Origin of the sequence: Streptomyces sp. NPDC056580 (assembly GCF_042793175.1) — a bacterium.
Classification (GTDB): Bacteria; Actinomycetota; Actinomycetes; order Streptomycetales; family Streptomycetaceae; genus Streptomyces.
In genome coordinates this window covers 1-112,078 of the sequence record NZ_JBHTVE010000012.1, presented here as the reverse complement: position 1 = coordinate 112,078, position 112,078 = coordinate 1, and the positions used below count along the sequence as shown (strand labels likewise).

The window sequence follows — 112,078 nt, the reverse complement described above, 5'->3', positions numbered from 1 at the left end:
CCTCGTCGGCGAGGTAGCGCAACTGGTTCACCGCCCGGTCGTCGAAGCCGTGCGGGAAGTCGTTGACGATCAGCAGTTGCCGGGCTGTGTCGAAGTCGGGCGGAAGTGACTCCTCCGCGCCGCCGCGGAGCGCCATCTGCACCAGGTCGACCCGTCCGGTGAGCCGGCCGAGGACGTCCGCCACGCCCGCTGCGCCGGCCACGGATGGCACCGTGACGGCTCCGGTCCGGGTCAGCGGCAGGAGCGCCTGGGCCCCCGAACCGGCCGGGTCGAGGACCTGGACGGTGAACTCCCCCGCCGGATGGACGGCGAGCAGCCGGACGGCGAGGGCCACCGCGGCGTCCATGGCGAGCCGGCGCGTGTCCGCCGAGTCCAGGAAGACCTCATCGGGTCCGGGCGCGGGACCGCTGTCGATCCACAGGCCGCGTTCCAGCGGAAGCCTGGCCAGCAGCGGTATGCGCAGCGGGGCGCTCTCCGGGAGGTGGAGGTCGCCGAGCCGCAGTGCCATCGGGGGCGCGGCCGGCACCCGGTAGCCGTGCCAGACGGGGTTGTCCCAGCGGGCACAGGCGGGCGGGAGCGCCGGTTCGACCACCTCGGACTCCGCGGTGAGCTGCGCGAGGTCGCGGTCGAACGCGATCCGGGCCTGGTCGACGAGCTGCGCGTACCGGGTCTGTGCCGCCTCCCGCGCGGCGTCCCCCGCCGCGCCCAGGCGGACACGGGGGTCGGCGAGGGCCTGGTCCAGTTCCTTCTCCAGCCGGGAGTCCGCGAAGTCGACGGCGCTGCGGTACGCGGCCGTCGCGCGGGCCAGGTCCTCGAACATGGCCCAGACCTGGTTGTACAACCGTTCGTCCATCGACCAGCCCACCGCGTCGCCCGCGACGGGCCGCGGCGGCTGCCCGTCGGAGGCGGCGGAAGGCGCGGCCCGCGGCGCGGCGGGCGGCGGAGCCGTGGGCCGACGGCGTCCGGGGTGGGTGTAGTCGATCGGGCCGCCCGGCGCCGGCGCACCGGCCGGGTCGTGGCTGCCGCGCGCCGCGGCCGTCCGGGGCTGCCCCGGACCGGAGGGTCCGGACGTGTCCGGCGGCGGCGCCGGTACCGCCCGCGCCAGGCTCCGGGCCACCGCCTCCTGGACCTCGGAGGCCAGTGCCACGGCCGAGGGCAGGCCCTGGTCGGCGAGGAGGGCGGCGAGGCCGCCGGCGTAGCCCTGGCCCACCGCGCGCACCTTCCAGACGCCCTGCCGCCGGTACAGCTCCAGGGCGACCACGGCCGACTCGGCGTCCAGGCCGGTCAGCGCGAAGCGGACGATCTCTGTGCCGTCGAGACCGGTGACCGCCGCTTTCGGGGCGGCCACCGCGCCGAACCTGAGCGGTCCTCCCGGCCGCTCAGGCAGGGCGAGCAGCACGGTGACCCGGTGCACCGCCTCCGGCAGCGCGGCGAGGTCGACGGCCAGCCGGTGGTCGGCGGCCGCCTGCGTGGACACCTCGATCCCCGGCAGCGTGGGGGCGCCTGGATGGGCCACCCCGCCGGCGCCGTGCACGGTGCCGTGCTCGTCGCCGAGCGTGGCAGCCGCGAGAACCGGCGATCCGGCCGAGATCCGGATCTCCAGCCGGACCTGGGACAGCGGGTGGTTCTGCCCACGCACCAGCTCGGCCGTCATCGCCGTCGCCCCCCTGTGGTCGTGATGTCGTGCGCGCCGCGTCGCGTCCGGCGGCGGTCTACAGGTGCGGCATGATCGCCGGCATCAGGTCCTGGAAGGTGCGGCCCTTGGCCGGCTCGCCCAGGGCGGTCATCGTCCATCCCGAGCCGGACCGGTGCACCTTCGCCATGATCTGCGCGGTGTACTCGCCGCCGCCCGCCAGCGTGTAGCGGGCGAGTTCCTGGCCGGTGGTCTCGTCCACGAGGCGGCAGAAGGCGTTCTGCACCTCCTGGAAGGTCTGGCCCGTGAAGGAGTTCACGGTGAAGACGATCTGGTCGACGTGGACCGGGACACGCTGCAGGTCGACCAGGATCGCCTCGTCGTCGCCGCCCTGGCCCGCACCGCCGACGAGGTTGTCGCCCGTGTGCCGCACGGAGCCGTCGTCGCTCACCAGGTGCCGGAAGAAGACGACGTCGACCGGCTGCTTGTCCGCGAACAGCACCGCGGAGGCGTCGAGGTCGATCTCCCGCGTGCGCGAGCCGAAGAGGCCGCGGCGGGGCGCCGCCTGCCAGCCGAGACCCATGCGGACCGCGCTCAGGCTGGCCCCGTCCTTCTTCTCCAGGCTGATGGCCTGACCCTTGGACAAGTTGACGGTCACGGCTGATTCCCCTCTCGTGTTCCCCGGTTGCCGCGCGCTGCGCGGTTGCCAGAACCCTACGCAGCGGCACTGACAGTGCCGAACCCCGGCTCGCGCTTTGTGTCGGTGTTGCAACACTTGGCGCGTATGCCGAGGTCCGGCACCACTGGAGAGTCGGGGGCGGCGGTCTCGCAGGGCCTGCCCTAGGCGATCCCGGCCTCGCGCATCTGCCGCAGCTCCTTCTTCATCTCGGATACCTCGTCGCGCAACCGGGCGGCGATCTCGAACTGGAGCTCGGCGGCGGCGGCGCGCATGCGCTCCGTCATCTCCTCGATCTGCTCGGCGAGTTCGGCCGCCGGACGGTCCGTGGGCACCGCCTTGCCCTTGGCGGACTTGGCGCCCTTGCCCGCCTTCGCGCCCCTGGCCGCCTTGTCGCCGAGCGCGGGGACGGGAGCCTTGGCGCCCTTGCCGTCCTTCAGCTTGCGGTAGCCGGAGCCGAGCAGCTGCTCGGTGTCGACGTCCTCGCGGGCGATCTGCGCGACGATGTCGTTGATCTTCTTGCGCAGCGGCTGCGGGTCGATGCCGTTGGCCTTGTTGTAGGCGACCTGCTTCTCCCGGCGCCGGTTGGTCTCCTCGATGGCCTTCTCCATCGCCGGGGTGATCTTGTCCGCGTACATGTGGACCTGGCCGGAGACGTTGCGCGCCGCGCGGCCGATGGTCTGGATCAGCGAGGTGCCTGAGCGCAGGAAGCCCTCCTTGTCCGCGTCGAGGATGGCCACCAGGGACACCTCGGGCAGGTCGAGGCCCTCACGCAGCAGGTTGATGCCGACCAGCACGTCGAACTCGCCGGAGCGCAGCTCGCGCAGCAGCTCGACGCGGCGCAGGGTGTCGACGTCGCTGTGCAGGTAGCGCACCTGGATGCCGAGTTCCAGGAAGTAGTCGGTGAGGTCCTCGGCCATCTTCTTGGTGAGGGTGGTGACCAGGACGCGCTCGTCCTTCTCGGTGCGCTTGCGGATCTCGTGCACCAGGTCGTCGATCTGCCCCTCGGTGGGCTTGACCACGACCTCCGGGTCGACCAGGCCGGTCGGGCGGATGATCTGCTCCACGACCCCGTCCCCGCGGGACAGCTCGTAGGCGCCCGGGGTCGCGGACAGGTAGACGGTCTGCCCGATGCGCTCCTGGAACTCCTCCCACTTCAGGGGCCGGTTGTCCAGGGCGGAGGGCAGCCGGAAGCCGTGGTCGACCAGGGTGCGCTTGCGGGAGGCGTCGCCCTCGTACATGGCGCCGATCTGGGGGACCGTCACGTGCGACTCGTCGATGACGAGCAGGAAGTCGTCCGGGAAGTAGTCCAGCAGGGTGTTCGGCGGTGAGCCGGGCGAGCGGCCGTCGAAGTGCATCGAGTAGTTCTCCACACCGGAGCAGGTGCCGATCTGGCGGAGCATCTCGAGGTCGTACGTGGTGCGCATCCGCAGGCGCTGCGCCTCCAGGAGCTTGCCCTGCTTCTCCAGCTCGGCCAGGCGCTCCCCCAGCTCCTTCTCGATGTCGTTGACGGCCCGCTCCATGCGCTCGGGTCCGGCGACGTAGTGGGAGGCCGGGAAGACGTAGAGCTGCCGGTCGTCGCCGATGATCTCGCCGGTGATCGGGTGCAGCGTGGACAGCGCCTCGATCTCGTCGCCGAACATCTCGATGCGGACGGCCAGCTCCTCGTAGACCGGGAAGATCTCGATCGTGTCGCCGCGGACCCGGAAGGTGCCCCGGGAGAAGGCCATGTCGTTGCGGGTGTACTGGATGTCGACGAAGCGGCGCAGCAGCTCGTCGCGGTCGATCTCGTCGCCGACCCGGAGGGGGACCATCCGGTCCACGTACTCCTGCGGGGTGCCGAGACCGTAGATGCAGGACACCGAGGCGACCACCACGACGTCGCGGCGGGTGAGCAGCGAGTTCGTCGCCGAGTGACGCAGCCGCTCGACCTCCTCGTTGATCGAGGAGTCCTTCTCGATGTAGGTGTCCGACTGCGGGACGTAGGCCTCGGGCTGGTAGTAGTCGTAGTACGAGACGAAGTACTCGACCGCGTTGTTGGGCAGGAGTTCGCGGAACTCGTTGGCCAGCTGCGCGGCCAGCGTCTTGTTAGGCGCCATCACCAGGGTGGGGCGCTGGAGCTTCTCGATCATCCACGCGGTGGTGGCGGACTTGCCGGTGCCGGTCGCGCCCAGCAGGACGACGTCCTTCTCGCCGGCCTCGATGCGCTTGGCCAGGTCGGCGATGGCCGCCGGCTGGTCGCCGCTCGGCTGGTAGGGGCTGACGACCTCGATGGGCGCCACGGTGCGTTCGATGTGGGAGACGGGCCGCATGCCATCAACCGTACGACCACCCACTGACAACCGGTCGCGGTCAGCGGTTCTGCGGGGTCCTGGAGACGTGGTGCCGCAGGGGTCCGGCCGGCCGGCGGCCGGGGTGGAGCTGTGAGTGCCGGGCCAGGTGGGAGGCGACGGCGGCGGCCGGCACGCCCGGCTTGTCCTCGACGGAGGCCTGGTCCGGCCGGCCCATGACCATCAGCGGGTCGAACATCATGACGACCCCGGCGAGCAGCAGGAAGGCGAGCGGGCCGATCATCATGGGCACCAGCACCGAGACCGACGGACCGCCTTCGGCACCTGCGGAGGCGCTGTGCAGGTGGACGCGCAGGGCTGCCATGCCGGTGTAGTGCATGCCGGTGACGGCGAGCCCCATCACCAGGCTCGCGCCGACGCTCCACAGCAGGCCCCGCACGCGTCCGGCCGCCCACAGGGCGGCGGTGGCGGCCACGACCGCGATGAGGACGGAGGCCGCCACGGTGGCCGTGCTGTAGGTGAACCGCCCGTCGAAACGCATGCCCGCCATCCCGAGGTAGTGCATCGAGGCGACGCCCAGACCGGTGATCGTGCCACCGGTGAACACGGCGGTACCGGTGGCTCCCCGGTGGCCGACGATGAACAGCCCGACGCCCACCATCACGATGGCGAGTCCCAGGCTCGCGTAGGTGATGGGCTGGTCGTAGTGGATGGCCGCCCCCTCGATGCGGAACCCCAGCATCGCGACGAAGTGCATGGTCCAGATGCCGGAACCGATCACGGCCGAGCCGAGGGCCAGCCAGGCGCGGCGCCGGGAGTGCGGGACCAGCAGGGCGCGGGTGGTGCAGCGTAGTCCGAGCGCACCGCCCAGGCAGGCCATCACAAAGGCCACCAGCGGGGTGACGACCCCGTAGCTGTAATCGTCGACCGTGCCCTGCATCCGCGGCAGCCCTTCCGCCCTGTTGCGTCCCGGATATCTGAAGTACGCCCCCGTCCCGAGACCGCGCGGGCGGTCAGGGTTGACGCAGAGAGTATGACCCGAACCGGAATGGTCGAACGATTTTCCGGCAAAGAAACACGCCCCTGCCGCAGATGTGCGGCACCCGTGAGCGGGGCCGGCCGCCCGCGTTCATGGTGTGGCCGTCCTGCGCCCAGGTGCCGTTGACTCGGTGCTGTCACTCTGGTGCTGTCGGTATCCGCACGACGCGAGGAGTCCGCCCATGCACGCGCGCGCAGTGGCCGCCACCGCCACCACGATCCTGGGGGCGGCAGCCCTGCTGGCCCCCACGTCCGACGCCCGGGCGGGCGAGGCGGCCGGCCCCGTGGTGGTCGCCCACCGCGGTGCCTCGGCCTACGCCCCCGAGAACACCCTGGCGTCCATCGACAAGGCGGCCGGCCTGGGATTCACCTGGGTCGAGAACGACGTCCAGCGCACCAAGGACGGCGAGCTGGTCGTGATCCACGACGACAGCCTGCGGCGCACCACCAACGCCGAGAAGGTCTTCCCCGGCCGGGCGCCCTGGAAGGTGAAGGACTTCACCGCCGCGGAGATCGCCCGGCTGGACGCGGGCAGCTGGTTCTCCGCCGCGTACGCGGGCACGCGCGTGCCGACCCTGAAGCAGTACATGCGCCGGGTGGACCACAATCACGAGAAGCTGCTCCTGGAGATCAAGAACCCCGAGCTGTACCCGGGGATCGAGCGGCAGACGCTGAAGCTGCTCGGCAACGAGGGCTGGCTGGACCGGGCGCACCTCGGCCGGCTGGTCGTGCAGAGCTTCAGCGCGGACAGCGTGCGCACGGTGCACGAGCTGAAGCCGGCGCTCACCACCGCCTACCTCGGCAGGCCGTCCGTGGCGCAGCTGCAGCGGTACGCGCGCTTCACCGACCTGATCAATCCCTCGTACGGGTCGATCTCCACGAGCTACGTGGCCGCCGTGCACACCTTCGACGGGCCGCACGACCGGCCGCTCGGGGTGTACGCCTGGACGGTGGACGACGCGGCCACGGCCCGGAAGGTCGCGGGCTACGGCGTCGACGGCGTCATCACGAACAAGCCCGACGTGGTCCGGGCGGCACTGGACGCGAACTGAGCGGGGGCCGCCGCGCGGGGGGGCGTTGTCAGTGCCGGGTCGTACGGTGACGGCATGGACAGTCATGGGCAGGACGGGCAGCGGGTCGTGTGGACCGTCGTGGACACCCGCATCGGCCCGCTGATGCTGGCGGCGACCGGCGAGGGGCTGGTCAACGTCGTCTTCCACGCCACAGAAGGGGTGCGTGAGCGGGCCCTGGAGCGGCTGGCCGCCCGGATGGGCGCCCAGCCCGTCGAGGACCCGCGTTCGCCGCTGCTGGAGGAGGCGATACGGCAGCTCGGGGCTTACCTCGCGGGTACTCGGCACGATTTCGACCTGCCCCTGGACTGGTCGCTGATCTCCGGCTTCAACCGGCAGGTGCTGCGCGAACTGGCCTCCTCCGTGCCGTACGGCACGGTGGTCGGCTACGGGGATCTGGCCGGGCGGGTCGGGCAGCCCGGCGGCGCGCAGGCGGTGGGCGCCGCCATGGGCGCCAATCCGCTGCCGGTCGTCGTGCCGTGCCACCGAGTGGTGGAGAGCGGCGGCGGGATCGGCGGCTTCGGGGGCGGCCTGGAGACCAAGCGGAAGCTGCTCGCCCTGGAGGGCGTGCTGCCCGAACCGCTGTTCTGACGGTGTCCGGGGGGCTATCCGTAGTGCCGGACCTCGATGACGTTGCCGTCGGGATCCTGGAAGTAGAAGCTGCGCGTGGCCTCGCCGCGGGCGCCGAAGGAGCCGTACCCGATGTCGGTCAGCGGGACGGACCGCTCGTCCAGACGGGCGCGCAGGGCGTCGAAGCCGGCGGACGGCAGGGACAGGCAGACGTGGTTGACGGGGTGGCCGGCGCTGTCGGCGGCACCGGGGAGCATCTTCATGCGCTCCGCGAAGGACCGCGGGGCGAGGTCGAGGATCGTCTCCTCGTTGACGCGTACGGAGGGGAACGACACCTTTCCCTCGCCGTACTCGGCGACTCGCAGGGGCTCCAGTCCGACGGTGCTCTCGTAGAAGGCGGCGGCCGCCACGGGGTCGGCGACCCACAGGACGACGTGGTCGAGACGCGCGGTGTGGTCGGTCATGCGGCCCAGGCTGGTGGTGTCCCCGACAGACCGCAAGCGTTTATCCGGGTGCGGCGCCCGCCAGGGATGAGAGGGGACCGACGGACAGGAGGCGGGCACGTGGTGCTGGTGGTGTCGGAAGAGGTCCGGGACGCGCTCGACGCACGGCGGCCGGTGGTCGCCCTGGAGTCCACGATCATCGCGCACGGACTGCCGCGTCCCCGCAATCTACGGGTGGCGCTGGAGCTGGAGGACGTGGTCCGGGAGACGGGTGCCGTCCCCGCGACCGTCGCCGTGCTGGACGGGAAGCCCCATGTCGGCCTCGGCAAGGAGCAGTTGGAACGGGTCGCGAACGAGGACGGCATCCGCAAGCTGGGCCACCGCGACCTGCCCCTGGCCGTGGCGGCGGGGGCGAGCGGGGCGACCACGGTGTCGGCCACGGCGCAGCTCGCGGCACTGGCAGGCGTCCGCGTGTTCGCCACGGGCGGGCTGGGCGGGGTGCACCGGGAGTGGACGGTGACGCAGGACGAGTCGGCCGACCTGGGTCTGCTGGCCCGGACCAGGATCACCGTGGTGTGCGCGGGCGTGAAGTCGATCCTCGACGTGCCGGCGACCCTGCAGCGGCTGGAGACGCTGGGCGTGGCCGTCGCCGGGTACCGCACCGGCCGGTTCCCCGGCTTCTATCTGTCCGACTCCGGGCATCCGGTCGACTGGACGCTCGAGAGCCCGCAGGAGGTCGCGCGGGTCATGCGGGCGCAGGACGCGCTCGACGCGCCGGACTCCGCGCTGATCGTCTCGAACCCCGTCCCGCGGGAGCAGCAGCTCGATCCCGAACTGCACGCGCGCGTGCTCGCCGAGGCACTGCGCGCCTGCGAGGAGGCCGGGGTGACCGGGCAGGGCGTCACACCGTTCCTGCTCGACCACCTGGTGCGGCACACGGACGGGGCCTCGCTGAGCGCCAACCTCGCGGCGGTGCGCGGCAACGTCCGCCTGGCGGCGCGGATCGCCACGGCGTGGGCCGAGGGGTGAGCTCCGTCGGGGACCGGGCCCTGCCGAACGCGGGCGGTGGTGCGGCGTTGCTGGTCGTCGGGGACGTCGTCACCGATGTCGTCGCGCGGCACCGGGGGCCGTTGGCGGCCGGCACCGACACGGCCGCCGCGATCCGGGCCCTGCCGGGCGGGGCGGGGGCCAACGTGGCGTGCTGGGCGGCGCACGCGGGCTGTGCGGAGGTGCGGCTGCTGGGCAGGGTGGGTGCGGACGCGGCGCGCTGGCACGAGCGGGAACTGGCGGCGGCCGGGGTGCGGCCCCGGCTGGTGGTCGACGGGGAGGCGGCGACCGGAACGGTGATCTGTCTCGTCGACGGCGGCGCCTCGGCCGAGCGCACGTTCCTCACGGACAGCGGGGCGTCGCTGCGGCTCGAACCCGCCGACTGGTCCGACGCGCTGCTCGACGGGGTCGCCCGGCTGCACCTGTCGGGCTACCTGCTGTTCTCGGAACGGAGCCGGGAGCTCGCCGGGGTGGCCCTCGCGGCGGCACGCGCGCGTGGCGTCCCGGTCAGTCTGGATCCGGCGTCGGCCGGTTTCCTCGTGCGTTTCGGCGTGGACCGCTTCCTGGCCTTCGCGGCGGGTCTCGATGTGCTGCTGCCCAGCCGTGACGAGGTGTGCCTGCTGACGGGGCTGTCCGAACCCGGTGACGCGGCCGCCGAGTTGAGCCGGCTGGTCCCGCTGGTGGTCGCCAAGTCGGGTGCGGCCGGGGCGCTGGTGGCGCGTTCCGGGACCGTGATGGCCCGGGTTCCGGCCGCACCGGCCGATCCGGTGGACACGACCGGCGCCGGCGACGCCTTCACCGGCGCGTTCCTGGCCGCCCTGCTCGCGGGCGCCACTGCCGAGGAGGCGGCCGCGAAGGGCTGCGGGGCAGGCGCGCTGGCGGTGCGGCAGGTGGGCGGCAGACCGCCGCACCGGGGCGCCGGCGGGACCTGGCTGACCGAGGGCTCCTAGGATCGCCCCGGGATGGGACATGCGGTGCCGCGCCTCGCCACGTCGGGCCGGCATCCATGTCCCCGGCATCGGCAGCGGTGGTCACCGCGGACCGCAGTGCGCTAGCCGCCCTTGCGTCCCCACGCGGAGATCATGGGTGCGGTGGCCAGGTCCATGCCGCCGGCGCGCACGTTGGCCAGGTGGCGGTCGATCTCCTCGTCGGTGGCGAGGCCCGCGGCCACCAGCCGGCCACGGATCTGGCGGACCGTGGCGGACTCCAGGGCGGTGCAGGCGGGCGAGGCCACGGGGAAAAAGGCGTCGGCCTCCACCTCGTGCAGTCCGGCCTCACGGAGCAGGCGGGGCAGCCTGCGGCCGTACGAGAGGTCGGCGCCGCGGTCGGCGAGCAGGCTGCGGAACCCGTGCCGCAGGCGGTTGGCGAGCCGCTGCTCGGGGCCGTGCTCGTCGGGGCAGAGCAGCGGCTGGAGGGCCGGGTCGGCGTCCTCGATCAGCAGCCGTCCCCCGGGCCGCAGCGCCTCGATCATGGACCGCAACGCCCTGTCGCGGTCCGGGACATGGACGAGCACCAGCCGGGCGTGCACCAGGTCGAAGCCCTCGCCCGGCGGCTCCTGCGCGCCCACGTCGTGGACGCGCACCTCGACCGTGGGCCCGGCCGCGGCGGCGAGCCGGGAGGTGTCGATGTCGGTGGCGACGACCTTGCCGGTGGGGCCGGCCCGCTCGGCGAGCCACGACACCACGGACGTCCCGCCCGCACCGACCTCCCAGCACCGCGCTCCCGGCCCGACGCCGAGGGCTTCGAGGTGCCGGAACGTCGTCGGATCGAAGAGGGAGGCGAAGGCGTGGAAGCGCTCCTCCGCCTCGTCCTGCCGGTTGTCCAGGAGATATCCGTCGGATGATGTCATGCCGCGAGCATCGCACTCGGCGGGGCGGACACCCCGGAACGGGCGCCGTCCACAGGCGGGAACAAAGCGGAATTGACCGTTCCCACAGGCCCGCCCGGACTTTCCGCGGGGCTGGCACACTTGCCGGGCAGGACGCGAAGGTGTCGTGCGAGGAGATCCACCCGAGGAGATCCAGATGTCCATGGCAGGGAACCTGCGGAAGGTCACGGGACTGGGCAGGGCCGGCGGGCTGCGCAAGGTGGCGCGGCTGGCGAGGCGGCGGCCGCGCGTGGACCTGAGCCACCCGGCCCGGTCACCCCTCGGTTCGTCGGTGGTGAACTGCGTGACATACCAGGACGGGGTCCGGGTTCCGGGGTGCTCCGACCTGGTGGATGCCGTGGCCAGGGTGCGCAGGAGCGGCGAGGGGTTCGTGTGGCTGGGGCTGCACGAACCGACGGACGGCGAGTTCGCCGACGTCGCCCGGCTCTTCGACCTGCATCCGCTGGCGGTGGAGGACGCGGTGGAAGCCCATCAGCGCCCGAAGCTGGAGCGGTACGCGGAGACTCTGTTCGCCGTGTTCAAGACCGTCTGCTACGTGGAGCACGAGCAGTTGACGGCGACCAGCGAGGTGGTCGGCACCGGCGAGATCATGGTGTTCGTAGGCGAGGACTTCGTCATCACGGTACGGCACGGCAGGCACGGGTCACTGGGGCCGTTGCGCGAGGAGCTGGAGGCGGATCCGGAGCAGCTCGCCAAGGGGCCGGCGGCGGTGCTGCACGCGATCGCCGACCATGTCGTCGACGAGTATCTGAGCGTCACGGACGCGGTGCAGGCCGACGTGGAGCAGGTAGAGACGGATGTGTTCTCCGAGGGCGGCGCGCGGGCCGACCCGGGGCGCATCTACCAGCTCAAGCGTGAACTGCTGGAGCTGAAGCGCGCGGTGGTGCCGCTCGGGCGTCCGGTGGAGGATCTGGCGACCCGGCCGATACGGGTGGTCGCACCGGAGATACAGGCGTACTTCAGGGACGTGTCCGACCACTTGATGCGGGCCAAGGACCAGATAGCCGCCTTCGACGAACTGCTCAACTCGATCCTGCAGGCGCACCTGGCGCAGGTGACGGTCGCGCAGAACGAGGACATGCGGAAGATCACGGCCTGGGCGGCGGTGGTCGCCGTGCCGACGATGGTGTGCGGGGTCTACGGCATGAACTTCAAGTACATGCCGGAGCTGCACTGGCGTCTCGGATATCCGCTGGTCATGGGTATGACGGCGATGGCCTGTCTCGCGCTGTACCGGGGTTTCCGGCGCAACGGCTGGCTCTGACCCAGCACGCCGGCCCGGCGGGCGGGGGGGGCGCGGCCGGCCGGGGAGGTCTGCCGGGCGGGCGGTTCAGCCGATCGCCCGGCCGTTCCAGGCGGGATGCCTGGGGTCGTCGGCGCGCACGAGGACGTCGGCCGCGTCGGCGGGGGCGGCCTCCGCCGTGTAGCGCTCGAAGGCGGGAAGGGTCCAGTGGTCGGGCTCCGGGGTGCGGCGGCGCAGGGCGGCCGGGGAGAGGAGGAGGTGGACGCTCAGGTCGAACGGGAACCAGTGGCGCAGCAGGAGGGGGCCGTGCAGCAACAGGACGCCGCCGGGCGGGAGCCGGACGTACGGACTGCGGGTGGCGCGGTCGGTGACCGGGTCCCACAGGTCGGGCAGGACGCGGCCGCTGCCGCCGGGGTCGAGCGGGCCGAACACCTCCCGCCACAGGGCGCCGGTGTCGAACCAGCCGCTGTAGTACGACTCGGCGTCCCGCCGGCCGTGCTCCAGCCGGAGGGAGGCGGGGCGCAGGAAGCCCTCCGCACCGACGACCAGCGCGGGCCGCCCGCGCACGCGCAGTGCTTGCGCGACGCGGTCGGCGAGGTCCCCCGGGCGGGCGGCGGGCGCTCCGTCGAAGGCGGCGCGCGGCCAGGCGCCGCCGTCGGCCGGCTCCAGCTCGAGCAGCCGGTCGGCCAGCAGCTCGGCGAGCCGGTCCCAGGTGATCGCTTCCAGTCGCACATGCCCATGATGCCGGGTGCGTGCGGGCGGTGCGGGAGCGGTGGGCCGGGACGGGGAAGGAAATGCCCATGACGGCTTCCGCAACTCCGCTCCCGTCGGGCGGGCTTGTCGTGGTCCAGCCCTCGCGGCGCAAGCACTGTGCGGGTTGCCGGCGTGGCCCGCTGTCGCTGCTCGTGCTGGAGGACGGTGCGCCGCGCTGTCTGGACTGCGCCGACCTCGCGCACCTGGTCCTGCTGCAGCGCGGGGACACGGCGCTGACCCGCAGAGCGCGGGAGGAGAGCGTGCTGTGGGCGGTGGTGGTGCGGTTCAACCGGCGCCGGGGCCGTTACGAACGGCAGGGTCTGCTCGTGGAGGAGCCGGCGCTGGCCCGGGCCGAGGCACGCTGCCTGACGGACGCGGAGGCACGACGCCGGCGGCGGGCCAGGGACGCCCGGCGCAGGGCGGCGGAGGACGAACGGTTCGCGGCGGCGTTCGCCTCGGAGATCGGGCGCCTGTTTCCCGCCTGCCCGGCCGAGCGGGCCCGGGCGATCGCGGCGCACGCGTCGGCGCGGGGCAGCGGGCGGGTCGGGCGGAGCGCGGCCGGCCGTGCGCTGACCGAGGGGGCGGTGACCTCGGCGGTCGTGGCCGCCGTACGGCATGTGGACACTCCCTACGACCAGCTCCTTATGAACGGAGTGCCGAGGTACGAGGCGCGCCGGCGAATCGCGCCGGCCGTGGCCGGGGTGCTGCGGGGGTGGGCTCAGGCCGCCGACGCCGGCTGAGGGGCCGGGGGCCGGGCCCGTGTCCGCGCCGGGGGTCGCAGCGGGCGGCAGGCTCTCCGCTGGGAAGCCCGCCGCGTCGGGGGCCGCAGCGGGGCGGCAGGATCTCCGCCGGGGAGGTCCGAGAAGGCGCTGTCCGCCGCACTGCGCGGTTGCGGGCGCGGACGTATCGTGGCCCCGGAGGAGTGCCGCCGGTGACGCACGGCCCGTCGTACAGCCCGTACCCCGGTACACGTACGCGAGGAACACGACCATGGCCGATCCCAAGGGGTTCATGACCACGCCGCGGCAGGAGTGGCCGCGGCGGCCCGTCGAGGAACGGGTCCGGGACTGGGACGAGGTGTACGTCCCGGGCGCGCTGCTGCCCATCATCAGCAAGCAGGCGGACCGCTGCATGGACTGCGGCGTCCCGTTCTGCCACCAGGCCTGTCCGCTGGGCAACCTCATCCCCGAGTGGAACGACCTGGTCGCCCGGGAGGACTGGCGCGCGGCGAGCGACCGGCTGCACGCGACGAACAACTTCCCCGAGTTCACCGGCCGGCTGTGCCCGGCGCCCTGTGAGGCGGGGTGTGTGCTCGCGATCAACCAGCCGGCGGTCACCATCAAGAACGTCGAGTGCGCGATCGCCGACCGGGCCTGGGAGGAGGGCTTCACCCCGCCGCGGCCTCCGGAGCGGCTGTCCGGCCGGACCGTCGCGGTGATCGGGTCCGGGCCGACGGGGCTCGCCGCGGCCCAGCAGTTGACCCGGGCCGGCCACACCGTCGCGGTGTACGAGAAGGACGACCGGCTCGGGGGGCTGATGCGCTACGGCATCCCCGAGTTCAAGATGGAGAAGCGCCACCTGGAGCGGCGGCTGGAGCAGATGCGGGCCGAGGGGACGAAGTTCCGCACGTCGACGGCGGTCGGGCGGGACGTACCGGCGGCCGAGCTGCGCACGCGGTACGACGCGGTGGTGCTCGCCACGGGTGCGACGGCGTGGCGGGAACTGCCGGTGCCGGGACGGGAGCTGCACGGGATACACCAGGCGATGCAGTACCTGCCGCTGGCCAACCGGGTGTGCGAGGGGGACCTGGCGCTCTCGCCGCTGTCCGCGGCCGGGAAGCACGTGGTGATCGTGGGTGGCGGGGACACCGGCGCCGACTGCCTGGGCACCGCGGTGCGTGAGGGCGCCGCGTCCGTGAGCCAGCTCGACATCTACGCGCAGCCGGGCGCCGAGCGCGACGAGGACACCGAGCCCTGGCCGACGTATCCGAAGATCTACCGGTTGTCCCCCGCGCACCAGGAGGCGGGAGCCCTGCGGACGGCTCCTGCGGCGGACGCCGACGCGCGGCTGTTCGCGGCGTCCACGCTCCGCTTCGACGGGGACGACGACGGCCACGTCCGGTCGCTGCAGCTGGTCGAAGTCGACGAGCGGCGGGAGTCGGTGCCGGGCACCGGACGCGCCCTGCCCGCCGACCTCGTGCTGCTCGCCCTCGGCTTCTCCGGGCCCGACCGGGAGGACGGGCTCGTCGAGCAGCTGGGGCTCACCATGCGGCCGCGCGGCACGATCGCCCGGGACGAGGGCTTCGCCACCAACATCCCCGGTGTCTTCGCCGCCGGGGACGCGGCGCGCGGGCAGTCGCTCATCGTGTGGGCGATAGCCGAGGGCCGGGCGGTGGCGGCGGCCGTCGACCGGTATCTGACCGGTGAGTCACGCCTGCCCGCGCCGATATCGGCGTACGACCGGCCGATGACCGCGTAGCCGCACGCGCCCGCCCGTCACCGGCGGCCGGCGGGCCTATCGCTTGCGTGCCACCGCCCCGTACCCCGGGATCACCCCGTCGTCCTGGCCGGGCACCGGCTCGCCCAGCTCGGGGTGCCACTGGTGCACGATCTCGACGCCCGGCTCGACCAGATCGAGGCCGTCGAAGAAACGGGCGAACTCCTCGCGGGAGCGCAGGGCCAGGGTGACGCCGGCCGCCTTGAGCTTCTCGGTGGCGGCCTCCGACTCCTGCGGGGTGAAGTCGGAGGTGGCGTGGGTCATCGTCAGGTAGCTGCCCGAAGGCAGTTCGGCCAGCAGGCGGGCCACCAGCTCGTGCGCGCCGTCCTCGTCGGAGACGAAGTGCAGCAGGGCGACGAGGGAGAGCGCCACCGGCCGGCCGAAGTCCAGGATCCGCCGGGCGCCGTCGACGATCGCCGCCGGATCGCGCACGTCGGCCTGCAGATACTCGGTCGCGCCCTGGGGCGTGCCGCGCAGCAGGGCCGCCGCATGGGCCAGCACGATCGGGTCGTTGTCGCAGTAGACGACGCGGGCGTCGGGCGCGACCCGCTGGGCGACCTGGTGCAGGTTCGGTTCGGTGGGGATGCCGGTGCCGATGTCCAGGAACTGGCGGACGCCCTGCTGGACCAGCCAGGTCGTGGCCCGGTGCATGAAGGCCCGGTTGACCCTGGCCATCACCGGGACCCGGGGGTCGAGGGCCAGCATCTGCCGGCCCATCTGCTCGTCGACGGGGTAGTTGTCCTTGCCGCCGAGGTACCAGTCGTACATCCGCGCGGTATGCGGCCTGCTGGTGTCGATCTGGACGGCCGTCGGGTCCTGCCCTGTCATGCGGCGCTCCGTAAACGTCTGACGCGTCGGGGAATCAAGTCGAGCTCACCATAGGGAAGTTGAGTGAAAAACAATTATCAGCAGCGGTTCAGGAGAGGAGGAAGTCGGCCACCCCCGCCTTGGCGCCCTCGATGAAGGCGGTCATCTCGTCCGAGGTGTAGATCAGCGCGGGCCCGTCCGGGTCGGTCGACTGGCGTACGGCGATGCGGCCGTCGGCGAGCTTCATCGCCTCCAGGCAGTTGCCGCCGTTGCCGCCGCTCCAGGGCTTGTGCCACCCCTCGCTGCCCAACTCCCGCGCGGGCATGCCGTTGTAGACGCCACTGCGCGGCATCATGCGATCCATTCACAGCTCCTCGCGGAGATCCAGGAGGATCTCCTTCGTGCGTTGTGCGGTGGCGGCCTGCGCCGCCATGCGGTCCATGACCTCGAGGTGGGTCGCCACCTCGGAGCGCGCGTCCAGGTAGACCGCGCCGGTCAGGTACTCGCTGTAGACCATGTCCGGAAGTTCGGGCACGGCGAACCGGAAGATCACGAAGGGCCCGTACGTCCCCGGGTGCGGCCCGTTGGCGAACGGGGCGACCTGCAGCGTCACGTTGGGCAGCTTCGTGACCTCGAGCAACTTGTCGATCTGCGCGCGCATCACCTCGGGACCGCCGACCTGCCGACGCAGGGCGGTCTCGTCCGTCACCGCCCAGAAACGGGGGGCGTCGGGGCGGGTGAGCAGGTTCTGGCGCTGCATGCGCAGCGCGACATGGCGCTCGATGTCGTCGGGGCTGGTCTGGCCGATGGCGCCCGACTTCAGAACGCCGCGCGCGTAGTCCTCGGTCTGCAGCAGACCGGGGACGAAGTGCGGCTCGTAGGAGCGGATGAGGGCGGCCGCGCCTTCGAGGCTGACGTACATCGAGAACCAGCCCGGGAGGATGTCGTGGAACCGCTGCCACCACCCCGGCCGGTTGGCCTCCTCGGCGAGCTGGACGAAGAGTTCGGCCTCGTCGTCGGGAACGCCGTAGGCCTTCAGCAGCAGTTGCAGGTACGGGATCTTGAGGGCGACCTCGGCCATCTCCATCCGGCGGATGGTGGCGGGGGCGACACGCAGGACGCGGGCGGCCTCCTCGCGCTTCAGACCCGCGCGTTCCCGCAGATCGAGCAGGCGTCTGCCGAGGACCACCTGGCCCACGGTCGGCGCGGACCGCGGTTCGCTCACGCTCCACCTCCGACACGACGTCCGCCACGGCAAAAGATTCCCGACAGCCCTGCGGCGCCGTTCGAAGACTCGTTCGAGGATCCGCTGGATCGCCGACGGTCCCAATTGGCGCCGCACGAAATGTCGTTGCGAGCAGTGTGCCACGCCCGCCGACCCAGTCACACAGCACTCTGCATTTTTCAGAGTGACACTTGCCAAGTGTTCACGCCGAGGAGATAGTGGCAAGCGTGATTCCGTCCGCGCCCTTAGGAACAGACGCCGCCGCAGCCCCCCTGCGGCCCGGCGCCCACGGGGGTTCCCCCGCTCGGGCAGGCTCGAGCGCGGGTGGGGCGGCGACCCGTGACGGGGACGCCGCCGGCCGCCGGTTCCGCTTCGAACTGGCCGCGCACCCGGGATCCCCCGCCCAGGCCAGACGCCTGGCGCGGGCCCGGCTGACCGGCTGGTCGGTGTGCGAGGACACCTGCGACACCGCGGCCCTCGTCGTATCCGAGCTGGTCACCAACGCCATCGTGCACACCGCGAGCAGCCGGGTCGTGTGCGAGCTGCACGACCACGACGACACGGTGCGCATAGCCGTGCACGACGAGGGCTGCGCACCCGGCGAGCCCCATACCTCACCGCAGCGGCCCGACGAGGAGCACGGGCGGGGACTGCTCCTCGTGGACGCGCTCTGCCGCGCCTGGGGCGCTCAGGAGCACGGGCCCGGTCTGCTGGTCTGGGCCGAGCTGGCCCGTCAGACCGACGCGGCCCGCGACGCCGGCGAAGCGCGCAACGACCTGGGCTGGGGCACCCGCCCCAAGCCCGGCGGCCCGCAGCCCGGCCCCGGTGACGAGGAGGAAGCTCAGGCCCGGCACCGGGCTCCGGCGCAGCAGCGCCGGACGTGGGAGCACCTGTGAGCGGCGCCGACGCTTGCCGCCGCCGGCTCGGCCTGGACACCCTGGTCCGGCTCGGACGCCACCGGCACACGCCGGTCCCGGTCCCGGCCCAGGTCCGCCGCCCGGCGGTCCCCGAGGGCATGACGGCCCCGCTCGGCTGTGACGCCGTGGCCGTACCGGACCGGCTCGGACCCCTGATCGTGCCGCGGCTGCCCCGGGTGGGCTGCGTGTACGCCGACGGAACGCACTGGTGGTGGATCGTCCCGTCGGACTCCGACTACGCCCTGCCCTGGCCCGCCCCCGCCCACTACGCCCCCGGCGCCCCCGTCCCCGGCACCGCGCGCCTGATCAACCGCCCCGAGGGGACGGTCCCGTACACCCCGCCGATCCCGCTGTACCTGGCCCTGTGCCGGGTGACCGGCACCACCCCGGACTGGTCCCGGGCCGTATCCGCCTGACACGACCCTCGGCACTCCCGGGGAGCCACCGGCCGGAGGCGACCGCTACACGAAGCCGTACCCGCCGCGGGCCGGGCGGAGCCCGGTGAGGGCGCCGCGGGCCGGGCCCAGCCCGGGGAAGACGCCGCGGGCCGGGCGACGCGCGGTGAGGGCGCCGGTCCCGGGGCCGGGCGCAGCCGGCTCACTCGACACCGTCGCCGCCCCGCACGATCACCAGGAACGTGTCCGTCGCCAGATCCATGACGACCTCGGCGGGCAGACCTTCGAGACGCCGCGCGTGCGCGAACTCCTCGGCGGGCCAGGATCCCCGCGGGCCGCCTGCGGGAAAGCGTTCGAGCACCGTTCGCCCGTTCACCATCTCGCACCTCCAGAAGCGTTGTACTCGTGAGAGTTAACGCTCTGAGGAGGGCGAACGCCTCGCCCAGTGACCCGACTGAGACCTTCTTGACACCCGTTCAGCGCGGACCGTGAGAATCCGTTCACCTTGCGGCACGAACCGTACGTTCCGCGACGGGTCCGGTGCTTTACGTGTCAGTCTCGCGCCCGGGCGCGTGGCCGCCGAGGTGCGGCGCCGCCCGCGGTGAGGCGTGGCGTCGGCCGCGGCGCCGGTCGCGGTCCCCGCGGATACGTCAGTCCTGGTACTCGTCGTGGTAGCGGAGCCGGCCGCTGCCGAGCGGGTTGCGGCCGAGCGCGGTCAGGTCCAGCAGGCCGGCGAGGGTGCCCAGGGTGTCCAGGCCGTCGTCGTGGACCGAGTAGGTGTGGAAGACGCGGTCCCGTTCCCGCAGGAAGCAGCTGAGACCAGGCCGCTCGACCGGTTCCCCGGCCCGCTCCACGGTCGCCTCGAAGTCGCGGTTGAACTCGCTGTGGCTGGACGAGTACCAGGGCACCGCCCAGCCCATCCGCGCCTTGAACGGCAGGATCCGGGTGAAGGGCGCGCGGGACACGGCCGCGAACGAGGTGTCGCGGGCGTGCAGGTGGGCGAGGTGGCCGACCTGGTCGAGGAAGGCCGCGCAGCAGGGGCAGCCTGCCTGCCACTCCGGCGCGAACATGAAGTGGTGGACCACGAGTTGGCTCCGGCCCTCGAAGAGGTCCAGGAGGGTGGCTTTGCCGTCGCCGCCCTCGAACACGTACTCCGGGTCGACCTCCACCCTGGGCAGCCGCCGGCGCTCGGCGGCCAGCGCCTCCCGCGCTCTGCGGACCGCCTCCTCCTTGAGCAGCAACGCCTCCCGTGCCGCGCGCCACCGCTCGCGCGAGACGATCTCCGGAAGCGACATGGGCCCTCCTGTCCTACGGCATGTACCAAGTCGGCTCCGGTTGGTGACCGCCGTCGGACGCGGAACTCATCGGAGCCCACGAAGATTCTTTTCTCTCGGCCCGGCCGGCCGGGGAGTGAGGCGCGTCCTCCCGCCGGCAGCAGCCCCCATCCAGCCGGCGGCCGGCGTCCTCCGTGCCGCCCGGTCCGGGACTACGCGGCGACGGGCGGTCCTGCCCACACCTCGCGCCGCTCCAGCTCGTCGAGCAGTTCCTGCAGCAGCCCTGTGTGCCGGGCGGTGAGCCGCCCGGTGTCGTCGAGGTGCACCGCGCAGGCCGTGGTGGTGTCCACGAGGCGCTCCAGGACGACGACGACACCTTCCGTGCCCTCGGTGTGCCGGGCCAGGGCGGGCAGCTCGGCGGCCGAGACCGCGATCGCCGTACGGGCCTCGGCGAGGGTGCGGTAGGCCTCCCGGCGCAGCGCCCACCGTTCGGCCCGGTCGCCGGACTCGCTCAGGACGTGCACCAGGTAGGCGTGCGCGGCGCTCCCCGCGGTGTCGAGCCGGGCCCGTACTCCGCCGCCCCGCTCGCCGGGCATCGGCAGATGCCCGACGACCAGCACGATCGCGCAGGCCAGCAGGGTCTCGCCGATGCGGCTCAGCGAAGCCTGCGGCTCGCCGCCGATCATGACCAGGGCGAGCACCAGGGGGGTGATGACGGCGGTCAGCGCCGCGAAGTTCCGGGTGGACAGGGGGACGAGCGCCCCGCACACCGTCACCAGGACGACCAGCCCCTCCGGCCGGGGCAGCAGCGCGGCGAGGCCGGCGAACAAGAGGGCGCCGAACACGGTTCCGGCCGCCCGGCACAGCACCCGGGAGGCGAGCGGACCGAGGTCGGGCTTGACCAGGAAGACGGTCGTGGCCGGCAGCCAGTACCAGTGCTGGTGCTGCCCGTACCAGCGGGCGTCGTGCAGCGCCTGGGCGACGGCCGCGCTGGCCCCGAAGCAGAGGGCGACGCGCAGTCCGTACTCCCGGCCGCCGGTGCCGAACGCGGCTCCGACGGCGTCACGGACCGCGGCCCGGACGCCGCGCCGCCGGGCGGCCAGCCGGTGCACGCCGTTCCCGGACCGGTCGAAGGCCTCCGCGGCGCGCAGCAGGGCGTCGTCGAGGGCGCGCAGGGCGGGCGCCGACCGGCTGGGGGCGGGCAGCGGGCCGGTGCCGGTGTCGCCGCGGACGGCGGCGGCCAGCCGCCGGGGTCCTTCGGCCGCCCGCGCGGAGACCGGCTCGCCCGCCCAGGCCAGGGCGGTGGCGGCTTCGGCGAGGGGCAGCGCGGCGGTGAACTGGGCGTGCGGCCGGCGCTCGGCGGCGGAACTGGCGCGGCGGCGCAGCCGGGGTCCGGCCAGGGCGTCCTGGGCGTGGTCCAGGGCGGCGGTGAGCGCGGCCCGCCGGGCCGTGGCGGCCGCGCCGCCCGTGGCGTCGAGCAGCCCGGCGATGGCGTCGTACACATCGGCGACCGCCGCCCGCTCGCCGTCGAAGCGGAAGTCACCGGCGATCGAGCCGGGCGTGGGCAGGGCGAGGCGCAGCAGAAGCAGCCAGCCCGCTCCGGCGAGGAAGACCAGGCCCTGCTGCCAGGCGCTCGCGGCCCCCTGCATTCCGGCGCCGATGGCGGCGGTGACGAGCAGTTGCGTGCCGGCGGAGGAGGCGACGGGTCCGACAGCGCTGATGCCCCCGGCGGCCAGCCCGAGCAAGGTCAGGAGCAGGGTCAGCGGCACCGCGGACAACTGCTGCCCGGCGCAGGCGCCCACGAGCAGCCCGAGCGTCCCGGCCAGCGCGGGCACCCCGAGCCGCATGACGGAGGCCCGCCTGCTGCCGGGCCGGTCGTTGATCCCGGCGAGCATCGCGGCGATGGCGGCGAGCACGCCCAGCGGTGTGCGGCCGGCGAGCATCCCGGTCAGCAGCAGCGGCCCGGCGGCGAGCGCGCCGCGGATCAGCGCGCTCCACGGGACGGGCCCGCGCTGGGTACGCAGGGCATGCGCGAACCAGGGCGGCAGTGACAGTGCGGCGGGGCGCGACACGGGGCTCCTGTCCGTACGAGGGCGATCTGGGCCTTCGGACGACAGTGGCCGAGCGGTGAAGTGCGGTTCCCAGGATAAGCGGCGTACCCCGAAGACCCTGATCCATGATGTTTCCGCGAGGTGAAGTCTTCCCGGTTCGGGCGGGTTTCTTTACGCACGGAACCCGGCTCGCCCCAGGGAGGCCGTCGGGGCGGAAAATCGGGTGCGCGGCACCGGGCGGCCCCCGGATGATCGGAAAGTTGTCCGCCCACCACCCCAGGAGCCGCCATGATCCGGCGAGTGACCTCCCCCGCCCTCTTCCCGCCGCCCGCCTACTCCCACGTCTCCGTCGTCGAGGCGGGCACCAGGCTCGCCTTCCTTGCGGGGGCCGTGCCGCTCGACGAGAAGGGCGAGGTGGTCGGCATCGGGGATCCGGTGCGGCAGGCCGAGCAGGTGATCGCCAACCTGACGGAACAGCTGCGCGCCGTCGGCAGCGGTCTGGAACATGTGCTGGGGACGGAGGTGTACGTCGTCAGCGCCGAGCCCTCCGTGCTGTCCGCGGTGTGGGAGGTCGTCGAGGCCTCCGGGCTGAGCCGTGGCCCGCACTCGTCGACGCTGCTCGGTGTCGCCTGCCTCGGCTACACCGGGCAGCTCGTGGAGATCACGGCGACGGCCGTGGTGCCGGAAGCGGGGGCGGACCGATGACGGCCGTGGACTGTGTCGTGCTGCGACGGGCGGTGGCGGCCGACGCGGCCGCGGCCGCCGACGTCTGGCTGCGGTCGTTCGCGGCCGCGCTGCCCACGGTCGTCCGGCCCCGCACCGACGACGACGTGCGGGACCACTTCCGCGACGTGGTGGTGCCGCTGCGGGAGACCTGGGTCGCCGAGGCGACGGAGGGAGGGCACGGGATCGTCGGCGTGATGGTCCTGGACGGCGCTTCGCTGTCCCAGCTCTACCTGGATCCCGGGTGGCGCGGGCGCGGTGTCGGGGACCGGTTCGTCGCCCTCGCCAAGGAGCGCAGTCCGCAGGGGCTCACGCTGTGGACCTTCCAGGTCAACGAGCCCGCGCACCGCTTCTACGAGCGGCACGGATTCGTCGCCGCCGAGCGCACGGACGGCAGCGGTAACGAGGAACGGGAGCCGGACGTGCGGTACGAGTGGCGGCCCTGAGGGTCGGTCGGCGGCGGTGGGCTCCTCATCGAGGGCCGGGCGGCGATGGTCGGTTCCTCGTCGGGTGGGCGTGTGCCGCGGGGCCGGGAGGAGCGGTCACGGCAGCCCGGCCGTGTCCGCGGCCGTGCGCAGCACCTCGCGGAGCATCCCGGCGGTGAGCCGGCCGGTGAAGGTGTTGCGCTGGCTGACGTGGAAGCAGCCGAAGACGTCCAGGCCGTCGAGGGCGACCCGGGCGCCGTGGGCGAACGCCGGGCGCGGCCGGGGCACGGGCCAGCCCGCCTCGGCGAACGCGGGCAGCGCGGCCTGCCAGCCGAAGGCGCCGAGCACGACGGCGGCCCTGAGCGTCGGCCGCAGCAGCCGCAGCTCCTCCACCAGCCAGGGCCGGCAGGTGTCGCGCTCGGCCGGGGTGGGCTTGTTCGCGGGCGGGGCGCAGTGCACGGGTGAGGTGACGCGGACCCCGTACAGTTCCAGGCCGTCGCCGAGCCGCTCCGAGGTGGGCTGCGAGGCGAGCCCCACGTCGTACAGCGCCTGGTACAGCACGTCGCCGGAGCGGTCACCGGTGAACATACGGCCGGTGCGGTTGCCTCCGTGTGCCGCCGGGGCCAGCCCGATGATCGCGAGTCGGGCGTCGGCCGGGCCGAAGCCGGGCACCGGCCGCCCCCAGTACGTCCAGTCAGCGAACGCGGCCCGCTTGGTCCGGGCCACCTCTTCGCGCCACTCGACCAGCCTCGGGCAGGCCCGGCACTCCGCGACGCGCCGGTCCAGCAGGGTCAGGTCGCTGCTGTCGTCCATGCCGCCACCGTAAGCCCGTCGTGTGCCGGTCCGGTTCAGGGGAGGCGCGCCGCGGACCGCGGGCGGCCGGCCGCTCCGGGAACGCACGCGGGGCCGGGCGGGGAGGCGGGTACGTGGTCAGGACCGTCGCCGGAAAACCCGCACGGCTCTCCCGGCCCGGGGAGTTAGGGTCGGGGCATGGCTTCCGAGGATGCGGACGAGAACGTGCACCGTGAGGGCGGCGAACCGAGCCCCGCCGGAGGTGCCGAGGGTTCCGGGGTCACGGGCTCCCAGTCGCTCGACCCCAAGATCGCCGCCGCGGTGGCCGCCGCCGAGGCGGCCGGTCCGGGTAAGGGCGAGACGGTACGGATCGACAGCTGGATCTGGGCGGTCCGTCTGATCAAGACCCGTTCCCTGGGCGCCACCGCCTGCCGCGGCGGGCACGTGCACGTCAACGGCGAGCGTGTGAAGCCCGCGTACTCCGTGCGCGTCGGCGACGAGGTGCGGCTGCGGCACGAGGGCCGGGAGCGCGTCGTCATCGTCAAGCGGCTGATCCGCAAACGCGTCGGCGCGCCGGTGGCCGTCCAGTGCTACATCGACAACTCCCCGCCTCCGCCGCCCCGCGAGGCCGTGGCTCCGGCCGGTCTGCGCGACCGGGGCGCCGGGCGTCCCACCAAGCGGGACCGCCGTGAGCTGGAACGGCTGCGCGGCCTGGGCGGCTTCGGTGGACCGGGCACGCCTGGCGGGCCGGGTGGGCTGGGCGGAGCGAGTGGTCCGGGTGGGCCCGGTGGCCCGGGACGACCGCCGAGCACCGGCGGGCGCGGCAGGGCGGGCGGGGCCGGAGGGTCCGGCGGGCGTTCACGGGGGCGGTGAGTTCGCCTCCGTCGGGGGCCCCTCCCCCACCCCCTCCCCTCCCCCTCGTTCGGGCGCGATCCGCCGCCCATGGCCGGCGCACGTCGGACGCGCAGCCTGCCTCGTCCGACGTGTGCCTGCCGTGGCCCTTCACCGACTCACCGGCCGTCTGCCGCTCAGGTCATGCCTGGCGTCCGCGTGCCGCGCCCCGCAGCACTCTCAGCAGGTCCTTGTTGTGGGCACGCCGGGCCCAGGCGATCAGCGCGAGCGGCACGATCAGGATCAGGGGGGTCGCCGCGTTCTGACCGTCGAAGGCGGTGAGCTGGACGATGAACGCGCCCACCATCAGCGCGCTCAACGCCATCGCCGCCACCGACTGCAGGACCGGCACCAACAGCGCGACGGCTCCAGCCAGCTCCAGCACCCCGATGGCGTACATGCCCGCGCTGCCCCAGCCCATCCTGTCGAAGGACTCGACGGCCGACGGATGCGCGATCAGCTTGGGAAGCGCGCTCGCGATCCCGTAGAACAGGGCGAGCAGCACCTGCACCGAGCGCAGGGCGATCCGGGCGAAGCGACCGCGGGCGGTCGGGGAGGCGCTGGAGGCGACGCGGGCGGCGGTCTCGGGCATGGTGGTCTCCTGTGTGAAGCGGTCCCGATTGCTGTCACAGAGGTAGACGGGCCCCGTGCCGAGAACTCATCGGTGCTTCGCCGCTACGCCGTCACTACCGCCCTCACCCATGTCCCGTCCGGGGTCAGACGGGCGTCCACCTCCAGTCCCGCCTCCGCCAGCGCCTGTTCGAACTGCTCCTGGGTCAGGGGCCGGCTCAGGAACGTCTGCGTCCAGACCGCGTCCGGGAACACGTACTCGGCGCGCACTGAGTGCACCCCGTCGCCGACCGGTTCGTCGGAGGCGATCCGTACGGTGAAGCCGCTCGGGTCGACCCGCTCTCTGGGTACGTCGGTGTGGTAGTCCTCGCCCTCTCGCTGGATGAGCACGCAGCCGCCCTCCGCCACGTGCCGGGCGCAGGTGCGCAGCAGGCCCCGGCGCACCTCGATGTCCCCGGCGTGGACGAGGAAGGAGGCGAGTATGACCACGTCGAACTTCTCGTCCAGATCGAGTTCTTCGATCGGTCCGCATATGGTGCGTGCGCCGCGGACGTGGGCGAGCATCTCGGCGGACTCGTCCACCGCCGTGACCGTAAAGCCGCGTTGCAGCAGGGCGTGGGTCATCCGGCCCACTCCGCTGCCGAGTTCGAGGATGTGCGCTCCGGCGGGTACGGCGCCCGCGATGATGTCCGGTTCGGCGCCGACCGGGAGCCGTGTGTACAGCTCGACCGCGCAGCCGTCCGGGGTGATCGCACCGGGTCCTGTTCCTTGGTATCCCTCACGCATTTCGACTGTCATGCCGGGAGAACGGGTGGGGTGGGGAGGGGCGTTCCTGAGGGGGCGGTGGTTCACTCGTTCGAGTCAGGTGCTGGGGAACGGGAACCATCCGTGCCCGATGTACCAGTGGCCTCCGGACCGCAGGTGGTCGCCGACGGCCCGTTCGACGGGGGTGTGCCGTGGCAGGTCGGCGATCGGCAGGTCCGGGTCGCCGAAGACGAACCTGACGGGTGTGGTGTCGGCCGGTTCGGGGTCGTCGTGGGCGGTGCGGAACCGTTCCTGGAAGCGGACGATGTTGGAGTGCGCGGGCAGGTACCGCTTCAGCTGGGGGTCGAGCAGCCAGGAGTGGCAGACGGCGACCGGGTGCTTCTCGTCGGGGTAGTGGCGGGCGAAGAAGTCCGCGGCCAGGGCCAGTGAGCGGTCGCAGGCGGCCGGTGTCAGGGGGCCGGTGTAGGCGGGTATGTGGAGGTTCAGGCAGGGCGTCCGTTCGGTCACGTCCAGTCCGGCCGCCGCGAGTGCCGCTGCGGTGCGGGGCCCGAGTGGGGCCCGCTGGAACTGCAGGCGTCCCAGCTGGTAGAGCTCGCCGCGCCAGTGCAGGGTGAGCCAGCGTGGCGCCTGGAGGCCGGCCCGGCCGTGGCGTCTGCGGTGAGTGGTCATGTTGCGGCCGAGGTCGGCGAGGGTGCGCCGGGTGACGTCGGCCGGGATGCCGCGTTCGCGGTGGTGGCGGCGGAGGTGGGGCAGGGCCGCGACGAGGACGTAGACGGGGAAGCAGCGTTGCAGCGGGCCCGCCGGCCAGTCGAGGTCGGGCAGGTCGGCGCCGCCGCGGATCTCTCCGAGGTCGTGCACCAGGCCGGCGACGGCGTTCTCGAGGGACTGCCGCAGTTCGGGGTCGTCGCGCACGCGGCGGGCCATGCGTACGAGGTCGTCGACGTCCTCGAGGGGTACGGCCAGGTCGATGAGTTCCTCGGCCAGCTCGTCGGCGTCCGGCAGCACGCGGTGACCCCCCTTGGTGTGTGTCCCCTCGAAGAGTACGTTGCCAGTCAGGAGTGGTGGTCCGGATGCGTACGGGCAGTGAGCCGGTGACCGCGCGCAGTGCGCTGCGGGCGCGGTTCTGGCTGAGCCTGTGGGGGGTGCTCTGGGCGGTCTTCGGTACGGCGGTGTTCTCGCTGGTCGGGCGTCCTGGCTGGGCGGCCGCGTGCGGGGTGCTGTGGCTGGTGGCCACGGTCGACCTGGCGGTGATCGTCAGGCACATGCGGCAGGGCCCGCACTATCAGCCGGGGCCCGGCGTTCCTCCGTACCCGCCGCCGGAGGGCGGTCCCCGGGGGCCCGGGCCGCCGTGGTCCCGCCGTCCGTGAGGGGTGCCGGCCGGCTGGGCGGGGTCAGGTGTCGAAGCGGGCGGCTTTGAGGTACTGGGGGTTGGGGTCGAGCGCGGCGGCCAGCCGGAAGTGCCGTTTTGCCTGGTCGGGGCGGCCCTGGCGTTCGTAGGTGCGGGCGAGCGCGAAGTGGGCGTAGGCGTTGTCGGGTTCCCGCTCCAGCACGATGGTGAACTCCAGCTCGGCGGGGCGCAGTTGGGCGGCCGCGAAGAAGGCGCGGGCGCGCAGCAGGCGGGCCGCGGTGTTCTCGGGGTGCGCGGCGATGACGCCGTCGAGGAGTTTCACCGCGCCCCGCGGGTCCCGCGCGTTGAGCAGTTGTTCGGCCGCGCGGAAGTCGATGACATGCGTCTCCGGGGTACGTCCGGACGAACCACTGGTCTCGGGCACGGCAGAGTCCTTCCCTCACTGCAGCGGTTCAACGCCCGGGCGGGGTTCGCTATTCCGCGCCGTCCTGCCGCGGGCCGCCGTCCGGGGGCGGTGTGCGGGGCTCGTGCGCCCGGCGCGCGAGTTCGTCCCAGACCTCCGCGACGCGTTTTCTCAGCGTGTCCAGCGGTACGTCGTTGTCGATCACGATGTCGGCGATCTCCCGGCGCTGCTCGCGGGTCGCCTGGGCGGCCATGCGGGCGCGGGCGTCGTCCTCGGTCATGCCGCGCAGTCGTACCAGGCGGTCGAGCTGGGTGGCGGGGCCGGCGTCGACGACGATCACCAGGTCGTAGAGGGGGGCCAGCCCGTTCTCGGTGAGCAGGGGGACGTCGTGGACGACGACGGCGTCCTCGGCGGCGGCGGCCTCCAGCTCGCGGGAGCGGGCGCCGACGAGGGGGTGCACGATCGCGTTGAGGACGGCCAGTTTCCCGGGGTCGGCGAAGACGACGGAGCCGAGCCTGGGCCGGTCCAGGCTGCCGTCGGCGGTGAGGACGTCCACGCCGAAGGCGTCCACCACGGCGGCGAGCCCGGGGGTGCCGGGTGCGACGACCTCGCGTGCGATGCGGTCGGCGTCGATCAGTACCGCGCCGTGCTCCACGAGCAGCCGCGACACCTCGCTCTTGCCGGCGCCGATCCCGCCGGTCAGGCCCACTTTCAGCATGGGCGGAAGCTTAGGCCCTGTCGGTGACAGGGCCGCTTCCGGGCCGGGCCGCGCGGTGCGGCGGTCTCAGTTCTCGCCCTCCCGCTCCGCCAGGAAGCGTTCGAACTCGCGGCCGATCTCGTCGGCGGAGGGGATGTCGACGGGCTCGGCGAGCATGTTGCCCCGGGTTTCGGCGCCCGCGGCCGCGTCGTACTGGTGCTCGAGCCCTTGGACGAGTGCCGTGAGTTCCTCGTCGCCCTCCTGGACCTGCCGGTCGATCTCCGTCTGCGTGCGGTGGGCCTCCGTGCGCAGTGCGTGGGCGACGCCCGGCAGCACCAGGCCGGTGGCGGCCGTGACGGCCTCCAGGACGGTCAGCGCCGCGTCCGGGTAGGGGGAGCGGGCGATGTAGTGCGGGACGTGGGCGGCGACGCCGAGGACGTCGTGCCCGGCCTCGGCGAGGCGGTACTCGACCAGTGCCTCGGCGCTGCCGGGCACCTGGGCCTCCTCGAAGGGGCTGCGGTGTCCGGGGACGAGGTCGGTGCGGTTGCCGTGGGGGGTGAGGCCCACGGGGCGGGTGTGCGGGACGCCCATGGGGATGCCGTGGAAGTTCACGGAGAGCCGGACGCCGAGCCGTTCCACGATCTGCCGTACGGCGGCGGCGAACCGTTCCCACTCGACATCGGGTTCGGGTCCGGACAGCAGCAGGAAGGGGGCGCCGGTGGTGTCCTGGACGAGGTGGACCTCGATGGCCGGCACCTCGTAGTCGGACCAGCTGTCCCGGGTGAAGGTCAGCAGCGGCCGGCGGGCGCGGTAGTCCACGAGCCGGTCGTGGTCGAAGCGTGCCACGAGCTGGTGGGGCAGCGAGTCGAGGAGCCGCTCGACGATCTGGTCGCCGGTCTCGCCCGCGTCGATGTATCCGTCGAAGTGGTAGAGCATGACAAGTCCGGCCGACTCCTGGGCGAGCGCCATGTCGACCACGGCGAGGCCCTTCGGCTCCCATGCGTACAAACCCTGCGGATCAAGCACTGTGACCGCTCCTCCTCGTGTTCCCCATGGACAACGCGCCCTGGAGCGTGGGCATTCCCGTGTCACGGCGCTGATCAGGCGTCCGGCGTCGGCCGCGTTGACGCCCTGTCAGGCCGCGTCGCCGGACGCCCGGCCGTCCTGTGACGGGGCGGGACGGGGGCGTCCGGGCCCCCGGCGAGGCGGGAAGGGTTCCGGGAAACCCAGAGGGGCCGCACCTCGAAAGGTGCGGCCCCTCAGCGGCTATCGGCTAAGCCCGGCGGCTAGCGCTCAGCTCTGGCCTCCGGCCAGCTTCTCGCGCAGCGCGGCCAGCGCCTCGTCCGAGGCGAGGGCACCGGAGGTGTCCGCACCCTCGGAGGAGTACGAACCGCCACCCGACGCGGCCGGAGCGGCGGCCTCGCCACCCTCGGCGGCAGCGGCAGCGTCGGCCTCGCGGGACTTGATGACCTGCTGCTGGTGCTGCTCGAAGCGGGACTGCGCCTCGGCGTACTGGCGCTCCCACTCCTCGCGCTGCTTCTCGTAGCCCTCGAGCCAGTCGTTGGTCTCGGGGTCGAAGCCCTCGGGGTAGATGTAGTTGCCCTGGTCGTCGTAGGACGCGGCCATGCCGTACAGGGTCGGGTCGAACTCGACCGAGGCCGGGTCGGCACCGAAGGACTCGTTGGCCTGCTTCAGCGAGAGGCTGATGCGACGGCGCTCGAGGTCGATGTCGATGACCTTGACGAAGATCTCGTCGTTGACCTGGACGACCTGCTCCGGGATCTCCACGTGGCGCTCGGCCAGCTCGGAGATGTGAACCAGACCCTCGATGCCCTCGTCCACGCGGACGAACGCACCGAACGGAACCAGCTTCGTGACCTTGCCGGGCACGACCTGGCCGATCTGGTGGGTGCGGGCGAACTGCTGCCACGGGTCTTCCTGGGTCGCCTTCAGCGACAGGGAGACGCGCTCGCGGTCCATGTCGACGTCGAGGACCTCGACGGTGACCTCCTGGCCGACCTCGACGACCTCGGAGGGGTGGTCGATGTGCTTCCAGGAGAGCTCGGAGACGTGCACCAGACCGTCGACGCCACCCAGGTCCACGAAGGCACCGAAGTTGACGATCGAGGAGACCACGCCGGAGCGGACCTGACCCTTCTGCAGGGTCGTGAGGAACGTCTGGCGGACCTCGGACTGGGTCTGCTCGAGCCAGGCACGGCGGGACAGGACCACGTTGTTGCGGTTCTTGTCCAGCTCGATGATCTTGGCCTCGAGCTCCTTGCCGACGTACGGCTGCAGGTCGCGGACGCGGCGCATCTCGACCAGGGAGGCCGGCAGGAAGCCACGGAGGCCGATGTCGAGGATGAGACCACCCTTGACGACCTCGATGACGGTACCGGTGACGATGCCGTCCTCTTCCTTGATCTTCTCGATGGTGCCCCAGGCACGCTCGTACTGGGCGCGCTTCTTCGAGAGGATCAGGCGGCCTTCCTTGTCCTCCTTCTGGAGGACAAGGGCCTCGATCTCGTCGCCGACGGCGACGACCTCGTTCGGGTCGACGTCGTGCTTGATCGAGAGCTCTCGGCTCGGGATGACACCTTCGGTCTTGTAACCGATGTCGAGCAGGACCTCGTCCCGGTCGACCTTCACGATGACGCCGTCGACGATGTCGCCGTCGTTGAAGTACTTGATCGTCTCGTCGATCGCTGCGAGGAAGGCTTCCTCGTTACCGATGTCGTTGACCGCTACCTGCGGGGTGGTGGCGGTGGTCTCGGTGCTGCTCGTCATGTGGGAAAGGGCTCCGGTACGGACATTGAAGTCGTAGGCACTGCTTACGCCGGGAGCCCGTTTCGCTCTGCAGAAGCCGGACAGCCAAGGAAGCGCCTCACCAGGTGACCAGTGATGACGCCTCGACAACCGAGGGGACATACAACAGATGCGAGCGCAGCCTGCTACGTCTGAGGTGCGCAGGCCCGCAGCGCAACTTGTAGCATACGGGGGCAGCCGGGCATGGTCAATGCGCGAAGGCGCACACCGGGGGCGGATAGCCGCATAACCGGCACAGGAAACGTCCCGTGGGCCGCTCGGGCCTTCGTTCTCGCCGTGTCGTGCCCGGCGGGTTGGACGGAAGAGTACGACGAGGGAGCCGATCATCCAAGAGCCGGAACCGCTCGACCCGGACGGGTTCGAGCCGGAAGCCACCCGCCGTGACGCCGGGGTCGCGGAGAGCAGCCGGGCCAACCGTGGCTGGTGGGACCGCAACGCCGACGAGTACCAGGTCGAGCACGGGACGTTCCTCGGTGACGACCGCTTCGTGTGGGGCCCGGAGGGCCTGGACGAGGTGGAGGCCGAGCTGCTGGGCCCGCCGGAGGAGCTGAAGGGCAAGGAGGTCCTGGAGATCGGGGCGGGCGCCGCCCAGTGCTCGCGCTGGCTGGCCGCCCAGGGCGCCCGGCCGGTGGCCCTCGACCTCTCGCACCGCCAGCTCCAGCACGCGCTGCGCATCGGCGGGTCGTTCCCGCTCGTGTGCGCGGACGCCGGCGCGCTGCCGTTCGCGGACGGTTCCTTCGACCTGGTGTGCTCCGCGTACGGGGCGTTGCCGTTCGTCGCCGATCCGCGGCTGGTGCTGCGGGAGGTACGCCGGGTGCTGCGGCCGGGTGGCCGGTTCGTCTTCTCGGTGACGCACCCGATCCGGTGGGCCTTCCCGGACGAGCCCGGCCCCGAGGGGCTGTCGGTGTCCGCCTCCTACTTCGACCGCACGCCCTACGTGGAGCAGGACGAGGAGGGCCGGGCGGTGTACGTGGAGCACCACAGGACGCTCGGGGACCGGGTCCGGGACGTCGTGGCCTCGGGGCTGCGGCTGGTGGACCTGGTGGAGCCGGAGTGGCCGGCGTGGAACACCTCGGAGTGGGGCGGCTGGTCCCCGCTGCGCGGGAACCTGATCCCGGGCACGGCGATCTTCGTGTGCGAGCGGGACTGAGCACGACGTTTACTGCCCGCGCGCGCGTGCGTGTGTGCGTGCGCACTCGAGCTGTGGTCGTCCGTGCGCGCGGGCGCGCATGGAACGTGCGGAAGGCGCGGCGCGGCGGACCCCGTCGGTGGCGGATCCCGTCGGTCGTGAAGCGCCGTCGTCCCTGCGCGCACGCGCGTGCGGGACGGTTCCGCCGCCGTACGACACTGGGGACGTGATCCGTAACGACGCCCTCGACTCGCTGCCCGTGCGGGCCGCTCTGCCCGCCCTGACCGAGGCCCTGGACGCGGACGGCACGGCCGTCCTGGTGGCGCCGCCGGGCACCGGCAAGACGACTCTGGTGCCGCTGGTGCTCGCCGGGCTGGCCGGCGGCGGTCCCGCGCGGCGTGTAGTGGTGGCCGAGCCGCGGCGGATCGCGGCGCGGGCGGCGGCCCGGCGGATGGCGTGGCTGCTCGGCGAGCGGACCGGCGACAGCGTCGGCTACACGGTCCGCGGTGAGCGCGTGGTGGGACGGCGCACGCGCGTGGAGGTCGTGACCACGGGTGTGCTGCTGCAGCGGCTGCAGCGGGACCAGGAGCTGGCGGGTGTCGACGTGGTGGTGCTCGACGAGTGTCACGAGCGGCATCTGGACGCCGACACTGTGGCCGCCTTCCTGTGGGACGTGCGGCAGGCGCTGCGTCCTGAGCTGCGGCTGGTGGCGGCGTCGGCGACCACGGACGCCGAGGCGTGGGCGCGGCTGCTGGGCGGGGCGCGGGTGGTGGAGGCGGCAGGCGTCGCGCATCCGGTGGAGGTCGTGTGGGCGCCTCCGGCGCGTCCGGTGCGGCCGCCGCACGGGATGCGGGTGGATCCGGCGCTGCTCGCCCATGTGGCCTCGGTGGTGCGGCGGGCGCTGGCCGAGCGGGAGGGGGACGTGCTGTGTTTCCTGCCCGGCGTGGGTGAGATCGCGCGCGTGGCGGGTCAGCTTGGCGATCTGGGGGCGGTGGAGGTGCTCCAGGTGCACGGCCGGGCGCCGGCCGCCGTGCAGGACGCGGTGCTGGCGCCGGGCCGGGGGCGCCGGGTGGTGCTGGCGACGTCGGTGGCGGAGTCGTCGCTGACGGTGCCCGGGGTGCGGGTGGTGGTGGACGCGGGTCTGGCGCGGGAGCCGCGGGTGGACCACGCGCGCGGGCTGAGCGGGCTGGTGACGGTGCGGGCGTCGCGCGCCGCCGGGCGGCAGCGGGCGGGGCGGGCCGGGCGTGAGGCGCCGGGCTGGGTGTACCGGTGCTGGACGGAGGCCGAGGACGGCCGGCTGGCGGCTTTCCCGGCGCCGGAGATCAAGGTGGCCGATCTGACGGCGTTCGCCCTTCAGGTGGCCTGCTGGGGCGACCCGGACGCCTCGGGGCTTGCGCTGCCGGATCCGCCGCCGGGCGGCGCGATGGCGGCGGCGCGCGGGGTGCTGACGGCCGTGGGCGCGGTGGACCCGGCGGGACGGGCCACCGGGCTCGGGGTGCGGCTGGGCCGGCTGGGGGTCCATCCGCGGCTGGGCCGGGCCCTGCTGGACACCGCCGGGGACGGCGCCGAGGCCGTCGCCCTTCTGTCCGAGGAGGTGCCGCGGGAGTACGGGGACGATCTCGCCGGGGCTCTGCGACGGGCCCGGCACGGGGGTGACGCCTACGCGGGTCGCTGGGCCGCGGAGGTACGGCGGCTGCGGGCGGTGTCGTCGGCGTCAGTCCCGCCCGCCGGCGGTCCGGAGCCGCGGGCGGGCGCCGAAGGTGCGGTGGCGGCGGGCGCCGGAGGTGCCGGGACGGCAGGAGCCGGGGAAGCTGTGGCGGTGGGGCTCGGGGAAGCCGCGGCGGTGGGGCTCGGGGAAGCCGCGACGGCAGGGCCCGGGAACGCGGAGACCACGGCCCCCAGGGAAACCACGACGGCAGGACCTGGGAAAGCTGCGGCGGCGCGGCTCAGGAAAGCCGCGACGGCCGGACCCGGGAACGCGGAGACCACGGCCCCCAGGGAAACCACGACGGCGCGACCCAGAGAAGCTGCGGCGGCGCGGCCCAGGGAAGCCGCGGCCTCGGTGTCCGGCGAAGTCGCGGCCTCGGTGTCCGGGGAGGACGGGCTGGTCGGGGCGACCGTCGCGCTGGCGTTTCCGGAGCGCGTCGCCAGGCTGGACGGCGGCTCGTACCTGATGGTCTCCGGGACCCGCGCCGAGCTGGGCGAGGGGTCGGCGCTGCGGGGTGCGCCCTGGATCGTCGTCGCCGTCGCCGACCGGGCCGCGGGGAAGGGGCACGCGCGCGTGCGGCTGGGGGCGGCCGTGACCGAGGACGTGGCCCGGGCCGCCGCCGGCGCGCTGCTCGAGGAGCGGGACGAGGTGCGCTGGGCCGGCGGTGACGTCGTGGCCCGGCATGTGGAAAGCCTGGGAGCCGTGGAGCTGGCCGCGCGGCCGCTGCGGCAGGCCGATCCCGGGCTCGTGCGCGCGGCGCTGCTGGAGGGTCTGCGGGCCGAGGGGCTGGGGCTGCTGCGCTGGTCGCCGGAGGCCACGGCCCTGCGGCAGCGGCTGGCGTTCCTGCGGACGCAGGTCGGCGGGCCCTGGCCGGACGTCTCGGACGAGGCGCTGCACGCGCGCGCGGACGAGTGGCTGGAGCCGGAGCTGGGCCGGGCGCGGCGCCGGGCGGATCTGGCGCGGATAGACGCCGGGCAGGCGCTGGCGCGGCTGCTGCCGTGGGCGAGCGGGGACGCGGTCCGGCTGGACGAGCTGGCGCCCGAGCGGATCACCGTGCCCAGTGGGTCCAGGATCCGGATCGACTACCGGGATCCGGAGCGGCCGGTGCTCGCCGTGAAGCTGCAGGAGATGTTCGGGCTGCGCGAGACGCCGGCCGTGGCGGGGGTGCCGCTGCTCGTGCACCTGCTCTCGCCGGCCGGGCGGCCCGCCGCCGTCACGGCCGACCTCGCCTCCTTCTGGCGCGAGGGCTACCGGGGTGTGCGCGCCGAGCTGCGGGGGCGCTACCCGAAGCATCCGTGGCCAGAGGACCCGGCGGCCGCGGAGCCCACCCGGCACACCAACGCCCGGTTGCGGCGCTGACGCCGGCCGCTCGCGCGGCGAGGGCGCCCGTCCGCCGGTGCGGAGGGGCGCCCTCGCCGCGTCGGGCCGGTCGTGCCGTGGGTGCCGTCAGGAGGTCGCGGACGGGCTCGGCGAGGGGCTCGCGGAGGCGTCGGCGGCGGCGACCTTCAGCTCGACGGTGACGGTGCCGCCGCCCGGGGTGGTGATCCTGAGCAGGAAAGTGCCGGTGGTGTCGTCGGCGTACAGCGCGGGCAGCGTGAGCAGGCCCTTGGCGTCGGTCACGAGGCCGGTGAGGGTGCGTACCGGCTTGCCGTCGGCGTCCTTGAAGTAGGGCCCCTTGTCGTTCTCGGTGGCGTCGTCGGCGGCCTTGATCAGGGTGGCGGTGGCGGCGACCCGGTCCGCGGCCGCTCCCTTGTACGTGGCCTGCACCTGGACCTTCTCGGCGAACTCGGCGCCCGGGGTGCAGGTCAGCGCGGTGTCGCCGGTGCGGGTGAGGGTGTCGGCGGCGTGCTCGGTGACGGTGGCGGTGTAGCCGACGTTCTTGACCTGGTGGCCGACGACCGCCGTGGTGATCTTGAAGTCGCCGGTCTTCTCGCCCGCCTGGAGGGCCGGGGCGACCGCCACGCCCTTGGCGTCGGTGACGACGGTGGCGATGTTCTCGCCGCCGGCGAAGGTGGCGTCGGTGTCGCCGGTGATGGTGAAGCGGACCCTGACCTTGGCGACGGCCATGCCCGCCTTGGTCTCGGCGCGGGTGCTGATGCGCTGGTCGAAGGCGTCGCCGGCCATGGCGGTGAGCTTGGCGGTGCCCGCGTCCTCGAGGTGGTCGACGGTCTCCGACGGCGTGGGCTGCTTCGGCGGGACCGGCGGCTTCGGCGGCTGCGGGTCCGGGGTCTGGCTGCCGCCGCCCGGCTGGTGCGGCTCGGTGTCGGGCTTCGGGTCCGGCTTGGTGTCGGGCTTGGTGTCGGGCTTCGTACCGGGCGGGTCGGACGGTGCCGTGGTGTGGGTGCGCGGGGTGCCGTCGTCGCTGCGGTGGCCGGGCACCCGGCCGGTGCCGTCGGGCACGGAGTGGGTGCCCTTGCGGTAGTACTGCAGCCAGTTCAGGACCAGGTTCAGGTAGTCCTGCGAGTTGTTGTAGCTGAGGATCGCGCTGTGCAGGCCGGCCTGGGTGGACATGTCCCAGTCGTTGCGGCACAGGTAGTGGCCGGCGGCGAGCGCGGCGTCGTAGACGTTGTTGGGGTCGGCCTTGCCGTCGCCGTTGCCGTCGCGGCCGGCCCAGGCCCAGGTGGAGGGGATGAACTGCATCGGGCCGATGGCCTGGTCGTACTGGCTGTTGCCGTCGTACTCGCCGTGGTCGGTGTCCTTGATGAGCGCGAAGCCGTTGCCGTCGAGCTGCGGACCGAGGATCCGGCCGATCGTCGTGCCGTTGGCGTCCACGCGGCCGCCGCGGGCCTGACCCGACTCCACCTTGCCGATGGCGGCCAGGAGTTGCCACGGCAGGTTGCAGCCAGGCTTGGAGGAGCGCAGCTCGGCCTCGGCCTTCTTGTAGGCGTCGAGGACGGTCGCGGGGATGCCGGCCTCCGCCTCCCCCCGGGCGACGGGCTCACCGGCCGTCGACGAGGGGCTGGGGTTGGGGCTCTTCAGCGGCGGAAGGTCCGTGTAGTAGGGCGAGTTGCCGGTGGCGTCGCCGCCGGAGGCCGCGTCGGGTACGGGGCTGCTGGAGCCGGCCGAGGCCGGTCTGCCGTGGTCGTCGCCGGCCGCTCCCGGAGCCTGGGACGCGGACAGTGCCGCGACCGCCGCCGCGGCCACGGCGGTGGTCGCCGCTCCCTTGCGCAGCCGCCTGCCGAAATGCGCCGCCATAGAGTGAACCCCTCCCGTGGACGCGTGCTCGCGTCCGTCTCCGTCTGTCTGCCTCGCTCTGGTGTGACGGTTGACCCGGTGCTCTGGTTGCCCCTGTTCCGCCTTTCCGTCCGTGCGACGGGTGTGCGACCGTGCCGACCGGCACGGCAGCCCAGGTGACCCTACGACAACTTGTGTGCCGGGGGCACCCGTTCGAGTCCGGTTTTCCCCGGTTGGCCGACGACTGTCGCATCGCGGGATCGGGTGCGGGGCCGACGCATACTGGACCGGACGTGATCACCGGTCGCGAAGCCGTGGCCGACGACCGCCCGAGGGGGCCTCGTTGCCGTTCACACTCAGTCATGCGGCGGCCGTGCTGCCGGCCATCCGCCGCGACGGCGGCGGACGCGGCCGGCTGGTGCCCTCGGTGCTCGTCGCGGGCTCCTTCGCGCCCGACCTGACCTACTACGCGGCTGGCGTCCGGCCGGAGGCGATGGGGTTCGGGACGGTCACGCACTCCCTGCCGGGGGTGGCGGGCGTGGACGTGCTCATCGCGTGGGCGCTGGTGGGGCTGTGGCTGTTCGTGCGGGAGCCGCTGGTGGCGCTGCTCCCCCGGGCCCGCCAGAGCGGCCCGGCCGCCCTGCTGCGCTGCGGTGCGCCGCGCGCGCGTGTGCGAGCCGGCCGCGTGCTGTGGTGGTACGTGTCGGCGGTGCTCGGGGCGCTGACGCACGTGGCGTGGGACGCGTTCACGCACCACGACCGTTGGGGGTCGCGGCTGGTCCCGTGGCTCGGCGGGGTGGCGGCGGGGCTGCCGCGGTACACCTGGCTGCAGTACGGCTCGTCGGCGGTGGCCGCCGTGGTGATCGCCGTGTTCCTGGCGGGGGCCCTGCGGCGGGCGCCCGCCGGCCGCCCGGCGGGGGTGCCCGCACTGTCCGTGCGGGACCGGTGGTGGGCCGCTGCGGTGCTGGGCGGCTGTGCGCTGGCCGGGGTGGTGCAGCGGGTGGTGCGGTGGTGGGCGTACCGGGGTGCCTCCGTGCGGCCGCTGGACCTGGTGCCGACCCTGTGCTTCGGCGCGGGCGCCGGGCTGCTGCTCGGGCTCCTGCTGTACGCGGCCGGGGTCAGGGTGTGGCGGCGCCCGGCCCCGGGTCCGGGCGGTCCCGGAGAGACGACCGGTGCCGGACGGGACCGGTCCGCCGTGCGGTGAGGGACGACCGCCAGGACAACCGGGGTCAGGATGCGGCATCCGGCCCCGGGGTTGGGCGGTCCTGGTGGGGTGGCCGGTGCCGGACGGGGCCGGGTGGCTGTTCGGTGAGGGAGGCCACGAAGACGGTGAGGGTGGGCCTGGACCGGGTGCGGGGGACGGCGGTGAGCAGGAGCGCGAGGTAGCCGCGGGCGAGGTCCGCCCAGGCCCGCCGGTGGGCGGCGCGGCGGATGCGGGCGGCCGGCCGGCGCAGCAGGCGGGCGATGGCACGGCGGGCGGCCGCGGCCCGGTCGGCGGGGATGCGGGCGGTGCTTGCGCCGGGCGCGAGGGCCGGGACCGGTGAGGCGGCCGCGGCCGGGCCGGAGGCGCTGCCGGCCTCGGCCCGGGTGCCGCCGAGGATCTCGGGCGTCCGGCGGTGGAGCGTGCGTATACCCATGCCCGCAGTGTTGCGGCTGCGGGCACGAGGCTGCGTTCTGGCGGGGGCCACGTGAGTGAAGCACCCGGCCGGGGCTGCGCCGGTCAGGGGGCGGGGTGCGGTGCCCGGCAGGGGCGCGACGCGTATCTCACCGCACCCCCCACAGGCACCGGGACCGCCCGTCGTGGTCGCAGTGCCCGGCGGGGGCGCAGTGCGTACGTCACCGCGCCCCCGCGGACTCTGCGACCGCCGACCGTCCTCCCTGTGCCCAGCAGGGGCGCGGCGCGCACGTCAGCGCACCCCCGCAGACGCCGGGACCGCCGACCGTCTTCGCAGTGCCCGGCAGGGGCGCGACGCGCACGTCACCGCACCCCCGCGGACCCTGGGACCGCCGACCGTCCTCCCGGTGCCCGGCAGGGGCGCGACGCGCACGTCAGCGCACCCCCGCAGACGCCGGGACCGCCGACCGTCTTCGCAGTGCCCGGCAGGGGCGCGGCGCGCACGTCACCGCACCCCTCTGTGGACGCCGGGACCGCCGATCCTCGTCGCGGCCGGAGTTCCCCGGGCGGTGCACGGAGGGGCACCAGCCGGGTGTCAGTGCGCCGCCGACTCCCAGTCCCGGCCCACGCCCACCGAGACGTCGAGCGGGGCCCGCAGCCGGACGGCGCCGGCCATCTCGCGGCGGACGAGTTCCTCCGTGGCCGCGCGCTCGCCGGGGGCGATCTCCAGCACGATTTCGTCGTGCACCTGCAGCAGCAGGCGGGACTTCAGGCCCGCCTCGCGCAGCGCCCGGTCGACGTTGAGCATGGCGATCTTGACGATGTCGGCCGCCGTGCCCTGGATGGGGGCGTTGAGGGCCATGCGTTCGGCCGCCTCGCGGCGCTGGCGGTTGTCGCTGTTGAGGTCGGGGAGGTAGCGGCGGCGTCCGAAGAGCGTCGCCGTGTAGCCCGTGGCCCGTGCTTCGTCGACTACCCGGCGCAGGTAGTCGCGTACGCCGCCGAAGCGCTCGAAGTAGGTGTCCATCAGGCCGCGGGCCTCGGCCGCCTCGATGTTGAGCTGCTGGGAGAGGCCGAAGGCGGAGAGTCCGTAGGCCAGGCCGTACGACATGGCCTTGATCTTGCGGCGCATCTCCGCGTCCACCGCGTCCCGGCCGACGGAGAAGACCTGGGAGGCGACCGTGGTGTGCAGGTCCTCGCCCGTGGTGAACGCCTCGATCAGGCCCTCGTCCTCGGAGAGGTGGGCCATCACGCGCAGCTCGATCTGGCTGTAGTCGGCGGTCATCAGCGACTCGAAGCCGTCGCCGACCACGAAGCCGCGGCGGATCGCCCGGCCCTCGTCGGTGCGGACCGGGATGTTCTGCAGGTTGGGGTCCGTGGACGACAGCCGGCCGGTCGCGGCCACCGTCTGGTTGAACGTGGTGTGGATACGGCCGTCGCCCGCGATGGTCTTGATCAGGCCCTCGACCGTGACGCGCAGCTTCGCCTGCTCGCGGTGCCGGAGCATGATCACCGGCAGTTCGTTGTCGGTCTGGGTGGCGAGCCACGCCAGGGCGTCGGCGTCCGTGGTGTAGCCGGTCTTGGTCTTCTTCGTCTTCGGCAGGGCCAGCTCGCCGAAGAGGACTTCCTGGAGCTGCTTGGGCGAGCCGAGGTTGAACTCGCGGCCGGCGGCGTCGTGGGCCTCCTTCACGGCCTGCTGCACGGCGCCCGCGAAGGTCTGCTCCATCGCCTCCAGGTGGGCGTGGTCGGCCGCGATGCCGTCGCGCTCCATGCGGGCGAGCAGGGCGGAGGTGGGCAGCTCCATGTTCCGCAGCAGGTCGGCGGCGCCGACCTCCTCGAGCCGGCCCTCGAACGCCTCCCCGAGGTCGAGGACGGCGCGGGCCTGGATCATCAGGGCCTCCGCCTCGGCGCCCTCGTCCGTGCCGAACGCCAGCTGCCCGTCGGCCGCGGCGGCGGGGGCCAGCTCACGGTGCAGGTACTCGAGGGACAGCGCGTCCAGGTCGAAGGAGCGGCGGCCCGGCTTGACCAGGTAAGCGGCGAGCGCGGTGTCCATCACGACGCCCTCGACGCGCCAGCCGTGCTCGGCGAGGACCCGCATGGCCCCCTTGGCGTTGTGGAACACCTTCGGGCGGCCGGCGTCGGCGAGCCAGCCGGCGAAGGCACGCTCGTCGGCCTCGTCCAGCTCGGCGGGGTCGAACCAGGCGGCCGCTCCCCCGGCCGCGGCGAGCGCGATCTCGGTGACCGAGCCGGTGCCCAGCGCCCACGCGTCGACCGTGGCGACGCCGAGGGTCCCGGTGCCGTGCCCGGCCAGCCAGCCGGCCAGCTCGCCGGTGCGCAGCACGGTGCCGTCCACCTCCACGCCGTCCGCGGCGATCGGCGTGGTCTCGGCCTCCTCGGCGCCCGGGTCGACGGCGAAGAGCCGCTCGCGCAGCGACGGGTTGCGGATCTCCAGGGTGTCCAGCACCATCGCGACGGTCTTGCGGTCGTACGGGGCGCGCTCCAGGTCGGCGACCGTCCTGGGCAGCTCCACCTGGCGCTCCAGCTCGGTGAGCAGCCGGTTGAGCTTGACCGACTCCAGGTGGTCGCGCAGGTTCTGGCCCGCCTTGCCCTTGACCTCCTCGGCACGCTCGACGAGTTCGGCGAACGAGCCGAACTGGTTGATCCACTTCGCGGCGGTCTTCTCGCCGACGCCGGGGATGCCGGGCAGGTTGTCCGACGGGTCGCCGCGCAGCGCGGCGAAGTCCGGGTACTGGGCGGGCGTCAGTCCGTACTTCTCGACGACCTTCTCCGGGGTGAACCGGGTCAGCTCCGAGACGCCCTTCGTCGGGTACAGCACGGTGGTGTGCTCGCTGACGAGCTGGAAGGAGTCGCGGTCGCCGGTGACGATCAGCACCTCGAAGCCCTCGGCCTCGGCCTGGGTGGCGAGGGTGGCGATGATGTCGTCCGCCTCGAAGCCCTCGACGGCGAAACGCTGCGCGTGCATGGCGTCCAGGAGCTCGCCGATCAGCTCGACCTGCCCCTTGAACTCGTCGGGGGTCTTGGATCGGTTCGCCTTGTACTCGGTGAACCGCTCGGAGCGCCAGGTCTTGCGGGAGACGTCGAAGGCCACCGCGAAGTGCGTGGGCTCCTCGTCACGCAGCGTGTTGGCCAGCATCGACGCGAAGCCGTAGATCGCGTTCGTCGGCTGGCCCGTCGCGGTGGTGAAGTTCTCCGCGGGCAGCGCGAAGAACGCGCGGTAGGCCAGCGAGTGCCCGTCCATGAGCATCAGCCGGGGACGGCCGCCGGGGGTGCTGTCGGTCTTCTTCGATGCTGTTTCTGCCACGTCCCCGATCCTGCCACGGCGCACTGACAGCCGGGACCGGCCCGCTCCGCGGCGAAACGCCGCGGCGGGCCCGCGCCGCTCGCGGCGGGCGCCGGGCGCGCACCGGCGTCGCCCGCCCCGGCCGCCTGCCGGCGCCCCCGTGGGAGGATCTGCGGCGTACTTCTCACACGCAGTCGAAGGGGAGCGTGCGATGGCGACGAAGCCGCCCAAGGGTGATCCGGTCCAGGACGCGCCGCAGGTCGCGGAGCCCAGGCACGCGGCGGCGGGGCTGCCGGCCGTCGGCCGCACCCTGCGCATCGCCCAGCGGCAGATGGGCGTGCGGCGCACCGCGCTGACCCTGCTGCGGGTGAACCAGAAGGACGGCTTCGACTGCCCGGGCTGCGCCTGGCCGGAGGCGGACCACCGGCACCGGGCGGAGTTCTGCGAGAACGGCGCCAAAGCGGTGGCCGAGGAGGCCACGCTGCGCCGGGTCACCCCGGAGTTCTTCGCCGCGCACCCGGTCGCGGACCTCGCCGGGCGCAGCGGGTACTGGCTGGGGCAGCAGGGCCGGCTCACCCATCCCGTGTATCTCGCCGAGGACGGCACGCACTACGAGCCGGTCGGCTGGGACCGCGCCTTCGACATCATCGCCGAGGAGATCTCCGCCCTCGCCTCCCCCGACGAGGCCGTCTTCTACACCTCCGGCCGCACCAGCAACGAGGCCGCGTTCCTCTACCAGCTCTTCGCGCGCGAGCTGGGCACCAACAACCTGCCGGACTGCTCCAACATGTGCCACGAGTCGTCCGGCTCGGCGCTGTCGGAGACGATCGGCGTCGGCAAGGGCAGCGTCCTGCTGGAGGAGCTGCACCGGGCCGACCTGATCATCGTGGCCGGGCAGAACCCGGGGACGAACCACCCCCGGATGCTCACCGCGCTGGAGAAGGCCAAGGCGAACGGCGCGCGGATCATCAGCGTCAACCCGCTGCCCGAGGCCGGCCTGGAGCGGTTCAAGAACCCGCAGACCGCGCAGGGCATGCTGAAGGGCGCCGCGCTCACCGATCTGTTCCTGCAGATCCGCATCGGCGGCGACCAGGCCCTGTTCCGCCTCCTGAACAAGCTGATCCTGGAGACCGAGGGCGCGGTCGACGAGGAGTTCGTGCGGGAGCACACGCACGGGTACGAGGAGTTCGCGCGGGCCGCCCGCGCCGCCGACTGGGCGGAGACGCTCGCGGCCACCGGTCTCACGCGCGCGGAGATCGAGCGGGCCCTCGGCATGGTCCTCGCCTCGCGGCGGACCATCGTCTGCTGGGCCATGGGCCTCACTCAGCACAAGCACTCGGTGCCGACCATCCGCGAGGTCGTCAACTTCCTGCTGCTGCGCGGTGACATCGGCCGTCCCGGCGCCGGCGTGTGCCCGGTGCGCGGCCACTCCAACGTGCAGGGCGACCGCACGATGGGCATCTTCGAGAGGCCGGCGCCGGCCTTCCTGGACGCGCTGGAGAAGGAGTTCGGGTTCGCGCCGCCGCGCGGGCACGGCTTCGACGTCGTGCGGGCGATCCGCGCGCTGCGCGACGGCGAGGCGAAGGTGTTCTTCGCCATGGGCGGCAACTTCGTCTCCGCCTCGCCCGACACGGCGGTCACCGAGGCGGCCGTGCGGCGCGCCCGGCTGACCGTGCACGTGTCGACCAAGCTGAACCGCTCGCACGTGGTCACGGGCGCGCGCGCCCTGATCCTGCCCACCCTGGGCCGCACCGAGCGCGATGTGCAGGCGGGCGGCGAGCAGTTCGTGACCGTGGAGGACTCCATGGGCATGGTGCACGCCTCGCGCGGGCGGCTGGAGCCGGCGAGCCGGCACCTGCTGTCCGAGCCGGCGATCGTGTGCCGGCTGGCGCGCCGGGTGCTCGGCGCGGACAGCAAGGTGCCCTGGGCGGAGTTCGAGAAGGACTACGCGGGGATCCGCGACCGCATCGCGCGCGTGGTCCCCGGCTTCGAGGACTTCAACGCGCGGGTGGCCCGCCCCGGGGGCTTCGCGCTGCCGCACGCGCCGCGCGACGAGCGCCGCTTCCCGACCGCGACCGGGAAGGCGAACTTCACCGCGGCCCCCGTGGAGTACCCCGAACTGCCCTCAGGGCGGCTGCTGTTGCAGACGCTGCGCTCGCACGACCAGTACAACACCACGATCTACGGCCTCGACGACCGCTACCGGGGCATCACGGGCGGCCGCCGGGTGGTGCTGGTGAACCCCGAGGACGCACGCGCCCTGGGCGTCGCCGACGGCGCGTACGTCGACCTGGTGAGCGAGTGGCGCGACGGCGTGGAGCGGCGGGCGCCCGGCTTCCGGGTCGTGCACTATCCGACGGCCCGTGGCTGCGCCGCCGCCTACTACCCGGAGACGAATGTGCTGGTGCCGCTGGACGCCACGGCCGACACCAGCAACACACCGGCCAGCAAGTCCGTCGTGGTCCGCCTGGAGCAGGCCCTGGCGCACGAACCGGCCGGCGGCCCCGGGGGCGGCCGCTCCCAGGTCCGCCCGGAGGACCGTCTGGAACAATCGGCGACCGACTGAGCGTTTGCTCAGCCACGTGTCAGCTGTACGAGAACGGAGCCACGCCCATGGGTGAGCAGCAGCAGGTGAGATTCCCGCAGGAGGTCGTCGACGAGTACGCCGCGTTCGGCGTCGACCTGCCCGCACTGTTCTCCGCGGGCCACCTCGGCAATCGCATGGGCGTGCAGATACTGGAGGCGTCGGCGGAGCGGGTCGTCGGCACCATGCCGGTCGAGGGCAACACCCAGCCGTACGGGCTGCTGCACGGCGGCGCGTCCGCGGTGCTGGCGGAGACGCTGGGTTCGGTCGGCTCCATGCTGCACGGCGGCAGCTCGAAGATCGCGGTCGGCGTCGACCTCAACTGCACCCACCACCGCGGGGTCCGCTCGGGCCTGGTGACCGGCGTGGCCATGCCCGTGCACCGGGGGCGGTCGACGGCGACGTACGAGATCGTGATCAGCGACGAGGAGGGACGCCGGGTGTGCACCGCCCGGCTGACCTGCCTGCTGCGCGACGTCCGGCCCGGCGACGAGGCCCCGGTCCGCCCGGCCGGCGACTGAGTGTCCCGGACATCTTCGCGGGCCCCGGGCCGGCCGTGGCGGAAAAGGGGCTCCGCCCGGCCGTTGCCCCGGGCCGTCCCGCCGCTTAGCTTCGGCACATGGGACGGCTCGGAAGCCGATGGCTCGCAGGATCCCGGCGGGGGGCGAGGCTCCTGGCGCTCGGACTGGCACTGTCCGCGACGCTGCTGACGGCCGGCTGTGCCCGTACGGGCGGCGCGAAACCCTCCACGGGCGGACCCGGCGGCCCAGGTGCCCCCAGCGGCCCCGGCCACGCGGCGCACGACTCGGCCGCCGCCTCGCCGTCGTCCGACGCCGAGTTGTCCGCCCCCTCGCCGTCGTCCGACGCCGATTTGTGCGCCGAGAGCGTCGCACGCTGGTCACGGAAGGTGCTCGACAGCGGCACCTACGGGGACTACCAGTCGATGGGGCTGTCCAACGGCCAGTACGAGATCCTGCGGGCCGTCGTGGACGCGGCGCGGGCGGCCGAGCGGCGTCAGGGGGCGGACGCGGCGGACGAGTTGATCGCCCGCCGGGCGCGTGCGGCGTGCGCCGACCGGTACCGGCACGGCGTTCCGAGCGGAGGGCCCTGGCGATGAGCGGCACGGGGCCCCTGGAGCCCGGCGAGGGCACGCGCGCGTGGGACGCCGTGGAGTGGGAGGCCGCCGGACGACGGCGCGCACCGCTCGCGGCCCTGTACGCCCGCCACCGCCGCGCCGCCCTCGCCGCCGTCGCGGCGGTGATCGCCGTCGCGGGCGGCGGCTACCTCTACGCGACCCGCCCACCGCACCCGCCGCCGCCCCAAGTTCCTTACCCGGCGCAGGCGATGACGATCTCTTACCTGCGGGACGGGACCGCCGGGGCCGGGGTGCCGGCCCGCGGATTCCGCTTCGACGTGCTGTTGACCGTGGACGCGGGACCGCCCATCACCGTCAGCCGGGTGGGCCAGCCCTACGCCGGGCTCCGGCTGACGACCGAGCCGCGCACCCCGTTCCGGACAAAGGCGGGCTCTCCCCGCAAGATCACCATAACCATGGACGTGACGGAATGCGGAAAGGTGCCGAAGGACGCCGGACTGCCTTTCCTGGAAGTAACTCTGCGTAATATGCGCGCAATACAGAATCAGAGTTTCATCCTCGGCCGGCGGTACGCGCAACACCTCTCCAAGGGCCTGAAAGTCGCCTGCAGCAACAGCCTCAGGTAATCACCAAAACCTCCGAGACGCCTGAACGGATCACGGACCGTCCTGCGGATTCTCACCATGTGGACGGGGCGAATCGGCTTGAATTCCGGCGTTCTCCCCACGGCGTACCGCTCTGCATTACCTCGTGTCATAACAAGAGCGTCACAGCATCGGTCAGACCCTCCTTACGTCCCCCACACACGCCTAGAGTCACGGCCAGTCACCGCGCCGCTGGATTCCCTCTTCGGCCTGGCGCAGCGGCTCGACCGCCTCCACGGGGAAGCGGCCGTCCTGGGGAAAGGACTGATCGTGCGTCAACGTTCGCTCATCGCCATCACCGCCGCCCTGGCGGCGGGAGCGCTCACCCTCACCGCCTGCGGCTCGCGCGACAGCGGCGACAAGGGCTCGGACTCCGGCAACGGTGGTGGCACCACCGTCGTCATCGGCGTCGACGCCCCGCTGACCGGCGACCTGTCCGCGCTCGGCCTGGGTATCAGGAACTCCGTGGACCTGGCGGCCAAGCAGGCCAACAAGAAGAACTACGTCAAGGGCGTCACCTTCAAGATCGAGGCGAAGGACGACCAGGCGCAGCCCTCCTCCGGCCAGACGAACGCCACCGGCTTCGTCGGCCAGAAGGACGTCCTCGGCGTCGTCGGCCCGCTGAACTCCTCCGTGGCCCAGTCGATGCAGAAGGTCTTCGACGACGCGAAGCTGGTCGAGGTCTCCCCGGCGAACACCAGCCCGGACCTGACCCAGGGCCCGGACTGGCGGAAGTCGAAGACGCGCCAGTACAAGTCTTACTTCCGTACCGCGACCACGGACGCCATCCAGGGCCCGTTCGCCGCCCAGTACGTCTTCAACAAGGCCAAGAAGACCAAGGCCTTCGTCATCGACGACAAGAAGACCTACGGCGCCGGCCTGGCCGGGACGTTCACCGACGAGTTCAAGAAGCTCGGCGGCAAGATCGTCGGCACCGAGCACATCAACCCCGACACCAAGGACTTCTCCGCGGTCGCCACCAAGGTGAAGAACTCCGGCGCACAGGTCGTCTACTACGGTGGCGAGTACCCGCAGGCCGGTCCGCTGAGCAAGCAGATCAAGGCCGCCGGCGCGAAGGTCCCGCTGGTCGGCGGTGACGGCATCTACGCCGACGACTTCATCAAGCTGGCCGGCGCCTCCGGCACCGGTGACCTGGCCACCTCGGTCGGCGCGCCGGTGGAGACGCTCGACTCCGCCAAGGAGTTCGTCGACAACTACAAGGCGGCGGGCTACAAGGAGGCGTACGCGGCGTACGGCGGCTACTCCTACGACTCGGCGTGGTCGATCATCGAGGCCGTGAAGAAGGTCGTCGACGACAACGGCGGCAAGCTGCCGTCCGACGCCCGCGCGAAGGTCACCGCCGCGATGCAGAACGTCTCCTTCGACGGTGTGACCGGCAAGGTCTCCTTCGACGAGTACGGTGACGCGACCAACAAGCAGCTGACCGTGTACTCCGTCACGGGCGGTGCGTGGAAGGCCGTGGAGTCCGGCACCTACAACGGCAGCTGACCCACACACACCCGCATCACCTGAGCCGCGCGGGGCGCTGTTCCACTGGCGCCCCGCGCGGACTCGCATCCGGCTTCATCCGTCGAACTTTCCGAACGTCTCGGAGGACATGCGGTGAACGAACTGCCGCAGCAGCTGGTCAACGGCCTGCTACTAGGATCCATGTACGGGCTGGTCGCCATCGGCTACACGATGGTCTATGGCATTGTCCAGCTCATCAACTTCGCCCACGGCGAGATATTCATGACCGGCGCGTTCGGCGCGCTCACGGTCTACGCGTACATCCTTCCCGACGGCACCTCCATGTGGGTGGCCCTGCCGCTGATGCTCGTCGGGGCCGTCCTCGTCGCCGTCACGGTCGCCGTCGGGGCGGAACGGTTCGCATACCGCCCGCTGCGCACCGCCCCGCGCCTCGCGCCGCTCATCACCGCCATCGGCCTCTCGCTGGCCCTGCAGCAGGCCGTGTGGGCCTGGTACCCGGGCGCCAAGTCCGCCCGTACCTTCCCGAGCATCCCGGGCGGCCCCTTCGAGATCGGCAATGTCACCATCCAGACCGGTGACGTCTTCCTGGTCGCCGCGGCACCGATCAGCATGGGGATCCTCGCCTACTTCGTGATGCGGACCCGCACCGGCCGCGGCATGCAGGCCACCGCGCAGGACCCGGACACCGCGAAGCTGATGGGCGTCAACACCGACCGCATCATCGTGATCGCGTTCGCCCTGGGCGCCGCCTTCGCCGCCGTCGGTTCGGTGGCCTACGGCCTGAAGTACGGTCAGATCGACTTCCGCATGGGCTTCATCCTCGGTCTGAAGGCGTTCACCGCGGCCGTCCTCGGCGGTATCGGCAACATCTACGGCGCCATGCTCGGCGGCCTCGTCCTCGGTGTCGCCGAGGCCCTGTCCACCGCCTACATCGCGGACATCCCCGGCATGGACAAGTTCGGCAGCCAGTCCTGGGCAGACGTCTGGGCGTTCGTACTCCTCATCCTCGTGCTGCTGTTCAGGCCACAGGGCCTGCTCGGCGAGCGCGTCGCGGACAGGGCGTGACACCGATGACCACACAGACCACCGCATCCGAGACCCCGGAGACCCCGGAGACCGCGAGCACTCCCGCGGCCGTGCGGACCGGCCTCATCGGCCTGCCCACCGCGTTCGGCCGGGCCCTCGCCACCGGCGGCGGCGCCCTGACGATCGTCTCCACCTTCCTCGCCTGGACCTGGACCTCCGAGTTCCCCGGCGACCTCACCGTCTACGGCTACCCGGGCGGCCTGCAGGTCCTCGTCCTGATCGGCGGCGTCCTCACCACCCTGTTCGGCCTCGCCTCCTACGGCGTCAAGGGCCTCGCCTGGCTCACCCCCGGCAGCGCCGACAGCGCCGTGAAGACGGCCGCGCTCGGCACCTTCACCACCGCCTGGTACACCGTCATCGCCATCAGCGTGAAGCTCGGCGGTGTGGTCAACCTGGAGCCCGGCGGCTACGTCGTCGCCGTCGCCACGCTGGCCGCCCTGGTCGGCGCCCTGGCCCTGCCGTTCGAGCGGCCGGCCCCGGATCCCATCGACCCCGACGACTCCTCCTGGGAGAAGTTCCGGCACGCCCGCCGCCAGGACTGGAGCACCTTCAAGGCGGCCTTCGCCGCCGAGGCCCCGGCCCCGGCCCGGAAGCTGCCCGCCTACGCCGAGATCCTCGTCATCGTCGCTGCCATGGCGCTCGGCCTGCTGGTCTTCACCTACGGCATCGGCACCGAGTACGACGAGCTGTTCATCGGCTTCCTGATCACCGCCGGTTTCGGCTTCGGCGCGCTCGCCAAGGCCGGGCTCGTGGCCCGGGTCTCGGCGATCACCGCACGGCACCGCAACATCACCATGACCGGCGCCTTCCTCGCCGCGGCCGCCTTCCCCTTCACCCAGTCCGACGACCAGTACGCGACGATCGGCGTCTACATCCTGATCTTCGCCACCGTCGCACTCGGCCTGAACATCGTCGTCGGCCTCGCCGGCCTGCTCGACCTCGGTTACGTCGCCTTCCTCGGTGTCGGCGCCTACACCGCGGCCCTCGTCTCCGGCTCGTCGTCCTCGCCGCTGCACGTCAACATGCCGTTCTGGGCCTCGGCGCTGTGCGGCGCCGCCGTCGCCATGGTGTTCGGCGTCCTGATCGGCGCCCCCACCCTGCGGCTGCGCGGCGACTACCTCGCCATCGTGACGCTTGGCTTCGGTGAGATCTTCCGCATCACCGTCCTCAACATGGACGGCACCTCGGGCCCGGACGTCACCAACGGCTCCAACGGCATCTCCTCGATCCCGAACCTGAACATCCTCGGCTTCGACTTCGGTCAGGAGCACCAGCTCTTCGGCGCCACCGTCGGCCGGTTCGCGAACTACTTCCTGCTGATGCTGCTCATCACGCTCATCGTCGTGGTGGTGTTCCGGCGCAGCAGCGACTCCCGCATCGGCCGCGCCTGGATCGCCATCCGCGAAGACGAGACGGCGGCGCTCGCCATGGGCATCAACGGCTTCCGGGTCAAGCTCATCGCCTTCGCCCTGGGCGCCTGCATGGCCGGCCTCGCCGGTTCCGTCCAGGCCCACGTCACCTACACGGTGACCCCGGAGCAGTACCAGTTCGCCCACGTGGTGCCGCCCAACTCGGCGTTCCTGCTCGCCGCGGTGGTGCTCGGCGGCATGGGCACCATCTCCGGCCCGCTGGTCGGCGCCTCGCTGCTGTACCTGATCCCGGCCAAGCTCCAGTTCCTGGGCGACTACCAGCTGTTCGCCTTCGGTGTCGCGCTCGTCCTGCTGATGCGCTTCCGCCCCGAGGGCCTCATCCCCAACCGGCGCCGCCAGCTCGAATTCCACGAAGAGACCGAAGCGCCCGCCGTCCTCAGCAAGGCAGGGGCCTGAACACCATGACCACCGACACCACCACCCAGGACGCCGCACCCGGCGCGTCCGCACCCGGCGAGGTCGTGCTCGACGCCCGAGGCGTCACGATGCGCTTCGGCGGCCTGACCGCCGTGCGGGGCGTCGACCTCACCGTCAACAGCGGCGAGATCGTCGGTCTGATCGGCCCCAACGGCGCCGGCAAGACCACCTTCTTCAACTGCCTGACGGGCCTGTACGTGCCCACCGAGGGCGAGGTCCGCTACAAGGGCGACGTCCTGCCGCCGAAGTCCTTCAAGGTCACCGCGGCCGGCATCGCCCGCACCTTCCAGAACATCCGCCTGTTCGCCAACATGACGGTCCTGGAGAACGTGCTCGTCGGCCGGCACACCCGCACCAAGGAGGGCCTGTGGTCCGCGCTGCTGCGCGGTCCGGGCTTCCACCGCGCGGAGAAGGCCTCCCGCGAGCGGGCCATGGAGCTGCTGGCGTTCGTGGGTCTGGAGAAGAAGGCCGAGCACCTGGCCCGCAACCTCCCCTACGGCGAGCAGCGCAAGCTGGAGATCGCCCGCGCGCTGGCCAGCGAGCCCGGTCTGCTGCTCCTCGACGAGCCGACGGCCGGCATGAACCCGCAGGAGACCCGGGCCACCGAGGAACTGGTCTTCGCCATCCGGGACATGGGCATCGCCGTCCTCGTCATCGAGCACGACATGCGCTTCATCATGAACCTGTGCGACCGGGTGGCCGTGCTCGTGCAGGGCGAGAAGCTGATCGAGGGCGACAGCGCGACCGTCCAGGGCGACGAGCGGGTCGTCGCCGCCTACCTCGGCGAGCCGTTCGAGGAGGCTCCCGGCGACGAGGAGGCCGCCGAGGTCGAGGCGGCCGAGGCGCAGGCCGGGGCCGCGGCGGACACCGCGACCACGACGGACGCCGACACCACGACGGACGCCGCGCCCGGCAAGGAGAACGACCGATGACCGCACTGCTCGAAGTAGAGGACCTGCGGGTCGCCTACGGCAAGATCGAGGCCGTCAAGGGCATCTCCTTCAAGGTCGAGGCCGGCCAGGTGGTCACCCTCATCGGCACCAACGGCGCCGGCAAGACGACCACCCTGCGCACGCTCTCCGGTCTGCTCAAGCCGGTCGGCGGGCAGATCCGGTTCAACGGCAGGTCGCTGAAGAAGATCCCCGCGCACCAGGTGGTGTCGCTGGGGCTCGCCCACTCCCCCGAGGGGCGGCATATCTTCCCGCGCATGACCATCGAGGACAACCTGCGCCTCGGCGCGTTCCTGCGCAGCGACAAGCCGGGCGTCGAGAAGGACATCCAGCGCGCCTACGACCTCTTCCCCATCCTCGGGGAGCGCAGGAAGCAGGCCGCCGGCACCCTCTCCGGCGGTGAGCAGCAGATGCTGGCGATGGGCCGGGCGCTGATGTCCCAGCCCAAGCTGCTGATGCTGGACGAGCCCTCGATGGGTCTGTCGCCGATCATGATGCAGAAGATCATGGCGACCATCGCCGAGCTGAAGTCGCAGGGCACGACGATCCTGCTGGTCGAGCAGAACGCCCAGGCGGCGCTCTCGCTCGCCGACCAGGGTCACGTCATGGAGGTCGGCAACATCGTCCTCTCCGGCACCGGCCGCGACCTGCTGCACGACGAGTCCGTGCGCAAGGCGTACCTCGGCGAGGACTGACCGCCGCGGACGCCGGACACGACGAGGCCCGCGCCCCCTTCTCCGGGGCGCGGGCCTCGTCCCGTGCGGCCGGGGGTCAGCTCTTCTTCGAGGCCTTCTTCTCCTCGTTGTCCGCGATGACCGCCTCGGCGACCTGCTGCATCGACAGACGCCGGTCCATCGACGTCTTCTGGATCCAGCGGAACGCGGCCGGCTCGGTCAGCCCGTACTCCGTCTGCAGGACGGACTTCGCGCGGTCCACCAGCTTGCGGGTCTCCAGCCGCTGGGTGAGGTCCGCGACCTCCTTCTCCAGCTCCCGCAGCTCGGTGAAGCGGGACACCGCCATCTCGATCGCCGGGACGACGTCGCTCTTGCTGAACGGCTTCACCAGGTAGGCCATGGCGCCGGCGTCGCGGGCCCGCTCCACCAGGTCGCGCTGCGAGAACGCGGTGAGCATCAGGACCGGGGCGATGGACTCCTCGGCGATCTTCTCGGCCGCGGAGATGCCGTCGAGCTTGGGCATCTTCACGTCCAGGATCACCAGGTCCGGGCGGTGCTCGCGGGCGAGCTCCACCGCCTGCTCGCCGTCCCCGGCCTCGCCGACGACGGTGTAGCCCTCCTCCTCCAGCATCTCTTTGAGGTCGAGCCGGATCAGGGCCTCGTCCTCGGCGATGACGACACGGGTCGTCAGCGGAGGCACGTGCGACTTGTCGTCGTCGGGCACGTCAACGGGCTGGGGCGACTCGGGGGCGGTCACGCGGGCTCCTTGCTGCGAGGCAGGTCGGTACTGCTGACAAGAGCCTACCTAGCTGCGGTAAGGTGGTCAGGCAGCGGGTCGAGGTCAACCTTCGATTCACCGGGCCCCGGTAGCCCAATTGGCAGCAGGCGATGGATTCAAAACCCATACAGTGTCGGTTCGAGTCCGACCCGGGGCACTTTTCCTTCGATCTGAAGGTCGTCATTGAAATGCGGATCTCCGCGTTCTCGTGAATCTCCGTTCTTCCCCGCATGTCGCCGCGACCCCCGTCACAGAGTGGCCGCATGTACGACATCAGCACGCGCAAGCGAGCCCTCGCCCTGGTCGCCCAGGGCCGCAGCCTCAATTCGGTGAGCCGCGAGACCGGTGCCTCCCGTGCAGCGATCCGCTCATGGCAGGACCGCCTCGAACCGCTGCGCCGTATGTCCCCTCCGCCCGGGCCGCCTTCCGACACCGGCGCATACGCGTACCTGTTGGGCCTCTACCTCGGCGACGGGTGCATCAGCCCGCACCCGCGCGGCGGCTACTACCTCAGGATCGCGTGCGCCGACGCCTGGCCCGGGCTCATGCGGATGTGCGGCGATGCCATCACACGCGTACGCCCCGGCGTACGCGTCCACATGGTCCGGAAACAGGGCTGCGCGATGGTGACCAGCTACCACCCGCACTGGCCCGCCCTGTTCCCCCAGCACGGCCCCGGCAAGAAGCACGAACGGCCGATCGCCCTCGCGGCCTGGCAACAGGACATGGTCGACGCTCATCCCTGGGAGTTCATCCGGGGACTCATCCACTCCGACGGCTGCCGTGTCACCAACTGGACGACCAGACTGGTCGACGGTGAGCGCAAGCGCTACGAGTACCCGCGCTACTTCTTCACCAATTTGTCCGAGGACATCGTGCGGCTTTTCACCGATGCCCTGGAGCGGGTCCACGTGGAATGGAGACGGGCGAACAACCGGAACATCTCCGTCGCCCGAAAAGCCTCCGTGGCCCTCATGGACGCCCACGTGGGCCCCAAGCACTGAGCCGCCGCTACTTGGGGCTGTCGTCCTCGCCGATGTGGTGGACGCGGACCATGTTGGTGGCGCCGGGGACGCCGGGCGGTGAGCCGGCGGTGATGACCACGACGTCGCCCTTCTCGCAGCGGCCGTACCGCAGCAGCAGTTCGTCCACCTGGGCGACCATGGCGTCGGTGGAGTCGGCCTCCGGGCCGAGGAAGGTCTCCGCGCCCCAGGTGAGGCTGAGCTGGGAGCGGGTGGCCGGTTCCGGGGTGAAGGCCAGCAGGGGGATCGGCGAGCGGTAGCGGGAGAGCCGGCGGGCGGTGTCGCCGGACTGGGTGAAGGCCACGAGGAACTTCGCGCCGAGGAAGTCGCCCATCTCGGCCGCGGCGCGGGCGACGGCTCCGCCCTGGGTGCGGGGCTTGTTGCGTTCGGTGAGCGGCGGCAGCCCCTTGGCGAGGATGTCCTCCTCGGCGGCGGTCACGATCTTGGCCATGGTGCGCACGGTCTCGACGGGGTATTTGCCGACGCTGGTCTCGCCGGAGAGCATCACGGCGTCGGTGCCGTCGATGACGGCGTTGGCGACGTCGGAGGCCTCGGCGCGGGTGGGGCGGGAGTTGTCGATCATCGAGTCGAGCATCTGGGTGGCGACGATGACGGGTTTGGCGTTGCGCCGGGCGAGTTTGATGGCGCGCTTCTGGACGATGGGGACCTGTTCGAGGGGCATTTCGACGCCGAGGTCGCCGCGGGCGACCATGATGCCGTCGAAGGCGGCGACGATGTCGTCGATGTTCTCGACGGCCTGGGGTTTCTCGACCTTGGCGATGACGGGGAGGCGGCGGCCTTCCTCGTCCATGATGCGGTGGACGTCGTGGGCGTCCCGGCCGCTGCGGACGAAGGATAGGGCGACGGCGTCGAAGCCGGTGCGCAGTGCCCAGCGCAGGTCGTCCTCGTCCTTCTTGGAGAGGGCGGGTACGGAGACGGCGACGCCGGGGAGGTTGAGGCCCTTGTGGTCGGAGATGATGCCGCCTTCGGCCACTCGGGTGTGGACTTCGGGGCCGTCGACCGCGGTGACTTCGAGGCTGACCTTGCCGTCGTCGACGAGGATGCGTTCGCCGGGGGTGACGTCGGCGGCGAGGCCGGCGTAGGTGGTGCCGCAGGTGTGGCGGTCGCCTTCGACGCCTTCCTGGACGGTGATGGTGAAGGTGTCGCCGCGTTCAAGGAGTACGGGGCCTTCGCTGAATCGGCCGAGGCGGATCTTCGGGCCTTGAAGGTCGGCGAGGATGCCGACGCTGCGGCCGGTTTCGTCGGCGGCTTTTCGTACGTGCTGGTATCGCACCTCGTGCTCGGTCTGGGTGCCGTGGCTGAGGTTGAAGCGGGCGACGTCCATTCCGGCTTCGACGAGTGCTTTGATCTGGTCGTACGAGTCGGTGGCGGGGCCCAGAGTACAGACGATCTTTGCTCGGCGCATGATTCGAGCCTAGGCCTTACCCGCTGGTAGTGAATCCGGGGTTCATGACTACCCAACAACCGTTGGGTTAAGGGTTATTGACAAGTGTTGAATTGTGCGACGGCCCGCTCCTTTGAGCGAAGTCTTTACGTCGTGTGTTTTCGGCCTTCACAGTCGTGGGGGCAGCATGGCGAACCGGGCGCTGACCTGGGCGGTGACGCGCAGTCGCGGGGGTTCGAGGTCGAGGGGTGCGGCGGGTTCGTCCGGATGGGCGAGTGCGGCCCGGCGTGCGCCGCGCTCGAACGGGGTGCGGGCGGGGCGCGCGCGGTCGGCGCCGGTGTCGGCGAGTTCGACGAGTGCGGCGAGGGTGGTGCCGAGGGCGTCGGCGTATTCGCGGGCCCGCCGGAGGGCTTCGCCGACGGCGTCGCGGCGGGCCTGGGCGGGCACGGGCGAGTCGGGGCGCAGGGACCACCAGGGGCCGTCGATCCGGGTGAGTTCCAAGTCGGCCAGTCGGGTGATGAGTTCCGCCAGGGCGGTGAAGTCGGTGAGTTCGGCGGTGAGGTGGACCCGGCCGTGGTGGCTGTGTATGCGTTCGCCGTGGCCGTGGGGGTCGAGCTCGGGGGTGATGGTGACGGCGCCGGTGGACACGTGTGCGACGGCGTCGGCGTAGGACTTGACGAGGTCGAGGGCGGCGGTGTTGCGGCGGGTGAGGTCGTCGAGGGTGGTGCGGCGGTCGCGGCCGCGGGCGTTGACGGTGACGGCGATGCGGGCGATCTCCGGTTCGGCGTCGATCTCGGCTTCGCCGTGGACGACGAGGAGGGGGGCGTCGGGGGTGCCGTGGGGTGGGGCCGCCGGTTGAGTCATACGTCCCACTGTGTCACGCGCTTTCCGCTTCCATGGCCGTAGTTGGGGCTTGAGGTCACCAGATCGAAACCTCTTGGACCTGTTGTCTCCGGTCACGTCCGGGTCAGAATCTACGCGCGTTGTTGACTGTTTCCCCGAGGAGACCGAGAGATGCCGTTGAACCGCCGGAAGTTCCTGAAGAAGTCCGCCGCGACCGGGGCGGGGGTGGCGATCGCCGGTGCGGCGGCGGCTCCGGCGGCCGAGGCCGCCGAGGCGAAGGGCACGGGGAAGCAGGTGAAGCGGTACTCCCTGACCGTCATGGGCACCACGGACCTGCACGGCCACGTCTTCAACTGGGACTACTTCAAGGACGCGGAGTACTCCGACAAGGCGGGCAACGCGCAGGGCCTGGCTCGCGTCTCGACGCTGGTCGAGGGGATCCGCAAGGAGAAGGGCCGCTCCAACACGCTGCTGCTGGACGCGGGTGACACGATCCAGGGCACTCCGCTGACGTACTACTACGCGAAGGTGGACCCGATCACCGCCGAGGGCGGTCCGGTGCATCCGATGGCGCAGGCGATGAACGCGATCGGGTACGACGCGGCGGCGCTCGGCAACCACGAGTTCAACTACGGCATCGAGACGCTGCGGAAGTTCGAGGACCAGCTCGACTTCCCGCTGCTGGGCGCCAACGCGGTCGACGCGAAGACGCTGAAGCCGGCCTTCCCGCCCTACTTCGTCAAGAAGTTCCACGTGCCGGGCGCTCCGCCGGTGAAGGTCGCGGTGCTGGGTCTGACCAACCCGGGCATCGCGATCTGGGACAAGGCGTACGTGCAGGGCAAGCTTGCGTTCCCGGGTCTGGAGGAACAGGCCGCGAAGTGGGTGCCGAAGCTGCGGGCGATGGGCGCGGACGTGGTCGTGGTGTCGGCGCACTCGGGCACGTCGGGGAACTCGTCGTACGGCGACCAGCTGCCGTACGTGGAGGACGCGGCGGCGAACGTGGCGCGGCAGGTGCCGGGGATCGACGCGATCCTGGTGGGGCACGCGCATCTGGAGATTCCGGAGCTGAAGGTCGTCAACGAGAAGTCGGGCCGGACGGTCGTGCTGTCGGAGCCGCTGTGCTACGCGGAGCGGCTGAGCGTCTTCGACATCGAGCTGGCGTTCGACAAGGGCAGGTGGGAGGTGGAGTCGGTCTCCGCTTCGCTGCGTGACTCGAAGACGGTGGCGGACGACCCGCGGATCACCAGGCTGCTGAAGGACGAGCACGACAAGGTCGTGGCGTACGTCAACCAGGTGGTGGGCCGGGCGACCGAGACGCTGACGACCGTGGAGGCCCGTTACAAGGACGCCCCGATCATCGATCTGATCACCAAGGTCCAGGAGGACGTGGTGAAGGCGGCGCTGGCGGGCACCGAGTACGCCTCGCTGCCGGTGATCGCGCAGGCGTCGCCGTTCTCCCGGACGTCCGAGATCCCGGCCGGCGATGTGACGATCCGGGACCTGTCGAGTCTGTACGTGTACGACAACACGCTGGTCGCGAAGCTGATGACGGGCGCGCAGGTGCGGGCGTACCTGGAGTACTCGGCGGGGTACTACGTGCAGACGGCGTCGGGCGCGGCTGTCGACGTGGAGAAGCTGACGAACGCGGGCGGCCGTCCGGACTACAACTACGACTACGTGTCGGGGCTGTCGTACGACATCGACGTGGCGCAGCCGGCGGGTTCGCGGATCAGGAATCTGACGTTCGCCGGCGCGGCGCTGGACGACGCGCAGCAGTTCGTGCTGGCGGTGAACAACTACCGTGCCAACGGCGGTGGCGCGTTCCCGTACGTGGCTTCGGCGAAGGAGCTGTGGTCGGAGTCGACGGAGATCCGTACCCGGATCGCGGAGTGGGTGACGGCGAAGGGCGTGCTGGACCCGAAGGACTTCGCCTCCGTGGACTGGAAGCTGACGCGGGACGGTACTCCGGTCTTCTGATTCCCGGGTGGGCCCCTTCGGCGGCGCCGGTGCTTGTTCTTGGCACCGGCGCCGCCGGCGTGTGTGCCGGGGGGGTCAGCCGATGGGCGGGGCCGGTTGTCCGGTGGGAGCGGTGCGGGGGGCGGGGGGCTGGAGTCCGAAGGTGGTGAAGGCGGTGCGGGTGGGCAGGGGGTACTGCTCCTTGCCGGTGAGGGAGTTGAGGATGGTGGCGCTGCGCCAGGCGGTGAGGCCGAGGTCGGGGGCGCCGACGCCGTGGGTGTGCAGTTCGGCGTTCTGGACGTAGACGGAGCCGGTGACGCAGGGGTCGAGGAGGAGGCGGTACTCCTGGTCGATGCGTGGGCGTCCGCTGTCGTCGCGGCGCAGGTAGGGGTCGAGTGCGGCGAGGACGGCGTCGAGTGGGCGTTCGCGGTAGCCGGTGGCGAGGACGACGGCGTCGGTGGTGAGCCGGGTGCGGGTGCCCTGCTGGAGGTGTTCGAGGTGGAGTTCGATCTGGCCGGCGGTGATGCGGCCGGCGGTGCGGACGCGGACGCCGGGGGTGAGGACGGCGTCGGGCCAGCCGCCGTTCAGGGTGCGCCGGTACAGCTCGTCGTGGATGGCGGCGAGGGTGTCGGCGTCGATGCCTTTGTGCAGTTGCCATTGGGCGGGGACGAGCCGGTCGCGGACGGGTTCGGCGAGGGCGTGGAAGTAGCGGGTGTAGTCGGGGGTGAAGTGTTCGAGGCCCAGCTTGGAGTACTCCATGGGGGCGAACGCTTCGGTGCGGCCGATCCAGTGCAGTCTCTCCTGGCCGGCGGGGCGGTGGCGCAGCAGGTCGAGGAAGACTTCGGCGCCGGACTGTCCGGAGCCGACGACGGTGATGTGGCCGGCGGTGAGGAGGGTGGCGCGGTGCCGGAGGTAGTCGGCGGCGTGGATGACGGGGACGCCGGGCGCTTCGGCCAGTGGCCGCAGGGCTTCGGGTACGTGGGGGGCGGTGCCGATGCCGAGGACGATGTTGCGGGCGCGGGTGCGGCCGTGGGCCGGGGTGCCGGCCGGGGTGTCGAGGCGGGTGTGGTCGACTTCGAAGACGTCGTGTCCGGGGTTCCAGCGGACGGCGTCGACCTGGTGGTGGAAGCGCAGTCCGGGCAGGTTCCGGGAGACCCAGCGGCAGTAGGCGTCGTATTCGGCGCGCTGGATGTGGAAGCGTTCGGCGAAGTAGAACGGGAAGAGCCGTTCGTGGTTCTTGAGGTAGTTGGGGAAGCTCCAGGGGCTGGTGGGGTCGGCGAGGGTGACCAGGTCGGCGAGGAAGGGCACTTGGAGGGTGGCGCCGTCGATGAGCAGGCCGGGGTGCCAGTCGAAGCGGGGGCGTTGTTCGTAGAAGACGGTGTCGAGTTCGGCGAGTGGGTGGGCGAGGGCGGCCAGGGAGAGGTTGCTGGGGCCGATGCCGATGCCGACGAGGTCGCGGGGGGTGCCGGGCTCAGGGTGTGGGGGGCGGGTCATCCGGGGGTGGCTCCTTCGGCGAGTTCGAGGAGTGCGGCCAGTTCGTGGGGCCGGGTGTGGGGGTTGAGGAAGGTGGCCTTGAGCCAGAGCCGCCCGTCGGCGCGGGCCCGTCCGAGGACGGCCCGGCCCTGGTGGAGCAGGCGGCGGCGTACGGCGGCGACGGTGTCGTCGGGGGCGCCCGCGGGCCGGAAGAGGACGGTGCTGATGACGGGCGGGCCGTTCAGCTCGTGGCCGGGGTGCCGCTGGACGAGGGCGGCGAACTCGTGGGCGTGGGCGCAGACCTGGTCGACGAGGGTGCCGAGCCCGGTGCGGCCCAGGGTCCTGAGGGTGACGGCGATCTTGAGGATGTCGGGCCGGCGGGTGGTGCGCAGGGAGCGGCCGAGCAGGTCGGGCAGGCCCGCTTCGGTGTCGTCGCCGGCGTTGAGGTAGTCGGCGTGGTGGTGGAGTGCGGTGAGTTCGTGGGGCCGGGCCACGGCGAGGAGTCCGGCGGCGGATGGCTGCCAGCCGAGTTTGTGCAGGTCGAGGGTGACGGTGTGGGCGGCTTCCAGGCCGGCGAGCTTGTGGCGGTGCCGGTCGCTGAAGGCGAGGCAGGCGCCGTAGGCGGCGTCGATGTGCAGGCGGGCGCCGTGGGCGGCGCACAGGCGGGCGATGTCGGGCAGTGGGTCGATGAGTCCGGCGTCGGTGGTGCCGGCGGTGGCGGCGACGAGCAGGGGGCCGGGGTGGGCGGTGAGGGCGTGGTGGAGGGCTGCCGGGTCCAGGGTGCCGCGCGGGGTGGGGACGACGACCGGGTCGGGCAGGCCGAGCAGCCAGGCGGCGCGGGGCAGGGAGTGGTGGGCGTTGGCGCCGCAGACCAGCCGGAGGCGGCCGCCGTGGGTTTCGCGGGCGAGGAGCAGGGCGAGCTGGTTGGATTCGGTGCCGCCGGTGGTGACGAGGGCGTCGGCGAGGCCGACGAGCCGGGCGAGGGCGTGGGTGACCTGGGCTTCCAGGGCGGAGGCCGCGGGGGCCTGGTCCCAGGAGTCCAGTGAGGGGTTGAGGGCGCTGGCGGCGAGGTCGGCGGCCGTGGCGACGGCGAGCGGCGGGCAGTGCAGGTGGGCGGCGCAGAGCGGGTGGGCGGGGTCGGCGGCGCCCTCGGCGAGGGCGTGTACGAGGGTGCGCAGGGCGTCGGGGTCGGGGTCCTCGGGCAGGACGTCGTCACCGAGGGCCGCGGTCATCCGTGCGGTGACGGTGCCGGGGCCGCCGGCCGGCAGTGGTCCGCCGCGGGTCCGGCCGCCGGTGGCGAGGGCTTCGAGGACGGTGTCGAGGAGGGGGCGCAGGGCGGCGGGGCCGTCGGGTCCCGAGGCGAGGGGCGGCAGGCTCATGGGCTCTCCTCCGGGGGCACGGGACGGACGGGCGGTCCTGGGTTCGCGGTGGTGCGGGCGGCGGGGCGGTGGCGGCGGGCGGCGGGGTCGCCGGGGTGAGCGTTCGCGTCCGGTGACGTCCGGCTCGTCCGGGAGGCGGTCCACCGCTCCCGGAGGCTCAACGACCGGGACCGGGAGGTGGGTACTGCCGTACGGGGAAAACACGTTGGAGCGGTGGAGCGCCGGGGGCGCCGCGGCTAACGTCGGTCGGATGGTCGATGCGTGGATGATCGAGGTGCCCGGTGAGCGGGTGGTGGTGCGTGAGCCCGGTCCGCGGGACGAGGTGCCGTTGCTGACGCTGTTCGAGGAGTGCGAGGACTGGTTCGTCGCGGCGACGGGGCTGCCGTCGGGGCCGGGTGATGTGCAGGGCCTGTTCTACGCGCTGCCGGAGGGTGCGAGCCCCGAGGACAAGGTGCTGCTGGTGCTGGAGCGGGACGGGGTGGTCGCGGGTCTGGTGGACGCGGTGCGGGACCATCCGGAGCCGGGTGCGGTGGCGGTGGGCCTGTTCCTGCTGGCGCCCTGGGCGCGGGGGCGGGGGCTGGGCCGTGCGCTGGCGGAGTCCCTGCTGGCGCGTGCGGGCGGGGTGTTCCTGGTCACGGCGACGGTGCCGGCCGGCTGGCGCTGCGGTGAGGGGTTCCTGGAGCGGCTCGGTTTCTCCCTGGGCGCCGTGGTCGAGGCGGGCGGCGCGGTGGGCAACCGGCGTGCCGGGCGGCGTGAAGCGGGGGTGCGGCGGGCGGAGTTGCGGGTGCTCGGGGGGTGAGCGGGGGGTGAGCGGCGGCCGGTCCGCCGGTGCGGCGGGATCCGCCGGGGGCGGCGCGCTGCCCCCGCTTCCGAGGTGAGCGGGGGCGGCGCGCCGTCCGGGTCGCCGTGGGCCGGGTGTTACTCGCCCCGGACGCGCAGGGCGCGGGCCAGGTCGTCGAGTTCGTCGACGAGTCTGCGGTGCAGGGCGGCGACGGGTTCCGCGTCGCGCAGGCAGGCCTCGCCGAGGGCGAGGTTCTCCGCGTCGACCGCGTGGTACGGGAAGGCCCAGCGGCCGGCGGCGGAGGCGATGGCGGGGCCGCGGCGGGCGGCGAGCGGGACCGCGTCCTGGTAGTAGCGGGGCACGTATTCCCTTACGAGGTCTGCCTGTTCGGGCTGCCAGAAGCCGCGAGCGGTGGCCGTGAAGAGGTAGTTGGAGAGGTCGTCGGTGGCGAACATCGCGTCCCAGGCGGCGCGTTTGGCCTGCGGGTCGGGCAGTGCGGCGCGGCAGGTGGCGGCGCCCTCCTGGCCGCTGGCGGAGGGGTCGCGTTCGAGTTCGGCGGCGATCGCGGCCTCGTCGGTGGCGCCGAGGACGGCGAGCCGGCCGAGGATGCGCCAGCGCAGCTCGGGGTCGAGTTCGGGGCCGCCGGGGACCGTGTCTTCGGCGAGCCAGGCGGCGATGGTGTCGGGGTGGGCGGCGACGTCGATGAAGTGGCGTACGGCGATCAGGCGCAGGCCGGGGTTGTCGCCGTCCTCGGTGCGGCGCAGCAGGTCGCGGCAGAGGGAGCCGAGGGTGGCGAGGGCGGCCGGGCGGTCCTCGGGGCGCAGGTAGCGGTCGGTGACCTCGTGGGCGGCGAAGGCGAGGACGCCCTGTGCGAGGGCGAGGTCGGTTTCGAGCGGCAGGTGGGTGCGGGCCGCCTCGAGGTACGCGCCGGGCGGGAGTTCGCCGTCGCGCACGGCGTCCCTGAGGGCGTTCCAGACCACCGCGCGGGTGAGGGGGTCGGGCAGTCCGGACAGGCCGGCGCGGACCGCTTCGAAGGACTCTGCGTCGAAGCGGATTTTGGCGTAGGTCAGGTCGCCGTCGTTGACGAGGACCAGCGCGGGTAGCTTGCCGATGGGCTGCGGCGTGCTCTGCGGGACGTCGACGCCGAGCTGTTCGCGGGGTGTGAGCCGGCCCTCGTCGGTGAGGTCGTGGTCGTAGAGGCCGACGGTGACCCGGTGCGGGCGGCTGCCGGCGCGGTCGACGGTGAGGGCGCAGGTGCCGTCGGCGGCGGCGACGCGCGGGGTGAGGGTGTCGACCCCGGTGGTGCGCAGCCAGGCGTCGGCCCAGGCGGGCACGTCGCGGTCGGTGGCCGCGGCGAGGGAGTCGATGAAGTCGGCGAGGGTGGCGTTGGCGAACCGGTGCCGTTCGAAGTGGATGTTGATGCCGGCGAGGAAGTTCTTCTCGCCGAGCCAGGCGACGAGCTGGCGCAGGGCGGACGCGCCCTTGGCGTAGGAGATGCCGTCGAAGTTGAGCAGGGCGGCGGCGGTGTCGTCGACGGCGTCGGGGGCGACCGGGTGGGTGGAGGGACGCTGGTCGGCGTCGTAGCCCCAGGCCTTGCGGGTGACGCCGAACTCGACCCACGGCTGGGTGAAGCGGGTGGCTTCCAGGGTGGTCTGGTAGCCCATGTACTCGGCGAAGGACTCGTTGAGCCAGATGTCGTCCCACCACTTGAGGGTGACGAGGTCGCCGAACCACATGTGGGCCATCTCGTGGGCGATGACCATGGCGCGGGTCTGGCGTTCGGTGTCGGTGACGGCGGAGCGGAAGACGAAGTCGTCGCGGAAGGTGACCAGGCCGGGGTTCTCCATGGCGCCGGCGTTGAACTCGGGCACGAACGCCTGGTCGTAGGAGTCGAAGGGGTAGGGCTCCTCGAACTTCTCGTGGTACCGGTCGAAGCAGGCGCGGGTGACGTCGAGGATCTCGTCGGCGTCGGCGTCGAGGTAGGGGGCGAGGGAGCGGCGGCAGTGGATGCCGAAGGGCAGGCCGCGGTGCTCGGTGCGGCGCGTGTGCCAGGGACCGGCGGCGACGGCGACGAGGTAGGTGGAGATCGGCGGTGTGGGGGCGGCCCGCCAGCGGCCCTGGCCGAGGTGCTCGGTGACGCCGTTGGCGAGGACGGTCCAGTTCTCGGGCGCGGTGACGGTGAGCTCGAAGACGGCCTTCAGGTCGGGCTGGTCGAAGGCGGCGAGGACGCGCTGGACGTCGTCGAGGAACATCTGCGTGTAGACGTAGGTCTCGCCGTCGGTGGGGTCGGTGAAGCGGTGCATGCCCTCGCCGGTGCGGGAGTAGCGCATGGCGGCGTCGACGCGCAGTTCGTGCTCGCCCGCGGTGAGGCCGGGCAGCGGCAGCCGGTTGCCGTCGAGGGTCTGCGGGTCGAGGGACTGTCCGTCGAGGGTGACGGTGCGCAAGGAGGCGGGCTTTAGCTCGACGAACGTGTCCCCGGCGGACCGCGCGGTGAACCTGATCACGGTGCGGGAGTCGAAGGTCTCGTCCCCGGTCGTGAGGTCGAGTTCGACCGTGTAGCGGTGGACGTCGAGGAGCTGTGCTCGGAGCTGCGCTTCGTCGCGCGTGATGACGGACATGCAGGCCATGCTGCCTGATGGCTTCCGCGGCGGACAGAGGCGGATCGGTACACGGCATATGTCCGGTGTCGCGCCCCGTACCGCCGTCCCCGCGCCGCCCGCGCCGGCGGGTGCCGGAGCGGGCGTCAGCCGGTCGCGGCGCTCTGTCCGCCGACCGTGTCCCCGGCGATGGACTCGTGGTGCCGGATCACCTCGGCGATGATGAAGTTGAGGAATTTCTCGGCGAAGGCCGGGTCGAGCTTGGCGCTCTCGGCGAGGCGGCGCAGCCGCTCGATCTGCCGGGCCTCGCGGGCCGGGTCCGCGGGCGGAAGCCGGTGGCCGGCCTTGAGCCGGCCGACCTGCTGGGTGCACTTGAAGCGCTCGGCGAGCATGTGGACGACGGCCGCGTCGATGTTGTCGATGCTGTCGCGCAGCCGCTCCAGCTCCTGGCGGACCGCGGGGTCGACGTCACCGGTTCCGGTGTTGCTGATGGTCATGGCGGTCAACCCTAAGGGCGGCGCGGCCCCGCGATCACGCGGTGACCAGCATGCGATCACTGTGGGCCGCGCCGGCACGGGCGGCCGGGCGGGCGCCCGCCTACAGTGGAGGGGGGTTCCGGGCGTCATTGGGGGTCGCGCGTGGCGAACGGCGGACCGGTCGAGCACGGTTTCCCGCATCTGGAGACGGTGCGGGCCGCCGTCACCGCGCTGTACAGACGGCTGTCGTACGAGACGGTCCGGACGTTCTCGGCCAGTGTGGTCCCGGCGGACGTGGCCTTCTGTGACACCGACGACCTGCATCTGGGCGCGCAGCGGGTGGCCCGGGAGATCGTGCGGCACTTCAGGCTGCCGGATGCGCGGCTGGTCGTCGGTTTCCGGGAGATGACGCACGCGGCCACCGTGGAACTGGCGGCGGGTCCGGAGTACTTCGTGGAGCTGAACGACCGCTTCCGCACCCATCGCGGGGACATCGGCGCGGCGCTCGCCCACGAGGTGACCCATGTCTATCTGCACCGTCTGGACCTGTCGTTCGCGACGACGGCGGAGAACGAGATCCTGACGGACACGGTGGCGGCCTATCTGGGCGCGGGCTGGCTGCTGCTGGACGCCTTCCGCGAGGACGGGGTGTCCTCGCAGAAGCTGGGCTACCTCACCCCGGAGGAGTTCGGCTACGTCCTCGCCAAGCGGGCGCTGCTGTTCCAGGAGGACCCGTCGGTGTGGTTCACCAGTCCGCAGGCGTACTCGGCGTACGTCAGGGGCAGGGAGCTGGCCGTCCGGGACGGGCAGCAGCCGCCGCTGACCGGGGCCGGCTGGGCGGGCCGGCGCCGTTACGCCCACGACCGCCGCCACGCGTCGGGCGGCCGGCCGGCCGGGGGGTACGCCTTCACCGCCGATCCCGGCCCCGACGGCCACCTGCGGGTGTCGTTCCCCTGCCCCACGTGTCTGCAGCGGATCCGGCTGCCGGTCAAGGGCCGGGTACGGGCCCGGTGCGGACTGTGCAGAACGGTGCTGGAGTGCGACACGTAGGGCCCCGGCCCGGCGGGGCGGCCGGGCGGCGGCCCGGCCGGGCGGGGAGCGGCCGGGCGAGGCGGCAGCCGGGCGGGAAGCGGCCAGGCGAGGCGGCAGCCGGGCGGGAAGCGGCCAGGCGAGGCGGCAGCCGGGCGGGGAGCGGCCGGGCTGAGGGGGCGGGCCCGTCGTCCTCGGCTCCGGCAGGCGGCCGAGCCTGCGTGATCATCTCCCCCTGGTGTCGCTCACGTCACAGCGGTTCGCTATTTTGTTCGCCGCCGTCCCCACCGGCCCGTCCCGTCCCCGTGACCTTCCAAGGAGCCGGCCGTGACCGCCGAGTCCGCCGTGACCACGTGCTTCCGTCACCCCAAGGTGGAGTCGCACGTGCGCTGCACCCGCTGCGACCGCTTCATCTGCCCGTCCTGCATGCGGGAGGCCGCCGTCGGCCACCAGTGCGTGGAGTGCGTGAAGGAGGGGGCGCGCTCGGTGCGGCAGGCGCGGACGGCGTTCGGCGGCCGGATCAGCGCGGTGCCGGTGGTCACCTACGTCCTGATCGGGCTGAACGTGCTCGCCTACCTCGCCGAGCTGGCCCGGCCCTCGGTCGAGTACCGGTTCGACATGCTGGGCGCGACACCGCCGGGCTATCTGCCCCAGGGGGTCGCGCACGGCGAGTGGTACCGGCTGCTGACCGGCGCGTTCCTGCATCTGACGCCCGCCGAGGGGGCGTTCGGCATCACGCACATCCTGTTCAACATGCTGGCGCTGTGGAACGTCGGCCGGGTGGTGGAGGCGCAGCTCGGCCGGGTCCGCTACCTCGCCCTGTACCTGCTGTCGGCACTGGGCGGCTCGGTGCTGGTGCTGCTGCTCGCCCCGGAGACCCGCACGGTCGGCGCGTCCGGCGCCGTCTTCGGCCTGGGCGCCGCGTACTACGTCATGGGCCGCCGCCTCGGCTACGACCGGCGGGCGGTCAACCAGTACATGACGGGCCTGCTGGTGTGGCTGGTGGTCTCCGCCTGGATGACGTCCTGGCAGGGGCACCTCGGCGGGCTGCTGGCCGGCGGGGCGGTGACGCTGGCGTACGCCTACGCGCCCCGGGACCGGCGCACGCTGGTGCAGGCGGGCGCGTGCGTGGCGCTGCTGGTGCTGCTGGTGGTGCTGGTCGGGGTCAGGGTGTCGTCGCTCGCCGTGCAACCGGAGCTCATGGGAGGGGCGGCCTGATCCGGGCCGTACGGTGACTGCCATGAAGAGACGGAACCTGTCATGAGACGAACCGGGATCCTGCTGCTCGCGGCCGCTCCGATCGCCGTCGCGGCGGTGGTCTACGGTCTGGGCGCCGGCTCCTCCGGCTCCTCGGACGCGAAGGACAAGCACATCTCCGCCGTGCAGCGGGAGCGCCAGGACGCCAAGTCACGGGCCGAGTCGGAACGGGCCCGGGACGAGGAGGCCATCGCGGACGCGCCGCCGGGCCTGGCGGCGCCGGCCAAGAAGGAGCTGGCGCAGCGGATCGTGGCGAGCGCGGAGAACTCCACGCTCGACTGGCGCGGCTCCTACGGCTACATCGAGGACATCGGCGACGGGCGGGGCTACACCGCCGGCATCATCGGTTTCTGCACCGGCACGCACGACCTGCTCACCCTGGTCGAGCGGTACACGAAGGCCCGTCCCGGCAACGGTCTCGCGCCGTATCTGCCGGCCCTGCGGAAGGTCGACGGCACCGGCTCCCACCAGGGGCTCGACCCGGGTTTCACCGCGGCCTGGAAAGCGGAGGCGAAGCTCCCGGCGTTCCGGGCGGCGCAGGAGGAGGAGCGCGACCGCGTGTACTTCGACCCGGCCGTCCGCCTCGCCAAGCTCGACGGGCTGGGCACGCTGGGTCAGTTCGTCTACTACGACGCGATGGTCTTCCACGGCCCCGGCACCGGGCGCGACGGCTTCTACGGGCTGCGCGAACGTGCCCTGCGGAAGGCCGGCTCCCCGTCCCGGGGCGGCGGCGAGCGCGCGTACCTCGACGTGTTCCTGGACGTCCGCCGCGAGGCCATGAGGCGCAGGAGCTCCACCATCGACACCACTCGCGTCGACACCGCCCAGCGGCGGTTCCTGCGCGAGGGCAACCTGGAGCTGCGCACGCCGCTGACCTGGCAGGTGTACGGGGAGACGTACCGGGTGCCCTAGCCGGCGGGGCGGCCTCACGTGCGACGGCGCCCGCCCAGGAGTCCGGTCGGGGACAGGTGGGCGGGCGCCGTCGCGGGGGTCCGGGGGATATCCCCCAGAGGTCCCGCCCGTACGCCGTTGTACGGGACGTTCTCGGTGGGCCCGTCAGACCGCCAGCGCGCGGTCCGTCGGGCGGATCGGGGCCGGCAGGTCGCTGGCGCCCGTCAGGAAGCGGTCCACGCCGCGGGCGGCCGAGCGGCCCTCGGCGATCGCCCAGACGATCAGGGACTGGCCGCGGCCCGCGTCACCGGCGACGAACACGCCCGGCACGTTGGTCTGGAAGGCGGCGTCGCGGGCGATGTTGCCGCGCTCGTCCAGCTCCAGGCCGAACTGCTCGACCAGGCCGTTGTCCCGGTCGGTGCCCGTGAAGCCCATCGCGAGGGTCACGAGCTGGGCGGGGATCTTCCGCTCGGTGCCCGGCTTCGAGGTCAGCCTGCCGTCGACGAACTCCACCTCGGCCAGGTGCAGCCACTGGACGTTGCCGTCCTCGTCGCCCTCGAAGTGGGTGGTGGAGGCGGAGTAGATCCGCTCACCGCCCTCCTCGTGCGCCGAGGTGACCTTGTACAGGATCGGGAAGGTCGGCCAGGGCTGGTTCGTCGGGTGCCGCTCGTCGTTCGGGCGGGGCATGATCTCGAGCTGGGTGACGGAGGCCGCGCCCTGGCGGTGGGCGGTGCCCACGCAGTCCGCGCCGGTGTCGCCGCCGCCGATGACGACGACGTGCTTGCCCTCGGCCGAGATCGGCGTGGTGACGTAGTCGCCCTCCTGGACCTTGTTGGCCAGGGGGAGGTACTCCATCGCCTGGTAGACGCCCTTGAGCTCGCGGCCGGGGACCGGGAGGTCACGGGCGGTGGTGGCGCCGGCGGCGATGACGATCGCGTCGTAGCGCTTCTTGAGGTCGCGGGCGTTCAGGTCGCGGCCGATCTCGACGCCGGTGCGGAAGCGGGTGCCCTCCGCGCGCATCTGCTCGATGCGGCGGTTGATGTGCCGCTTCTCCATCTTGAACTCGGGGATGCCGTAGCGGAGGAGTCCGCCGACGCGGTCCGCGCGCTCGTACACGGCGACCGTGTGGCCGGCCCGGGTGAGCTGCTGGGCGGCGGCGAGACCCGCCGGGCCCGAGCCGATGACGGCGACGGTCTTGCCGGACAGGCGCTCGGGGATCTGCGGGGCGACGTCCCCGGTCTCCCACGCCTTGTCGATGATCGAGACCTCGACGTTCTTGATGGTGACCGGCGGCTGGTTGATGCCGAGCACGCACGCCGACTCGCAGGGGGCCGGGCAGAGGCGACCGGTGAACTCCGGGAAGTTGTTGGTCGCGTGCAGGCGGTCGGAGGCGGCCGACCAGTCCTCGCGGTAGGCGTAGTCGTTCCACTCGGGGATCAGGTTCCCCAGCGGACAGCCGTTGTGGCAGAACGGGATGCCGCAGTCCATGCACCGGCTGGCCTGCTTGCTGATGATCGGCAGCAGGGAGCCGGGGACGTAGACCTCGTTCCAGTCCTTGACGCGCTCACCGACGGGACGGGTCTTGGCGACCTCGCGGCCGTGGTTCAGGAAGCCCTTCGGGTCAGCCATTGATCGCCGCCTCCATCATCTTCTCGGTGATCTCGGTCTCGGAGAGACCGGCTCGCTCGGCGGCGTCCTTGGCGGCGAGCACTGCCTTGTACGTGCTGGGGATGATCTTGCTGAACCGCTGCACGGCCGTGTCCCAGTCGGCGAGCAGCTTCCCGGCGACCGTGGAGCCGGTCTCCTCGGCGTGGCGGCGCACGACGTCGTGCAGCCACTGCTTGTCCGTGTCGTCCAGCGCCTCGACCGCCGCGGCGTTGCCGGCGTTGACGTTGTCGCGGTCGAGGTCGATGACGTAGGCGATGCCGCCGGACATACCCGCCGCGAAGTTGCGGCCGGTCGGGCCGAGGACGACCGCGTGACCGCCGGTCATGTACTCGCAGCCGTGGTCGCCCACGCCCTCGGAGACGACCAGCGCACCGGAGTTGCGGACGCAGAACCGCTCACCGGTGCGGCCGCGCAGGAACAGCTCGCCGCCGGTGGCGCCGTAGCCGATGGTGTTGCCCGCGATGGTCGAGTACTCGGCGAGGTGGTCGGCCGCGCGGTCCGGACGGACCACGATCCGGCCGCCGGACAGGCCCTTGCCGACGTAGTCGTTGGCGTCGCCCTCCAGGCGGAGGGTGACACCGCGCGGCAGGAAAGCGCCGAAGGACTGGCCCGCGGAGCCGGTGAAGGTGATGTCGATGGTGTCCTCGGGCAGGCCCGCGCCGCCGAACTTCTTCGTCACCTCGTGGCCGAGCATGGTGCCGACCGTGCGGTTGATGTTGCGGATGGCGACCTGGGCGCGCACCGGCTGTGCCTCGGTGGCGTCCGAGGCGGCGAGCGCGTCGGCGGCGAGCTTGATCAGCTCGTTGTCCAGGGCCTTCTCCAGGCCGTGGTCCTGGCCGACGATCCGGTGGCGGACGGCGCCCTCGGGCAGCTCCGGCACGTGGAACAGCGGCTCCAGGTCCAGGCCCTGCGCCTTCCAGTGGTCGACGGCCCGGGTGACGTCGAGCGCCTCGGCGTGGCCGACGGCCTCCTCGATGGAGCGGAAGCCCAGCTCGGCGAGGATCTCGCGGACCTCCTCGGCGATGAACCGGAAGAAGTTCACCACGTACTCGGCCTTGCCGGCGAAGCGCTCGCGCAGCACCGGGTTCTGGGTGGCGATGCCGACCGGGCAGGTGTCCAGGTGGCAGACGCGCATCATGACGCAGCCGGAGACGACGAGCGGCGCGGTCGCGAAACCGAACTCCTCGGCGCCGAGCAGCGCGGCGATGACGACGTCGCGGCCGGTCTTGAGCTGGCCGTCGGTCTGCACGACGATGCGGTCGCGCAGGCCGTTGAGCAGCAGGGTCTGCTGGGTCTCGGCGAGGCCCAGCTCCCAGGGGCCGCCGGCGTGCTTGAGCGAGGTCAGCGGGGAGGCGCCGGTGCCGCCGTCGTGGCCGGAGATCAGCACCACGTCCGCGTGCGCCTTGGACACGCCCGCCGCGACGGTGCCGACGCCGACCTCGGAGACCAGCTTGACGTGGATCCGCGCCTGCGGGTTCGCGTTCTTCAGGTCGTGGATGAGCTGGGCGAGGTCCTCGATGGAGTAGATGTCGTGGTGCGGCGGCGGGGAGATGAGGCCCACGCCCGGCGTCGAGTGACGCGTCTTCGCGACCCACGGGTAGACCTTGTGGCCGGGCAGCTGGCCGCCTTCGCCGGGCTTGGCGCCCTGGGCCATCTTGATCTGGATGTCGTCGGCGTTGACCAGGTACTCGGAGGTCACGCCGAACCGGCCGGAGGCGACCTGCTTGATCGCCGAGCGACGCGCCGGGTCGTACAGGCGCTCCGGGTCCTCGCCGCCCTCACCGGTGTTCGACTTGCCGCCGAGCTGGTTCATGGCGATGGCGAGGGTCTCGTGCGCCTCCTTGGAGATGGAGCCGTACGACATGGCGCCGGTGGAGAAGCGCTTGACGATCTCGCTCGCCGGCTCGACCTCGTCGAGGGGGACCGGGGTGCGGCCGGAGGTGAAGCCGAACAGGCCGCGCAGCGTCATCAGGCGCTCGGACTGCTCGTTCACCCGGTCGGTGTACTTCTTGAAGATGTCGTAGCGCCCGGAGCGCGTGGAGTGCTGCAGGCGGAAGACCGTCTCCGGGTCGAACAGGTGCGGTTCGCCCTCGCGGCGCCACTGGTACTCGCCGCCGATATCCAGCGCGCGGTGCGCGGGAGCGATGCCGGAGGCCGGGTAGGCCTTGGCGTGGCGGGCGGCGACCTCCTTGGCGATGACGTCGATGCCGACGCCGCCGATCTTGGTGGCGGTGCCGTTGAAGTACTTCTCCACGAAGGCGTCGTCGAGGCCGACGGCCTCGAAGACCTGGGCGCCGCGGTAGGAGGCGACGGTGGAGATGCCCATCTTGGACATGACCTTCAGCACGCCCTTGCCGAGGGCGTAGATCAGATTGCGGATGGCCTGCTCGGCCTCGATGTCCGACAGGAAGGTGCCCGCGCGGACCAGGTCCTCGACCGACTCCATCGCCAGGTACGGGTTGACGGCGGCGGCGCCGTAGCCGATGAGCAGGGCGACGTGGTGGACCTCGCGGACGTCGCCGGCCTCGACCAGCAGGCCCACGTGGGTGCGCTGCTTGGTGCGGATGAGGTGGTGGTGGACGGCCGCGGTGAGCAGCAGCGACGGGATCGGCGCGTGCTCGGCGTCGGAGTGCCGGTCGGACAGGACGATCAGGCGGGCGCCGTTGCCGATGGCGGCGTCGGCCTCGGCGCAGATCTCCTCGATGCGGGCGGCGAGGGAGTCGCCGCCGCCGGAGACCCGGTACAGGCCGGAGAGGGTCGCGGCCTTGAAGCCGGGCATGTCGCCGTCGGCGTTGATGTGGATGAGCTTGGCCAGCTCGTCGTTGTCGATGACCGGGAAGGGCAGCACGACGGACCGGCAGGAGGCGGCGGTCGGGTCGAGCAGGTTGCCCTGCGGGCCCAGCGCGCTGCGCAGGGAGGTGACCAGTTCCTCGCGGATCGCGTCCAGCGGCGGGTTGGTGACCTGCGCGAAGAGCTGGGTGAAGTAGTCGAAGAGCAGCCGCGGGCGCTCGGACAGGGCCGCGATCGGGCTGTCGGTGCCCATGGAGCCGATCGGCTCGGCGGCGCTGCGGGCCATCGGGGCGAGGATGACGCGCAGTTCCTCCTCGGTGTAGCCGAAGGTCTGCTGGCGGCGGGTGACCGAGGCGTGGGTGTGCACGATGTGCTCGCGCTCGGGCAGGTCGCCCAGCTCGATCTCGCCGGCCTCCAGCCAGTCGGCGTAGGGCTGCGCGGCGGCGAGGGACGCCTTGATCTCGTCGTCCTCGATGATGCGGTGCTCGGCGGTGTCCACGAGGAACATGCGGCCGGGCTGCAGGCGGCCCTTGCGGACGACCTTGGCGGGGTCGATGTCGAGGACGCCGACCTCGGAGCCGAGGACGACGAGGCCGTCGTCGGTGACCCAGTAGCGGCCGGGGCGCAGGCCGTTGCGGTCGAGCACGGCGCCGACCTGGGTGCCGTCGGTGAAGGTGACGCAGGCCGGGCCGTCCCAGGGCTCCATCATCGTGGAGTGGAACTGGTAGAAGGCGCGCCGGGCCGGGTCCATGGAGTCGTGGTTCTCCCACGCCTCCGGGATCATCATCAGCACGGAGTGGGGCAGCGAGCGGCCGCCCAGGTGCAGCAGTTCCAGCACCTCGTCGAAGGACGCCGAGTCGGAGGCGTCGGGGGTGCACACCGGGAAGATGCGCTCGATGGCCTTGTCGTTCCCGCCGAACAGGTCGGAGAAGAGCTGGGACTCGCGGGCGCGCATCCAGTTGCGGTTGCCCTTGACGGTGTTGATCTCACCGTTGTGCGCGACGAAGCGGTACGGGTGCGCGAGCGGCCACGACGGGAAGGTGTTCGTGGAGAACCGGGAGTGCACGAGCGCGATCGCGGAGGCGAAGCGGCGGTCGGACAGGTCCGGGAAGAAGGGCTCGAGCTGGCCGGTGGTCAGCATGCCCTTGTAGACGATGGTGCGGGCGGACAGGGACGCGAAGTAGACGCCGGCCTCCCGCTCGGCACGCTTGCGCAGCGCGAAGGCCTTGCGGTCGAGCGCGATGCCCTCGGCGGTGCCGGCGGCGACGAAGAGCTGGCGGAAGAACGGCATGGTGGACCGGGCGGTGGCGCCGAGCAGTTCGGGGGCGACGGGGACCTCGCGCCAGCCGAGGACGGTGAGGTCCTCCTCGGCCGCGATCGTCTCGATCCGTGAGACGACGTCCTCGGTGCCGTTCTCCGGCAGGAAGGCGATGCCTACCGCGTAGGAGCCGGCCGCGGGAAGGTCGAAACCGGCCACCTCGCGGAAGAAGGCGTCGGGGACCTGGGAGAGGATGCCCGCGCCGTCGCCGGAGTCGGGCTCGGAGCCGGTGGCGCCGCGGTGTTCGAGGTTGCGCAGAACAGTCAGCGCCTGCTCGACCAGCGCGTGACTCGCCTCTCCGGTGAGGGTGGCCACGAATCCGACGCCACAGGCGTCGCGCTCGTTGCGGGGGTCGTACATACCCTGCGCAGCAGGGCGAGCATCCATGAACGACCAGTTCTGGCCATTCGCGGAATGCTGGGACGGCTGGCGCGGCGTACGCATCGGCTCTCCCGTCGTCGTCATGTGGCATGTGCTGGTGCCGAGGGACGACGTTGGCCCTCTGCGGAGTGCGAAATTTCGTGCAGGTTACATGATGGGGCGGTTCCCGGGAACCGGATACTCCGTTCCAACATGCGGACGCCGCAGGTTGCGACAGGGGTGCCGCGGGGTCACGGCGGTGCCGCGCACGAGCGGCGGAAGTGTGTGGGGGCGCAACCGGACAAGATCGATCAGATCGGCGTCCATCGGCCCTGGGGGGCGGGGCGAGCGTCCTCACTCGTCCCGCGAGTGCGCCGCGAGCGTCGTTGCCCACAGCGCTTACGGGTCATGCCCGGTGGTTAAGCGTTCGAAACCAGCGAGTAACGGCTACTTATACGGCCCACCGCATAAGTTCCGGCCCACTCATCCTACGGCCGTTCCGAACAGGCTACCCAGGGCGTACGTCACACCGGCCGCCGCGCCGCCCAGCGCGAGCTGCCGTAGGCCGCTGTACCACCAGCTGCGCGCCGTCACCCGGGCCACGACCGCGCCGCAGGCGAACAGCCCGGCGAGCGCGAGGAGCACGGCGGGCCACAGGGCGGTGGCGCCGAGCAGGTAGGGCAGCACGGGGAGCAGGGCGCCCAGCGCGAACGAGCCGAAGGACGACACGGCGGCGACCAGCGGCGACGGCAGGTCCCCGGGGTCGATGCCGAGTTCCTCGCGGGCGTGGATCTCCAGGGCCTGCTCGGGGTCCCTGGACAGCTGCCGGGCGACCTCGCGGGCCAGCTCGGGCTCAACGCCGCGGGCCGCGTAGAGGGCGGCCAGCTCCTCCTCCTCGTCCTGCGGGTGTCTGCGCAGCTCGCGCCGCTCGACGTCGAGCTCGGCCTCGACCAGCTCCCGCTGGGAGGCGACGGAGGTGTACTCGCCGGCCGCCATGGAGAAGGCGCCGGCGGCGAGGCCCGCGAGGCCGGTGATGACGATGGTCTGGTGACCGGCGGACCCGCCCGCGACACCGGTCAGCAGGGCGAGGTTGGAGACCAGGCCGTCCATGGCGCCGAAGACGGCGGGGCGCAGCCAGCCGCCGTTGACGTCGCGGTGGGTGTGGTTGTCGCGGTGCGCCTCGTGCAGCGGGGCCTCGGTCTCGATGATCGCCATGCGGGGGTCCCCCAGGAAGCTTAGCCAAAGCTAACTTTGGATGAGTTCTATTTTTCGACAACACCGAACGTACGCCGGTAATTTCCTGGGCGCCAGCAAGGAAAGGCTGGGCTTACCTGCGACTTCTCCGGAGAACGCTCATCCGTGATCAAGCTCGCTCAGATGCCGTGCGGGTGACAGGGAGGCGTCCCGGGGTCTTCGGCGGTGTCGCCGTGGGAGACATCCGCAAAGGGCATCCGCGAGGCGCGTCCGCGAAGAGGGCCGTGTCCCCGGGGACGGCCCGTGGCCCTGCGGAAGGAGAGGCCGCACCATGGCATCGATCGCCTGCACTCCCCCGTCCCCGGCGCCCGGTGACGTCCCGGAGCCGCGCGAACGGGCCCGGGGCGCGCTGCTCGGCCTGGCCGTCGGCGATGCGCTCGGGGCGCCGGCGGAGAACCTGAAGCCCTCCGAGATCCGCGCCCGCTGGGGCCGGATCACCGGCTACGTGAGCGAGCGGCCGTGTGGCACGGACGACACGGAGTACGCCATCTTCTCGGGGCTGCTGCTGGCCCGGCACGGCTCGGCGCTCACCCCGGCCCATGTGGAGAGCGCCTGGCACGAGTGGATCGCCGACCGGGCCGAGGGCCCGTTCCGCGGCGCGGGCTTCAGTGAGCGCGGCACGCTGGAGAACCTCCGCCGCGGCCTGGCCGCGCCGATCTCCGCCCAGCACCGGCACGCCTGGAGCGACGGCCTGGCGATGCGCGCGGCGCCCTTCGGCGTCTTCGCCGCCGGGCGCCCCGGCGAGGCGGCCCGGCTGGTGGCGATCGACGGCTCGGTCAGCCATGACGGCGAGGGCATCTACGGCGGCCAGGCGGTCGCGGCGGGCGTGGCGGCGGCGATGGCGGGTGCCACGCCCGCGGTGGTGATCGCCTCCGCGCTCGCCGTCGTCCCGGAGGACTCCTGGACCGCCCGCTCGCTGCGCCGCGCGGTGACCGTGGCCCACCGGGGCGAACGGGCGGTGCGCTCGGCGGTGGTCATCGGCGGCTATCCCTGGACCGACCTGGCCCCGGAGGCGGTCGCCCTCGCCTTCGGGGCGTACGCGGCGGCCGACGGCGACTTCCGCGCGGCGGTCCTCACGGCGGTCAACATGGGCCGCGACGCGGACACCACGGCGGCGGTGGCGGGCGCCCTGTCCGGCGCCACCCAGGGTATCTGCGCGATCCCGGCCGACTGGGCGGCCGCCATCGGCCCGGCCCGCGGCCGCTGCCTGCCCTCCATGGCGGGCCACCACGTACTGGACGTCGCGGAACTGCTGGTCCCGGAGGAGGGCGGCAAGTGGGGCGCGGGCCTGCTCCTCCACGGCTCCCTGCCCGCCGGGGTCCGGGAAGTGGTCCGGGTGTCCCCGGCCCCGGGCACCGGGGACACGGCCACGGCGACCGCCCTGCGAGACGCCCCGCCTCAAGCGGCCGGAAAGGCCACGGCGGCCATGCCGCCGGCCCCGGCCCTTCGGACAGCACCCCGCACCACGGCGCCCGCCCGCAACAGCACGGCACACGGAACCGGGACCACCGCGGCAGCCGGCCAGGTGATCACAGCCCTCCCAGCCGAAGAGGCCGCCCCGGCCCTCCACGCAGAAGGCACTGCCCCGGAAGCAGGGGCCACCACCACAGCGCCCGGCCAGAACGACACGGCTCACGGAACCGGGACCACCGCGGCAGCCGACCAGGTGATCACAGCCCTCCCAGCCGAAAACACGACCCCGAACGCCCACCCGGTGACCACCGCGCCGGAGCCACGGGCCGCCACCACGACGACCGCGACCGACCGAACCGACTCAGCGCACAGGACCGGGACCACAGCGGCCGGGCAGGCGGCCCCAGCCCTCCCGGCCGAGAACACCAACCCGACCCCCCACCCAGGGACCACCTCCCCGAAGACACCCGCCGTCACCACGGCGACCGACCGAGCCGACCCGGCACAGAAGACCGAAACCGCAGCTCGGTCCGGGCAGGCGGCCCCAGCCCTCCCGGCCGGGAACACCGCCCCGACCGCCCGCCCAGGGGCCACCGCGCCCGCGCCGGAGGCGCCGGCCGCGGCCGTTCGGAGTGGAACGCCCGCCTGCCGGTCCGGGGAGGCGTCCGTCGCGCTTGCGGCCGGGCCGGGGGGACGGGGGCGGAGTCCGCTGGTGGGAGCGGGGAACGCCGGGGAGCAGGACGACGAGGGCCGGGCGTGACGGGGCGGCGTGTCGAAGGGCTGCTGCTGGGGCTCGCCGCCGGGGACGCCGCCGGCTGGCCCGCGGCGCGGCACCGGGCGGCCCGCATGCCCGAGTGGACCCGCCGCCTCACCCGTGAGCTGGACACCTTCGCCGAGCAGAACGCCACCACCACCCTGCCCGTGCCGATCGCCCTCAACCAGCCCCCGGAACCCCTGTGCCTCGGCCCCTCCGACGACGCCGAGTGGGCGGCGTTCGCCGCGGAGGCCGTGCTGCGGGCCGGTGACGACGACGTGCTCGGGGACCTCGACCGGGACCGCCGGATGCGCGCTGCCATCGACCTCACCTGGACCGCCGTCGCCGCCGAGGTCGCAGCGGCGGCGGACCGCGCCCCCGAGATCGAGTCCGCCGTGCTCCCGCTGCGCGCCCGTATCTCCGTACGCGCCGGCCTGGGCAACCTCGCCACCGGCCTGCGCCCGCCCGCCACCGGCCACGACAACCCGCACTACTTCGACGACGCGGCCTGCGTGCGCGCCTGCGTGCTGGCCGTGGCCCACCCGGGCGACCCCGCAGGCGCGGCCGATCTGGCGGAGTTCGACGCCCGCTACACCCAGGACGGGGACGGCGTGCACGGCGCCCGCGCGATGGCGGCGGCCCTGGCGCTCGCCCTCACCGGAGCAGACACCGGCGCCTGCGTCACGGCCGCGCTCGCCCAGCTCCCCGAGGGGACGGAGATCGGCCGCAACGCCCGGCACGCCCTCGCGCTGGCCCGGGACAGCGAAGGCGCCTTCGCGCTCGTCCCGCTGCTCGAGCACCAGATCGTCGACCACGTCTACAGCTACGGCATCGCCGCCGCCGAGACCGTGCCGGTCGCGCTCGCCCTCGCCGTCGCCGCCCGCGGCCGGATCGGCGAGGCCGTCCCCACCGCCGCCTGTCTGTCCCGGGTCGCCGACTCCGCCCCGGCCCTCGTGGGCGCGCTCACCGGGGCCCTGGGCGGCGGCGCGGCCGTCCCGGCTGCCTGGCGGGACGCCTGCCGCACCCTGTCCGGCTGCGCGCTGCCCCGCCTCACCGGCACCGACCTGGTGGAACTCGCCGGGCTGCTGGAAGCCGCGCACCGGACCCGACCAGGAGGATGATTCCGGCATGACGCCCAGAGGAGAACAAAGCAACGCGCCGGGTCCGGCGCGGCTGAGCGGTCTCGACGAACGGATCGCCGGGGCCCTGGTCGGGGCGGCCGTCGGAGACGCGCTCGGCGGCCCCGTCGAGGGGTACTCCCCGGAACAGATCACCGACCGCCACGGGGGCCGGGTCCACGGCATCGTCGGCCCCTGGCACGGCGACGACTGGCGCACCGCCCGCCCCCTCGCCCCGTACCACAAGGGCGACGGCCACGTCACCGACGACACCCTCATGACCCACGCGCTGGTCCGGGTCTACGCCCGCGTCCGGGACCACCTCGACGCGTACGCGGTGGCCGACCACCTGGTCCCGGACCTGATGACGAACCCGCGCTGGATCCCGGAGCTGGAGACCGAGGCGCTGCCGCTGCACCGCCTCTTCCTCGCGGAGAAGTGGCTCGTGGCCCGGCTGGCGTACGGCCACGCGGACCCCCGGGAGGCGGGCGTCGGCAACATCGTCAACTGCGGCGCGGCGATGTACATGGCCCCCGTCGGCCTGGTCAACGCGGCCGACCCGGCCGCCGCGTACGCCGAGGCGCTGGACGTCGCGGGCGCGCACCAGTCGTCGTACGGCCGCGAGGCCGCCGGGGTCTTCGCCGCCGGGGTCGCCGCCGCCACCGCGCCGGACGCCACCCCCGACTCCGTGGTGAGCGCGTGCCTGGACCTGGCCAAGGACGGCACGCGGGCGGCGATCGAGAAGGTCTGCGAGGCGGCGCGCGGCCACCGGGACTACGAGTCGGCGCTGGCCCCGCTGCGGGCGGCGGTGGCCCCGTACGACACGGTCGGCCCCGACTACCGCTCCCCCTCGCTCGGCGCCCGGCGCCCCTCCCGGCTGCACTCGATCGAGGAACTCCCGGTGGCCCTCGGCATGTTGCTGGTCGCCGGCGGGGACTACCGGCACGCGGTGCTGGGCTCGGTCAACTACGGCCGCGACTGCGACTCGACCGCCACGATGGCCGGCGCGCTCGCGGGCGCGCTGGGCTCGCCGGTCCCCGAGGACTGGGCGAAGACGGTGGCGGAGGCCAGCCGACTGGACCTGTGGGAGCCGGCCCGCACGCTCACCGGGGTCACGCGCGAGATCTTCCGGCGGGACGTGGAGCGCCGGCGGGCGCACGAGCGGGCATTCGCCGCGCTGGGAGGCACGGCATGCTCCGACTGACCTGGGTGCAGCCCGAGGACCTGCTGGGTCACGAACTCGTCCAGGCCCGTCTGGACGGCCGGGAACCGGCGCGGATCGAGGCGCGGTGGCGGGCGGCCGGCGGCCCGGCGGCCCCGCAGCGGGCGGGGGCCTCGCCACAGCGGGCCTCGCGCTACCTGCGGCTCCTGGCGGAGGACCTGCTGGACGAACTGGCCGATCTGCCGAGCAGGCTGGCGGAGGACGAGCCGACGGACCTGGCAGGCATCAGGGCCGCCTGTCCCGACTGGCCCGCCGCGGCTCCCCGCGGTCGGACCACGCCCCGGGCCCTGGAGGCGGCCTGGCTCGGCAGGGCCGCCGGCTGCCTGCTCGGCAAGCCCGTCGAGAAACTCCCCCTCGACGGCATCCGGGCGCTCGCGAAAGTCACCGGCAACTGGCCGCTGACCACGTGGTTCACCGCCCGCGGCGTCCCCGGCGACCTGCTCGCCCAGTACCCCTGGAACCGCCGCTCGGCCCCGGTCTCCCTCGCCGAGAACATCGACGGCATGCCCGAGGACGACGACCTCGACTACCCGTTGCTGGGCCTGCTGCTGCTCCGGCGCCACGGCCGGGGCTTCAGCACCGCCGACGTGGCGGCGCTCTGGCTGGACGAACTCCCGCCGGGCCGCGCCTTCACCGCCGAGCGCGTCGCCTTCCGCAACCTGCTCAGCGGCATCGAGCCACCGCACACCGCCCGCCACCGCAACCCGTTCCGCGAGTGGATCGGCGCCCTGATCCGCGCCGACGTGCACGGCTGGACCAACCCCGGCGCCCCGGCGGCCGCCGCCGAGCAGGCGCACCGCGACGCGCTCCTGACCCACACCGCCAACGGCGTGTACGCGGCGATGTTCGCGGCCGCCACGCTCGCCGCCGCGGCCGGCGGCGGCCAGGACGTCCACGCCTGCCTGCGCGCCGGCCGCTCGGTGGTACCGGAGCGCTCGCGGCTGGCGGCGGCCATCGACCACGCGCTCCGGCTGGCCGCGCGCCACGAGGACTTCGACGACGTGGTGGACGAACTGCACGCCGCCTACGGCGACACCCACCACTGGGTGCACGCCGTCCCCAACACCGCGCTGACCGTCGCCGCGCTCACCCACGCCGGCGGCGACTTCGCCGGCTCGGTGTGCCGCGCGGTGTCCGGCGGCTGGGACACGGACTCCAACGGGGCGACCGCGGGCAGCGTCGCCGGTCTGCTCGCGGGCGCCCCGGAGGCGCTGCCCGACCGCTGGCGGGCCCCGCTGAAGAACCGGCTCGCCACCAGCGTCGCCGACTTCGACGGCACCGGCTTCGACACCCTCGCCCGGCTCACCCACCTGGAGGCGACCCGCCCATGACCCACATCGCCGTCCTCGGCAGCACGAACATGGACCTCGTCACCTACGTCCCGAAGGCCCCGCAGCGCGGCGAGACCGTGACGGGCCGGGAGTTCCGCACCATCCCCGGCGGCAAGGGCGCCAACCAGGCCATCGCCGCGGCCCGGGCCGGCGCCACGGTCTCGATGATCGGCGCGGTCGGCAACGACGCCTTCGGGGTGCGCCTGCGCGAGACCCTCGAACACTCCGGCGCGGACACCGACTTCCTGCGCACCGTGGAGGGCCCGTCGGGCACCGCGCACATCGTGGTGGACGACGAGGGCGGCAACTCCATCGTCGTCATCCCCGGTGCGAACGGCACCGTCGACCACCTCGCCGCCGGCGACGAGGGCGTCATCGCCTCCGCCGACGCCCTGCTGCTGCAACTGGAGATCCCGCTGGCCGCGGTCGTCGCCGGGGCTGAGGCGGCGCGCCGGCACGGGGTGCGCACGGTCCTCACCCCCTCCCCCGCCCAGCCGCTGCCGCCCGACCTGCTGGAGGCCACCGACCTGCTGGTCGCCAACGAGTACGAGGCCGTCACCCTCACCGGGCGCACCGACCCGCGCGATGCGGCCGCCGCCCTGCTGCAACTGGTCCAGGAGGTCGTCGTGACACTGGGCGCGACCGGCTGCCTGTACCTGGCGCGGGGCACCGAGCCGCTGGTGGTGCCGGCGCCGCGGGTCGAAGCCGTGGACACGACGGGTGCGGGCGACACCTTCGTCGGGGCGCTCGCGGTGGCCCTCGCCGAGGAGAAACCGGTGCGCGAGGCGCTGTCCTGGGCGGCGGCCGCCGCGGCCCTCTCGGTGCAGCGGGAAGGCGCGTCGGCGTCGATGCCGTACCGCCCGGAGATCGACGCGCAGTGCACCGCATGAGCCCGCGCCCCGACGACGACCGGCGCCCCGGAAGCACGCGCCCCGACGACCCGCGCCCCGGGAGCCCGCGGTCGCTCGGCGGCCTGCGGGTCCTGGACCTCGCCACCCTCTTCGCCGGCCCCATGGCCGCCACCCTGCTCGGCGACTTCGGCGCCGAGGTGATCAAGGTGGAGCATCCGGTGAGGCCGGACCCGTCCCGCGGCCACGGCCCGGCGAAGGACGGGGTCGGACTGTGGTGGAAGGTGCTCGGGCGCAACAAGCGCGCGATCACCCTCGACCTGTCCCGGCCCGGCGGCCGGGCGACCCTGCTGCGGCTGGCGGCCACCGCCGACGTGGTGATCGAGAACTTCCGCCCCGGCACCCTGGAGAAGTGGGACCTGGGCTGGCCGGAGCTGTCCGCCGCCAACCCGCGGCTGGTCCTCGCCCGGGTGACGGCCTTCGGCCAGTTCGGCCCGTACGCGCACCGCCCCGGCTTCGGCACGCTCGCCGAGGCGATGAGCGGCTTCGCCGCCCTCACCGGCGAACCGGACGGGCCGCCGACGCTCCCGCCGTTCGGCCTCGCCGACTCGGTCGCGGGGCTGGCGACGGCGTACGCGGTGCTGACGGCCCTGGCCGCCCGGGACCGCACCGGCGAGGGTCAGGTCGTGGACATGGCGATCATCGAGCCGATCCTCGCCGTGCTCGGTCCTCAGCCCACCTGGTACGACCAGCTCGGCTACGTCCAGGAGCGCACCGGCAACCGGTCCACGAACAACGCCCCGCGCAACACCTACCGCACGGCCGACGGCGCCTGGGTCGCCGTCTCCACCTCCGCCCAGTCGGTGGCGGAGCGGGTGATGCGGCTGGTCGGCCGCCCGGAGCTGGCCGAGGAGCCGTGGTTCGCCACGGGCGCGCAGCGGGCCGCGCACGCCGACGTGCTGGACGAGGCGGTCGGCGGCTGGATCGCGGCCCGCGACCGGGCCGAGGTGCTCGCGGCCTTCGAGAAGGCGGAGGCGGCGGTGGCTCCGGTCCAGGACGTACGGGACGTCCTGGCCGACCCGCAGTACCAGGCGCTGGACACCGTCACCACCGTCGAGGACCCGGAGCTCGGCCCGCTGCGCATGCAGAACGTCCTCTTCCGGCTGTCCGGCACGCCCGGGGCGATCCGGTGGGCCGGCCGCCCGCACGGCGCCGACACCGACGCGGTCCTCACCGAGCTGGGCCTCGGCCCGGACGAGCTGCGCGCGCTGCGCGAGGAGGGCGCGCTGTGACGTCGTTCCCGCTGACCTGGCTGTACGTACCCGGCGACCGACCGCACGTGGTGGCCAAGGCGCTGGCGGCGGGCGCCGACGTGGTGGTGATCGACCTGGAGGACGCGGTCGCCCCCGACCGCAAGGAGTACGCCAGGCAGGCCACGGCCGAGCGGCTGGGCGAGCCGCAGCGGGTCCCGGTCCACGTCCGGGTCAACGCCCTGGACGCTCCCTGGGCCGCCGCGGACCTCAGGGCCCTGGCCGGGCTGCCGGGGGTGAGCGGACTGCGGCTGCCGAAGGTGGACTCCGCCGGGCAGATCAGACAGGTCGCCGTGGGCACCGCCCGCCCCCTGTACGCGCTGCTGGAGTCGGCCCTCGCCATCGAGCACGCCTACGCCATCGCCGCCGCCCACCCGTCCCTGCGGGGCATCTCCCTCGGCGAGGCCGATCTCCGGGCCGACCTGGGCGTACGGGCCGACGCGGGCCTGGACTGGCCGCGCTCGCGGGTGGTCGTCGCCGCCCGGGCCGCCGGGCTCCCACCGCCGCCGCAGTCGGTCCATCCCGACATCCGCGACCTGGACGGTCTCGCCGCCTCCTGCGCCCGGGGCCGGGCCCTCGGTTTCCTGGGCCGCGCGGCGATCCACCCGCGACAGCTCCCGGTGATCGAGCGGGCCTACCTGCCGACCCCGGCCGAGCTGGAGCACGCGGAGACGATCCTCAAGGCGGCGGCGACGGAGCAGGGCGCGCAGGCGCTGCCCGACGGCCGCTTCGTCGACGCGGCGGTGGTGGCCGCCGCGCAGCGGACGCTGGCGCTGGCGCGCAGGAGGTGACACCGCCGGCCGGTCCGGGGCGCCCGCGGCCGGGTACGGCGAAGGGCGCTCCGGATACCCGGAGCGCCCTTCGGTGCCGTGTCCGCGGTCGTCAGCTCTTCCCGGCCGACTCGGCCTCGTCCTTCGCCACCGCCGCATCGGGCCCGCCGGGCTCCCCGGCGGAGTCCTCGGCCCGGTCGCCGGCCCGGTCCTCGGCCCCGGCTCCGGTCCCGTCGCCGTCCCCGGGTTCGTCGCCCGCTCCGTCCGCGGCCCCGCCCACAGCCGTGTTCCCGTCCTCGTCCGCGGCCCTGCCCACGGCCGCGTTCCCGTCCTCGTCCTCGTCCCCGGCCTCGGGGGCGGCGGCCGGGGCGTCGGAGGCGCCCGGCTCGACCACCGCTTCCCGGCCCGGCCGCTTCCTGGCCGACACCACGATGTACGCGACCGCCAGCAGGAACACGATCAGCGCGGTCCAGTCGTTGAGGCGCAGGCCCAGGATGTGGTGGGCGTCGTCGACGCGCATGTACTCGATCCAGGCGCGGCCCACGCAGTACGCGGCGACGTAGAGGGCGAAGGCGCGGCCGTGGCCCAGCTTGAAGCGGCGGTCCGCCCAGATGACCAGGAGGGCGACGCCGATGCACCACAGCGACTCGTAGAGGAAGGTCGGGTGGTAGTAGCCCGGCACCCGGCCGCCCTCGGAGGAGGTGATGTGCAGCGCCCAGGGAACATGCGTCTCGCGCCCGTACAGCTCCTGGTTGAACCAGTTGCCCCAGCGGCCCATGGCCTGCGCGAGGGCGATGCCGGGAGCGACGGCGTCGGCGTATGCGGGCATCGGGATGCCCCGGCGCCGGGCGCCGATCCAGGCGCCGAGCGCGCCCAGGGCGATCGCGCCCCAGATGCCCAGGCCGCCCTCCCACACCTTGAAGGCGTCCACCCAGTCACGGCCCTCGCTGAAGTACAGCTCGTAGTCCGTGATCACGTGGTAGAGCCGGCCGCCGACCAGGCCGAAGGGCACGGCCCAGACGGCGATGTCGGCGACCGTGCCGGGCCGGCCGCCCCGGGCGACCCAGCGCTTGTTGCCGAGCCAGACGGCGATGAAGACGCCGATGATGATGCAGAAGGCGTAACCGCGCAGCGGGATGGGGCCGAGGTACAGCACCCCGCGCGACGGGCTGGGAATGTAGGCAAGTTCCATGGCAAGGTCGACGCTACCGTGCCGGGCCGTGCGGACGGCGGGCAGCCCGGCTACGGGTCCATAACGGGGAGGCGGGAAACGCCTATCCCTTGTTCTCCTGTTCCACCATCTGCTTCAGCTTCTGCGGGGTCATCGTGCGGTCGGCACCGATGTTCTTGCCGCCCAGCAGGATGGTGGGCGTGCTGCTGTAGCCGCCGGCCCCGAACGCCTGGTGGGACTTGTTCACCCACCCGTCGTGGGTGCCGTTGTTGACGCACTTGCGGAACGCCGGGGTGTCGAGGCCCTTCACCTTTCCGGCCAGGTCGATCAGCTTGCCGTTGTTCCCCAAGGCGTCGTCGGTCTCCCGGGGCTGGTTCGCGTACAGCACGTCGTGGTAGTCGCGGAACTTCCCGGCGTCCTGGGCGCAGGCCGCGGCGTTCGCCGCGCGCAGGGAGCCGGTGCCGCCGAGGTTGCCGTCGATCAGCCGGACCAGGTGGTACTCGACCCTGAGCCTGCCCGAGTCGGCCAGTTCGTGCAGCGTCGTCCGGTACCGCTCCTCGAAGGCCATGCAGGCCGGGCAGCGGAAGTCCTCCCAGACCGTGAGCGTCGACCTGGCGCCGTCCTTGCCGACCGGGATCGCGAGGCTGTCCCGGCCCTGCGCGCCCGAGGGCACCACCACCGGGCCGGAGCCGGCACCGCTCTTGTTCTTGCCCGAGTTGGCGGCGATCACGCCGATGACCGCCGCGAGTCCCAGGACGCAGACGACGCTCGCGCCCACGATCAGCGCGCGCCGCCGCCGGTCCGCGGCCCGCTGCTTCTTACGCTCGACCGCAATCCGCTCACGGGCGGTGCGCTTTCCGTCACGGTTGTTCTCGCTCACACCCCCAGAACGAACCGGGGAGGCGCAGCGCGCCTCCCCGACCCGAGGTCCACTCGTTCGGGGGACCGGGTGTCCCGTTGTGAACGGCCCGCGCCGCCCGGGACCGCTCAGGCCCGCCCGCGCACTCCCTTGGCCAGGTCGCCGGCGAGCAGGCGCACGGCCTCCAGGCCGGCGGCGTGGTCGGGGGCGTCCAGCATCCGCTTGACGAACGCCGAGCCCACGATGACCCCGTCGGCGAACCCGGCGACCTCGGCGGCCTGGGCCGCGCTGGAGACGCCGAGCCCCACGCACACCGGCAGCCCGGTGCCGGTGGCCCGGGTGCGCTCCACCAGGTCCTGCGCCTGCGCGCCGACGGACTCCCGGGTGCCGGTGACGCCCATCAGCGAGGCCGCGTAGACGAAGCCGCTGCCCGCCGCGGTGATCCGTGCCAGCCGCTCGTCCCTGCTGCTGGGGGCGACGACGAAGACGGTGGCCAGGCCGTGCTTGTCGGCGTGCTCCCGCCACAGGTCCGACTCCTGGACCGGCAGGTCGGGCAGGATGCAGCCCGCGCCGCCCGCCTCGGCCAGCTCGGCGGTGAAGCGCTCGACGCCGTAGCGGTCGACGGGGTTCCAGTACGTCATCACGAGCACGGGCTTGCCGGTGGCCTCGTGGGCCTCCCTGACCGTGCGCATGACGTCGGCGATCCTGACCCCGCCGCGCAGGGCGATGTCGTCGGCGGTCTGGATGACCGGGCCGTCGAGGACGGGGTCGCTGTGCGGCAGGCCCACCTCCACGACGTCCGCGCCGCCGTCGAACACGGCCTTGATCGCCTCGATGCCGCCGTCCACGGTCGGGAACCCGGCCGGCAGGTAGGCGATGAGCGCGGACCGGCCCTCCGCCTTCGCGGCGGCGAGGGTGTCCGTCAACAGCCCGATGTTGCCGCTCACTTGGCGTCCCCCTCGATCTCGGCGGTGTCGGCTTGGTCGGCGGCCACCTCGGCGTCGGTGTCGTAGAGGCCGAAGTAGCGCGCCGCGGTGTCCATGTCCTTGTCGCCGCGGCCGGACAGGTTGACGACGATCAGTCCGTCCGGGCCCAGCTCCCTGCCGACCTCCAGGGCGCCGGCGAGGGCGTGGGCGCTCTCGATGGCCGGGATGACGCCCTCGGTGCGCGACAGCAGGCGCAGCGCCTGCATGGCCGCGTCGTCGGTGACCGCGCGGTACTCGCCGCGGCCGGAGTCCTTGAGGTAGGAGTGCTCGGGGCCGATGCCCGGGTAGTCCAGGCCGGCCGAGATGGAGTACGGCTCGGTGATCTGGCCCTCGTCGTCCTGCAGGACGTAGGACCGGGAGCCGTGCAGGACGCCCGGCTCGCCGGCGGTGAGGGTGGCCGCGTGCTCGCCGGTCTCGATGCCGTGCCCGGCGGGCTCGCAGCCGATGAGCCGGACGCCCTCGTCGGGGATGAAGGCGTGGAAGAGGCCGATGGCGTTGGAGCCGCCGCCGACGCAGGCGATCGCGGCGTCGGGCAGCCGCCCGGCGCGCTCCAGGAGCTGCCGTCGCGCCTCCACGCCGATGACCCGGTGGAAGTCCCGGACCATGGCCGGGAAGGGGTGCGGGCCGGCCACGGTGCCGAACAGGTAGTGGGTGCGGTCGACGTTTGCGACCCAGTCCCGGAACGCCTCGTTGATGGCGTCCTTCAGGGTGCGGCTGCCGGACTTCACGGCCACCACCTCGGCGCCGAGCATGCGCATCCGGGCCACGTTGAGGGCCTGCCGCTCGGTGTCGATCTCGCCCATGTAGATGGTGCACTCGAGGCCGAACAGCGCGCAGGCGGTGGCGGTGGCGACACCGTGCTGGCCGGCGCCGGTCTCGGCGATGACGCGGGTCTTGCCCATGCGCCTGGTGAGCAGGGCCTGGCCGAGCACGTTGTTGATCTTGTGGGAGCCGGTGTGGTTGAGGTCCTCCCGCTTGAGGAAGACACGGGCGCCGCCGGCGTGCTCGGCGAACCTCGGCACCTCGGTCAGTGCGCTGGGCCGGCCGGTGTAGTTCACGAGCAGGTCGTCGAGTTCACGGGCGAACTCGGGGTCGGCCTTGGCCTTGTCGTACTCGACGGCGACCTCGTCCACGGCGGCGACGAGCGCCTCCGGGATGAACTTGCCGCCGAACGGCCCGAAGTAGCCCTCGGCGGTGGGCACCTGGCCGGTGGGATCGGGAATGAAGAACTCGCTGGGCATACGGATACCTCGCAGGGGCTCGGGCCCCGGGTTGCCGGACTTGGGGTACGAGTACGCGTGCGCTGCCCTCAGCGGTGTCTCCCGCCCGCCCGCGTCGTCGGCCGGGGCCGGCGAGGCACTTGCTTCAAGCGCCCGAGTCGGGTGGTGGGTGGCCGAAGGCCCGCAGGGCCCGGAAAGGGGCCCTGGGTGGTCCGGCCGACGGAGGTGCGGATCAGACGGCGTCTACGAGAACCGCCGGCTCAGCTCACCGCGGGTGAAGCGCACGCGGGGTGACGCCATCGCATGCCGTTCACCTGGCCGGGCTCGTCGCCGATCACGTAGCGGACCCGCCGCCCGTGCACCCGTCGCGCGGGCGCACGGCAGCCGCGGGGCCGGCAGCCGCGGGCGAGGCGGGCATAGGGGTCCCGCGTCGCCGGGGTGATCGGAAGCATCATCGCGAACCAGCTTAGCCGGAGGTCAGCCCCGCCCGTGCCGCAGCGCGGGGTGCTCGCCCGCGGCGACCAGGTCGGAGACGGCGGCCTTCGGGTCGCGCCCGGTGACCAGGGACTCGCCGACCAGCACCGCGTCGGCGCCGGCGTTGGCGTAGGCGATCAGGTCGTGCGGCCCGCGCACCCCGGACTCGGCGACCTTGACGAGGTGGTCGGGGATCTCGGGGGCGACCCGCTCGAACGTGCCGCGGTCGACCCGCAGGGTCTTCAGGTTGCGCGCGTTGACGCCGATGATCCGGGCGCCCGCGTCCACCGCCCGCTCGACCTCGTCCTCGTCGTGCACCTCGACGAGCGGGGTGAGGCCGATGGAGACGGCGCGCTCGATCAGCGACTCGAGGGCCGGCTGGTCCAGGGCGGCGACGATCAGCAGCGCCAGGTCGGCGCCGTACGCGCGGGCCTCCCAGAGCTGGTACGACGTGACGATGAAGTCCTTGCGCAGGACGGGGATGTCCACGCGTGCGCGGACCGCCTCCAGGTCGGCCAGCGAGCCGCCGAACCGGCGCTGTTCGGTGAGGACCGAGATGACGGCGGCGCCGCCCGCCTCGTAGTCCGCCGCGAGCCCGGCCGGGTCGGCGATCGCGGCCAGCGCGCCCTTGGAGGGGCTGGACCGCTTGACCTCGCAGATGACCTTGACGCCGTCGCCCTTGAGCGCGGCCACGCCGTCCTTGGCGGGGCGGGCCTTCGCCGCGCGCTCCTTGAGCTCGTCGAGGCTGACGCGCGCCTGCCGCTCCGCGAGGTCGGCACGGACTCCGTCGATGATCTCGTCGAGCACACTCACGCGAGCGGCCCCCTTTCAGACGGTCGTTCCTTCAGGTTCGCGAACCTGTGGTCACTGCGATGGTATCCGGAGGACGGGCGAGGCTTCGCATCCGGTGGACGCCGGTCCCATTACCTGGACGTTCCCCGTTCGATCAAGGGTGCAGCCAGCCGCCGAACGGCAGGTTCCGGACAACGGTGAACACCACGAGCAGGGCGCCGACGGCCCAGGTCGGGGCCGTTCCGGGCTCGAAGCGCGCCGGCCGGCCGCGCGCCGCGTTCACCACCCATACGGTCCACAGCACCGCGAAGCCCAGGTAGGCGGCCACCCCCGCGGCGTTGTCCCGCAGGGCGCCGAGGAGGTCGCCGTGGACGAAGGCGTGGGCGCTGCGCAGCCCGCCGCAGCCGGGGCAGTACAGGCCGGTGAGCCGGTACAGCGGGCACACCGGGTAGTGGCCGGGCTCGTTGGGGTCGACCGCGCCGACGTACGCGAAGGCCGCGGCGACGGCCGCGAGCACACCGGCCGGGGCGGCGAGCCGGTTCCGGAGGGTGGCGGGCGTGGTGCGCGGGGCGGTACCGCTGTCGGCGTTCACGTCGGCATTGTGCCCCGCACGTCGGCGGCACGCGCGCGAGGGGCGGCCCCCACCGGGTGTGGTGGGGGCCGCCCCTCGCGGGTGCCTGTCGGGCTCAGCCCTCGACGCCGGCGGGCTCGCGGGCGGGGGTGTGGCCGCTGTGCGGGGCGGCGCCGGGGCGCTTCTGCTGGCCGAGGCCCATGGCGCGCATGGCGGCGCCCACGACGCCGCCGAGGAGCACGAGCACGATGCCGGCCCAGAAGCCGACCGGCTGGGCCATCACCATGAAGGCTCCCGCGACGCAGAAACCGATGAAGGCGATGATGACGCCGGTCCAGGCGGCCGGGGTGTGACCGTGGCTGCTGCCCGCCATGACTTGCTCCTCGTTGCTTGTACGTGTCGAAGTACGTGTCCGTACGGTTCCGAGCGCGTCACCGTCCGAGCCGGGCGCTCTTCGCCCATTGTCCCGTACGCACGCGGGCGCCGGACGCGGGGGTGGCGTCTGGTTCGCCACATCCGGCGGGGCGCGGGTCCCGGGGTCAGGCGCCGGTGGGGTCCTCGCCCCGGTCCAGGGCCTTCCAGATCTCTTCCGGGCGCTCGGGGTCGGCCGGGCGGGCCTGGCGGCGCGGGCGGTCCGAGCCGCGCTCGTAGCGGCCGGACATGGCGGGCCACAGGGCGCCGTAGCGCAGTGCCAGCAGCCCGGCGAGCAGGATCAGGACGCCGCCGGCGGCGGCGACGTAGGGCCAGCCGGTGTGCGAGAGGGCGGCGACGGTGGCCGAGGTGTCGCCGGTGGTCTGGGCGGCCTTCTCGTCCAGCGCGGAGCCGTCGGAGGCCCCGGTGAACGCGGCGGCGACGATGCCCGCGCCGCTGAGCGCGAGCACCGCGGCGACGGCGACGCGGCCGGCCCGGCGGACGGCGAAGACGGCGACGAGCGCGGCCAGGCCCACTATGGCGAGGGCCGCGGGGACGCCCGTGACGTCGCTGCCCCTGGCGGTCAGCGGGAACGCGCCGCCGGCCACCGTTGCGGTGCCCTCCGACCAGCGCTGCCGGGTGGCCAGCAGGGTCACGGCGGCGCCGAGCGCGCCGCACAGCAGCGCCACGGCGAGGCTCCGCCGGCCGGACCGGCTGGGCGCGGCGGCTTCGGAACGGGAGTGAGGTACGGCAGTCACGTACTCCACTATCGCCTGACCCCCGGGTGAACCGTCACCCGGGGTTCGGCGAAGGCGTTTCAGCCGTGCAGCCGGTTCGCCGTGTGCACCGCCCGCAGCACCGCGGCGGCCTTGTTGCGGCACTCCTGGTCCTCGGCGGCCGGGTCGGAGTCGGCGACGATGCCGGCCCCGGCCTGGACGTGGGCGGTGCCGTCCCGGAGCAGGGCGGTGCGGATGGCGATCGCGGTGTCGGAGTCGCCGGCGAAGTCGAGGTAGCCGACGCAGCCGCCGTACAGGCCGCGGCGGGACGGCTCCAGCTCGTCGATGATCTGCATGGCGCGGGGCTTGGGGGCGCCGGAGAGGGTGCCCGCGGGGAAGCAGGCGGTCAGCACGTCGAAGGCGGTGCGGCCCTCGGCGACCCTGCCGGTGACCGTGGAGACGATGTGCATGACGTGCGAGTAGCGCTCGATGGACATGAAGTCGACGACCTCCACCGAGCCGGGCTCGCACACCCGGCCGAGGTCGTTGCGGCCGAGGTCGACCAGCATCAGGTGCTCGGCGCGTTCCTTGGGGTCGGCGAGCAGCTCGTCGGCGAGGGCCTGGTCCTCCTGCGGGGTGGCGCCGCGATGCCGGGTGCCGGCGATGGGGTGGACCATCGCGCGCCCGTCCTCGACCTTCACCAGCGCCTCGGGGGACGAGCCGACGACGTCGAAGCCGTCGAAGCGGAACAGGTACATGTACGGCGAGGGGTTGGTGGCCCGCAGCACCCGGTAGACGTCCAGCGCGGTGGCCGTGCACGGGGTCTCGAAGCGCTGGGAGGGCACGACCTGGAAGGCCTCGCCCGCGCGGATGCGCTCCTTGACGTCCTCCACGGCCGCCCGGAAGTCGGGGCCGCCCCAGCGGGCGGTGTACTCGGGCAGCTCGGAGGGCGGCAGCACGGCCGGGGGCTGGGCGACCGCGCGGCCGAGGTCGGCCTCCATGTCGTCGAGGCGGGCCACCGCGTCCGCGTAGGCCTCGTCCACCCCGGTCTCGAGGTCGTTGTGGTTGATCGCGTTGGCGATCAGCAGGACCGAGCCCTCCCAGTGGTCCATGACGGCGAGGTCGCTGGTCAAGAGCATGGTCAGCTCGGGCAGCCCGAGGTCGTCGCGCTCGCCGGGGCCGATCTTCTCCAGGCGGCGGACGATGTCGTAGCCGAGGTAGCCGACCATGCCGCCGGTGAAGGGCGGCAGGCCCTCCTGGTGCGGAGTGTGCAGGGTCTGGATGGTGGCGCGCAGGGCGGCGAGCGGGTCGCCGTCGACGGGGACGCCGACGGGCGGGGTGCCGAGCCAGTGCGCCTGGCCGTCCCGTGCGGTCAGGGTGGCCGCGGAGCGCACGCCGACGAAGGAGTAGCGGGACCAGGAGCGCCCGTTCTCCGCGGACTCCAGCAGGAAGGTGCCGGGGCGTTCGGCGGCGAGCTTGCGGTAGAGCGCGACCGGGGTGTCGCCGTCGGCGAGGAGCTTGCGGGTGACCGGGATGACGCGGCGGTCGGTGGCGAGCTTGCGGAAGGTCTCGAGGTCCATGGCGGCAGACCCTACTGATCCGGATCGGCCGGGCGTGCCTGCGGCACGGGTGCCGCGGAGTCGTCCTTGAGCAGGACGTCCTCGTCGAAGCAGGTGCGGGCGCCGGTGTGGCAGGCGGCGCCGGTCTGGTCGACCTTGACCAGCACGGTGTCGGCGTCGCAGTCCAGGGCGACCGACTTCACCCGCTGGACGTGGCCGGAGGTGTCGCCCTTGACCCAGTACTCCTGGCGGCTGCGCGACCAGTAGGTGCAGCGGCCCGTGGTCAGCGTGCGGTGCAGCGCCTCGTCGTCCATCCAGCCGAGCATGAGCACCTCACCGGTGTCGTACTGCTGGGCGATGGCGGGCAGGAGTCCGTCGGCGCTGCGCTTCAGGCGCGCCGCGATCTCGGGGTCGAGAGTGCTGGTCATGGACGCCATTGTGCCGCGTGGGCCGGGCTGTCCCGGGTTCCTGTCCAGGGGATGGGCACGTGGCGGGCGGGATCCGGGCGGGGCCGGGCGGCCGGGCGACGGGTGGGCGGACCGGTTGCGGAGTCGTACGCTGACTCCATGTCGACCTTCGCCAAGCGTGAACGGCTCCTGCTCGCCGACCTCTTGGAAACCGTCGGGCCTGACGCCCCGACCCTCTGCGAGGGCTGGCGGGCCCGTGACCTGGCGGCGCACGTGGTGGTGCGCGAGCGCCGGCCGGACGCGGCGGGAGGCGCGCTGATCAAGCCGCTGGCCTCGCGTCTGGAGAAGGTGCTGGCCGAGTACGCGGGGAAGCCGTACGAGGAGCTGATCCAGCTCATCCGGACCGGGCCGCCGCGCTTTTCGCCGTTCCAGCTCAAGCAGGTGGACGAGGCCGCCAACACGGTCGAGTTCTACGTGCACACCGAGGACGTCCGCCGGGCCCAGCCGGACTGGAGCCCGCGTGAGCTGGACGGGGTGTTCCAGGACGCGCTGTGGTCGCGTCTGGAGCGCACCGCCCGGCTGCTGGGCCGGGGCGTGCCGACCGGTCTGGTGCTGCGCCGCCCGGACGGCCAGACGGCGGTGGCGCACCGGGGAACGCCGGTGGTGACGGTGACCGGTGAGCCGTCGGAGCTGCTGATGTTCGCCTTCGGGCGGCAGAGCGCGGCGAAGGTGGAGCTGGACGGCGAGGAGAACGCGATCGCCACGCTGCACGAGTCGAAGCAGCTCGGGTTCTGAGCCGGGCGCTTCGAGAACGGGTCCCGCGGATCCGCGGGCCCCGGCCTCCGGGAGGCGTCTCATGATCAAGGTCGCGATGACCAGCGTGTTCGTGGACGACGTGGCACGGGCGCACGCCTTCTACACGGAGGTCCTCGGGTTCGAGACCCGGCTGCACATGGACCTGGGCGACGGCACGCCGTTCGTCACGGTCGGGGCGCCCGGCGGGGCCCAGCCGGACCTCCAGTTGCTGCTGGAGCCCGGGCAGGGCCCGATCGCGGAGCCGTACCGCACGGCGCTGTACGAGGCGGGGATCCCGTGCATCGTCTTCTCCGTGGACGACCTGCCGGCGGAGTACGAGCGGATGCGCGGGCTGGGTGTGCGGTTCCCGCATCCTCCGCGGGAGCAGGGCCCGGTGCTCGCGGCGGTGCTCGACGACTCGGTCGGCAACCTGGTGCAGCTCACCCAGCCGAGGGTGTGAGCGTTCAGCGGGGGAGCTCGGCGCCGCGCAGCCCGGGGACGCACAGGGCGACGACCCCGCCGAGTCCGCAGACCGCCGCGCTGGTCACGAAGACCGGGCCGAGCCCGAAGGCCCCGACGGCGGCGGCCGCGAACGGCATGCTCAGCGGGGCGAGGCCCAGGCTGACCAGGCTGGCCACGGCGGTGACCCGGCCGAGGTAGGCGGGGTCGGCGAGGGTCTGGAGCATGGCTCCGCACAGCACCCCGCTGAGCCCGGCGAGCAGCCCGATGAGCAGGGCGACGCCGACGGCCCCGACGAGCTGGGGGACGTAGGCCAGGGCGCCGATGGCGACCGAGCCGGCGAGGATCGCCCAGGCGGCGACCAACCCGGCGCGCGGCACCCGGCCCCGCACGGCGAGCAGCAGGGAGGCGGCGCCCGCTCCGGCGCCGAACCCGGCGAGCACCCAGCCCATGCCGGCGGCGCCCCAGCCGCGCCGGTCGGCGAGCAGGGTCAGGCCTACGTTGAGCGGGCCCACGAAGCCGAAGTCGCCGAGGGCGATGGCGAGCATGAGCGGGGCGAGCACGCGGTGCCGGCGGATGTAGCGCAGGCCGCCGACCAGGTCGGCCCACGCCGTGGAGCGGGGGGCGCCGGCCGTGCCGGCCTCGTCGCCGCCGGGCAGCGGCCGCAGGCGTACGGAGATCAGCAGCGGTACGGAGACGGCGATCAGCAGTCCGGCGAGGGCGAAGGCGGCCGGTGCGCCGCCCAGGGCCACGCCCAGTCCGCCGAGCGGGGCGCCGGCCACGCCGGCGCAGCGGATGGCCAGGCCCCGCATGCCCTGCACGCGGGCGAGCTGCCCCTTACCGGTGATCCTGGCCGGGAGGGCGCCCACCGCGGGCATGAACACGGCGTCGACGGTGCCGAAGAGCAGGGCCAGCAGGGCGAGCGGCCACAGTCCGGGGCCGGTGAGGAGCAGCAGGGCGGCCACCGCCAGGACGGCGGCGCAGCGCACGGTGTCGCTGCCGATGACGACGCGGCGCGGCCCGAGCCGGTCGGCGAGCACTCCCCCGCCGAGCATCAGCACGGCTCTCGGCAGCGCGCTGACGGACATGACGACACCGGCCTGCGCGGGGGTGCCCGCCTGGACCGCGGCCCAGGACAGGGCGATGTAGTAGACGTTGTCGCCGAGCATGGAGGCGGTGTAGGCACCGAGCCAGCGCAGCACGTTGGGATCGCGGTGGGCGGTGCGGTCCTCGGCGACGGGGGCCGGGGGTGTCAGGGTGTCGGTCACGGCGGGGCCCTTCTCAGACGCGGAACGGGAATCCGTACACGTGCAGCGCGACGTGCTCGCGCCCTTCGGTGTCGCCGGCGGCTTCGGCGGACCGGCCCCGCTCGTCGTACCTGCGGATCAGCGCCAGCAGTTCGTCCTGGAGTTCGCGCATCTCGGGCGCGGTGAGGCGGAGCAGGGACTCGCTGTCGGCCGCGGCCGCGTTCCACTCGGCGCTCCACGTCGGGCGCTCGTCGAGGTAGCGGCGGTAGAGGTCGGTGCGCTGGTCGTGGAAGAGGCGGGTGGCCGCCAGGTGCGCGGCCGCCTTCTCGGGTGCGTCACGGAAGTCCCGGTCGCGGATGCTCACGCCCTCGGAGGAGGGCTGCCACCAGCGTTCGCGGCCGTCCGCGCTCTGCGGCGCGGCCTGTTCGATCAGCCCGTGCTCGGCGAGCTTGCGCAGGTGGTAGCTGACCAGTGAGACGGCCTCGTCGACCTGGTCGGCGAGGTGCGAGGCGGTCGCCTTGTCGGCGACGCACAGGGCTCGGTACAGCTTCATCCGCAGCGGATGGGCCAGCGCCTTGAGCGTGCCCACGTCCGTGATGGGACGGCTCCCCTTGGCTTTCATGTGCATGACCCTAGATGTGAAGGGAAAATTGCACAATGAATGTTGCGCAACTTTCCTTTCGCGTCTGTCCGCGGGGAGGGGCAGGCGCATGAGGGAGCCCCGGCCGCCTCGACAGGCGACCGGGGCTCCCTCAGGGCCTCGGGCGGACGTCACCGCACGGGGTGGCCCGCTTCCCGCAGGGTCTGCTTGACCTCGCCGATGCGCAGGTCGCCGAAGTGGAAGACGGAGGCGGCCAGGACCGCGTCCGCGCCCGCGCCGACGGCCGGCGGGAAGTCCGCCAGCCGGCCCGCGCCGCCGGAGGCGATCAGCGGGACGGTGACGTGCTTGCGGACGGCAGCGATCATCTCCAGGTCGTAGCCGTCCTTGGTGCCGTCGGCGTCCATGGAGTTGAGCAGGATCTCCCCGGCACCGAGTTCGGCGGCGCGGTGGGCCCACTCGACGGCGTCGATGCCAGTGCCCCTGCGGCCGCCGTGGGTCGTCACCTCGAAGCCGCCGCCGCCGGTGCGGCGCGCGTCCACCGACAGCACCAGCACCTGCCGGCCGAACCGCTCCGCGATCTCCCGGATCAGGTCGGGGCGGGCGATGGCCGCGGTGTTCACGCCCACCTTGTCGGCGCCGGCCCGCAGCAGCCGGTCCACGTCCTCGGCGGTGCGCACGCCGCCGCCGACCGTCAGCGGGATGAACACCTGCTCGGCGGTGCGGCGCACCACGTCGTACGTGGTCTCGCGGTCGCCCGAGGACGCGGTGATGTCCAGGAACGTCAGCTCGTCGGCGCCCTCGGCGTCGTACACCTTGGCCATCTCGACGGGGTCGCCCGCGTCGCGCAGGTTCTGGAAGTTGACGCCCTTGACGACCCGGCCGTTGTCCACGTCCAGGCAGGGGATGACTCGGACCGCCAGGGTCATCAGGTCACGGCTCCTCTGAATGCTTCTAGTTCCACTTCGACCAGGATGCGCGGGTCGACGAAGCCCTCCACGACCAGCAGGGTCGCGGCGGGGCGCACGGAGTCGAAGATCTCCTTGTGGGCGCGGCCCACGGCGTCCACGTCCCGCACATGGGTCAGGTACATCCGCGTGCGCAGCACGGACGCGATGCCGAGGCCGAACTCGCCGATCGCCTCCAGGGCGCCGGTGAAGGCCACCTTGGCCTGCTCGTAGGGGTCGCCCTCCCCGTACAGCACATCGCCGCGGAAGGACGTCGTGCCGGCCACCAGCACCCGGTCGCCGGCCGCGACGGCGCGCGCGAATCCGAAACTCTCTTCCCAGGGACTTCCGCTCTGCACGCGCCGCACGGCTTCGGACGTCATGACGACACAGCCTCCAAGGCCTCTTCCAGGGTGAACGCCTTCGCGTACAGGGCCTTCCCGACGATGGAGCCCTCGACACCGAGGGGTACCAGCTCGGCGATGGCGCGCAGGTCGTCCAGGGACGACACGCCGCCGGACGCCACGACCGGGCGGTCCGTCGCCGCGCACACGTTCTTCAGCAGCTCCAGGTTCGGGCCCTGCAGGGTGCCGTCCTTGGCGATGTCGGTGACGACGTAGCGGGCGCAGCCCTCCTTGTCGAGGCGCGCCAGCGTCTCGTAGAGGTCGCCGCCGTCGCGGGTCCAGCCGCGGCCGCGCAGGGTCGTGCCGCGCACGTCCAGACCGACCGCGATCTTGTCGCCGTGCTCGGCGATGACCTTGGCGACCCACTCCGGGGTCTCCAGCGCGGCGGTGCCGAGGTTCACGCGGGTGCAGCCGGTGGCGAGGGCCGCGGCGAGGGTGTCGTCGTCGCGGATGCCGCCGGACAGCTCCACCTTGATGTCCATGGCCTTCGCGACCTCGGCGATCAGCCCACGGTTGTCGCCGGTGCCGAAGGCGGCGTCCAGGTCGACCAGGTGCAGCCACTCGGCGCCCGAGCGCTGCCAGGCGAGTGCGGCCTCCAGCGGGGAGCCGTAGGAGGTCTCGGTCCCGGACTCGCCGTGCACGAGGCGCACGGCCTGGCCGTCGCGGACGTCGACGGCGGGGAGGAGTTCGAGCTTGGCCATGGTCTACAGGGTTCCGATCCAGTTGGTGAGGAGCTGGGCTCCGGCGTCGCCGGACTTCTCGGGGTGGAACTGGGTGGCCCACAGGGCGCCGTTCTCCACGGCCGCCACGAAGGGCCTGCCGTGCGTGGACCAGGTGACCCTGGGGGCCGTGATCACCGGGTTGGTCGTCTCCAGCGTCCAGTCGTGGACGGCGTAGGAGTGCACGAAGTAGAAGCGGGCGTCGGCGTCGAGGCCGGCGAACAGCTCGGACCCCTCCGGGGCGTCGACGGTGTTCCAGCCCATGTGCGGCACGACGTCGGCCTCGAGCGGGGCCACGGTGCCGGGCCACTCGTCCAGGCCCTCCGCCTCGACGCCGTGCTCGATGCCGCGCGCGAAGAGGATCTGCATGCCGACGCAGATGCCCATCACCGGCCGCCCGCCGGACAGCCGGCGGTCGACGACCCAGTCGCCGCGGGCCGCGCGCAGGCCCTGCATGCAGGCGGCGAACGCGCCGACGCCCGGTACCAGCAGGCCGTCGGCGTTCATGGCTCTGTCGAAGTCACGGGTGATCTCGACGTCGGCCCCCACGCGCGCGAGGGCGCGCTCGGCGGAGCGTACGTTGCCGAAGCCGTAGTCGAAGACGACGACCTTCTTGGCGCTCAATTCCACACCTCCAGCCGCATGACGCCGGCGACCAGGCACATCGCGGCGCCGATCGAGAGCAGCACGATGAGGCTGGTGGGCATCTTCTGCTTGACGAAGGAGACGATGCCGCCGACCAGGAAGAGGCCGACGACGATCAGGACGGTGGACAGACCGTTCATGGGGTTACAGCGCGCCCTTCGTCGAGGGGAGGATGCCGGCCGCGCGCGGGTCGCGCTCGGAGGCGTAGCGCAGCGCCCGGGCGAGCGCCTTGAACTGGCACTCCACGATGTGGTGCGCGTTGCGCCCGTAGGGCACGTGCACGTGCAGGGCGACCTGTGCCTGGGCGACGAAGGACTCCAGGATGTGCCGGGTCATCGTGGTGTCGTACTCGCCGATCATCGGCGCCATGTTCTCGGGCTCGGTGTGCACGAGGTACGGGCGGCCGGAGAGGTCGACGGTGACCTGGGCGAGGGACTCGTCCAGCGGGACCGTGCAGTTGCCGAAGCGGTAGATGCCCACCTTGTCGCCGAGGGCCTGCCTGAAGGCGGCGCCGAGTGCGAGGGCGGTGTCCTCGATGGTGTGGTGGGAGTCGATGTGCAGGTCGCCGTCGGTCTTCACGGTCAGGTCGAACAGACCGTGCCGGCCGAGCTGGTCGAGCATGTGGTCGTAGAAGCCGACGCCGGTGGCGATGTCGGTCCGGCCGGTGCCGTCGAGGTCGATCTCGACCAGCACCGAGGTCTCCTTGGTGGTGCGCTCCACGCGTCCAACGCGGCTCATGACTCAAGCTCCTTCTGCAACTCACGGACCGCGTCGAGGAACGCGTCGTTCTCCTGCGGGGTTCCGGCGGACACCCGCAGCCACCCCGGCACACCGTTGTCCCGGACCAGCACGCCCCGGTCGAGGATCTTCCGCCAGGCGTCGTGGGCGCTGTCGAACCGGCCGAACTGCACGAAGTTCGCGTCTGACTCGACCACCTCGTAGCCGATCGCGCGCAGTTCGGCGACCAGCCGGTCCCGCTCGGACTTGAGCTGCTCGACGTAGCCCAGCAGCGTGTCGGTGTGCTCCAGGGCGGCCAGGGCGGTCGCCTGCGTGATCGCCGAGAGGTGGTACGGCAGCCGGACGAGCTGTACGGCGTCCACGACCGCCGGGTCGGCGGCCAGGTAGCCGAGGCGGAGTCCCGCCGCGCCGAACGCCTTCGACATGGTGCGCGAGATCACCAGGTTGGGCCGGCCCGCCAGCAGCGGCAGCAGCGACCGGCCGTGGCTGAACTCGATGTAGGCCTCGTCCACGACCACCATGGACGGCCTGGCCGCCTGGGCCGCCTCGTACAGCGCGAGGACCGTCTCGGGCGGCACGGCGTTGCCGGTGGGGTTGTTGGGGGTGGTGACGAAGACGACGTCGGGCCGGTGCTCGGCGATGGCGCGCCGGGCGGCGGCCAGGTCGATGCTGAAGTCCTCGGTCCGGGGCCCGGAGATCCAGCCGGTGCCCGTGCCGCGCGCGATGAGCGCGTGCATCGAGTACGACGGCTCGAAGCCGATGGCCGTGCGGCCCGGCCCGCCGAAGGTCTGCAGCAGTTGCTGGATGACCTCGTTGGAGCCGTTGGCCGCCCAGACGTTCTCCACGCCGAGCGGGTGGTTCCCGGTGTCCGTCAGGTACTTGGCCAGCTCGGTGCGGAGCTGGACCGCGTCCCGGTCGGGGTAGCGGTTCAGGTTCCGGGCGGCCTCGCGCACCCGCTCCGCGATCCGCTCGACCAGCGGCTCGGGCAGCGGGTAGGGGTTCTCGTTGGTGTTCAGCCGCACGGGGACGTCCAGCTGGGGCGCGCCGTAGGGGGACTTGCCGCGCAGCTCGTCCCGTACGGGCAGATCGTCGATGCCGGTCACTTGCTCGTCGGTACCTTCCAGCCGAACCGTGCCTTGATCGCCGCGCCGTGCGCGGGCAGGTCCTCCGCCTCCGCCAGCGTGACCACGTGGTGCGCGACCTCGGCCAGCGCGTCCTTGGTGTAGTCGACGATGTGGATGCCGCGCAGGAAGGACTGGACCGACAGGCCCGAGGAGTGGCAGGCGCAGCCGCCGGTGGGCAGGACGTGGTTGGACCCGGCCGCGTAGTCGCCGAGGGAGACGGGCGCCCAGGGGCCGATGAAGATCGCGCCGGCGTTCCTCACCCGGCCGGCGACCGCGGCGGCGTCGGCGGTCTGGATCTCCAGGTGCTCGGCGCCGTACGCGTCGACCACCCGCAGGCCCTCCTCGACGCCGTCCACGAGGACGATCGCGGACTGCTTGCCGGCCAGGGCCGGGCGGATGCGGTCCTCGACGTGCCGGGTGGCCGCCACCTGCGGCTCCAGTTCCTTCTCCACCGCGTCGGCCAGCTCGGTGGAGTCGGTGACCAGCACGGCCGCCGCGAGCGGGTCGTGCTCGGCCTGGCTGATCAGGTCCGAGGCGACGTGCACCGGATCGGCCGTGTCGTCCGCGAGGATCGCGATCTCGGTCGGGCCGGCCTCGGCGTCGATGCCGATCTTCCCGGTGAAGTAGCGCTTGGCCGCGGCCACCCAGATGTTGCCGGGGCCGGTGACCATGTTGGCGGGCGGGCAGGACTCGGTGCCGTACGCGAACATCGCGACGGCCGTGGCGCCGCCGGCCGCGTAGACCTCGTCCACTCCGAGCAGCGCGCAGGCGGCGAGGATCGTCGGGTGCGGCAGTCCGCCGAACTCGGCCTGCGCCGGGGAGGCGAGCGCGATCGACTCGACTCCGGCCTCCTGCGCCGGGACCACGTTCATGATCACGGACGAGGGGTAGACGGACCGGCCGCCGGGGGCGTACAGCCCGACGCGCTCGACCGGCACCCACTTCTCGGTCACGGAGCCGCCGGGCACGACCTGGGTGGTGTGCGTCGAGCGGCGCTGCGCGCGGTGGACCAGGCGGGCCCGGCGGACGGACTCCTCCAGGGCGGCGCGCACCGCCGGGTCGAGGGCCTCCAGCGCCTCGGTGAGCGCCTCGGCCGGGACACGGACGGATTCCAGCCGTACTCCGTCGAACTTCTCGGCGAAGTCGATCAGCGCCGCGTCGCCACGATGATGCACGGCCTCGCAGATCGGACGCACCTTCTCCAGGGCGGCCTGAACGTCGAAGTCGGCTCGGGGCAGCAGGTCGCGCAGGGCGGGGCCCTCGGGGAGGGCGTCGCCGCGCAGATCGATTCGGGAGATCACGGACTCAATTCTCTCAGACCCGCACCGGGACCCGTCCGCGCGTATCAATGGCTGATACAGAACGTGGCCGGAACCTGGAAGATCACCTTCACCATTAGTGTGCCGGGCGTCACTCAGCGGGCATGAACGGGTGTACGAGCAGGCGGCGTGTGGATGGGCGAGGAAGAAGGAAAGAGCGGTGACCGAGGGGGCCGGCGGTGACGCCGGAGATCTGCCGGAGGGCCTGAGCGCGGCCGAGGCCGGCATGTGGCAGGCCTTCCGCAACGGCAGCGGGTACGACCTGAGCAGCGGTGACGCGGCGGTGGACGATCCGCACGGCGGGCACCCCTGGGGCCCCGAGCGGAGCGTCCGGGCGCGCGTCGTGTGCTGGCTGCTGCTGGACGGGCCGCCCGCGCTCGCGGGACGGGTGTCCGCGCTGAAGCTGGCCGGGATGCGGATCACCGGCACGCTGGACCTGGCGGGCGGCACGGTCACGCCGTACGTGGAGATGCGCGGCTGCCGGTTCGACGACCAGGTCCTGCTGCCCGAGGCGCGCTTCACCACCGTGCGCCTGGTGGACTGCGCGATGCCCCGGCTGGAGGCGGCCCGGGTCACCACCGAGGGCGATCTGCACCTGCCGCGCTGCCGCTTCCGGAACGGGGTGCGGCTGACCGACGCGCACATCGGCACGGACCTGCTGCTGAACCAGGCGGTGGTGTACCAGGACCGCAGCGGGCGTTCGATCGCCGCCGACGGCATGAGCGTCGGCCAGGACCTGCAGGCGGAACTGCTGGAGTCGTACGGCGAGCTGAGCCTGCGCGGCGCCCAGGTCGGAGGTTCGCTGAGCCTGCGGGGGGCGAAACTGGCCAATCCGTACGCGCGGCTCGCTCTGAACGCCCCCCAGCTCACGGTGGAGCGCACCCTGTACCTGACCCCGGCGGGCGTGGGCAGTCCGCTGCTGAGCGGGACGACCCCGGCGCGCGGGACGCGGATCCAGCGCTTCGAGTGCCAGGGCGGGGTGCGACTGGACGACGGCCGGTTCGGGGACGCCGTGGACCTGGAGCGGGCCCGGTTCGTCCTCACCGACGACCAGGACCTGTCGCTGCGCCGGGTGCAGACGCCGGAGCTGCGGTTCCTGGGCGACCGGCCGCAGCGCGGGCAGGTGAAGCTGTCCGGCGCGCGGGTCGTCAACCTGGTGGACCGCGCGGGGAGCTGGCCGGGCCCGGGCAGCCTGCACATGGGCGGCTTCACCTACGAGAACCTGGTCCCACGCGGCCCGTTCCCGCTGACCCGGCGGCTCGACTGGGTCGCGGCGGCCACCGCCGAGTACAACCCGGAGCCGTACGAGCGGCTGGCCGCGGTGCTGCGCGCCGCCGGGGAGGACGAGGACGCCCGCGAGGTGCTGCTCGCCAAGCAGCGCCGGCGTCGCGAGACGCTGCCGCCGGCCGGCAAGGTCTGGGGCGTCGTGCAGGACTGGGCCGTGGCCTACGGCTACCGGCCGGGCCGGGCGGCGGTGTGGATGGCGGTGCTGTGGGCGGCGGGCACGCTCGCCTTCGCGCACGCCGGGCATCCGCCGGTGGACTCCGGCGAGCACCCGTACTGGAGTCCCGCCCTGTTCACCCTGGACCTGCTGCTGCCGGTGATCGACCTGGGCCAGGTCGGCCAGTGGCAGTTGCGCGGCGGCTGGCAGTGGCTGGCCGCGGCGATGATCATCATGGGCTGGATACTCGCGACCACCGTGGCCGCGGGAGCGACCCGGCTGCTGCGGCGGAACTGAGGCGCACGGGGAAGGGCGCACGGGAAGGGCGCCCGCCGACAGGCCCACACAATGGTTGAAGGGTCACCCTTTGCCCGTCCTTGACTCTATGTCGTACAACCTTTCCCGACTTGGCGGGACCCTCTGGCGCTCTTCCGACCTGGGTCTTTCAATGGTCGACACCATGGCTCTGCTGCCGGCGTTCCTCCGCCCCACCCGGACGACACGACGGGCCTCGCACCTCGCCGCCCCGCCCCAGGGCGGCTTCGAGGCCGTCCTCGACGCGCCCGACGACCGCCTCTCGCCCGCGCTGGTCGCGGCCGCGCGGGGGGAGTACGGCGCCGCCTCCGCCCTGCTCGCCGCCACGCGCGGGGCCGGCCAGTGGGAGGACCGCGACCGCTACGCGAGGCGGCTCGCGGCATTCGCCCGCTCCCGCCCCGAGTGGTTCGAGGCCTGGCGCGCGGCCGCCCCCGGCGACCCCGGCACCGCTCTGGTGGCCGCTCAGCTCGCGGTGGACCGCGCCTGGCCGTCGCCGGCCCGCGCCGAGCTGCTGCGCGAGGTGAGTCCGCTGATCACGGCCGCCGCCCGGGCCGACGACAGCGACCCGGTGCCGTGGCGGATCGCGCTCGACCACGCCCGCGGCTCCCGGGCCGGCCACCGGTACTTCGAGGAGCTGTGGGAGGCCGCGGTCCGGCGGGCCCCGCACCACTACGGCTGCCACGTGGCCGCGCTGCGGTACCTGGGGACCTTCTGGCACGGCTCGCACCGCGAGTGCTTCGACTTCGCCGACCTGGCCGCGCAGGACGCCCCGGCCGGCTCGCTGGTGCAGGCCCTGCCGGCCCGTGCGGCCTTCGGCTACCTGACCGACGACTGCGGCCCCGAGGTGCCGCGCGAGCGGCTGGACGCGGCCGCCGACCGGGCGGTGGCGCTCTCCGCCCGCTTCCCCGCGGCCGCCCCGTGGCCCGCCGAGATGCGCAACAAGCTGCTGTACCTCCTGGTCCGGCTGGGCCGGTGGGAGGACGCGCGCGCCGAGCTGGACCTGATCGGCCCGTACGCCACCTCGTTCCCCTGGGAGCGGTTCTCCGACGACCCGCTCGGCCAGTTCCTGCGGCTGCGCGAAGGGCTCCTCGGGGCCGCTCCCCCGGCCGCCCTCTCCGGGCTGGTGAGGGTCGCGCAACGGCCGCCGGACGGGCACCGTGGCCGGGCGGCCGCCGCCGACCATTAGGCTGGGTCGCCGTGACCACCGTCCGCCTGCCCCTGTTCCCGCTGAACTCGGTACTGTTCCCGGGGCTCGTGCTGCCCCTGAACATCTTCGAGGAGCGGTATCGCGCCATGATGCGCGAGCTGCTGAAGACCCCCGAGGACGAACCGCGCCGGTTCGCCGCGGTGGCGATCCGCGACGGCCACGAGGTGGCGCCGAGCGCCCCGGGCATGCCGGATCCGACGGCACAGCCCGATCGCGGCCCGGCCGCCGGCTTCGGCCCCGACCCCCTCAGGTCCTTCCACGGCGTGGGCTGCGTGGCGGACGCCGCCACCATCCGCGAGCGCGACAACGGCACGTTCGAGGTGCTGGCGACCGGGACGACCCGGGTGCGGCTGCTCTCCGTGGATGCGTCGGGCCCGTTCCTGACGGCCGAGCTGGAGGAGCTGCCCGAGGAGCCCGGCGACGAGGCCGGCGCGCTGGCCGAGGGCGTGCTGCGCTCGTTCCGCCAGTACCAGAAGCGCCTGGCGGGCGCCCGTGAGCGCTCGCTGGCCGGCACCGAGCTGCCCGACGACCCCTCGGTGGTCTCCTACCTGGTGGCCGCCGCCATGGTGCTGGACACGCCGACGAAGCAGCGGCTGCTGCAGGCGCCGGACACCGCCTCCCGCCTCCGGGACGAGCTGAAACTCCTTCGCTCGGAGGCGGCGATCATCCGTAGTCTGCCGTCCCTGCCCGCGTTCGAGCTGACGCGGACGCCGACCAGCATGAACTGAGCGAACCGAACCGAGACACGGCACCCCGATGGCGAAGAAGTCCAAGAAGCAGCAGTCCGGCGGCACGCCCGCGACCGTGGCGCTGACCGAGGCGGGCGTGGAGCACACCGTCCACGCCTACGACCACGACCCCTCCCACCCCTCCTACGGCGAGGAGGCGGCGGAGGCGATGGGCGTCTCCCCGGACCGGGTCTTCAAGACCCTGGTGGCCGACGTCGACGGCGCCCTCACGGTGGCGGTGGTCCCGGTCTCCGGCACGCTGAACCTGAAGGCGCTGGCCGCGGCGGTGGGCGGCAAGCGGGCGGCCATGGCCGACCCGGCCCTCGCCGAACGCACCACCGGCTACGTCCGGGGCGGCATCTCCCCGCTGGGGCAGCGCAAGAGGCTCCGCACGGTCCTGGACGACTCGGCAGCGGCCCACGGCACCATCTGCGTCTCGGCGGGCCGCAGGGGCCTGGAGGTCGAACTCGCACCGGCGGACCTGGCCGCCCTCACGGAAGCGGTGCTGGCGCCGATCGGGCGGGGCTGAGCGGAGCCGGCCGGGCCGGATCAGGCCGGGTAGGGCTCCTCGGGGTCCCGGGGGCCGAACAGCGCGGTGAGGCCGAGGTGGACCAGCAGGGCGGCCAGCGGCCAGGCCAGCAGCGCGCCCTTCGCCCCGAGGTCCAGCGGCGCCGGGAAGGTCACGCCCTTCCCCACCGCCTTGGCGTGGGCTATGACGTCCGGCTCGGGCCCCAGCCAGACGCCGAGCCGCCACGCCAGCAGAGACGCCAGCAGCCCGCCGACGCCCAGCGCCACCACGAGCGGCACCCCGCCCCGCCGGCGCCACAGGAACACCACGACCGCGCTGACCAGCCCGAAGGCGAGTCCCAGCAGCGTGAACGTGCCGTCCACGCCGATCGCCTGCTCGCCCTCGGTGTCCTTGATGTAGACGACCCAGCTCTTGCCGACATGGTCGGCGATCAGCGGCACGTGCGGCGCCAGCCACCACCACAGCAGCCCGAGCAGCACCCCGCCCAGCGCCACCGCCGCGGTGACCACCGCGGCCTCACGCACTTCCGTCTTCATCCCAGGGCCGTCCTGTTCGTGCATGCCCGCGAACGGCGCCCCGGCAGGCGGGGCCTGCCGGACCTGGTGCGCGGAGTCGTCGTGCGGCGGCGGAGGCGGCGTCAGCGGTGCGGTCACCCTGACATCGTGCCAGGTCGCGCCGTGGGCCGCGTCATCGGACGGCGGCCCTGCGGTACGCCCAGGCCGCCACGGCCAGCGAGACCACTCCGACACCCGCGCACACCCCCAGGTCAGCCAGGACCACGGCCCAGTCGGGGTGTGCCCCGAAGGTGCGCGCGTATGCCTCCACGCCGTAGGTGGAGGGCAGCAGGTCCCGCGCGAGACGGATGATCTCCGGCATCCGGTCGGCGGGCAGCACGCCCAGCAGCAGGGCGGCCGACATGCCGAGCTGACCGAGCAGCGTGGCCAGCTCGGGCCGGGGCGCGAGCAGGCCGCAGGCGGCGCCGAGCCCGGCGAGCGCGGCCCCGGCGAGCGGGATCACGGCCACCAGGACCCACAGGTTGGACAGGGGCAGCCCGAACAGCACGCAGCCGAAGACGGCGGTCACCAGCGTCCCCGGCACGGTGAAGGAGGCGTACGCGCCCGCCGCGCCCAGCACCACCGCGGCCGGCGGCACCGGCAGTGTGGCGTAGTGGTCGAGGCCGCCGCTGGCCCGCAGCTGCCCGAAGTACTGCGACAGCAGGTTCAGCGCGACGTACGCGACGACCAGCACCGAGGACCCGGCCACCACCGACTGCGCCTCGCTGTCGCTGTCCACGACGCCCCGCATCATCACGGCGATGCCGACGGACTGGAAGGTCGCCACGAACAGCAGCGGGATACGGGCCACCCGGGCCCGGGAGAGCTGCGCCCGGTAGACGGCCACCAGCGACGGCCACAGCCGCGCGGGCGGACCCAGCTCGGCCGCGCCCCGCGCCGCCTCCGGAACGGTCCGGGCGCCGCCCGGCACAACCTCCGCGGGTACGACACTCACGACGCGCTGCTCCTCTTCCCTACGGCACTCGCGCACACCTTCCCTACGGCACTCGCGCACACCCGTACGCATTCCGCGGCCCGAGCGCTCACGCCTTCACCAGTCCCTGCCGGGCCGCCCCGCCCAGCGACAGGTACACGTCCTCCAGGCTGGGCGTGGCGAGCGTGAAGTCGTCCAGGGCGGCGAAGGCGGCCCCGCCGGTCACCGTGGCGACGACGGCGCGGGCCTCCTCGGGCGCGAGCCTGAGCGTCCAGCGCCGGCCGGACTCCGCGGCCCGCTCGCGCAGCACGGCGACCTCGGGCACGTCCAGCGGCGCCCGCTCGCGCCACACCAGTTCCACCCGCACCTCGCCGGAGACCTGCTCCTTCAGCCCCGCCGGGGTGTCGCAGGCGATGACCCGGCCCTGGTCCAGGACGGCGACCCGGTCGAGCACGGTCTCCGCCTCGATGACGTTGTGGGTGACCAGCAGCACGGTCGTGCCGCGCTCGGCCCGCCGCCGGTCCACGGCCGCCCACACCGCGCGCCGGGCGACCGGGTCCATGCCGGTGGTCGGCTCGTCGAGGACGAGCAGCGGCCGGTGGCCGATCAGGGCGGCGGCGAAGCAGGCGAGCCGCCGCTGGCCGCCGGAGAGCTTCTTCAGCGCCCGGCCGGCGATCGGCGTGAGGCCGAGCTCGTCCAGCACGGCGTCCCGCTCGGCCCGCGCCTGCCGTACGTCCAGGCCGCGCAGGCGCCCGGTGGTCTCGGCGGCGAGCGCCACGGTCAGCTCGTCCAGTGCGGACGACTCCTGTCCCAGGTAGGCGAGGATCCGCGCGGCCAGCCGGGGGTGCCGGACGATGTCGTGGCCGAGGATCTCGACGCTGCCGGCGTCCGGCCGCAGCAGCCCGGTGAGCTGGCGCACGAGGGTGGACTTGCCGGCGCCGTTGGGGCCGAGCAGCCCGAAGATCTCGCCGCGCCGCACCTCGAGTTCCACCCCGTCGGTGGCCCGCACCTCGGGGGTGCCCGGCGTCCCGCGCCGGCCCTTGACGGGCGGATAGGTCTTGGTGAGCCCGCGCACGCGTACGACCTCGTCGTACCGAAGTGCCTGTGCCGAGCGCGTACTCACAAGGGACGAGACTACGGGGTCGGACGGCTTTACTCGCCCTTGGGGCCGCCGGCGGGGTTCAGTCGGCGGCGGGCGCGTGCTGTTCGGCGGCCGCCGGGACGTCGACCTCGCGCCAGAAGCCCGCCCGGATGGCGTAACGGTCGTGCTCGTCGATCTGGTCGTCCTTGTGGGCGAGCAGGCCGAAGCGGGCGGCGTAGCGCAGCAGCTCGCCGTCGATGCGGTGCGGGATGCGCGGGTACATCGTGGACAGCCGCTGCACGTGGTTGTGGTCGCCGAGCCGGGAGATCCAGCGGCGGGCGAAGACCTGCCCCACCTCGTACGGGTCGCCGCCCACGGTGGTGATGTCCTCCTCCCGGTCCGCCCACCGCTGCTCGGCGGTGGTGAGCTGGGCGAGGGTGGGCATGGAGGCGATCTCGGGCGGCTCGGCGGCCGCTCCCGGCCGGTCCACCCAGCCCTTGTCGGAGGACCATCTCAGGGTGGCGGTCGCCGGGTGCTGCACGGCCTGCGCGCCGGGCGCGCGCAGCGCGGCCAGGTCCTTGGGGGTGGGTACGCCCTTGGGGGCGGCCGACCGCCCCTGGGCGCCGTTCTCGGCGGCGGCCGGCGAGTGGGCGGCCTCCTCGGCGGGGTGCTCGGCGGCCGCGGTGAGCGCGGAGTCCGGCAGCGGCGCGGAGAGGATGGCGGCGATCTCGGGGCGCGGCGCGGGCGGCGGGGCGCAGACGCCGGTCAGTTCCTTCGCGCGGACCGCCTGGATGATCCAGGCCCGGTCCAGCACGCGCCGCTCGTCGGCCTCGGCGACCAGGTCCTCGGACTGGTTGTAGTCGCCGTCGGCGGCCTGGACGGCCCACAGGTGGACGGCGACGCCGTGCTCCTTGGCGGCCATCATCCCGGGCAGCAGATCGCCGTCGCCGGTGACCAGGACGATGTCGGAGCAGGCGCGGTTGCGGGCCAGTTCGGTCAGCTCGGCGTGCATGGCGGCGTCCACGCCCTTCTGCGCCCAGCGCCCGTCGCTGCGGGTCAGGGCGCCCAGCCGGACGGTGACCCGGGGCATCACGCGCAGCCTGCGGTGCTCCGGCTGTGGCACCCGGTCCGGGGCGCCGTCGAACCAGTAGATGCGCAGCAGCGGGCGTTCGGTCTCCGCCTCGGCCCTCTCCCGCAGGGCCTGGATCAGCGCCGCGTGGTCGACGGTGATCCGGGACCGCGAGGGCTCACCGGCGAGGAGGCTGGCGGCGGCGCCCAGCAGGTACCCGGCGTCCACCAGGACGATGCAACGGTCCACGCGACTCACCCTCTTCCCGGGAGGTTTTGCTTCGGACTTCCTTCGAGTCTGCCCGAACGGGCGGGGCTTAACGGCCCGAACTCGATCTTCGGCGTGGCGTTTACGGGGCCCGCTGGCCCACCTCCCTTGTCACACACGGTAATTATCCGACATGCGGTTGATGTCAGCGTATGTGAATCTGATCCCGGCCCTGGCCCCTAGATCCCCCACAGGAGGCAGATCACCATGGCCAAGAACAAGAACCGCAAGCAGGGTGGCCCGCAGAACCGCGCTTCGCAGGCCGAGCACTCGGCGGAACGCGCTCAGCGTCCGGCGACGGAGGAACCGGACTCCTCCATGGCGGGCGTCGCGGGCAGCCCTTCCGATGCCTCGCGCAAGAAGCAGAAGAGCTTCGGCCACAACTAGAAGCGCTTCGGCTACAACTAAAAGGGCATGTGAAGCCCAGGCACGCAGGAGGGGCGCACCCCGTGTGGGTGCGCCCCTTCGTCGGCTTCACGGCGTCGCGGCCCGGCTGCCCGCCGCCGGACTCAGCCGGCCAGGCAGGACGGGCCGAGCAGCACCTTCAGATCACCGAAGAGCGCCGGGTCGGGCTTGACCCGGTGCCGGTCCAGGCGCAGCACGGTGGTCTTGCGCGGGCCCTGGAGCTTGATCCTCACCTCGCTGTCGCCCTTGTGGTGGCTGAGGATCTCGCCGAGCCGGCTGACCATCGGCGGGGTGACCCTGGTGGCCGGGATGGTGAGGACCACCGGCGCGTTGGCGCCCGCGTTGGACAGGTCCGGGATCATCAGCTCCATGGCGACGAGCCGGGGCACGTCCTCACGTTTGTCGAGGCGGCCCTTGACGAACACCACGGCGTCCTCGACCAGTTGCGTCGAGACCAGTTGGTAGGTGGCCGGGAAGAACATGCACTCGATGGAACCCGCCAGGTCCTCCACCGTGGCGATCGCCCAGGCGTTGCCCTGCTTGGTCATCTTGCGCTGCAGGCCCGAGATGATGCCGCCGATGGTGACGACCGCGCCGTCGGCGTGCTCACCGCCGGTGAGCTGGGAGATACCCGCGTCGGCCTTGTCGGAGAGCACGTGCTCCAGGCCGAAGAGCGGGTGGTCGGAGACGTAGAGACCGAGCATCTCCCGCTCCTGGGCGAGCAGATAGGTCTTGTCCCACTCGTCCTCGGCGAACTGCACGTCGAGTCCGAAGCCGGGCTCGCTGCTGGT

The 112,078-nt window shown here is 73.0% G+C and carries 105 protein-coding genes and 1 tRNA gene (1 of these 106 cut by a window edge); 46 read left to right on the top strand and 60 right to left on the bottom strand.

Annotated elements, in window-relative coordinates; translation table 11 throughout:
* The 4 genes from ACFQ9Z_RS26325 to ACFQ9Z_RS26310 all read right to left on the bottom strand — a co-directional run.
* A protein-coding gene (locus ACFQ9Z_RS26325) for a TerD family protein (protein ID WP_383023360.1) crosses the window boundary here: on the bottom strand, positions 1–1,654 show its 5' portion. Its footprint begins 242 nt before the window's first position; the window shows 1,654 of its 1,896 coding nt (coding positions 1–1,654); its start codon is at positions 1,652–1,654; the stop codon falls past the left edge of the window.
* A gap of 58 nt (positions 1,655–1,712) precedes the next feature.
* Positions 1,713–2,291, bottom strand: coding sequence for a TerD family protein (locus ACFQ9Z_RS26320; RefSeq protein WP_383023355.1), 579 nt, complete (start codon positions 2,289–2,291; stop codon positions 1,713–1,715).
* Positions 2,292–2,473: 182 nt separating this feature from the next.
* Complete coding sequence (gene uvrB / locus ACFQ9Z_RS26315; protein ID WP_383023352.1) at positions 2,474–4,621, bottom strand: excinuclease ABC subunit UvrB; 2,148 nt, start codon at positions 4,619–4,621, stop codon at positions 2,474–2,476.
* Between the two features lie 40 nt (positions 4,622–4,661).
* Positions 4,662–5,540: an MHYT domain-containing protein gene (locus ACFQ9Z_RS26310; protein ID WP_383023348.1), complete on the bottom strand. Its 879-nt coding sequence runs from the start codon at positions 5,538–5,540 to the stop codon at positions 4,662–4,664.
* A gap of 280 nt (positions 5,541–5,820) precedes the next feature.
* Between ACFQ9Z_RS26310 and ACFQ9Z_RS26305 the strand changes: the two genes are divergently transcribed.
* Both ACFQ9Z_RS26305 and ACFQ9Z_RS26300 read left to right on the top strand, forming a co-directional pair.
* Positions 5,821–6,690 carry a glycerophosphodiester phosphodiesterase gene (locus tag ACFQ9Z_RS26305; protein WP_383023345.1) on the top strand — a complete coding sequence of 290 codons (870 nt, stop codon included), beginning with the start codon at positions 5,821–5,823 and terminating at the stop codon, positions 6,688–6,690.
* A 54-nt stretch (positions 6,691–6,744) separates the two neighbouring features.
* Positions 6,745–7,299, top strand: a complete 555-nt coding sequence (locus ACFQ9Z_RS26300) for a methylated-DNA--[protein]-cysteine S-methyltransferase (RefSeq protein WP_383023340.1) — start codon at positions 6,745–6,747, stop codon at positions 7,297–7,299.
* A 14-nt stretch (positions 7,300–7,313) separates the two neighbouring features.
* On the opposite strand, the gene ACFQ9Z_RS26295 is transcribed toward ACFQ9Z_RS26300, so the two are convergent.
* Positions 7,314–7,742: a VOC family protein gene (locus ACFQ9Z_RS26295; RefSeq protein ID WP_383023337.1), complete on the bottom strand. Its 429-nt coding sequence runs from the start codon at positions 7,740–7,742 to the stop codon at positions 7,314–7,316.
* Between the two features lie 99 nt (positions 7,743–7,841).
* Here ACFQ9Z_RS26295 and ACFQ9Z_RS26290 point away from each other — a divergent pair, with 99 nt between their 5' ends.
* Both ACFQ9Z_RS26290 and ACFQ9Z_RS26285 read left to right on the top strand, forming a co-directional pair.
* Entirely contained in the window at positions 7,842–8,750 is a 909-nt protein-coding gene (locus ACFQ9Z_RS26290) for a pseudouridine-5'-phosphate glycosidase (protein WP_383023334.1), read from the top strand.
* Entirely contained in the window at positions 8,747–9,718 is a 972-nt protein-coding gene (locus tag ACFQ9Z_RS26285; RefSeq protein ID WP_383023331.1) for a carbohydrate kinase family protein, read from the top strand. Before ACFQ9Z_RS26290 ends, ACFQ9Z_RS26285 begins: the two co-directional genes overlap by 4 nt.
* A gap of 101 nt (positions 9,719–9,819) precedes the next feature.
* On the opposite strand, the gene ACFQ9Z_RS26280 is transcribed toward ACFQ9Z_RS26285, so the two are convergent.
* Positions 9,820–10,617 (bottom strand): methyltransferase, encoded by a 798-nt coding sequence (locus tag ACFQ9Z_RS26280; protein WP_383023326.1) that lies wholly within the window; start codon positions 10,615–10,617, stop codon positions 9,820–9,822.
* 175 nt (positions 10,618–10,792) lie between these two features.
* On the opposite strand from ACFQ9Z_RS26280, the gene ACFQ9Z_RS26275 reads away from it, so the two are divergent.
* Positions 10,793–11,920 carry a magnesium and cobalt transport protein CorA gene (locus tag ACFQ9Z_RS26275; RefSeq protein ID WP_383023322.1) on the top strand — a complete coding sequence of 376 codons (1,128 nt, stop codon included), beginning with the start codon at positions 10,793–10,795 and terminating at the stop codon, positions 11,918–11,920.
* A gap of 66 nt (positions 11,921–11,986) precedes the next feature.
* Here the strand turns inward: ACFQ9Z_RS26275 and ACFQ9Z_RS26270 are convergent, their stop codons facing one another.
* On the bottom strand, positions 11,987–12,631 hold the full coding sequence (locus ACFQ9Z_RS26270; protein ID WP_383023319.1) for a uridine kinase: 645 nt from the start codon (positions 12,629–12,631) through the stop codon (positions 11,987–11,989).
* A gap of 68 nt (positions 12,632–12,699) precedes the next feature.
* Between ACFQ9Z_RS26270 and ACFQ9Z_RS26265 the strand changes: the two genes are divergently transcribed.
* Together ACFQ9Z_RS26265 and ACFQ9Z_RS26260 are read left to right on the top strand one after the other, a co-directional pair.
* Positions 12,700–13,392: a DUF2293 domain-containing protein gene (locus tag ACFQ9Z_RS26265; protein ID WP_383023316.1), complete on the top strand. Its 693-nt coding sequence runs from the start codon at positions 12,700–12,702 to the stop codon at positions 13,390–13,392.
* A gap of 250 nt (positions 13,393–13,642) precedes the next feature.
* On the top strand, positions 13,643–15,130 hold the full coding sequence (locus ACFQ9Z_RS26260) for a glutamate synthase subunit beta (protein WP_383023313.1): 1,488 nt from the start codon (positions 13,643–13,645) through the stop codon (positions 15,128–15,130).
* A 36-nt stretch (positions 15,131–15,166) separates the two neighbouring features.
* Here ACFQ9Z_RS26260 and ACFQ9Z_RS26255 read toward each other — a convergent pair whose 3' ends face one another.
* From ACFQ9Z_RS26255 to ACFQ9Z_RS26245, 3 genes are all read right to left on the bottom strand, one after another.
* Complete coding sequence (locus tag ACFQ9Z_RS26255) at positions 15,167–15,976, bottom strand: SAM-dependent methyltransferase (RefSeq protein ID WP_383023310.1); 810 nt, start codon at positions 15,974–15,976, stop codon at positions 15,167–15,169.
* 88 nt (positions 15,977–16,064) lie between these two features.
* Complete coding sequence (locus tag ACFQ9Z_RS26250; protein WP_383023307.1) at positions 16,065–16,319, bottom strand: DUF397 domain-containing protein; 255 nt, start codon at positions 16,317–16,319, stop codon at positions 16,065–16,067.
* Positions 16,320–17,180 (bottom strand): helix-turn-helix domain-containing protein, encoded by an 861-nt coding sequence (locus ACFQ9Z_RS26245; RefSeq protein ID WP_383023304.1) that lies wholly within the window; start codon positions 17,178–17,180, stop codon positions 16,320–16,322. It lies immediately after the preceding gene.
* A 218-nt stretch (positions 17,181–17,398) separates the two neighbouring features.
* On the opposite strand from ACFQ9Z_RS26245, the gene ACFQ9Z_RS26240 reads away from it, so the two are divergent.
* Together ACFQ9Z_RS26240 and ACFQ9Z_RS26235 are read left to right on the top strand one after the other, a co-directional pair.
* Positions 17,399–18,076 (top strand): ATP-binding protein, encoded by a 678-nt coding sequence (locus ACFQ9Z_RS26240; RefSeq protein WP_383023300.1) that lies wholly within the window; start codon positions 17,399–17,401, stop codon positions 18,074–18,076.
* A complete protein-coding gene (locus ACFQ9Z_RS26235; protein ID WP_383023296.1) occupies positions 18,073–18,513 on the top strand; it encodes a hypothetical protein in 441 nt (146 codons plus the stop codon). The genes ACFQ9Z_RS26240 and ACFQ9Z_RS26235 overlap by 4 nt, the downstream gene beginning before the upstream one ends.
* A 181-nt stretch (positions 18,514–18,694) precedes the next feature.
* Here ACFQ9Z_RS26235 and ACFQ9Z_RS26230 read toward each other — a convergent pair whose 3' ends face one another.
* The 3 genes from ACFQ9Z_RS26230 to ACFQ9Z_RS26220 all read right to left on the bottom strand — a co-directional run bounded on the left by ACFQ9Z_RS26230 (position 18,695) and on the right by ACFQ9Z_RS26220 (position 21,838).
* Entirely contained in the window at positions 18,695–18,871 is a 177-nt protein-coding gene (locus ACFQ9Z_RS26230) for a hypothetical protein (protein ID WP_358931260.1), read from the bottom strand.
* Positions 18,872–19,142: 271 nt separating this feature from the next.
* Positions 19,143–19,787, bottom strand: a complete 645-nt coding sequence (locus ACFQ9Z_RS26225; protein WP_383023290.1) for a DUF899 domain-containing protein — start codon at positions 19,785–19,787, stop codon at positions 19,143–19,145.
* A gap of 191 nt (positions 19,788–19,978) precedes the next feature.
* Positions 19,979–21,838, bottom strand: a complete 1,860-nt coding sequence (locus tag ACFQ9Z_RS26220) for an FUSC family protein (RefSeq protein ID WP_383023287.1) — start codon at positions 21,836–21,838, stop codon at positions 19,979–19,981.
* 267 nt (positions 21,839–22,105) lie between these two features.
* Between ACFQ9Z_RS26220 and ACFQ9Z_RS26215 the strand changes: the two genes are divergently transcribed.
* Together ACFQ9Z_RS26215 and ACFQ9Z_RS26210 are read left to right on the top strand one after the other, a co-directional pair.
* On the top strand, positions 22,106–22,522 hold the full coding sequence (locus tag ACFQ9Z_RS26215) for a RidA family protein (protein WP_383023283.1): 417 nt from the start codon (positions 22,106–22,108) through the stop codon (positions 22,520–22,522).
* Entirely contained in the window at positions 22,519–22,986 is a 468-nt protein-coding gene (locus ACFQ9Z_RS26210) for a GNAT family N-acetyltransferase (RefSeq protein WP_383023280.1), read from the top strand. Before ACFQ9Z_RS26215 ends, ACFQ9Z_RS26210 begins: the two co-directional genes overlap by 4 nt.
* Positions 22,987–23,082: 96 nt before the next feature.
* On the opposite strand, the gene ACFQ9Z_RS26205 is transcribed toward ACFQ9Z_RS26210, so the two are convergent.
* Positions 23,083–23,778, bottom strand: coding sequence for a uracil-DNA glycosylase (locus ACFQ9Z_RS26205; protein ID WP_383023278.1), 696 nt, complete (start codon positions 23,776–23,778; stop codon positions 23,083–23,085).
* 177 nt (positions 23,779–23,955) lie between these two features.
* Here ACFQ9Z_RS26205 and ACFQ9Z_RS26200 point away from each other — a divergent pair, with 177 nt between their 5' ends.
* Entirely contained in the window at positions 23,956–24,630 is a 675-nt protein-coding gene (locus tag ACFQ9Z_RS26200; protein WP_383023276.1) for an RNA-binding S4 domain-containing protein, read from the top strand.
* Positions 24,631–24,790: 160 nt separating this feature from the next.
* Here ACFQ9Z_RS26200 and ACFQ9Z_RS26195 read toward each other — a convergent pair whose 3' ends face one another.
* From ACFQ9Z_RS26195 to ACFQ9Z_RS26185, 3 genes are all read right to left on the bottom strand, one after another.
* A complete protein-coding gene (locus ACFQ9Z_RS26195; RefSeq protein ID WP_383023274.1) occupies positions 24,791–25,240 on the bottom strand; it encodes a DoxX family protein in 450 nt (149 codons plus the stop codon).
* A gap of 83 nt (positions 25,241–25,323) precedes the next feature.
* Positions 25,324–26,004: a class I SAM-dependent methyltransferase gene (locus tag ACFQ9Z_RS26190; protein WP_383023272.1), complete on the bottom strand. Its 681-nt coding sequence runs from the start codon at positions 26,002–26,004 to the stop codon at positions 25,324–25,326.
* A 75-nt stretch (positions 26,005–26,079) separates the two neighbouring features.
* A complete protein-coding gene (locus ACFQ9Z_RS26185; RefSeq protein WP_383023269.1) occupies positions 26,080–26,988 on the bottom strand; it encodes an acyltransferase domain-containing protein in 909 nt (302 codons plus the stop codon).
* 65 nt (positions 26,989–27,053) lie between these two features.
* Here ACFQ9Z_RS26185 and ACFQ9Z_RS26180 point away from each other — a divergent pair, with 65 nt between their 5' ends.
* Positions 27,054–27,350, top strand: a complete 297-nt coding sequence (locus ACFQ9Z_RS26180; protein WP_383023267.1) for a DUF6343 family protein — start codon at positions 27,054–27,056, stop codon at positions 27,348–27,350.
* Positions 27,351–27,374: 24 nt separating this feature from the next.
* Here ACFQ9Z_RS26180 and ACFQ9Z_RS26175 read toward each other — a convergent pair whose 3' ends face one another.
* From ACFQ9Z_RS26175 to rpsA, 4 genes are all read right to left on the bottom strand, one after another.
* A complete protein-coding gene (locus tag ACFQ9Z_RS26175; RefSeq protein ID WP_143636263.1) occupies positions 27,375–27,755 on the bottom strand; it encodes a M48 family metallopeptidase in 381 nt (126 codons plus the stop codon).
* Between the two features lie 49 nt (positions 27,756–27,804).
* Positions 27,805–28,452, bottom strand: coding sequence for a dephospho-CoA kinase (gene coaE, locus ACFQ9Z_RS26170; RefSeq protein WP_383023264.1), 648 nt, complete (start codon positions 28,450–28,452; stop codon positions 27,805–27,807).
* Positions 28,453–28,518: 66 nt separating this feature from the next.
* The gene (locus ACFQ9Z_RS26165; protein WP_383023261.1) at positions 28,519–29,457 is read right to left on the bottom strand and encodes a PAC2 family protein; all 939 of its coding nucleotides are present in this window, start codon (positions 29,455–29,457) and stop codon (positions 28,519–28,521) included.
* Between the two features lie 267 nt (positions 29,458–29,724).
* Entirely contained in the window at positions 29,725–31,218 is a 1,494-nt protein-coding gene (gene rpsA, locus ACFQ9Z_RS26160; protein ID WP_009322963.1) for a 30S ribosomal protein S1, read from the bottom strand.
* Between the two features lie 361 nt (positions 31,219–31,579).
* Between rpsA and ACFQ9Z_RS26155 the strand changes: the two genes are divergently transcribed.
* Positions 31,580–32,407 carry a class I SAM-dependent methyltransferase gene (locus ACFQ9Z_RS26155; protein WP_383023880.1) on the top strand — a complete coding sequence of 276 codons (828 nt, stop codon included), beginning with the start codon at positions 31,580–31,582 and terminating at the stop codon, positions 32,405–32,407.
* A gap of 205 nt (positions 32,408–32,612) precedes the next feature.
* The gene (locus ACFQ9Z_RS26150; RefSeq protein ID WP_383023258.1) at positions 32,613–35,453 is read left to right on the top strand and encodes an ATP-dependent RNA helicase; all 2,841 of its coding nucleotides are present in this window, start codon (positions 32,613–32,615) and stop codon (positions 35,451–35,453) included.
* A gap of 87 nt (positions 35,454–35,540) precedes the next feature.
* On the opposite strand, the gene ACFQ9Z_RS26145 is transcribed toward ACFQ9Z_RS26150, so the two are convergent.
* Positions 35,541–37,289: a lytic transglycosylase domain-containing protein gene (locus ACFQ9Z_RS26145; protein ID WP_383023255.1), complete on the bottom strand. Its 1,749-nt coding sequence runs from the start codon at positions 37,287–37,289 to the stop codon at positions 35,541–35,543.
* 322 nt (positions 37,290–37,611) lie between these two features.
* Here ACFQ9Z_RS26145 and ACFQ9Z_RS26140 point away from each other — a divergent pair, with 322 nt between their 5' ends.
* The gene (locus ACFQ9Z_RS26140; RefSeq protein WP_383023253.1) at positions 37,612–38,472 is read left to right on the top strand and encodes a DUF4184 family protein; all 861 of its coding nucleotides are present in this window, start codon (positions 37,612–37,614) and stop codon (positions 38,470–38,472) included.
* A 25-nt stretch (positions 38,473–38,497) separates the two neighbouring features.
* Here ACFQ9Z_RS26140 and ACFQ9Z_RS26135 read toward each other — a convergent pair whose 3' ends face one another.
* Positions 38,498–38,905: a hypothetical protein gene (locus ACFQ9Z_RS26135; RefSeq protein WP_383023251.1), complete on the bottom strand. Its 408-nt coding sequence runs from the start codon at positions 38,903–38,905 to the stop codon at positions 38,498–38,500.
* A 573-nt stretch (positions 38,906–39,478) separates the two neighbouring features.
* A complete protein-coding gene (polA, locus tag ACFQ9Z_RS26130) occupies positions 39,479–42,202 on the bottom strand; it encodes a DNA polymerase I (protein WP_383023249.1) in 2,724 nt (907 codons plus the stop codon).
* A 190-nt stretch (positions 42,203–42,392) separates the two neighbouring features.
* On the opposite strand from polA, the gene ACFQ9Z_RS26125 reads away from it, so the two are divergent.
* From ACFQ9Z_RS26125 to ACFQ9Z_RS26085, 9 genes are all read left to right on the top strand, one after another.
* Positions 42,393–44,747 carry an FdhF/YdeP family oxidoreductase gene (locus ACFQ9Z_RS26125; RefSeq protein WP_383023247.1) on the top strand — a complete coding sequence of 785 codons (2,355 nt, stop codon included), beginning with the start codon at positions 42,393–42,395 and terminating at the stop codon, positions 44,745–44,747.
* A 47-nt stretch (positions 44,748–44,794) separates the two neighbouring features.
* A complete protein-coding gene (locus ACFQ9Z_RS26120) occupies positions 44,795–45,286 on the top strand; it encodes a hotdog fold thioesterase (protein WP_383023244.1) in 492 nt (163 codons plus the stop codon).
* Between the two features lie 98 nt (positions 45,287–45,384).
* A complete protein-coding gene (locus ACFQ9Z_RS26115; RefSeq protein ID WP_383023241.1) occupies positions 45,385–45,882 on the top strand; it encodes a hypothetical protein in 498 nt (165 codons plus the stop codon).
* Positions 45,879–46,487, top strand: a complete 609-nt coding sequence (locus ACFQ9Z_RS26110; protein WP_383023239.1) for a Tat pathway signal sequence domain protein — start codon at positions 45,879–45,881, stop codon at positions 46,485–46,487. Before ACFQ9Z_RS26115 ends, ACFQ9Z_RS26110 begins: the two co-directional genes overlap by 4 nt.
* Positions 46,488–46,775: 288 nt before the next feature.
* On the top strand, positions 46,776–48,014 hold the full coding sequence (locus ACFQ9Z_RS26105) for a branched-chain amino acid ABC transporter substrate-binding protein (protein WP_383023237.1): 1,239 nt from the start codon (positions 46,776–46,778) through the stop codon (positions 48,012–48,014).
* A gap of 114 nt (positions 48,015–48,128) precedes the next feature.
* Positions 48,129–49,061, top strand: coding sequence for a branched-chain amino acid ABC transporter permease (locus ACFQ9Z_RS26100; RefSeq protein ID WP_143636292.1), 933 nt, complete (start codon positions 48,129–48,131; stop codon positions 49,059–49,061).
* A 5-nt stretch (positions 49,062–49,066) separates the two neighbouring features.
* On the top strand, positions 49,067–50,908 hold the full coding sequence (locus tag ACFQ9Z_RS26095) for a branched-chain amino acid ABC transporter permease (RefSeq protein WP_383023234.1): 1,842 nt from the start codon (positions 49,067–49,069) through the stop codon (positions 50,906–50,908).
* Positions 50,909–50,913: 5 nt separating this feature from the next.
* A complete protein-coding gene (locus ACFQ9Z_RS26090) occupies positions 50,914–51,861 on the top strand; it encodes an ABC transporter ATP-binding protein (protein WP_143636296.1) in 948 nt (315 codons plus the stop codon).
* A complete protein-coding gene (locus tag ACFQ9Z_RS26085; protein ID WP_383023229.1) occupies positions 51,858–52,574 on the top strand; it encodes an ABC transporter ATP-binding protein in 717 nt (238 codons plus the stop codon). The genes ACFQ9Z_RS26090 and ACFQ9Z_RS26085 overlap by 4 nt, the downstream gene beginning before the upstream one ends.
* A gap of 76 nt (positions 52,575–52,650) precedes the next feature.
* Here ACFQ9Z_RS26085 and ACFQ9Z_RS26080 read toward each other — a convergent pair whose 3' ends face one another.
* The gene (locus ACFQ9Z_RS26080) at positions 52,651–53,310 is read right to left on the bottom strand and encodes a response regulator (RefSeq protein ID WP_360671968.1); all 660 of its coding nucleotides are present in this window, start codon (positions 53,308–53,310) and stop codon (positions 52,651–52,653) included.
* Between the two features lie 103 nt (positions 53,311–53,413).
* Between ACFQ9Z_RS26080 and ACFQ9Z_RS26075 the strand changes: the two genes are divergently transcribed.
* Together ACFQ9Z_RS26075 and ACFQ9Z_RS26070 are read left to right on the top strand one after the other, a co-directional pair.
* Positions 53,414–53,488, top strand: a tRNA-Leu gene (locus ACFQ9Z_RS26075).
* A gap of 106 nt (positions 53,489–53,594) precedes the next feature.
* Positions 53,595–54,335, top strand: coding sequence for a helix-turn-helix domain-containing protein (locus ACFQ9Z_RS26070; protein WP_383023227.1), 741 nt, complete (start codon positions 53,595–53,597; stop codon positions 54,333–54,335).
* A gap of 7 nt (positions 54,336–54,342) precedes the next feature.
* On the opposite strand, the gene pyk is transcribed toward ACFQ9Z_RS26070, so the two are convergent.
* Together pyk and ACFQ9Z_RS26060 are read right to left on the bottom strand one after the other, a co-directional pair.
* Positions 54,343–55,779, bottom strand: coding sequence for a pyruvate kinase (gene pyk / locus ACFQ9Z_RS26065; protein WP_383023224.1), 1,437 nt, complete (start codon positions 55,777–55,779; stop codon positions 54,343–54,345).
* Positions 55,780–55,926: 147 nt separating this feature from the next.
* A complete protein-coding gene (locus ACFQ9Z_RS26060; RefSeq protein ID WP_383023222.1) occupies positions 55,927–56,622 on the bottom strand; it encodes an SIMPL domain-containing protein in 696 nt (231 codons plus the stop codon).
* A gap of 150 nt (positions 56,623–56,772) precedes the next feature.
* On the opposite strand from ACFQ9Z_RS26060, the gene ACFQ9Z_RS26055 reads away from it, so the two are divergent.
* Positions 56,773–58,578, top strand: a complete 1,806-nt coding sequence (locus tag ACFQ9Z_RS26055; protein WP_383023220.1) for a bifunctional metallophosphatase/5'-nucleotidase — start codon at positions 56,773–56,775, stop codon at positions 58,576–58,578.
* Positions 58,579–58,653: 75 nt separating this feature from the next.
* Here ACFQ9Z_RS26055 and ACFQ9Z_RS26050 read toward each other — a convergent pair whose 3' ends face one another.
* Together ACFQ9Z_RS26050 and ACFQ9Z_RS26045 are read right to left on the bottom strand one after the other, a co-directional pair.
* Positions 58,654–60,051 carry a lysine N(6)-hydroxylase/L-ornithine N(5)-oxygenase family protein gene (locus tag ACFQ9Z_RS26050; protein ID WP_383023217.1) on the bottom strand — a complete coding sequence of 466 codons (1,398 nt, stop codon included), beginning with the start codon at positions 60,049–60,051 and terminating at the stop codon, positions 58,654–58,656.
* Entirely contained in the window at positions 60,048–61,409 is a 1,362-nt protein-coding gene (locus ACFQ9Z_RS26045; RefSeq protein WP_383023215.1) for a pyridoxal phosphate-dependent decarboxylase family protein, read from the bottom strand. The genes ACFQ9Z_RS26050 and ACFQ9Z_RS26045 overlap by 4 nt, the downstream gene beginning before the upstream one ends.
* A gap of 250 nt (positions 61,410–61,659) precedes the next feature.
* Here ACFQ9Z_RS26045 and ACFQ9Z_RS26040 point away from each other — a divergent pair, with 250 nt between their 5' ends.
* Positions 61,660–62,208, top strand: a complete 549-nt coding sequence (locus tag ACFQ9Z_RS26040; RefSeq protein WP_383023212.1) for a GNAT family N-acetyltransferase — start codon at positions 61,660–61,662, stop codon at positions 62,206–62,208.
* 119 nt (positions 62,209–62,327) lie between these two features.
* Here ACFQ9Z_RS26040 and pepN read toward each other — a convergent pair whose 3' ends face one another.
* Positions 62,328–64,808 (bottom strand): aminopeptidase N, encoded by a 2,481-nt coding sequence (pepN, locus tag ACFQ9Z_RS26035; protein ID WP_383023210.1) that lies wholly within the window; start codon positions 64,806–64,808, stop codon positions 62,328–62,330.
* Between the two features lie 125 nt (positions 64,809–64,933).
* Positions 64,934–65,284, bottom strand: coding sequence for a chorismate mutase (locus ACFQ9Z_RS26030; RefSeq protein ID WP_383023208.1), 351 nt, complete (start codon positions 65,282–65,284; stop codon positions 64,934–64,936).
* Between the two features lie 141 nt (positions 65,285–65,425).
* Between ACFQ9Z_RS26030 and ACFQ9Z_RS26025 the strand changes: the two genes are divergently transcribed.
* From ACFQ9Z_RS26025 to ACFQ9Z_RS26015, 3 genes are all read left to right on the top strand, one after another.
* A complete protein-coding gene (locus ACFQ9Z_RS26025) occupies positions 65,426–66,313 on the top strand; it encodes a hypothetical protein (protein WP_383023206.1) in 888 nt (295 codons plus the stop codon).
* A 306-nt stretch (positions 66,314–66,619) separates the two neighbouring features.
* Positions 66,620–67,510: a rhomboid family intramembrane serine protease gene (locus tag ACFQ9Z_RS26020; protein ID WP_383023204.1), complete on the top strand. Its 891-nt coding sequence runs from the start codon at positions 66,620–66,622 to the stop codon at positions 67,508–67,510.
* Positions 67,511–67,552: 42 nt separating this feature from the next.
* Positions 67,553–68,461: a chitosanase gene (locus ACFQ9Z_RS26015; RefSeq protein WP_383023201.1), complete on the top strand. Its 909-nt coding sequence runs from the start codon at positions 67,553–67,555 to the stop codon at positions 68,459–68,461.
* Positions 68,462–68,605: 144 nt separating this feature from the next.
* Here the strand turns inward: ACFQ9Z_RS26015 and ACFQ9Z_RS26010 are convergent, their stop codons facing one another.
* The 3 genes from ACFQ9Z_RS26010 to ACFQ9Z_RS26000 all read right to left on the bottom strand — a co-directional run bounded on the left by ACFQ9Z_RS26010 (position 68,606) and on the right by ACFQ9Z_RS26000 (position 75,791).
* Entirely contained in the window at positions 68,606–70,069 is a 1,464-nt protein-coding gene (locus tag ACFQ9Z_RS26010) for a glutamate synthase subunit beta (RefSeq protein ID WP_383023199.1), read from the bottom strand.
* The gene (gene gltB / locus ACFQ9Z_RS26005; RefSeq protein WP_383023197.1) at positions 70,062–74,576 is read right to left on the bottom strand and encodes a glutamate synthase large subunit; all 4,515 of its coding nucleotides are present in this window, start codon (positions 74,574–74,576) and stop codon (positions 70,062–70,064) included. The genes ACFQ9Z_RS26010 and gltB overlap by 8 nt, the downstream gene beginning before the upstream one ends.
* 483 nt (positions 74,577–75,059) lie before the next feature.
* Positions 75,060–75,791, bottom strand: a complete 732-nt coding sequence (locus ACFQ9Z_RS26000; RefSeq protein WP_383023194.1) for a VIT1/CCC1 transporter family protein — start codon at positions 75,789–75,791, stop codon at positions 75,060–75,062.
* Between the two features lie 310 nt (positions 75,792–76,101).
* On the opposite strand from ACFQ9Z_RS26000, the gene ACFQ9Z_RS25995 reads away from it, so the two are divergent.
* From ACFQ9Z_RS25995 to ACFQ9Z_RS25965, 7 genes are read left to right on the top strand one after another with little or no spacing between them, the layout of a single operon-like run.
* Positions 76,102–78,003: an ADP-ribosylglycohydrolase family protein gene (locus tag ACFQ9Z_RS25995; RefSeq protein ID WP_383023192.1), complete on the top strand. Its 1,902-nt coding sequence runs from the start codon at positions 76,102–76,104 to the stop codon at positions 78,001–78,003.
* Complete coding sequence (locus ACFQ9Z_RS25990) at positions 78,000–79,118, top strand: ADP-ribosylglycohydrolase family protein (RefSeq protein WP_383023190.1); 1,119 nt, start codon at positions 78,000–78,002, stop codon at positions 79,116–79,118. The genes ACFQ9Z_RS25995 and ACFQ9Z_RS25990 overlap by 4 nt, the downstream gene beginning before the upstream one ends.
* Before the next feature lie 7 nt (positions 79,119–79,125).
* On the top strand, positions 79,126–80,319 hold the full coding sequence (locus ACFQ9Z_RS25985; protein WP_383023188.1) for an ADP-ribosylglycohydrolase family protein: 1,194 nt from the start codon (positions 79,126–79,128) through the stop codon (positions 80,317–80,319).
* Entirely contained in the window at positions 80,307–81,668 is a 1,362-nt protein-coding gene (locus ACFQ9Z_RS25980) for an ADP-ribosylglycohydrolase family protein (protein ID WP_383023186.1), read from the top strand. Before ACFQ9Z_RS25985 ends, ACFQ9Z_RS25980 begins: the two co-directional genes overlap by 13 nt.
* A complete protein-coding gene (gene rbsK, locus ACFQ9Z_RS25975; RefSeq protein ID WP_383023183.1) occupies positions 81,665–82,558 on the top strand; it encodes a ribokinase in 894 nt (297 codons plus the stop codon). Before ACFQ9Z_RS25980 ends, rbsK begins: the two co-directional genes overlap by 4 nt.
* Positions 82,555–83,808, top strand: a complete 1,254-nt coding sequence (locus ACFQ9Z_RS25970) for a CaiB/BaiF CoA transferase family protein (protein ID WP_383023180.1) — start codon at positions 82,555–82,557, stop codon at positions 83,806–83,808. The genes rbsK and ACFQ9Z_RS25970 overlap by 4 nt, the downstream gene beginning before the upstream one ends.
* Positions 83,805–84,617 (top strand): HpcH/HpaI aldolase/citrate lyase family protein, encoded by an 813-nt coding sequence (locus ACFQ9Z_RS25965; RefSeq protein WP_383023177.1) that lies wholly within the window; start codon positions 83,805–83,807, stop codon positions 84,615–84,617. Before ACFQ9Z_RS25970 ends, ACFQ9Z_RS25965 begins: the two co-directional genes overlap by 4 nt.
* A gap of 91 nt (positions 84,618–84,708) precedes the next feature.
* Here the strand turns inward: ACFQ9Z_RS25965 and lgt are convergent, their stop codons facing one another.
* From lgt to hisI, 11 genes are all read right to left on the bottom strand, one after another.
* Positions 84,709–85,788, bottom strand: coding sequence for a prolipoprotein diacylglyceryl transferase (gene lgt / locus ACFQ9Z_RS25960; RefSeq protein WP_383023175.1), 1,080 nt, complete (start codon positions 85,786–85,788; stop codon positions 84,709–84,711).
* 82 nt (positions 85,789–85,870) lie between these two features.
* On the bottom strand, positions 85,871–86,647 hold the full coding sequence (locus ACFQ9Z_RS25955; protein ID WP_383023172.1) for a DsbA family protein: 777 nt from the start codon (positions 86,645–86,647) through the stop codon (positions 85,871–85,873).
* A gap of 107 nt (positions 86,648–86,754) precedes the next feature.
* Positions 86,755–87,573: a tryptophan synthase subunit alpha gene (gene trpA / locus ACFQ9Z_RS25950; RefSeq protein WP_383023170.1), complete on the bottom strand. Its 819-nt coding sequence runs from the start codon at positions 87,571–87,573 to the stop codon at positions 86,755–86,757.
* Positions 87,570–88,853, bottom strand: a complete 1,284-nt coding sequence (trpB, locus tag ACFQ9Z_RS25945; RefSeq protein ID WP_383023168.1) for a tryptophan synthase subunit beta — start codon at positions 88,851–88,853, stop codon at positions 87,570–87,572. The genes trpA and trpB overlap by 4 nt, the downstream gene beginning before the upstream one ends.
* A 239-nt stretch (positions 88,854–89,092) precedes the next feature.
* Complete coding sequence (gene trpM, locus ACFQ9Z_RS25940) at positions 89,093–89,287, bottom strand: tryptophan biosynthesis modulator TrpM (protein WP_383023166.1); 195 nt, start codon at positions 89,285–89,287, stop codon at positions 89,093–89,095.
* Between the two features lie 22 nt (positions 89,288–89,309).
* Positions 89,310–90,119: an indole-3-glycerol phosphate synthase TrpC gene (gene trpC, locus ACFQ9Z_RS25935; RefSeq protein WP_143636351.1), complete on the bottom strand. Its 810-nt coding sequence runs from the start codon at positions 90,117–90,119 to the stop codon at positions 89,310–89,312.
* A 133-nt stretch (positions 90,120–90,252) separates the two neighbouring features.
* Positions 90,253–90,690, bottom strand: coding sequence for a DUF2752 domain-containing protein (locus ACFQ9Z_RS25930; RefSeq protein ID WP_383023163.1), 438 nt, complete (start codon positions 90,688–90,690; stop codon positions 90,253–90,255).
* 94 nt (positions 90,691–90,784) lie between these two features.
* Positions 90,785–91,042 (bottom strand): HGxxPAAW family protein, encoded by a 258-nt coding sequence (locus ACFQ9Z_RS25925; RefSeq protein ID WP_383023161.1) that lies wholly within the window; start codon positions 91,040–91,042, stop codon positions 90,785–90,787.
* Positions 91,043–91,208: 166 nt separating this feature from the next.
* The gene (locus ACFQ9Z_RS25920; protein ID WP_383023158.1) at positions 91,209–91,847 is read right to left on the bottom strand and encodes a TIGR02234 family membrane protein; all 639 of its coding nucleotides are present in this window, start codon (positions 91,845–91,847) and stop codon (positions 91,209–91,211) included.
* 50 nt (positions 91,848–91,897) lie between these two features.
* Positions 91,898–93,376: an anthranilate synthase component I gene (locus ACFQ9Z_RS25915; RefSeq protein WP_383023156.1), complete on the bottom strand. Its 1,479-nt coding sequence runs from the start codon at positions 93,374–93,376 to the stop codon at positions 91,898–91,900.
* Between the two features lie 11 nt (positions 93,377–93,387).
* Positions 93,388–93,792: a phosphoribosyl-AMP cyclohydrolase gene (gene hisI / locus ACFQ9Z_RS25910; protein ID WP_383023154.1), complete on the bottom strand. Its 405-nt coding sequence runs from the start codon at positions 93,790–93,792 to the stop codon at positions 93,388–93,390.
* A gap of 129 nt (positions 93,793–93,921) precedes the next feature.
* On the opposite strand from hisI, the gene ACFQ9Z_RS25905 reads away from it, so the two are divergent.
* Positions 93,922–94,557 (top strand): TIGR03085 family metal-binding protein, encoded by a 636-nt coding sequence (locus ACFQ9Z_RS25905; RefSeq protein WP_383023152.1) that lies wholly within the window; start codon positions 93,922–93,924, stop codon positions 94,555–94,557.
* Positions 94,558–94,618: 61 nt separating this feature from the next.
* Positions 94,619–95,017 (top strand): VOC family protein, encoded by a 399-nt coding sequence (locus ACFQ9Z_RS25900; RefSeq protein ID WP_365296650.1) that lies wholly within the window; start codon positions 94,619–94,621, stop codon positions 95,015–95,017.
* Positions 95,018–95,021: 4 nt separating this feature from the next.
* Here the strand turns inward: ACFQ9Z_RS25900 and ACFQ9Z_RS25895 are convergent, their stop codons facing one another.
* The 10 genes from ACFQ9Z_RS25895 to hisD form a co-directional block, all read right to left on the bottom strand.
* Complete coding sequence (locus tag ACFQ9Z_RS25895) at positions 95,022–96,284, bottom strand: MFS transporter (protein WP_383023150.1); 1,263 nt, start codon at positions 96,282–96,284, stop codon at positions 95,022–95,024.
* A 13-nt stretch (positions 96,285–96,297) separates the two neighbouring features.
* Positions 96,298–96,885, bottom strand: coding sequence for a helix-turn-helix domain-containing protein (locus tag ACFQ9Z_RS25890; protein WP_383023148.1), 588 nt, complete (start codon positions 96,883–96,885; stop codon positions 96,298–96,300).
* A gap of 149 nt (positions 96,886–97,034) precedes the next feature.
* The gene (hisF, locus tag ACFQ9Z_RS25885) at positions 97,035–97,790 is read right to left on the bottom strand and encodes an imidazole glycerol phosphate synthase subunit HisF (RefSeq protein WP_383023146.1); all 756 of its coding nucleotides are present in this window, start codon (positions 97,788–97,790) and stop codon (positions 97,035–97,037) included.
* A complete protein-coding gene (locus ACFQ9Z_RS25880; protein WP_383023144.1) occupies positions 97,790–98,191 on the bottom strand; it encodes a RidA family protein in 402 nt (133 codons plus the stop codon). The genes hisF and ACFQ9Z_RS25880 overlap by 1 nt, the downstream gene beginning before the upstream one ends.
* On the bottom strand, positions 98,188–98,913 hold the full coding sequence (gene priA / locus ACFQ9Z_RS25875) for a bifunctional 1-(5-phosphoribosyl)-5-((5-phosphoribosylamino)methylideneamino)imidazole-4-carboxamide isomerase/phosphoribosylanthranilate isomerase PriA (RefSeq protein WP_383023142.1): 726 nt from the start codon (positions 98,911–98,913) through the stop codon (positions 98,188–98,190). Before priA ends, ACFQ9Z_RS25880 begins: the two co-directional genes overlap by 4 nt.
* A gap of 3 nt (positions 98,914–98,916) precedes the next feature.
* Positions 98,917–99,561, bottom strand: coding sequence for an imidazole glycerol phosphate synthase subunit HisH (gene hisH / locus ACFQ9Z_RS25870; protein WP_383023139.1), 645 nt, complete (start codon positions 99,559–99,561; stop codon positions 98,917–98,919).
* A complete protein-coding gene (locus ACFQ9Z_RS25865) occupies positions 99,552–99,716 on the bottom strand; it encodes a hypothetical protein (RefSeq protein WP_174266455.1) in 165 nt (54 codons plus the stop codon). Before ACFQ9Z_RS25865 ends, hisH begins: the two co-directional genes overlap by 10 nt.
* Positions 99,717–99,720: 4 nt before the next feature.
* Positions 99,721–100,314 carry an imidazoleglycerol-phosphate dehydratase HisB gene (gene hisB / locus ACFQ9Z_RS25860; RefSeq protein WP_143636382.1) on the bottom strand — a complete coding sequence of 198 codons (594 nt, stop codon included), beginning with the start codon at positions 100,312–100,314 and terminating at the stop codon, positions 99,721–99,723.
* Complete coding sequence (locus ACFQ9Z_RS25855) at positions 100,311–101,417, bottom strand: histidinol-phosphate transaminase (protein ID WP_383023136.1); 1,107 nt, start codon at positions 101,415–101,417, stop codon at positions 100,311–100,313. The genes hisB and ACFQ9Z_RS25855 overlap by 4 nt, the downstream gene beginning before the upstream one ends.
* On the bottom strand, positions 101,414–102,739 hold the full coding sequence (gene hisD, locus ACFQ9Z_RS25850; RefSeq protein ID WP_383023135.1) for a histidinol dehydrogenase: 1,326 nt from the start codon (positions 102,737–102,739) through the stop codon (positions 101,414–101,416). Before hisD ends, ACFQ9Z_RS25855 begins: the two co-directional genes overlap by 4 nt.
* 178 nt (positions 102,740–102,917) lie before the next feature.
* Here hisD and ACFQ9Z_RS25845 point away from each other — a divergent pair, with 178 nt between their 5' ends.
* The 4 genes from ACFQ9Z_RS25845 (at position 102,918) to ybaK (ending at position 106,977) form a co-directional block, all read left to right on the top strand.
* The gene (locus ACFQ9Z_RS25845; protein ID WP_383023134.1) at positions 102,918–104,495 is read left to right on the top strand and encodes an oxidoreductase; all 1,578 of its coding nucleotides are present in this window, start codon (positions 102,918–102,920) and stop codon (positions 104,493–104,495) included.
* Positions 104,496–104,646: 151 nt separating this feature from the next.
* Positions 104,647–105,699 (top strand): hypothetical protein, encoded by a 1,053-nt coding sequence (locus tag ACFQ9Z_RS25840; protein WP_383023132.1) that lies wholly within the window; start codon positions 104,647–104,649, stop codon positions 105,697–105,699.
* A gap of 11 nt (positions 105,700–105,710) precedes the next feature.
* The gene (locus ACFQ9Z_RS25835; protein WP_383023130.1) at positions 105,711–106,448 is read left to right on the top strand and encodes an LON peptidase substrate-binding domain-containing protein; all 738 of its coding nucleotides are present in this window, start codon (positions 105,711–105,713) and stop codon (positions 106,446–106,448) included.
* 28 nt (positions 106,449–106,476) lie between these two features.
* Positions 106,477–106,977, top strand: a complete 501-nt coding sequence (gene ybaK / locus ACFQ9Z_RS25830; RefSeq protein WP_383023128.1) for a Cys-tRNA(Pro) deacylase — start codon at positions 106,477–106,479, stop codon at positions 106,975–106,977.
* A gap of 20 nt (positions 106,978–106,997) precedes the next feature.
* On the opposite strand, the gene ACFQ9Z_RS25825 is transcribed toward ybaK, so the two are convergent.
* From ACFQ9Z_RS25825 to ACFQ9Z_RS25810, 4 genes are all read right to left on the bottom strand, one after another.
* On the bottom strand, positions 106,998–107,630 hold the full coding sequence (locus ACFQ9Z_RS25825) for an AAA family ATPase (protein WP_383023126.1): 633 nt from the start codon (positions 107,628–107,630) through the stop codon (positions 106,998–107,000).
* 34 nt (positions 107,631–107,664) lie between these two features.
* Positions 107,665–108,486 carry an ABC transporter permease gene (locus ACFQ9Z_RS25820; protein WP_383023124.1) on the bottom strand — a complete coding sequence of 274 codons (822 nt, stop codon included), beginning with the start codon at positions 108,484–108,486 and terminating at the stop codon, positions 107,665–107,667.
* 88 nt (positions 108,487–108,574) lie between these two features.
* Positions 108,575–109,588 (bottom strand): ABC transporter ATP-binding protein, encoded by a 1,014-nt coding sequence (locus ACFQ9Z_RS25815; protein WP_383023122.1) that lies wholly within the window; start codon positions 109,586–109,588, stop codon positions 108,575–108,577.
* A 58-nt stretch (positions 109,589–109,646) separates the two neighbouring features.
* Positions 109,647–110,864: an NYN domain-containing protein gene (locus ACFQ9Z_RS25810; RefSeq protein WP_383023120.1), complete on the bottom strand. Its 1,218-nt coding sequence runs from the start codon at positions 110,862–110,864 to the stop codon at positions 109,647–109,649.
* A gap of 225 nt (positions 110,865–111,089) precedes the next feature.
* On the opposite strand from ACFQ9Z_RS25810, the gene ACFQ9Z_RS25805 reads away from it, so the two are divergent.
* Positions 111,090–111,269, top strand: a complete 180-nt coding sequence (locus tag ACFQ9Z_RS25805; protein ID WP_383023118.1) for a hypothetical protein — start codon at positions 111,090–111,092, stop codon at positions 111,267–111,269.
* Positions 111,270–111,391: 122 nt separating this feature from the next.
* Here the strand turns inward: ACFQ9Z_RS25805 and ACFQ9Z_RS25800 are convergent.
* Positions 111,392–112,078, bottom strand: a 687-nt coding sequence (locus ACFQ9Z_RS25800; RefSeq protein ID WP_383023116.1) for an OB-fold nucleic acid binding domain-containing protein, incomplete at its 5' end; no start/stop codon positions are given.

Coding starts and splice junctions, on each gene's coding strand:
- ACFQ9Z_RS25890 (WP_383023148.1), bottom strand. CDS start 96,885: ATGAAAGCCAAGGGGAGCCGTCCCATCACGGACGTGGGCACGCTCAAG.
- ACFQ9Z_RS26230 (WP_358931260.1), bottom strand. CDS start 18,871: ATGGTGAACGGGCGAACGGTGCTCGAACGCTTTCCCGCAGGCGGCCCG.
- ACFQ9Z_RS26040 (WP_383023212.1), top strand. CDS start 61,660: ATGGTCGATGCGTGGATGATCGAGGTGCCCGGTGAGCGGGTGGTGGTG.
- uvrB (WP_383023352.1), bottom strand. CDS start 4,621: ATGCGGCCCGTCTCCCACATCGAACGCACCGTGGCGCCCATCGAGGTC.
- ACFQ9Z_RS26260 (WP_383023313.1), top strand. CDS start 13,643: ATGGCCGATCCCAAGGGGTTCATGACCACGCCGCGGCAGGAGTGGCCG.
- lgt (WP_383023175.1), bottom strand. CDS start 85,788: ATGGAACTTGCCTACATTCCCAGCCCGTCGCGCGGGGTGCTGTACCTC.
- trpM (WP_383023166.1), bottom strand. CDS start 89,287: ATGATGCTTCCGATCACCCCGGCGACGCGGGACCCCTATGCCCGCCTC.
- ACFQ9Z_RS25840 (WP_383023132.1), top strand. CDS start 104,647: ATGGTCGACACCATGGCTCTGCTGCCGGCGTTCCTCCGCCCCACCCGG.
- ACFQ9Z_RS25880 (WP_383023144.1), bottom strand. CDS start 98,191: ATGACGTCCGAAGCCGTGCGGCGCGTGCAGAGCGGAAGTCCCTGGGAA.
- ACFQ9Z_RS26010 (WP_383023199.1), bottom strand. CDS start 70,069: ATGGCTGACCCGAAGGGCTTCCTGAACCACGGCCGCGAGGTCGCCAAG.
- ACFQ9Z_RS26280 (WP_383023326.1), bottom strand. CDS start 10,617: ATGACATCATCCGACGGATATCTCCTGGACAACCGGCAGGACGAGGCG.
- ACFQ9Z_RS26085 (WP_383023229.1), top strand. CDS start 51,858: ATGACCGCACTGCTCGAAGTAGAGGACCTGCGGGTCGCCTACGGCAAG.
- ACFQ9Z_RS26070 (WP_383023227.1), top strand. CDS start 53,595: ATGTACGACATCAGCACGCGCAAGCGAGCCCTCGCCCTGGTCGCCCAG.
- hisB (WP_143636382.1), bottom strand. CDS start 100,314: ATGAGCCGCGTTGGACGCGTGGAGCGCACCACCAAGGAGACCTCGGTG.
- ACFQ9Z_RS26250 (WP_383023307.1), bottom strand. CDS start 16,319: ATGGATCGCATGATGCCGCGCAGTGGCGTCTACAACGGCATGCCCGCG.
- ACFQ9Z_RS26215 (WP_383023283.1), top strand. CDS start 22,106: ATGATCCGGCGAGTGACCTCCCCCGCCCTCTTCCCGCCGCCCGCCTAC.
- ACFQ9Z_RS26305 (WP_383023345.1), top strand. CDS start 5,821: ATGCACGCGCGCGCAGTGGCCGCCACCGCCACCACGATCCTGGGGGCG.
- ACFQ9Z_RS26030 (WP_383023208.1), bottom strand. CDS start 65,284: ATGACCATCAGCAACACCGGAACCGGTGACGTCGACCCCGCGGTCCGC.
- gltB (WP_383023197.1), bottom strand. CDS start 74,576: ATGTACGACCCCCGCAACGAGCGCGACGCCTGTGGCGTCGGATTCGTG.
- ACFQ9Z_RS26275 (WP_383023322.1), top strand. CDS start 10,793: ATGTCCATGGCAGGGAACCTGCGGAAGGTCACGGGACTGGGCAGGGCC.
- pepN (WP_383023210.1), bottom strand. CDS start 64,808: ATGTCCGTCATCACGCGCGACGAAGCGCAGCTCCGAGCACAGCTCCTC.
- rbsK (WP_383023183.1), top strand. CDS start 81,665: ATGACCCACATCGCCGTCCTCGGCAGCACGAACATGGACCTCGTCACC.
- ACFQ9Z_RS26000 (WP_383023194.1), bottom strand. CDS start 75,791: ATGGCGATCATCGAGACCGAGGCCCCGCTGCACGAGGCGCACCGCGAC.
- ACFQ9Z_RS26050 (WP_383023217.1), bottom strand. CDS start 60,051: ATGACCCGCCCCCCACACCCTGAGCCCGGCACCCCCCGCGACCTCGTC.
- ACFQ9Z_RS26190 (WP_383023272.1), bottom strand. CDS start 26,004: ATGCGTGAGGGATACCAAGGAACAGGACCCGGTGCGATCACCCCGGAC.
- ACFQ9Z_RS25925 (WP_383023161.1), bottom strand. CDS start 91,042: ATGGCGGGCAGCAGCCACGGTCACACCCCGGCCGCCTGGACCGGCGTC.
- ACFQ9Z_RS26310 (WP_383023348.1), bottom strand. CDS start 5,540: ATGCAGGGCACGGTCGACGATTACAGCTACGGGGTCGTCACCCCGCTG.
- ACFQ9Z_RS26265 (WP_383023316.1), top strand. CDS start 12,700: ATGACGGCTTCCGCAACTCCGCTCCCGTCGGGCGGGCTTGTCGTGGTC.
- ACFQ9Z_RS26200 (WP_383023276.1), top strand. CDS start 23,956: ATGGCTTCCGAGGATGCGGACGAGAACGTGCACCGTGAGGGCGGCGAA.
- ACFQ9Z_RS26255 (WP_383023310.1), bottom strand. CDS start 15,976: ATGACAGGGCAGGACCCGACGGCCGTCCAGATCGACACCAGCAGGCCG.
- ACFQ9Z_RS26095 (WP_383023234.1), top strand. CDS start 49,067: ATGACCACACAGACCACCGCATCCGAGACCCCGGAGACCCCGGAGACC.
- ACFQ9Z_RS26145 (WP_383023255.1), bottom strand. CDS start 37,289: ATGGCGGCGCATTTCGGCAGGCGGCTGCGCAAGGGAGCGGCGACCACC.
- ACFQ9Z_RS26125 (WP_383023247.1), top strand. CDS start 42,393: ATGGCGACGAAGCCGCCCAAGGGTGATCCGGTCCAGGACGCGCCGCAG.
- ACFQ9Z_RS26180 (WP_383023267.1), top strand. CDS start 27,054: ATGCGTACGGGCAGTGAGCCGGTGACCGCGCGCAGTGCGCTGCGGGCG.
- ACFQ9Z_RS25980 (WP_383023186.1), top strand. CDS start 80,307: ATGCTCCGACTGACCTGGGTGCAGCCCGAGGACCTGCTGGGTCACGAA.
- ACFQ9Z_RS26135 (WP_383023251.1), bottom strand. CDS start 38,905: ATGGGTATACGCACGCTCCACCGCCGGACGCCCGAGATCCTCGGCGGC.
- ACFQ9Z_RS26300 (WP_383023340.1), top strand. CDS start 6,745: ATGGACAGTCATGGGCAGGACGGGCAGCGGGTCGTGTGGACCGTCGTG.
- rpsA (WP_009322963.1), bottom strand. CDS start 31,218: ATGACGAGCAGCACCGAGACCACCGCCACCACCCCGCAGGTAGCGGTC.
- pyk (WP_383023224.1), bottom strand. CDS start 55,779: ATGCGCCGAGCAAAGATCGTCTGTACTCTGGGCCCCGCCACCGACTCG.
- ACFQ9Z_RS26205 (WP_383023278.1), bottom strand. CDS start 23,778: ATGGACGACAGCAGCGACCTGACCCTGCTGGACCGGCGCGTCGCGGAG.
- hisI (WP_383023154.1), bottom strand. CDS start 93,792: ATGGCGTCCATGACCAGCACTCTCGACCCCGAGATCGCGGCGCGCCTG.
- ACFQ9Z_RS26295 (WP_383023337.1), bottom strand. CDS start 7,742: ATGACCGACCACACCGCGCGTCTCGACCACGTCGTCCTGTGGGTCGCC.
- trpB (WP_383023168.1), bottom strand. CDS start 88,853: ATGCCCAGCGAGTTCTTCATTCCCGATCCCACCGGCCAGGTGCCCACC.
- ACFQ9Z_RS26225 (WP_383023290.1), bottom strand. CDS start 19,787: ATGTCGCTTCCGGAGATCGTCTCGCGCGAGCGGTGGCGCGCGGCACGG.
- ACFQ9Z_RS25985 (WP_383023188.1), top strand. CDS start 79,126: ATGACGCCCAGAGGAGAACAAAGCAACGCGCCGGGTCCGGCGCGGCTG.
- ACFQ9Z_RS26015 (WP_383023201.1), top strand. CDS start 67,553: ATGAGACGAACCGGGATCCTGCTGCTCGCGGCCGCTCCGATCGCCGTC.
- ACFQ9Z_RS26115 (WP_383023241.1), top strand. CDS start 45,385: ATGGGACGGCTCGGAAGCCGATGGCTCGCAGGATCCCGGCGGGGGGCG.
- ACFQ9Z_RS26060 (WP_383023222.1), bottom strand. CDS start 56,622: ATGACTCAACCGGCGGCCCCACCCCACGGCACCCCCGACGCCCCCCTC.
- ACFQ9Z_RS25900 (WP_365296650.1), top strand. CDS start 94,619: ATGATCAAGGTCGCGATGACCAGCGTGTTCGTGGACGACGTGGCACGG.
- ACFQ9Z_RS25970 (WP_383023180.1), top strand. CDS start 82,555: ATGAGCCCGCGCCCCGACGACGACCGGCGCCCCGGAAGCACGCGCCCC.
- ACFQ9Z_RS25995 (WP_383023192.1), top strand. CDS start 76,102: ATGGCATCGATCGCCTGCACTCCCCCGTCCCCGGCGCCCGGTGACGTC.
- ACFQ9Z_RS26120 (WP_383023244.1), top strand. CDS start 44,795: ATGGGTGAGCAGCAGCAGGTGAGATTCCCGCAGGAGGTCGTCGACGAG.
- ACFQ9Z_RS25915 (WP_383023156.1), bottom strand. CDS start 93,376: ATGGACCTCGAGACCTTCCGCAAGCTCGCCACCGACCGCCGCGTCATC.
- hisF (WP_383023146.1), bottom strand. CDS start 97,790: ATGACCCTGGCGGTCCGAGTCATCCCCTGCCTGGACGTGGACAACGGC.
- ACFQ9Z_RS25865 (WP_174266455.1), bottom strand. CDS start 99,716: ATGAACGGTCTGTCCACCGTCCTGATCGTCGTCGGCCTCTTCCTGGTC.
- ACFQ9Z_RS26110 (WP_383023239.1), top strand. CDS start 45,879: ATGAGCGGCACGGGGCCCCTGGAGCCCGGCGAGGGCACGCGCGCGTGG.
- ACFQ9Z_RS25905 (WP_383023152.1), top strand. CDS start 93,922: ATGTCGACCTTCGCCAAGCGTGAACGGCTCCTGCTCGCCGACCTCTTG.
- coaE (WP_383023264.1), bottom strand. CDS start 28,452: ATGCTGAAAGTGGGCCTGACCGGCGGGATCGGCGCCGGCAAGAGCGAG.
- ACFQ9Z_RS25805 (WP_383023118.1), top strand. CDS start 111,090: ATGGCCAAGAACAAGAACCGCAAGCAGGGTGGCCCGCAGAACCGCGCT.
- ACFQ9Z_RS26210 (WP_383023280.1), top strand. CDS start 22,519: ATGACGGCCGTGGACTGTGTCGTGCTGCGACGGGCGGTGGCGGCCGAC.
- ACFQ9Z_RS26195 (WP_383023274.1), bottom strand. CDS start 25,240: ATGCCCGAGACCGCCGCCCGCGTCGCCTCCAGCGCCTCCCCGACCGCC.
- priA (WP_383023142.1), bottom strand. CDS start 98,913: ATGGCCAAGCTCGAACTCCTCCCCGCCGTCGACGTCCGCGACGGCCAG.
- ACFQ9Z_RS26045 (WP_383023215.1), bottom strand. CDS start 61,409: ATGAGCCTGCCGCCCCTCGCCTCGGGACCCGACGGCCCCGCCGCCCTG.
- ybaK (WP_383023128.1), top strand. CDS start 106,477: ATGGCGAAGAAGTCCAAGAAGCAGCAGTCCGGCGGCACGCCCGCGACC.
- ACFQ9Z_RS26090 (WP_143636296.1), top strand. CDS start 50,914: ATGACCACCGACACCACCACCCAGGACGCCGCACCCGGCGCGTCCGCA.
- ACFQ9Z_RS26055 (WP_383023220.1), top strand. CDS start 56,773: ATGCCGTTGAACCGCCGGAAGTTCCTGAAGAAGTCCGCCGCGACCGGG.